The organism is Psychrobacillus sp. FSL K6-4046, from assembly GCF_038624605.1.
Lineage (GTDB): Bacteria > Bacillota > Bacilli > Bacillales_A > Planococcaceae > Psychrobacillus.
Genome location: NZ_CP152020.1, coordinates 3,804,832 through 3,885,841, shown reverse-complemented (window position 1 = coordinate 3,885,841; position 81,010 = coordinate 3,804,832). Strand labels below are relative to the sequence as shown.

Genomic DNA, 81,010 nt, shown 5'->3' with positions numbered 1-81,010 from the left:
TAACATAATCTCCTTTTCTATAAGATTGATAGGAAATCCGTTTCTCCTACCTTTTAGTAATAAGACTGTTTTACAAAAAGAGAATAATCATTCTGCTTTATATTTTATATGTATAAATTATAGTTATATACACAAATCCACGTCCTGTGGATAAACTTTATAAACGTATGGGGAAAATATTATCCACAGATTACTAACAACTGTGGATAATAAAAAATAACATATTTCGTTTGAAAAAGTAAAACACAGATATCGTATCAAAAAAACGTTGCAATTACAAGATACTTTAAGGTTATCCACAATATTAAATTAATTAACAGTTAAGGTTGTCCACAGCAAAGGGATATGTTAAAAACATGTTCATAAGCTATGTGGATATTTTTTTGTCGAAAATTGTTATTCACAGGTAAGTGGGAAAAGATATCTTAGTATGTGGATAAGAGTGGGCAAGAAGAAAACAGAAGCAGCAAGAAATGGACTTAAATAAAGATTGACAAATACAGTGTAGTTTTTATATAATATCGGAGACTGTCTAAGGAACATTTTAAGATGATCACTCAGGAGGTGTCATATAGATGAAACGTACATTCCAACCAAATAGCCGTAAAAGAGCAAAAAATCACGGTTTCCGCGCACGTATGAGTACAAAAAACGGTCGCCGCGTAATAGCAGCCCGTCGTGCTAAAGGAAGAAAAGTATTATCAGCATAATTATAAGTCCACTGACCAATTCAGTGGTCTTTTTTTTCTTTCAAACCGATTAGTTGGAGCAGGTGACTAGATGAATAAGAAACAACGCATAAAAAAGAATGCTGAATTCCAAAAGATCTTTAAAAAAGGGAAATCATTCGCCAACAGACAGTTTGTAGTTTATACAATGGAGAATGAATACGATTATTTTCGAATAGGATTATCTGTAAGTAAGAAAGTTGGCAATGCAGTGGTTCGTAATCGTATTAAAAGATACATCCGTCAATCCTTTTTAGAGTTGAATGATTCAGTGGCAGGAAACAAAGATTATATTATTATCGCCAGAAATTCGGCGGCCAAGCTTGACTTTCATGAGACAAAAAAGAACTTAGAGCATGTTTTGAAGGTAGCTAAAGTTTTAAAGAAGAAAAGCTAGTGAAGTCTTTTGGATGAGATGTTAAGATAAGGATAGATGAAAGATGAATGTATTTTAATAGGGGGAAGAAGGTTGAAGAGAAAATTACCTTTACTATTATTATTAATAGTAATGACAGCTTTACTAGCTGGATGTACGGAATTTAATGAACCAATTTATAATACTTCCGAAGGTTTTTGGAATGAATACATTGTTTGGCCATTAGTTTCCGCTATTACATTTTTCCAAGAGCTATTAGGGACATATGGTCTCGGGATCATTGCAGTAACGATTATAATTCGTTTAGTAATTTTACCGTTAATGATTAAACAAACTAAAAACTCTAAGGCAATGCAAGAAGTACAACCAGAGATGTTAAAGCTAAAAGAAAAATATAGCTCCAAGGATGCTGTAACACAGCAAAAATTCCAACAAGAAATGATGGCTTTATATAAAGATAGAAATATTAATCCAGCAGCTGGATGTCTTCCTATTTTTATTCAGATGCCAATACTAATCGGTTTCTATCATGCAATTAGTCGTATGAATAATACACCAGAGATCAATCTAGGCGATTTCTTAGGTTTTGCATTGGCAGAGCCAAGTATTATCCTAGCTGTCTTAGCCGGAATCATGCAATTAATCGTATTGAGAACTGGCCCAGCAATGGACAACCCTCAAATGAAAATCATGATGTATATCATGCCATTCATGATCATGGGATTTGGTATTGTATTACCTGCTGCATTAACATTGTATTGGGTAATCGGAAATATTATATCTATCATTCAAAACTTATTCATTTATAAACCTTGGAAAAGAGAAAAACAAGTACCTGTTAAGGCAAAAACGGGAGGGGCCAAAAAATGAAGCAGATTACACAGACTGCACCTACAAAAGAGGAAGCTATAAACGTTGCACTTAAAAAACTTGAAGTATCGAGAGAAGATGTGTCAATTACCGTAGTGGAAGAAGGGAAAAAAGGCTTTTTTGGATTTTTATCTAAGCCTGCAGTTGTTGAAGTAACTGTTTTAAAAAAGGAAAACCCAGTCGATCAGGTCTTGGAAGAAAAAATAGTAGAGGAAGTAATCGAACAGCCGGTTTTAGATAATACCTCTACATTAGAAGAAGTAAAAGAAACTATAGAAGTCACTGAAGCACCAAATAATGATCAAGCGATAGCTGAAACAAAACAGTATCTTGAAACAATCGCTAAGGAATTGGAGATTGACGATTTAGTAATTGATGAAACAAGAGAGGGTAAGTACATTTATCTTCATTTAAACAGTGAAAAGGCTGCCTTATTAATAGGAAAAAGAGGCCAAACATTAAATGCACTGGAAAACCTATCTCAATTAGTTGCAAACAAATTCTCAAATTCCTTTATCCTTATTAGGTTGGACGTTGGTAACTACCGTGAAAGAAGACAAGAAGCATTAGAACAGTTAGCAGAACGAATGGCTGACAAAGCAGTGCGTACTGGTCAACCTATAGAATTAGAACCGATGTCTTCTTCTGAGAGAAAGATTATTCATAATGCTTTATCCCTAAGAGTAGACATTGAAACTTATTCAGTCGGTAATGAACCAAATAGATATTTAGTGATTGAATCAATAAAATAAGTAAAACGGATTTTAGCTTGAAAATAAGCTGGAATCCGTTTTCTTCTGTTATTAATCCGCTTAAGAAGATTTCCGAAGATGAGCGCTAAGCCATCAGTAGGATTCTTTTTTTGTTCACATAATAAAAAGTATCTATACTTCTGATTTAGGACAAAATATGTTATTGTTATATGTTAGATAGTCATGTTCTTTTTAGTTATTCACATGTGGATAACTGAAGGTGCAAGGAGGTGTACACTTTTGGAATTTGATACAATAGCTGCAATTTCCACTCCATTAGGAGAAGGAGCCATTGCCATTGTAAGACTTAGTGGAGCAGAGGCAATTTCAATTGCCAATAAAGTTTTTCAGTCTCCAAATGGAAAGAATCTTAGTGAACAATCTTCTCATACTATTCATTATGGACATCTCGTGGATCCAAAGACGAATGATGTAGTAGAGGAAGTTATGTTATCTCTTATGAAGGGTCCAAAAACTTTTACGAGAGAAGACGTAGTAGAGATAAATTGTCATGGAGGACTAGTCACAGTAAATAGAGTTCTTCAGTTAATACTTATAAATGGTGCACGGCTTGCAGAACCTGGTGAGTTTACAAAACGTGCTTTTTTAAATGGAAGAATAGACTTGTCGCAGGCTGAAGCGGTAATGGATTTAATAAGAGCCAAAACGGATAAAGCAATGAATGTAGCTTTAGGTCAAATGGATGGACGTTTATCACGTCTCATCAAAACCTTAAGGCAAGCACTCCTTGAAACTTTAGCTCAGGTAGAGGTAAATATTGATTATCCAGAGTATGATGACGTTGAAGAGATGACGTTACCTATGATGATTGAAAAAGGGACTTGGGTAAAAGAAGAAATTGAAAAGCTTTTAATTACTTCATCTCAAGGTAAAATTCTTCGCGAAGGGCTCTCGACAGCAATTGTCGGAAGACCAAATGTAGGGAAATCATCACTTTTAAATAGCTTAATTCAAGAAAACAAAGCAATTGTTACGGAGATAGCAGGAACTACGAGGGATATTATAGAAGAATATGTAAATGTACGTGGTGTCCCTTTAAAATTAGTAGACACTGCTGGAATCCGTGAAACTGAAGATATAGTCGAACGCATTGGAGTAGAGAAATCACGCCAAGTTCTAAAAGAGGCAGATTTAATTTTACTTGTGTTGAATAATTCAGAAGAGCTAGCTGAAGAAGATAGAAGGTTATTCGAGACTATTAAAGGAATGGATTATATCGTTATCGTTAACAAAACGGACCTTCCAACCAAGTTAGATTACGATGAGGTACAACGTCTTGCTACTGATAAGCGAATTGTTTCTACTTCCTTATTAAAAGAAGAGGGAATTGACGAGCTAGAAGACTCTATAGCGTCCTTGTTCTTTGAAGGAAACATTGAAGTGTCAGACATTACCTATGTTTCTAATGCCCGTCATATCGCTTTATTAAATCTTGCTAAATCTACAATTACTGATGCCATTGAAGCAGCACATAATCACGTGCCAGTCGATATGATTCAAATAGATGTTACTAGAACGTGGGAAATATTAGGAGAAATAATTGGCGATACAGTCGAAGAAAGCCTGATTGACCAGTTATTTGCTCAATTCTGTTTAGGAAAATAAAAAACGAGAGGAAGTTACGAACATGCCAAACTTTGAAGCAGGCAAGTTCGATGTGATTGTTGTAGGAGCAGGGCATGCGGGTGTTGAAGCCGCATTAGCCTCTGCTAAAATGGGTGCTAAAACGCTTGTTTTAACAATCAATCTAGATATGATTGCATTTATGCCATGTAATCCGTCCATCGGAGGCCCTGCAAAAGGAATCGTAGTGCGTGAAATTGACGCCTTAGGTGGAGCCATGGGTAAAGTTATAGATAAAACTCACATTCAAATGAGAATGTTGAATACAGGAAAAGGACCAGCAGTACGTGCACTTCGAGCACAAGCGGACAAGGTTCTATACCAAAATGAAATGAAACGTCTTATAGAGGAACAAGCAAACCTTACAGTTCATCAAGCAGTAGTAGAAGAACTATTAGTTGAAGATGATAAAATTGTTGGCTTAGTAACCCAAGTAGGGGCAGTTTATCGAGCAGAAACAGTAGTTATTACTACAGGTACATTTTTACGTGGTGAGATTATTATAGGAGACCTTAAATATTCTAGTGGTCCCAATAACCAACAACCATCCATTAAGCTAGCTGATAGTATCCGTAATTTAGGATTCGACCTAGTTAGATTTAAGACAGGTACTCCACCTCGTGTAAACAGTAAAACGGTAGACTATAGTAAAACAGAAATTCAGCCAGGCGACGATGTTCCTCGAGCATTTAGTTTCGAAACAACAGAATTTATTATGGATCAATTACCTTGCTGGTTAACATATACAAGTTCTGAAACACACCAAATTATCAATGATAATTTACATTTATCGCCAATGTATTCTGGTATGATAAAAGGAACGGGTCCAAGATACTGTCCGTCTATTGAAGATAAAATTGTTAGATTTAATGATAAGCCACGTCATCAAATCTTCTTAGAGCCAGAGGGTCGTAACACAAGAGAAGTTTATGTACAGGGGTTATCAACTAGTCTTCCAGAGCACGTACAACGTAAACTGTTAGCTTCTATCCCAGGATTAGAAAATGCTGAAATGATGCGAGCAGGCTATGCGATTGAATATGATGCAATGGTTCCAACACAGCTATGGCCTACGCTAGAAACAAAAAAAGTTAAAAACTTATATACAGCTGGACAAATTAATGGAACTTCTGGTTATGAAGAAGCTGCAGCTCAAGGGCTAATGGCAGGAATTAACGCAGCTCTTAGAGTATTAAATAAAGAAGAAAAAGTGTTGAGCCGATCAGATGCGTATATTGGTGTCTTAATTGATGATTTAGTTACAAAAGGAACTAACGAGCCATATCGTTTGCTTACTTCCAGAGCTGAATATCGTTTACTGCTTCGTCATGATAATGCTGATTTAAGATTGTTAGAAATTGGATATAATATTGGCTTAGTGCCAGAAGAACGGTATAATAAGTTTTTAGAGAAAAAGAAAAGAATAGAAGACGAGCTTCGTCGCTTACGCTCCATTATTATCAAACCGAATGAGGAAACTCAAGAGGTTGTTCGTAATGCAGGCGGTAGCGAGTTAAAAGATGGAATTCGTGCTTCAGATCTTCTTAAAAGAACAGAAATGAACTACGACTTAGTAGCCCAACTAGTTCCAGGAGAAGTTCAGTTAAGTGAAGAAGAAAAAGAACAAATTGAGATTCAAGTTAAGTATGAAGGCTATATAGATAAATCTCTACAACAAGTTGATAAGTTGAAAAAAATGGAAAACAAAAAGATCCCTGATCAAATTGATTACAATGCAATCTCCGGACTTGCAACAGAAGCAAAACAAAAACTAATGCAAGTAAGACCATTATCTATTGCACAAGCATCTCGTATTTCAGGAGTAAACCCAGCAGATATTTCTATCCTTCTAATATATATTGAACAAGGTAAGATAGCTAAAATCACTGGTTAGTCTAAGACAATGAGGAGAACAAAATGAACGAAGAACAATTTAAAAATGCCCTCTATGAAAAAGGAATTGAACTAACAGATTTCCAATTAGAGCAATTCAGAAAATATTATGAGTTACTTGTGGAATGGAACGAGAAAATGAATTTAACAGCCATTACAGATGAACCATCTGTTTACTTAAAACATTTCTTAGATTCTATCAGTGCTTCTTTCTATGAGGATTTTAATGGTTCCCTCTCTGTTTGTGATGTAGGAGCAGGGGCAGGGTTTCCAAGTATTCCATTAAAAATTTGTTTTCCAAACCTTAATGTAACAATCGTTGATTCTTTAAATAAAAGAATTCAATTTTTGACTCATTTAAGCAAGGAGCTAAATTTAAAAAATGTTAATTTTGTTCATGCGCGTGCTGAGGAATTTGGACAAAATAAAGAATATAGAGAACAGTTTGATCTTGTTACTGCACGAGCAGTAGCAAGACTCTCTGTACTGTCAGAGCTATGTATTCCACTTGTGAAAGTCGGTGGGAAGTTTATAGCTATGAAAGCAGCAAGTGCACTAGATGAATTAAAAGATGCACAAAAAGCTATTGAGGTATTAGGCTCTGAAAAAAGTGCGGAGTATTCTTTTCTATTACCGATAGAAAATAGTGAGAGAACGTTATATGTCTTTTCTAAAATTAAAAGCACACCGAAAAGATACCCTCGAAAGCCAGGTATACCAAACAAAACACCTATTATTTAATGAGGAACGTTCCACGTGAAACATTATTATATTATTTTCTGTGTCGTGAACATAAGTAAAGAGTATCTAAAAGGTGGTGCTAGTTAGATGAAAAGTCCTTTCTCACGATTTTTCGGAGGTTCTGATAAGCAAGGACAAGATCCAGTCGTTGAGGCTACTCAGACTAATAATGAAGAAGTAGTACAGGTAGCCATAGAAAAAATAGTTCCTAATAGGTACCAGCCTAGGACCGTTTTTGATGATGCAAAAATAGAAGAACTTGCTAGAACTATTCATACACACGGTGTAATTCAACCTATCGTCATTCGTAAAATGGATGACGATAAGTATGAAATAATAGCGGGGGAACGTCGCTTCAGGGCGATGACAAAGCTTAAGTGGAAAGAAGTACCTGCTATAGTTCGTAATTTAAGTGATAAGGAAACAGCATCGATTGCATTGATAGAAAATCTTCAACGAGAAGAGCTGACTGCCATTGAAGAGGCAGTAGCATATCAAAAATTACTTAAGCTGCATGAGCTAACTCAGGAAGCGCTCGCTCAAAGATTAGGTAAGGGCCAATCGACTGTAGCTAATAAGTTACGTTTGCTGAAACTACCAGAAGAAATTCAACAAGCAATTATGGATAAGAGATTGTCGGAACGTCATGCAAGATCTCTTATGCAAATAAAGGATGAAGATATACAAATCAAGCTTATGGTTGAATCCATTGATAATCATTGGAATGTAAAGCAGCTCGAAGAAAAAGTTAATGATATAGTAAATCCTCCTGTTAAAGAGGAAAAAGCTCCAAAGCCTAAAAGAAAAGCGATTAGTAAAGATGTACGAATTGCTTTAAATACGATCAAGCAATCTCTTAGTATGGTTACTAAAAGCGGAATTAATTTAAAAACCGAAGAAGAAGACACCGAAGATTTTTATCAAATTACAGTAAGAATACCTAAAAAGAAATCATAAATAGATATTATAATATATAAAATATATGAAACTCTCACTATTTTGTGAGAGTTTTTCTTTTGTAACAATAATAACATTCATTTTTCTGTAAAATTTGATAGAATGGAAGAGAGTGGTTTTTTATTTTGATGAAAGTAGGTGCAAGAGTGGGAAGAATTATTGCAATAGCCAACCAAAAAGGTGGTGTAGGTAAAACTACTACATCCGTTAACTTAAGTGCCTGTCTTGCATACTTAGGAAAGAAGGTTTTACTGGTAGATATTGATCCCCAGGGAAATGCTTCTAGTGGCGTTGGTGTCAACAAAGGCGATGTGAATCAATGTATTTATGATGTGTTAATAGATGATGTTAGTGTAAAAGAGACAATTTTAGAAACGAAAGTGGAAAATTTACATATAGTTCCTGCAACCATTTCTTTAGCAGGTGCAGAAATTGAACTAGTATCTACCATTTCAAGAGAGGTACGACTTAAAAAAGCTTTGCAGGAAGTGCAAGCTGATTATGAGTATATTATTATAGATTGTCCTCCTTCACTTGGTCTCTTAACCATCAATTCTCTTACTGCTGCTGATGCTATTATAATCCCAGTTCAATGTGAATTTTATGCTTTGGAAGGGTTAAGCCAGTTACTGAGTACGATTCGATTGGTGCAAAAACATTTAAACAAAACGTTAGCAATTGACGGCGTGTTATTAACAATGTTTGATGCCAGAACAAATCTTGGCATTCAGGTAATTGAAGAAGTTAAAAAATATTTCCAAGACAAAGTATATAAATCTATTATTCCAAGGAATGTTCGTTTAAGTGAAGCACCTAGTCACGGAGAGCCTATAATTATTTATGATCCAAAATCTCGAGGAGCGGAAGTATATTTAGAACTTGCGAAGGAAGTGATTCGTCATGGCTAAAGGACTTGGAAAGGGGATTAATGCTCTTTTTCCTGGAGAAGATACAATGCCAGAAGAAAAAGTAGAACAGATTAGTATTGTTGATATTAAGCCTAATCCTTATCAACCAAGGAAAATATTTGACGATGAGGCATTACAAGAGTTATCGGAATCTATAAAAGAGCACGGAGTACTACAACCTATCATCGTTCGAAAAAAAGGTTCTAAGTTTGAAATTGTTGTAGGAGAGCGTAGATTTAGAGCTTCTAAAAAGGCTCATTTAGATGCAATTCCTGCTGTAGTACGCGAGTTAAATGATCAACAAATGATGGAACTTGCTATCTTAGAAAATCTACAACGAGAAGATTTAACACCCATTGAAGAAGCAGAGGCTTACCAAAATCTGATGGAGACTCTTGGCCTTACCCAAGAACAATTAGCGTTCAGACTGGGGAAAAGTAGACCTCATATAGCAAACCATCTTCGCTTACTTACACTCCCTGATGTTGTTAGAAATGCTGTCTCTGAAGGGAAATTATCCATGGGGCATGGGAAGGCATTATTAGGTTTAAAGAAGAAAAAATCTATCCCTCTCATTATGCAAAAAACAATTAAAGAAAATCTAAATGTAAGGCAGTTAGAAGCCTTAGTTCAACGTTTAAATGAAAATGTTCCACGTGAAACAAAAAAAATAGATAAAGATATTTTTACTTTAGAAAAAGAATCGGAATTAAGAGAACTTTTTGGGACAGCTGTAAAAATAACTAAAAACAATGAAAAAGAAAAAGGAAAAATCGAGATAGAGTTTTACTCGAAGGATGACTTGGAAAGAATTTTAAAATTATTAGAGGATTAGACGTGACCTATTTCTAGGACAACCTAGAGATAGGTTATATTTTTAGGAGAAGAGGATAGGATATGGTGTTATTTGGTACATTGGTCAATGCAATACTGATCATAGCAGGGACATTAATCGGACGACTTTTAAAGGACATCCCTGAAAATATGAAACAAACGGTAATGTATGCTATAGGAATAGTAGTAATGGTAATGGGTATACAAATGGGATTAGAAAGTAGTAATTTTGTTATTATCATTATCTGCATCGTGCTTGGTGCGGTAGTAGGTGAGTGGATAGATATAGACAAATGGATTAACAGGTTAGGGCAGTCTATTGAAAAAAAGTTTGGTTCAAAAAAACAAACAGATAGTATTGCCCAAGGTTTTGTTACAAGCACACTGATATTTGTAATAGGCGCAATGGGTATTTTAGGAGCTTTAAATAGCGGTCTTCAAAATGATCATGAATTGTTAATCAGTAAGGGAATCATCGACGGCTTTACTGCTATTATTCTCTCCGCAACATTAGGAATAGGTGTTGTTTTTTCAGCTTTTCCGGTTGCAATTTACCAAGGAACAATAGCATTGCTTGCTACACAAATTACAAGATTGGTACCAGAAGCTGCACTTGATTTGTTTCTTCAGGAAATGACAGCCGCTGGAGGAATTATGATTATTGGTATTGGAATGAATTTAATAGGATTAACTAAAATTAGAGTAGCAAATCTATTACCATCTTTATTATTTGTAGGTATTGTAGTGGCTTTTATTTTTTAAGTTATATCTATGCCATGCAAGAAGTAGAGATCGAGAAATGACCTTTCCCATTTCAAAAGTAAGATTTAATCGAGTACTTTGCAATACATTATATTCCATATAGCCACCGATATTAACAATTGCTTTGATTGAAATTTCACCAATAGGTGGTAAATCTTTTTTAACAGCTTTTCCAGGAAAAAGAGGACCTGGATGAATAATAATTTCTCCAATGTTATTAGCATTCCCTAAGCAGGCATCAATGGCCACAACAAATGGTTTTACAGAAGAACTGTAGAGCGTATTAGTAGTCTCCTCTAAATTCAACGCATGGAGTGGGCTGTCCAATGTTCCAACGATTTCAAAAGGAAAAGAGTTAAGCTGTGTTAAAAATGACCCAGTCATTGGACCTAAGGCATCTCCAGTTGAACGGTCTGTCCCTATGCAACAAAAAACAAGGTTTTGATGATCAAAAGGTATATACTCTAAAAAGTGGTTGCTTAATCGCCAAATAACTCCTGTTTCTTTATAATAGATAGTGGAAGCTTGAGGCGCAGCATTAATTTTATTCATATATAAACTCGCTTTCTTTTTTAAAGTTAGTATATGCATGGTAGAAAATATTTATTCAGTGAGGGTGGGGATGCAATGAATGCAACATATAAAGAGTTGGAAGCATACATATTAAATGAAGTAGATTGGATAGAATTAGGAAAATCGTTTATTGAAATTATCTTTCTTTTTCTTTTGGCAGCTACTGTTATAAAAATAGGTAAGTCAATTATTCGCCGAGTTTTCGCAGTTAGATTAAAGGGCCCGTTGAGATATTCGGAAAGAAGACATAATACGCTCATAAAGCTATTAGAAAATATTTTAACCTATGCAGTTTACTTCACATTGATAGTAGCAGTTTTATCAAAATTCGGATTTGATGTTGGAGGTTTAATCGCTGGTGCTGGAGTTATAGGCTTAGCGATAGGGTTTGGTGCTCAGAGTCTAGTTAAAGATGTTATTACAGGTTTCTTTATCGTATTTGAAGACCAGTTTGCAGTTGGAGATGAGGTCCAAATTGGAACATTTAGAGGAATAGTAGAAGAAATAGGACTGCGTACAACGAAGGTGCGAAGTTATGTAGGGGAAATGTATATTATACCTAACGGGACAATATCTAATGTCGTTAACTATTCTGTGTTCAACACCATTGTTACTATTGATATTAAAGTATCATATGAGTCGGACATAGACGCAGTAGAGAATATGTTAAAGGGATTTTTAGAAAATCTGAATTATAAATATGAAGAGCTTGTAAAAGTACCGGAAATTTTAGGGGTACAAGAGATATCCTCAGATGATTTGGTGCTTAGAATTGGAGTAGAGACGATCCCTATGATGCAGGATGACATTGCTAGAAGAATTAGAAGAGATCTTAAAGAATTTTTAGAGCAATCTGGGGTGGATATTCCGTATCCAATCGTCGTACGTAATGCGAAAACTAATGAGTAGGTGAGAGTAAATGGAAAGAAAAAAATTTCAGCTAAATGATATTGTAGAGATGAAGAAGCAACATCCTTGTGGAACAAATCGTTGGAAAATAATACGCATAGGGGCAGATATACGGATTAAATGTGAAGGTTGTCAGCATAGTGTCATGATTCCACGTATAGAATTCGAGAAGAAAATGAAAAAAGTGCTTGTACAAGCTGAGACAGAGTAAAGATAGACTTTTACTGTCAAAATCAATATAATAGACAGGTTAAAGGGAATACGTTAAGTAAGAAAATTGAAGGGTTGTGACATATATGGCATTAACAGCAGGAATTGTTGGGTTACCAAATGTAGGTAAATCCACATTATTTAATGCAATAACAAAAGCAGGGGCTTTAGCTGCAAACTATCCATTTGCAACAATAGATCCTAACGTAGGGATTGTTGAAGTACCGGATGCTCGTTTAGATAAACTGACAGAATTAGTAGTACCAAAGAAAACAGTGCCAACTGCATTTGAGTTTACTGATATTGCTGGAATAGTAGCAGGAGCAAGTAAAGGCGAAGGCCTAGGCAATAAGTTTCTTGCTCATATTCGTGAGGTAGATGCAATTTGTCAGGTTGTACGATGCTTCCAGGATGACAATATAACGCATGTAGCTGGAAAGGTAGATCCAATTTCTGATATAGAAGTTATTAATTTGGAGTTAATTTTAGCTGATTTAGAAAGCGTAGATAAACGTTTAGCAAGAGTTGCTAAGATGGCTAAACAAAAAGATAAAGAAGCAATGGTAGAAGAGCCTATATTGACTCGTTTAAAAGAAGCATTTGAAGAAGGTAAGTCTGGTCGCTCTGTAGATTTTACAGAAGAAGAGCTTCGTGTTGTTAAAGGCCTTCACTTGTTAACCATCAAGCCAATGCTTTATGTAGCAAATGTATCTGAGGATGACATTATGGAATCAGAAGATAATGAGTACGTTCAAAAAGTGCGTGCATTTGCTGCAGAGGAAGGTGCGCAGGTCATAGTTGTATGTGCCAAAATCGAAGAAGAGATGGCTGCTCTAGAGGACGATGAAAAGCAAATGTTCTTAGAGGAGCTAGGTATTCAAGAATCTGGTTTAGATCAGCTTATTAAAGCATCATATTCCTTACTTGGACTAGCTACTTACTTTACAGCTGGAGTGCAAGAAGTTCGTGCTTGGACATTCCGTAAGGGTATGAAGGCTCCTCAATGTGCGGGTGTCATTCACTCCGACTTTGAAAAAGGATTTATCCGTGCTGAGACAGTTGCTTACGACGATTTAGTTTCAGCAGGTTCAATGTCTGCTGCGAAAGAAGCAGGTAAGGTACGTTTAGAGGGTAAAGAATATATTGTACAAGACGGGGACGTTATGTTGTTCCGTTTCAACGTTTAATATCAAAAGACCGGTTTGCATTATGCAGACCGGTCTTTTTTAATTACATATAATATTGGAAGGGTAGGATCATCTTTTATTAAACTATCGTTAGGAATTTTCCTTAACTCTTTATACATAGCAAAGTCTCCAGCTGCACCAGCAATAAGCCAGGCACCTAGTAAGACTAATATGGGAGATTCGATCATGTAACCTATAATAACAGGTAATATTCCCGTCATCCAAAATGGGAGCAGTAATGCCTTTTTCATCGATCGATTGGAAATGGGAAGGGAGGTAGTTGCATAAGCAACCCCTAATTTAAGATTCACACCATAGTCCATTTTGTTCCACGGGACCTTACCGAACAACCAAAAGCCAAGCAGATGGAATGCTTCATGTAAGACTATTAAAAGTATAAAACCAAGGAATGTTAATAAAAGACCTAAAAGAGTAATGTTTATTTCATATTCTCTATAAATAAAACCATATAAAACTAGACCTAATATAGAAAATAGAATAGTCATCCATAGGCTATGCCAAGCTACCTTCTTTATATCAATTTCGATAGTAGAAAGAATCGACTCGTTTTTTTCCAACCTCATTCCCCCTTTACACGATTATAGACAAATATTTGAAATAAGACAATCAATCCTTGATATAAGTAAAAGTGTATGATACAATAAATCGATGTGAGTAATAGCATTACTTGCTCCTTGTCGGCTGACCACAGTTCGACCAAAGACCATAGGGAGGTGTAAATAGATGAGAAAGTACGAATTAATGTACATTATCCAACCAGCAATCGAAGAAGATGCGAAAAAAGCTCTAGTTGAGCGTTTCAACGAAATCTTAACTTCAAATGGTGCTGAGATCATCGAAGCTAAAGAGTGGGGTAAACGCCGCTTAGCGTACGAAATCAATGACTTACGTGAAGGTTTCTACCAAATCGTTAAAGTAAACGCTGATTCTCAAGCAATCGATGAATACATTCGTTTAGCTAACATCAATGAAGACATTATCCGTCACATTGCTGTTCGTATGGACGATAAATAATAACAATCGACGATGAATGCTGAACGAGGGAGGTTATTAACTGATGATTAACCGTGTCGTATTAGTTGGAAGACTAACAAAAGATCCGGAACTTCGATATACACCGAGTGGAGTAGCAATGGCTAGATTTACACTTGCTGTAAATCGTACATTCTCTAATCAACAAGGTGAAAGAGAAGCTGATTTTATCAACTGTGTCGTTTGGAGAAAACAAGCAGAAAACACAGCCAATTTCTTGAAAAAAGGAAGTTTAGCAGGTGTAGAAGGCAGAATTCAAACGGGTAGTTATGAAGGACAAGATGGTAAGCGTGTATATACGACGGATGTTGTCGCAGACAGCGTTCAGTTCTTAGAACCACGTGGAGGCTCTGGTGAACGTAGCCAAGGTGGACAATCATATGGTGGCGGACAACAGAATTCTAATCCAACATATCAGCAAAACCAACCAATGAATCAGCAAAACTATACGCGTGTAGATGAAGATCCATTTGGAAATAGTAGCGGTCCGATAGAAGTATCGGATGACGACTTACCATTCTAAAATTTTCTCGCACGTTTTACTTTAATCGAAAAGGAGGCAACCTATTATGGCACCACGTCGCGGAGGCAAAAGACGCCGTAAAGTTTGTTACTTCACTGCTAACAACATCACACACATCGATTATAAAGATGTAGATTTGTTGAAAAAATTCGTGTCAGAACGTGGGAAAATTCTTCCACGTCGTGTGACAGGAACTAGCGCGAAGTACCAACGCAAGTTAACACGAGCTATCAAAGTATCTCGTATTATGGCTTTACTACCATTCTCTTCTGAAGAGAGATAAGTATATATGAAAGACCGGGAAACCGGTCTTTTTTTTGTTGTCTTTATTATGTAGAGAACGGTAATAACTTAACTTTTATAGTATGTGTAGCTCATTAGCGGGTCATATTCCTATGGTTCAAATAGGATCAACAGAACTTAGACGTACTACATTCTACCTGAAAGAATCAGCTAGACCATAATAGCTATTACAAGATCTCGTTAGCATAATATTGGTTTTTCGATTAACTCGTTGGAAGTGGACATTAGTGAAAGAAATTTCATTGTATCTGTGCATAGCAAAGCATATCAAAATCTTTATTTTTATTGCTTGGTCGTATACTAAATAAAAAGGAATTATGAGGTTGACTCGAATAATATAAACTATACAAGAATCATTTACTAAAACCTTCCATAGTACATTTCACCTAATCAGTGTGGTAACATGTAATTTTAGTTGTATAGCAAAATCTGTTACAATGGATAGATGATTATAAAAAAGGAAGGTCGATCATGCAAAAGAATCAGTCAAGCTATTTAACGTTTGGATCTTTAATGATTGCACTATTTGCTATTTTGATAGCAATGTCCGTGTATGTTCCAATTCTAACAATTATCACGTCCCTAATAGCGCCTTTACCTTTAGCTTGGTATAGTGCCAAGTTTGAAAGAAAAGAGTCTTTACTTGTTACAGTTGTAGCAGTTATTATTACTTTTATTATTGGAGGTATAGTAGGTGTTACACTTGGTTTAATAGTAGGTCCAGTTGGTTTTCTAATAGGAGATTCTTTACGAAGAAAGCAGACAAAGCTATATATGCTAATGGCCACAGGAATATTTGTACTACTCATGACAGCTGCTCAGTATATAGTTTCTATTTTAGTATTAAATATTAACCTAATAGAGCAATTTTTAGAGGGCATTAAAATATCCTATGAACAAGTCGGTAATTTACTGGAATCAGCTAATCAAAAACCAGAAACCTATGATGAGATGGTTAGGCAGTTTTTAATTGTCCTAGAAGCTTTAACGCCAACTTACTTTATTTTTCTTATGTTTATAACGGCATTTATCTATATTGCTGTGAACTTACCTATTTTAAAGAAATTAAAAGTACCAGTTCCAAAATTTCCTAAATACATGTATTTTAAATTACCTAAAGCGGTGTTGTGGTATTATTTAGTTGTAGCTATTATATCCTTAGTTACAACATTTGAGGTAGGTACCTTTAGCTATATGCTTATCATAAATGCTACATTCATTTTAAGGGCATTATTATTCTTACAAGGTGTATCCCTGATTCAATATTATTTTCATATTCAGGGTTGGCCAAAATGGAGTGCTATTTTAGCTACCTTCTTAGCAATTCCGCTCTATACGTTTACTATTATCCTAGGTGTGTTAGATTTAGGATTTAATTTGCGAGCATATTTAAAAGACAGATACAAGAAATAAGGAGCTGATTCAGTGGCGTCTTTTTTTAGAAAACGACCAATACGATATCCACTAATATTATTTATGTTCTTAGGTGGAGTGGCATCCTATTTGCTTCTATCTGACAACCTGTTAGTTGGATTATTATTTGCGCTATTAGTTATTGGCGTATTCATATATGCATGGATTATCGAGCAACGTGTTTATGAAGAAACAGAAAGGCATATAGAGACGCTTTCCTACAGGATGAAGAAGGTAGGGGAAGAAGCCTTGCTTGAAATGCCTATTGGGATTATTCTCATCAACGATCAGCATGTTGTGGAATGGGCCAATCCGTATATGACACAGCAGCTACCCTTTGACACAATTATAGGGGAAGAGTTGCTTTCCATATCCTCTGATTTTCAGCAGCTACTAAAGCAAGAGGATTCTAAGGAAATGGTGATCTCTTTAGACGATCATAACTATAAGGTGTTTTATAAAGCAGAGGAAAAACTTCTATACTTCTTTGATATTACGGAGCAAATAGAAATGGAATCCCTCTATTATGGCGATCGTACGGTTATCGGTGTATTATTCATCGATAACTATGATGAGATATCACAGGGAATGGATGACCAAACCAGAGGACAGTTAAACAGCCTGGTAACCTCGTGTGTAAATAATTGGGGTGCCAAGTATGGTATATACGTTAAAAGAATATCCTCTGATCGTTTTTTAGCTGTATTTAATGAATCCATATTAATGGAACTAGAGAAAAGTAAGTTCTCCATTTTAGATGATATTAGAGAAACCACCTCTAAATTTGGTTTTTCTTTAACTTTAAGTGTAGGAGTAGGGGCAGGTTCTACTTCTCTAGTAGAATTAGGAGCACTTGCACAATCCAGCTTAGATTTAGTTTTAGGACGTGGTGGAGATCAAGTAGCCATCAAACATCCTAATGGAAAGGTAAAATTCTATGGAGGCAAAACAAATCCCGTAGAAAAGCGGACGCGCGTGAGAGCCAGAGTTATCTCCCATGCATTGAAGGACCTCATACAGGATAGTGACCAAGTAATCGTGATGGGACATAAGTTCCCCGATATGGATGCCATCGGTGCAGCAGTTGGTGTAAGGAAAATGGCAGAAATGAACAAGATAAATGGTTATGTTGTCATTGATTTCAATGAGCTAGACAAGAGTGTCCTTCGCTTAATGGAGGAAATTAAGGAAAAACCAGAGCTATATAATCGATTCATTAGTGCTGAAGAAGCGATCAACAAAATGACAGAGAAAACACTACTAGTAATAGTGGATACACACAAACCAAGTATGGTTATAGATGAAAAGGTATTACAAAAAGCAGAGAAAGTAGTAGTCATTGACCATCATCGTCGCGGAGAAGAGTTTATCACTAATACGATGCTTGTATACATGGAGCCATATGCTTCCTCCACATCAGAATTAGTAACAGAGCTTATAGAGTACCAGCCGAAAAACGAGAAAATTAACATGCTAGAGGCGACTTCCATGCTAGCAGGTATAATAGTCGATACGAAGAGTTTTACGCTCCGTACAGGGGCTAGAACGTTCGAGGCAGCCTCTTATTTAAGAACGCATGGAGCAGACACCATATTAGTACAACGCCTCCTAAAAGAAGACTTAGATACGTATATTGAACGCTCAAAAATTGTGCAAAATGTTCACTTTTTAAAGGATGGGATCGCAATAGCTTACGGTGATGAGAATACGATTTATAGTCAAGTATTACTCGCCCAAACAGCAGATATTTTGCTCGCTATGAATAATGTTTCTGCTTCCTTTGTAGTAGGTAGAAGAAGTGATTCTTCCGTAGCAATAAGCGCTAGGTCGCTAGGAGAAGTAAATGTTCAAGTAATCATGGAAAAATTAGATGGTGGAGGCCATTTAACAAATGCAGCCTCTCAGATAGCAGGTATCACTGTTCCAGAAGCTATCAATCGATTAAATGAAGCTATATTAGAAACAATTGAAGGAGGAAATGAAGAATGAAAGTAGTATTTTTAAAAGATGTTAAAGGTAAAGGCAAAAAAGGTGAAATTAAGAATGTAGCAGATGGTTATGCACATAACTATTTACTTAAAAATAAACTTGCAGTAGAAGCAAATTCTGCTGCTATCAGTGCTCTAGAAGGACAAAAGAAGAAATCAGAAAAAGAAGCTGCTGAAGAACTAGCAGAAGCAAAAAAATTAAAAGAAACTTTAGAGCAACTAACTGTTGAACTAAAAGCAAAATCTGGGAATGATGGTCGACTATTTGGATCAGTGACAACGAAACAAATTGCCGCACAACTAGAGAAAACTAACGGAATTAAAATAGATAAACGTAAAATGGAACTAGATGATGCAATTCGTGCTCTAGGATACACAAATGTACCAGTAAAACTACATCAAGAGGTAGTAGCTACTTTGAAGGTACATGTATCTGAAGAAGCGTAAGGAGAGAATTCTATGAGCGATCCATTATTGGACCGTGTACCGCCGCATAATCAAGAAGCAGAGCAATCTGTTCTTGGAGCCATATTTTTAGAACCACAAGCATTAATAACAGCCGCAGAGATTGTCATGCCAGAGGATTTTTATCGGGTAGCTCATCAAAAAATATTTCAGACCATGCTTCGTCTGAGTGATCAGGGAAAAGCAATTGATGTTGTAACAGTCACAGAAGAACTTTCTTCTAAGAAGGAATTAGAAGATGTCGGCGGTATCTCCTATATTAGTGAAATAGCAAATGCCGTGCCTACCGCAGCTAACATCGGACATTACGCTAAAATAGTAGAGGAAAAATCTATACTCCGTCGTCTTATTCGCGTGGCTACGACAATAGTAGAGGATGGCTTTACTCGCGAAGATGAGGTAGAAGCTCTCCTTTCCGAAGCAGAAAGAAAAATGATGGAAGTTGCCAATCGTAAAAATGCAGGTGACTTCAAACACATTAAAGATGTGTTAGTAGAGACGTATGACAATATTGAGAAGCTACACACAAGAAAAGGTGACGTTACCGGTATTCCTACTGGTTTCCGTGATTTAGATCGTATAACAGCAGGATTTCAGCGTAATGACCTTATTATTGTGGCTGCCCGTCCTTCGGTAGGTAAAACAGCCTTCGCTTTGAACGTAGCACAAAACGTAGCAACTAAAACAGATGAAAACGTCGCTATCTTTAGTCTAGAGATGGGTGCAGAACAGTTGGTTATGCGTATGCTCTGCGCAGAGGGCAATATTGACGCACAAGTGTTAAGAACAGGTGCGCTGACTACAGAAGACTGGCGCAAGCTGACGATGGCTATGGGTAGCTTATCAAATGCAGGAATCTATATAGATGATACACCGGGTATCCGGGTAAATGAAATAAGAGCAAAATGTAGACGATTAAAGCAGGAGTCAGGCTTAGGCATGATTCTAATTGATTACTTACAGTTGATTCAAGGGAGCGGTGGAAGTCAGGCAAACCGTCAACAAGAGGTATCTGAGATTTCTCGTTCATTAAAGGGGCTAGCCCGTGAATTGAAAGTTCCTGTTATTGCTCTATCGCAGCTTTCCCGTGGTGTTGAGCAACGTCAAGATAAGAGACCAATGATGTCTGATTTACGTGAGTCTGGTTCTATTGAGCAAGATGCCGATATTGTTTCCTTCCTGTATCGAGAAGATTACTACGATAAGGAAACAGAAAATCAGAACATGATTGAGATTATTATTGCTAAGCAACGTAACGGCCCGACTGGCACAGTTACTCTAGCATTTGTGAAAGAATTTAATAAATTTGTGAATATTGATTGGAGTCAACATCAAGCTCCTCCAGCATAAAAACACGAACGAATTGATTATTTAAACATCAATTCGTTCGTGTTTTTTACTTAAGTTGGTTGACTATGGTAAAAATGATTGGTACAATTACACTGATTTTTAATCAGGACGAAATGTCTGACGGAGGTGTTGGCAATGCCATCAGTAGTTGTAGTAGGGACCCAATGGGGAGACGAAGGAAAAGGTAAAATTACTGACTTTTTATCAGAACACTCAGAAGTAATTGCACGTTACCAAGGTGGTAATAATGCAGGACATACAATTATTTTCGGAGGAGAGACCTATAAGCTACATCTCATTCCTTCCGGTATTTTCTATAAGGACAAGATTTCAGTTATTGGAAATGGCATGGTGGTTGACCCCAGAGCATTAGTAAAAGAACTTAAAGGGCTGCATGATCGCGGTGTAACGACTGAAAACTTACGTATTTCTAATCGTGCCCACGTCATTCTTCCATATCATATAAAGCAAGATGAAGTAGAAGAAGCTCGCCGAGGAGCAAGAAAAATTGGAACGACAGGTAAAGGAATTGGTCCTGCCTATATGGACAAGGCTGCTCGTGTAGGTATACGTGTTGCAGATCTTTTAGATTATGAAGTGTTTAAAGAAAAATTAGAGCATAACCTAGAAGAAAAAAATCGTATGTTTGAGAAGTTTTATGAAACAGAAGGATTTACAGTAGAAGAAATTTTAGAAGAATTCTACAGTTACGGCCAAGAAATTGAACAGTATGTAACAGACACCTCAAAAGTACTTAATGATGCATTAGATGAGGGCAGACGCGTACTTTTTGAAGGAGCTCAAGGAGTAATGTTGGATATTGACCAAGGAACGTATCCTTTTGTCACTTCTTCTAACCCGGTAGCTGGCGGAGTAACGATTGGAGCAGGAGTAGGTCCAACAAAAATATCGCATGTGGTAGGAGTATGTAAAGCATACACTTCACGTGTAGGAGATGGGCCATTTCCTACTGAACTCTTTGATGAAGTAGGGAATCAAATCAGGGAAGTAGGAAAAGAGTATGGGACTACAACAGGTAGACCACGTCGTATAGGATGGTTTGATACAGTGGTAATTCGCCATGCGCAAAGAGTAAGTGGATTAACGGATTTAACAGTGAATTCAATTGATGTTTTAACTGGATTAAAAACAGTTAAAATTTGTACAGCATACGAATATAAAGGAGAACTTATCACAGAATATCCAGCAAACCTGCGTATGCTTGCCGAATGTAAGCCAGTATATGAGGAGTTACCAGGTTGGAGTGAAGATATCACTCAATGTAAATCTCTCGATGAATTACCAGACACTGCAAGACATTATTTAGAACGCATATCTCAATTAACAGGAGTTCCTATCTCTATTTTCTCTGTAGGACCAGATCGTACACAAACAAACGTTATTTCAAGCGTTTGGAGATAATTATAAGTGAAATGAAAGCCGCCAATGAAAACTTGGCGGCTTTTTATGTGAAATAATTTTAAGAATTTTCACCGACAAACAAAGATTTATCCCAGTGATTTGCCTTCTATTCATCTGAACATAAGACCTATTCTCTCTGTAGGAAACCAGGTCTAAGTAATATATATAAACTGTCTAACAATATAATTGGAAAAGTGGCCAATAGCTAGAAATGGATTTACAAGATATTCATGTCTATCCATTTGATTCTCTTCATATACAAAGCTATAGGTGTCTGAAATTTATCGAATTATTACAAATATAACAGAGGCACCAATAGTAATATGTATAAATAAGAATTTACTGGAGGAAATTCTTAAAAACATAGGATTAAAACCTATAAAAATGATTAAATATAACAACTAAAATGTAAAAATAGAAAATAATGGATTTAAAAATACATTTTCTTTACAAGATAGACTATTCCTACACTTCACTATTTCAAATATGTTAAATTAAGATAGTGTAAAATTTGCACTAGCAACTTAAATAGGTTTGGAAGGAGCTTTATCATGCTTTGGAATAGTAAGAATGAGGAACAAGAGGATCAAAACTTCACTGTTCTTTCAAACAGAAAATCAAATGTAGTGAAAAAAGCTACTATAATGGTATTACTTATGTCATCTCTAACTTTTAATATGGCATTTGCTAATGAAGAGGATAATAAAGCTTTAAAAGAAATTTATCATATATATGCAGAAGGTCAGTATGTTGGGGCTATTTCCGATAAAACGGAAATGGAAAAGCTTTTTGATAAAAAAGTGCAAGAGAGTAGCTCCCAATATGACGGTCTTCAACTACAAGCAGGCAATAACCTAAAGGTTATTACTGAACAAGTTTATACTCCCTCAACAAACGATGAAACAACATTGCAAAAGCTTAACGATTTAATAGAAGTGGAAGCAACCGCGTTTGCCTTATCTGTCAATGACGAGATGGCGGTCTACGTCAAAGACATTGCAACATACCATGAAGTTATAAAAAAATTAAAACTTCAGTTTATCACAGAAGAAGAGCTAGCCACATTGGAAGCTAGAAAAAGTGTTACAGATAGCTTACCCGAATTACAAACTGGCGAAACTAGAATTGTAGATTTAATTTTAAAACAAGAAGTTTCAGGGGTTACGGTAGATGTGACACCCGAAAAGGTTGTATCTGCTGATGAAGCAGTTAAGCTTCTTTTAGAAGGAACTTTAGAGCAAGAAACCTATAAAGTTTCAGCTGGTGACGTACTTGGTAATATTGCAAGTAAATTTAATTTAACCTCAGCGGAATTATTAATGATCAATCCAGGACTTACAGATACAAGTGTCTTACAGATAAATCAAGAGCTTAATGTCACTGTACTTAAACCACTTATAAATATGGAAGTAGTTTATGAGAAAAAGGTAGAGGAAACTGTACCTCATACTAAACAAGTAATAGAAACAGATGAGATGTTCAAAGGTGATACAAAAGTGAAGCAAGAAGGTGCCGATGGAAAACGAGTGGCGACTTATTTGATTCGTCAAGAGAATGGTGTAGAAATTGGCCAATCACTTTCAAATGAAACGATTTTAGAGCAACCTAAGGAACATGTTGTATTAAAGGGAACAAAAGTGATTCCATCTCGTGGTTCTGGAGTGTTTGCATGGCCAGCAGAAGGTGGCTACATTTCTAGTAAAATGGGTTACCGTTGGGGACGTAAGCATGAAGGTATTGATATTGCTCGACCAAGTGGATTTAATATTAAAGCTGCAGATAATGGAGTAGTTGAAGCTGCTGGTTGGGATGGTACATACGGTAACCGTGTAATCGTTAATCATAAAAATGGGTATAAAACGACGTATGCTCATCTCTCCTCAGTTAGTGTAAGTGTGGGAGATGTAGTGCCACAAGGCTCAAAACTAGGCGTTATGGGGAATACAGGACGCTCCACAGGAACTCACTTGCATTTTGAAGTGAAGAAGGACGGAGTTACGATTGACCCCTTATCTGTGTTAAAATAAATATAAGTTAGAGACAGTCGCTAGCCGGCTGTCTTTTTATGTATTGTGAAATATTGAATTAGGAAAGAATTAAATTTCCTGGGAAATATTTCGACAAAGCTCGACCTAAAACTTTCAATTTCTACCCTCATTTTTTCTCACTTCTTTAATGATGCAAGGAGAGTAAAAGAATGATAGAGTAATGATATATTAATTGTTTAAAGTAATGTATTTGATTAAAATATAGCAGAAAAGGGCGAAAGGGGTTTAACAAGTGAGTAAAAAAATACTAGTAGTGGATGATGAAAAGCCGATTGCTGACATACTACAATTTAATTTGAAAAAAGAGGGCTATCAGGTTTTCTGTGCATATGATGGCGACGATGCATTAAAAAAAGTAGACGAGATTCAGCCAGATCTCATGCTGTTAGACATAATGTTACCCAACAGAGATGGAATGGAAGTTTGTAGAGAAATTCGTAAACGCTTTAGCTTTCCTATCATAATGCTAACTGCTAAAGACTCAGAGATAGATAAGGTCTTAGGGTTAGAGCTAGGTGCAGATGATTATGTAACAAAGCCATTTAGTACAAGAGAGTTAATAGCTCGAGTTAAAGCTAACATGAGAAGACACCAAACCATTCAAGAAGATAATGAAGTAGTTACTAATGACATTACTATTGGTCCACTAACTATCCAACCGGATGCTTATTTGGTATTAAAAAGAGATGAAACAATTGAATTGACTCACCGTGAGTTTGAACTCTTACATTATCTTTCTAAACATATTGGACAAGTAATGACAAGGGAACATCTATTACAAACAGTTTGGGGTTATGATTATTTTGGTGATGTCCGTACTGTAGATGTTACAATCAGACGTTTACGTGAGAAAATTGAAGATAATCCTAGTCATCCAAACTGGATTGTAACTAGACGAGGCGTTGGTTACTATTTAAGAAGTCCTGAGCAGGAGTAATTCGATGCATAAGGTTGGTTACTTTAAATCAGTTCATGTAAAGATTGTGTTGATTTATGTTTTACTGATTTTAATAGCTATGCAAATAATTGGTCTATATTTTGTCAAGGGATTGGAGCATACATTAAAAGAAAACTTTCAACAATCTGTTAAGGATCGCGTTGGTGTATTAGAGTTTAGTGCAAGAGAAGAACTTGTTAAAATACGGGTAGAAGAAGACCAAACACTAGAACAAAGCTTACGTTCTATTTTGACTGGTCTTAATTCTGATGATATTAAAGAAGTTCGAGTAATTGATGCGAAATATCAAATACGAGCTACCTCAGATTCGAACAACCAAGCAATCGTTGGACAAAAGTCGTTAGATGAACTAGTCCATAAATCTATCACGGCAGAAGAAGGTTTTGATAGCATCGCCTCTAAATCAGGAGAACGTGTATGGATATTAGTAACACCAATTATTTCACAGGGTGAGGTAATTGGAACTCTCTATATTGAATCGAATATTGAAAATGTATTTGGTCAAATGAACGAAATAAACCAAATCCTCGCAGTGGGTACGGCAGTAGCCCTTGTAATCACAATTGTACTAGGTATTCTTATAGCACAAACGATTACAAGACCTATATCGGAGATGAGGAAACAGGCACAGGCTATGTCTAAGGGCAACTTTTCTCGTAAGGTAAGAGTTTATGGAAATGATGAAATCGGTCAGTTAGCACATGCATTTAATCATCTAACAAATAGGCTGCAAGAATCCCAGTCGACTACAGAAGCTGAGCGTAGGAAACTTGCCTCTGTTTTAACTAATATGACGGATGGAGTAATAGCCACTGATCGAAAGGGTAGAGTTATTTTGATCAATGATCCTGCCCTAAGGCTCTTGCGCATACCAAGAGAAATGGTTCTCAACAGGCCTATTATTTCAGTGCTTGGCATTGATAGCATTCATTCCTTCGAAGATCTTATTCATTCAAAGGAATCCATGAATTTAGATTTCAGTACCCAGGAACGACCATATATACTTCGTGCGAACTTTTCAGTTATCCAAAAAGAAACTGGTTTCGTAAATGGTTTAATCGCTGTTTTACATGACAATACCGAGCAAGAGAAGATTGATATGGAACGTCGAGAGTTTGTAGCTAATGTGTCTCATGAACTTCGAACTCCTTTAACTACTATGAGCAGTTATTTGGAGGCACTAGCGGATGGAGCATGGAAGGATGAAGAGATAGCACCGTCGTTTCTAATGGTTACGCAAACGGAGACCCAACGAATGATTCGATTGGTAAATGACTTACTACAATTGTCTAAGATGGATAGTCGTGACTATGATTTGAATAGAGAAATCGTTAATTTTAATCTATTTTTCAATCGTATTATTGATCGTTTTGAACTGTCTAAATCACAAAATGTTACGTTCCAACGTATGCTTCCAGATACGCCGTACTATGTAGACATTGATACAGATAAGTTAACTCAAGTAATCGATAATATTATATCGAATGCGTTAAAGTATTCCCCAGATGGAGGGAATATTCGATTTGGCATAGCAGTCAAAGATGAGTGGTTACAAGTGATGATATCAGATGATGGTATGGGAATACCTTCTGAAAATGTAAATCGCATTTTCGATCGTTTTTATCGAGTAGACCGGGCTAGAGCCCGTTCAATGGGAGGTACAGGGCTTGGCCTAGCCATTGCCCGGGAAATGATTGAAGCCCATGGAGGTAAGATTTGGGCAGAAAGTGAAGAAGGCCACGGGACTACTATATTCTTTACTTTAGAAATACTGTTGGATGAAGAAGGTGAGTGGGATTGAAGTATATTGAACCAGTAAAATCTATTATTTTATTATTACTAATACTCCTTAGTCTTACACTTACCTTTACGATTTGGACCTATTCACCAAAATATGATACTACTGAACCACCTGTCGTTAATATATCGATTGCAGAGAAGAAGAAGATGGAAGATGTTATAAAACCGTATCGTTTGCTGATTAGTCAACCCGAAAATCTAAGAGGCTCCCATTCGATCGTAGATATCAATAATGTTATAAACCCTATGAAAAATTGGGAGATTGAAACGGTGAAACTGTATAGTAATAATACGAATGCGGGGCAGGTAAATGAATTAATCAACAAGCCATATACGAGTACATTGTTTTTTCAAGCAGATATACCGATAGAATCTTATAGTACGATTTTAAAGTTTTTAGATCCTATCTTTCCTAACTCTTCTTTTAATCGTCTAGTTATAGATTGGTCCACGAAAAGTGTGGACCAAAGAGTAGGGGAAAAGGAATCTGATCAAGGGGCTACTTTGTATTTCATAAGCACCACCTTGAATAAAATCTATACGGCAAATGTGACGAAGGAAGATATCTTTGGTTTCTCTGAGCGTATGGTCAAGACTTCCAATGCTATGCTGGAATATAAGGAAATCGTAAGAGAAGGCAAAGTATCCTTATATACTACAAGTAACCCTGAAAAGGTTGTTCAATATACTTATTTAGTGGAAGAGATTGATACGAATAGGTTCAAAGATGCCCTTTTTAATATACCAAGTTTAGTTGTTCGGCGAAGTAACCCAGTAGGATCAGGAGAACAATATACGGATGATAACGCATTAATGACTGTAGACCCTATTTCTAAAAGGTTAAGCTACGTTCATCCAGCATCAGAAGGTGAATTTCTTGGTAAATCATCGGAACTTTTATATAATAGCTTAAGCTTTGTAAATGAGCATGACGGTTGGACTGATGATTATCGATTTAGTAGAATGAATAAGAATGCGAGTCAAGTAAATTATCAACTGTATTTTGATGGGTTGCCTGTATTCAGTAAGGATATGTTGACTACAGAAATAGTTCAAGTTTGGGGAAGTAATAGAGTTTATCGTTACAATAGACCGTATTACACGTTAAATGCTCTACCGATAACTTCCACTGATTTAGAGTTACCTTCCGGTCAAAATGCATATGAATTACTTAGCTTAGCCCCAAATTCACAAGTCTCTTTAATAGAGGATTTAGTACAAGGCTATTATATATCCAAAGACGAAGACCAACCTTTATTTACTTTGGTGCCCTCTTGGTATTATCAAGTTAATGGATCATGGTTAAGACTATCTCCAGAAACTATAGGAGGTGGCACCTATGGATTGGAATAAAACGAAGACTATTTTTATCATTGTTTTTTCTATCTTGAATGTCTTTTTGTTTTCCTTATATTTGAATAGATATACAGCAGGTCAAAATATAGAAGTTTTAAGCTCTACCACGACAGAGGAACGTCTAAAAGTAGAGAACATTAATGTGTCAAAAGCTTCTAGTGTTACTGTGGAAGAAGCCTATTATGTTTCTGGTAGTGTTCATAACTTTAAGCCAGAAGAAATAGAAGAATTAGAAAATCAAACAGTTGAATTTAAGCCTGATGCACAAATAGTCGGCACATTTATAAAACCTATACCAATAACCGAAGAGAATTCCATCGAAACTCTCATCAGTGATAATATATTTAAAGGTTCTTCATATGGATTGTGGAAAATAGACGAGGAAGCTCGTATGGCAATTTTTTTTCAAAAAGTAAATGATCGTCTTGTCTATTACAATCAAAAAGCTAAATTAGTAGTCTATTGGAATGAGAATAATGAACTCATAAGCTATGAGCAAACCATCCTAGATAACTTAGAGGATTATAGTGAGTCTAAAAATCTATTGCCTACTATTCAAGCAGTTTCAAATCTATATTCCAAGGGTTTGCTAGTTGCCAATTCAACCGTCACAGATATTAGTCTGGGCTATTTTACATTAGTCCAACAAGCCGAGACGCAGGTATTTGCACCAACTTGGCGAATACTTGTGGAACGTGAGGACGGAACTATAGATGAACACTTTGTAAATGCGGTAGAAGGAAGAATTATTGAAATACCAACAGAAGTAGATTCATCAGCAGTAGAATAAGGAGTTTTGATGATGAAGTTTAGTGTATTAGCTAGCGGGAGCAGCGGAAACGCCATCTACGTAGAAAACGAGAAGCATTCCTTTTTAGTTGACGTAGGCCTAAGCGGCAAAAAAATGGACGAGCTCTTTCAAGGAATTGGAAGAGAAATAAAAAATCTTTCTGGTATTTTCATTACACACGAGCATAGTGATCATATAAAGGGGCTCGGTGTATTAGCTAGAAAATATGGTGTACCAATATACGCCAATGAAAAAACATGGGGAGCAATGGATTCACTTGTTGGAAAGGTGCCCTTAGATCAACGTTTCACTTTTGATATGGAATCGGTGAAAACGTTTGGCTCTATGGATATCCAATCCTTTGGAGTCTCCCATGATGCTGCAGATCCAATGTTTTATATCTTTCATGAAAATGGGCGCAAGCTTGTTTTAATTACAGATACGGGATATGTAAGTGATCGCATGAAGGGACATATTAAGGGAGCAGATGCCTTTGTCTTTGAAAGCAATCATGATGTCAGTATGCTACAAATGGGACGCTATCCTTGGTCGGTCAAACGCCGAATACTAAGTGACGTAGGACATGTCTCTAACGAGGATGCTGCGGTAGCTATGAGTGAGGTAATTGATTTAAAATCAACTAATGTGTACCTCTCACATCTTAGCAAGGATAATAACATGAAGGACCTAGCAAGAATGAGCGTTACTCAAACCTTACAATCGTGTGGTATCATCGCAGGTGAATATGTTCACTTACACGACACGGATGCAAATCAGCCAACTGAATTAGTACTAGTATAATTATAAAGTTCCAGGAGCCTAAAAGCTTTTGGAGCTTTTTTAATTTAATTTTAGATTATTTTAATTTAATTTTAATGTTTAGTGGGTAAAGTAAGCATACGAACATATTGTTTAATGAAAGGGAGAGTGCAATGGGTTACTATAATTCATATGGTCCTGAACAAGAACCACCAAAAGTAAGAAATAAGGATAAGAAAAGAGGAGTAATAGGTTATTTCTTCAGTGGATTAGCAGGAGTCCTAGTAGGAGCTCTTCTAGTTTGGTTTTTAACTCCTTCTGTTGTAAATAATTTACCTTCCCAAACAGAAGGTGAAGCAACGACAAGTAAAGCAACTAAAACAGAGCAAGTAAGCGTCGATATTACTACGGATGTAACCGGAGCAGTAGAAAAAGCCTCGGCGGGAGTAGTCGGTATTACTAATATTCAATCCGTAAGAAATTTCTGGAGCCAAAGTTCCACGGAGCAGGAGGCTGGCACTGGATCAGGAGTAATCTATAAAAAAGAAGGCGGAAAAGCATATATCATTACGAACCATCATGTAATTGCAGGTGCAGAAGCATTAGAAGTGACATTAAAGGATGGAGTAAAAGCAGACGCAAAATTAGTCGGAAGTGACATGTGGACAGATCTAGCCGTGTTAGAAATAGACGATAAAGGAATTGAAACAGTTTTAGAGATCGGAAACTCAGATACATTAAAGCAGGGAGAAACAGTTATTGCTATTGGTAATCCTCTCGGCTTAGACTTTTATGGTTCAGTTACAACTGGTGTAGTTTCTGGTACGGACCGTGCTATTCCAGTGGATATCAATGAAGATGGGACTGTGGATTGGCAAGCAGAAGTTTTACAAACGGATGCGGCCATTAACCCGGGTAATAGTGGTGGAGCATTGATTAATTTAGCCGGTCAGCTTATAGGCATCAATTCGATGAAAATCTCTGAGTCAACAATAGAAGGAATAGGCTTGGCGATTCCAGTAAACTCCGCAATGCCTATAATTGAAGACTTAGAAGTCAATGGTAAAGTAATTCGACCTTCTATGGGTGTTACACTTATCGATTTAACAAATGTTCCAGCATTTCATCAACGAGATACTTTAAAACTACCTGCAGAAGTTACTACTGGGGTTGTTGTAGATGAAGTATATGAAGGAACACCTGCAGCAATTGCTGGTATAAAAACCTATGATGTCATTGTAGAAATGGATGGAGAAAAAGTGGAGAATTCCATCGATCTTAGAAAGCATCTATATAATGAAAAAGATATTGGTGATAGCTTGGACGTCAAGGTGTACCGTCAAGGAGAAATAGTCGAATTAACTTTAACATTAAAGGACTCCACTCAGTTATAGACATGTGGATAACTAAAAAGTAGCAACAAAAGTTTTACACAACGAGTATGGAAAGAAAAGCTTGTCTTTCCTACTCGTTTTTTCTTTGTTAAAATAGACTGTGGATAACAATAGAAAAAATGTGTATAACTATGTTAAGTAATTTTAAAGAGAAAGGGAGTTAAATAGTGAGAATATTCAGTTGCGAAACCCATATAAATCACGCTTTAGATATCTTTGTAGCAGAGGAAAAAACATTCCCAGTGATGGAGAAAATAAATGAGGAAAAACAGTTATCCACAAGTTGTACCTATTGTAACAATTCTGCAATATATCTTGTGGCTCATGAAAATGACGACACAACATGTAGATAAGTGTTGTGGATATGTGGATAAGTGTTGTTAATAACTTGTTTGTAAATTAAATGTAAAGGTGGATAACCTGTGAATATACAAATTATATCAGTAGGTAAGCTGAAGGAAAAATACTTGAAAATGGGGATTGAAGAATATACAAAGAGACTGGGAAGCTATGCAAAAATAGATCTTGTCGAAGTAGCAGATGAAAAAGCTCCTGAGAATCTGAGCGAGGCAGACATGGAAATCGTAAAGAAGAAGGAAGGAGACCGTATCCTAGCAAAAATCGGTGCAGACACATATGTCATCGCTTTAGCTATCGAAGGAAAGATGAAAACCTCTGAACAGCTTGCTGCAGATATCGAGTCGTTAATGACTTATGGAAGAAGCAAAATAGCTTTTGTAATAGGTGGTTCTCTAGGATTGCATGAAGAAGTTATGAAGCGAAGCGACGAAAAGTTATCCTTTTCCAAAATGACTCTACCACACCAGCTTATGAAGCTCGTTTTAGTGGAGCAGATTTACCGAGCATTTCGAATTATGAAGGGCGAACCGTATCATAAATAGATGAGGTTTTTAAAATAACCACCTAGAACGTTAATTTATCAGCGTTTTAGGTGGTTATTTTAATTAAGGATTTGTTGAATTTCCATCTTAACGCTACGTGTTATAAAATTTATTCAGTTAAGGCCTCATTACTTGTCGGTTTAATTATATTTTTTTGTTGATTTTCTCTCGGTACATCTCCCTCTGCTCTCCAAACCGTACCCCTGCGTTCATACTCTAACAGTTGCTCCACTGCGTGTGCTATACGGGGACCTAATTCTCGCTCAACTAGGTAAAGGGCAACATCGAGTCCCGAAGTAACGCCACCGCCAGTAACAATATTACCATCATCTACAATTCTAGCATTAACCGGAATCGCATTTGTAGCACTTAAAAGCCCCATCCCCATGTGGTGGGTAACAGCATGCCGGTCTTCTAACAATCCACCCATTGCTAAAATGAGAGAACCACCGCAAACTGCTGAAAGCAATAGATCTGGTTTCTTAATAGCTTCAATGAGTAAATTACTTAACTCTGTTTCCGTTGCTTGTTGTAATTTAGCTGGGCTCGAATCTGGTCCATCCTCGTGAACCGAACCAAATGCTCCTGGAATAAGAATAATTCCTTTACTGTTTATATCAAGTTTACCGCTAGCTTGAATAGGTAAGTGATTTACCCCGCTTGGTACCATTCGTTCCCCTTCAGGAGAAACGAGTTGAACGGTGATGTCTTCATTTGCGTACATCGCTGCAGCAGTAAACACTTCATAAGGTGCAATAACGTCTAATAAATCAAATCCATCAAACAATACAATTTGGATATACAGAATATTACCTCCATTTAAAATGATTTTTAATCGATAATGTCTTTACTTTGTAAGTAAATTTTTCAGTCGTTGATATTCCGACTCAGTTAGGTCCCCCTCAATTACAAGGTCTTTAAGACGGTCAATTTGCTTGGAATGCATATAACGACAGCGTATTGCGTATATGCGAACCGCTACAATACAGAATAGTGTAAGGCAAAACAAAGCACCGAATGGAAAGAATGAGAAAGTTTGATCTTCAATACCCATTTGTAAATCCTCCCTTAATATAGTTAAAGTGTGGAGTAAAATATTTCAAATAGATGATGATAGCTCCACAATGAAAGAATAACCTTTGAATGTCACAAAAGAGGGTATGAAACAATCACAAAATCATCACAATCCATCGGAAAACTTATTCTTTAATGTAAAAGTGATAAACTAAAACTATATTTTAATTTTGTTAGTTGGTATCTATGGGAGTCGTCTGAGGAAAGGTGGAATTTTCGTAATGGAAAGATATACGGTTTTAGTCGTTGACGATGACATTAGCATTGTTGAACTATTGAGAGATTTCTTAGAAAATGAAGGCTTTTATGTGAAAACGGCTTATGACACTAATTGGGCACTCGTCGCCCTGAAACAAAGTACAATTGATTGCCTCGTCCTAGATATCATGATGCCGGGTCAAAATGGTTTTGAGTTATGTCGGCAGATCCGTATGGAAAGTAATGTGCCAATTCTATTTTTAAGTGCTCTGAGTGATGACGTAGATAAAATTCGTGGATTAGCACTTGGAGGAGACGATTATATAGTCAAAACTGCTTCGCCGGGAGAGATTGTTGCAAGAGTAAAGGCTGTATTAAGGCGATCCAGTTCTAAGCAAGAATTCAGAAAGGTCTTAGATTATGGACGTCTCTTATTGGATTTGTCCACAAGAGAAGTATTTATAGATGGGCAATCCATATCACTGACTCCGAAAGAGTATGATTTGCTGCAACTGTTCGCGGAACATCCAAAATATGTTTTTTCATATGATCAATTACTCGGAAAATTTTGGGAAGGGATTGGTGATAAACATACTATTCGTGTCCATCTAAGCCGACTTCGGGAGAAAATTGAAGCTGATCCGAATAATCCCCAATTTATAGTTAACGTATGGGGTATAGGTTATCGCTTCAAAGGAGAAAAAAGTGAAAACTATTCGCATTCGTAAATTTACCATTCTTAGTTTATTAATTATACTTATTTTCCCGTGGATATTTTATGTAGGTGGGCATTTTCTTGAAACAAAGTCATTCAATCTTGGAATTCCGACCAAGTCAAAAATTACACAAATAGTTGCGGGAATTACGGGTCTACTATTGGCCTTTTTGATTGTGGCCTATACAATGCGAAGATATATTCTCCTCCCTTTAGAGAAAATGAGCCTCTGTGCTCGCCAAATTGCAGATGGAGATTTGGATATCCAAATCCCTTCTTCAAAGATTTCAGAAATTGCTGAAGTCCATGATGGGTTTAATGTTATGGTCGATAGTTTAAAAAAATCTTTTGATAAACAAGTTGAATTGGAAGATGAACGGAGGTTTGTGATTGCTGCTGTTGCGCATGATTTACGGACACCGTTATTTGCCTTACGGGGTTATTTAGACGGCCTAGAGTAAGGTATTGCTGATTCGCCTGAAAAGAGAGCAAAGTATTTGGCAGTTTGTAAGGAGAAGTCAGCACAGTTGGACCGACTTGTAGAGGAGCTTTTCACGTTTGCGAAGACAGAGTACCAAGAAATGGTACGTGGTGAAAATAGGGTTGATCTGATACTTGTTCTCAAGAAATCGATTGAAAGCTTAAGCCCTCGGGCTGAGCAAAAGGATATCTCTATCATTGTAAATAATTTGACAAGTGATTGTAATATTAAGGGCGATTCACACTTATTAGAGCGAGCATTGAATAACTTAATAGATAATGCGGTCAGACATACACCTAGAAATGGTGAAATTTATATCAATTGCAATAGAAATGAAACCTTTGTGATCTTTACGATACAAGATACAGGGGAGGGGTTCTCTGCAGAGGATCTGCAAAGAGTTTTTGAACCGCTATATCGAGGGGAAGCATCAAGAAATCGCTCAACTGGAGGAGCCGGATTAGGATTAACTATTTCTCAGCGAATTATTAAACAGCATGGCGGGGACCTAGTTGTAGGAAATCACCCAAAAGGTGGAGCATACTTAAAAGGCTGTATACCCTTGGATACTTAATTATCAGTGCTCTTAATGTTTGAAGGATAGACCGTTCACTAAACTTAAGAAATTTTTTCAATATCTAGACTGAATTTGTGATAGGGAGAAGTATATTATTTCTAAAAGAACAAACTAGAACGATATTGTCGCAATATTCTAGCTGGTAACAATTTAACAGTATTAGTATACCAGTCATTAAAGGAATATAAAATTCCTCTTGAAATGGGAAATCCCTATTCAAAATTAAGAAACAAAAAAGCAGCATCTCACAAGGAGATGCTGCGGTAGAATTCTTTGTTCCTGAAGAACTCTAATGGGTTTGGCACCCAATAATGCTAATTTGCCTAATCTAAAGTTACCATTATTCGGTGTCAACGAGAGTTGTTTATTACTTATATAATATAGCATAGCAATCCGTGATATCGTTACTAATTATGTATTCTGTGTATAGAATACATAAAAATGAGGCCACATTCGATTTATACAAATCGCACTTATTTAATAAGATAACCACCAAAAATATTGATCCAACATGTTTTGGTGGTTTAAACGTAAACGAGTTGTATGAAGCTTCCATATTAAGGTCGGTAGGTATTCAAGTTATTTGTTTATAGTGTTATGGAGTAATTGCTAAAGGTACCCCAAACCTCCTGTTTAAATAATGACGGATAAATGGACATAAAGTTAACGATTATTAAGGCATAATCTAAACTTGGGTATAGGTCAAATAAAAACCTATCGCCATATCGAATGGTTGTTAATGCAAGTGGTAATTCGCGCCTAAAAACTTCATTCCGCTTTGTTGCTGCACTTAAGTCGTGATTTTCTTTATCTAGATATAGATATACGTTGTAATTTAAACTATTTCCTTGTGTTTTCCAAACGCCTAGTACTTCGTCTCTCATTTCAGTATTAATTTTATCCCAAGCAAATTGTGTTCCAATTGTTAAGAATAATTCTCCAGTGAAATCAGAGTGAGTCAGTGTGTTACTTCTGGAAATGATGGGTCCTGTAGCTGAAACACCATCTCGATATTCAACAGTGAGTTTATCTGGATTTAACTTACTAATGCCACCAACTCCAATCGTTTTTTTACCAATATGCTATTTTTTAGTTTGAGGTTGGTTAAAAGACACAGGTGTAATGATTTTAATTGGAGGAGCAGAAGTAAAAAGGATAGCGGAGACCAAATAGGTCAAGTTATCCCTTCCAATGTTAATAAATTTTGCAATAAACCTCAAAAGCGTCCTAATTTTGTTAAGCTACTGTTACTTAGTAGTTCTTCATAAAATAATGAGTAAGTTGGTAAATTGGATAGAATAACATAATTCAGGTTTTTTTCACAATACCTAGGGGTGAAAAAATGGCTAGAGTTAAATACCGAGATAAAGACATTGATCTCATCGCAGGGTGAACTGGGAATGAAAATTAAATAAAAAAAAGGTCGATTTTCTACATTAATAGAAAATCGACCTTTTAAAATCTTATTGTGCAGTTAATCCGCCATCGATTACAAATTCTGAACCTGTGGAATAGCTAGACTCGTCCGAAGCTAAGAATAGTACCATATTAGATACTTCTTCTGGCTGTGCAACGCGTTTTAAAGGAATGTGTTTAGCGAATTCTTCAACCGCTGCTTTTGTATCTTCTTGCACAACCATTGGTGTAGCGATTACACCTGGATGTACAGAGTTTACGCGAATGCCCATTGGAGCTAAGTTAATTGCAGCTGCTTTTGTCATACCACGTACGGCAAATTTAGTATCAGTGTAACCAACAGCCCCAGCAACTAAGCCGTTCATAGAAGAAATGTTGACGATGGAACCGCCACCAGCTTTCATCATGGAAGCTGCTACTGTTTTCATCCCTAAGAAAACAGAAACTTGGTTAATATCCACGATACGACGGTATTCTTCTACTGTAATATCAAGCATATTTTTAGCCATTGTAATACCGGCATTGTTTACTAAAATGTTTACTGGACCAAAAGCTTCTTCTGCTTTTGCAATAACGGTAGCCCAATCCTCTTCAGATGTTACGTTTTGTTTTACAAAAAGAGCATTCTCACCTAACTCAGCTGCAAATGCATTTCCTTTTTCCTCATTTAAATCTGTTAAAATGACTTTTGCACCGTGCTCAACGAATAATTTTGCATGTGCTGCACCCATACCTTGCGCAGCTCCTGTAATAATTGCAACTTTACCTGATAAACGACTCATGTAAATGGCCTCCTAAGTTTCATATAAAGTGATAGTTGACTATCACTTTTATACTTACTAGTAAACAACTTAACTGTCAAAATGTCAATTCCTAGGTCCGTTACTTATTATGGTCGGATGTAACGTAAAAAAACATCCTTCATCATAAATAATTGTTTTTCTGCAGTAAGTAACGACGAAAGATAGGCATCATGCTTTGTCAGCCTTGATTTATAAGCGAATATGCTAAAATTTTGAACCATCGTCATCATAAATACTTGCAAATCGGCATCAGATCTTAAACTACCATCTTGCTTGCCCTGATCACCTACTGTTAATAAAATACCTGCCAATTTGCTGCGTGCAGATAAATATTCCGCATATTGATCAGGTGATTCCTCCGCTATTTTTTCATATAAATCAAATGACTCATAAAACTTCGCTAAACGTAGCTGTGGATCCTTCGTTACTTTTATATAATAATCTAAAATCTGCTCTATTTTTTCGTATGCAGTGATTGTTTGCCCTACAATCTCCCCTACATCTGTAGCCATTTTATCCGTAATTGCATTTGTAGCAGCAATCACTAAATACTCTTTTTTAGGGAAATAACGGAATAACGTTGCTATTCCAACACCAGCAGCAGTCGCGATATCTTGCATTTGTATAGTTTGTATACCTTGCTCCAAAAATAAGTCCGTTGCAATCTTGATAATATTTTCACGACGTTGTTGCTTTTGTTGTTCCCGTTTACTCAAATTTAATCACTCCAGCTATTCTTCATACAATGATTGTAACATGCTTTATCGTATCATCTTATTTTCATATCGAAGTTGCTTAATTGAAAGAGGCAACAAGATAAGGTCGTTAAAAAAATTTACGAAGGCGGAACCTATAGTAATACCAATGGTTTAGTTTTTTGTATATTTGGGACATGAGTTTACGATAAAGTTAAAGACCTTCTTTATGGACATTATTAACAGAGTATTGGATAACAACTATTTTCATACCTTAATGGTTGACTGAGAACTAAATGTATAGAATAATAAAACTATACATTAGAATTATTATAAGATAATTTTAATACTTATGAGAAATAATAAATAATACATAGGAGGCTATAAATCATGGCATTAATAGGTAAAGAAATTGCACCATTCACTGCAAAAGCATTTCAACAAGGTGAATTTATCGACGTATCTTCTGAAAACTTCAAAGGTAAATGGTCGGTAGTATGCTTCTATCCTGCAGATTTCACTTTCGTATGTCCTACAGAGCTAGAAGACTTACAAAATGAATATGCAACATTAAAATCTTTAGGAGTTGAAGTTTACTCTGTATCGACAGACACTCACTTCACACATAAAGCTTGGCATGATACTTCCGATACTATCGGCAAGATCGAATACATAATGATTGGTGATCCATCCCACACAATTTCTAAAGCATTCGATGTATTAAATGAAGAAGATGGCTTAGCAGAGCGCGGTACTTTCATCCTTGACCCAGAAGGTATTGTACAAGCTTACGAAATTAACGCTGGTGGTATCGGTCGTGATGCATCTACGTTAGTAAACAAAATAAAAGCAGCTCAATATGTTCGCAATAATCCAGGCGAAGTTTGCCCAGCTAAATGGCAAGAAGGCGGCGAAACTTTAACTCCAAGCTTAGACCTAGTTGGTAAAATCTAAGTTTCTAAGCTATATAAACTAGAGCGAGATTTAAGCGGCAAGTGCCTGTTATGAAATTATTTTCAGACAGCCTTGTCGCTATTTTTTATTAGGATTACAAAGAAAAAAGAAATAAGCGTATTAAAAAATTATGAATAGAGGTGAGGGGCTGCTCGTTGAGGATAACATATAGATTTATTATTTAATGATAGTTATAGAATTTTCTGACTATAATAATTCTACATGTCAGCGACAGCGAAGTTTATGCTATTAGATGCAAACTTGAAAGCTCAGTTACAACAGTATTTAGCATTATTAGAAGGTGAGATAGTTATCAAAGTAAGCGTAAGCGATGATAAGGTATCCAATGATATGCTTGATCTTGTAACGGAGTTAGAAAATATGTCTCCGCTAATTACTGTACAACATGCATTACTAGAGCGTACTCCTAGCTTTAGCATTAATAAGGTGGGGGAGGAGTCAGGTGTAACATTCGCAGGCTTACCACTTGGCCATGAATTTACATCATTAGTACTAGCCTTATTACAGGTTTCTGGTCGTGCTCCAAAGGTAGACGAGTCAGTGATTAAACGCATTCAAGCAATCAAGAAACCTATGAAATTTGAAACGTACGTGAGCCTGACTTGTCACAATTGTCCAGACGTTGTGCAAGCATTGAATATTATGTCTGTGTTAAATCCAAATATCTCTAACACAATGGTAGAGGGTGGCACGTTCCAAGACGAAATTAAAGAACGTGACATTATGGCCGTACCAACAGTTTATATGAACGGTGAGAACTTTGGTGGAGGGCGTATGGAGCTTGAGGATATTTTAAACAAGCTTGGAGAAGCGTCTGACGGCTCTGAATTTGGAGACGTTGAGCCGTTCGATGTATTAGTAGTTGGTGGCGGTCCGGCAGGTGCCTCAGCCGCAATCTATTCTGCTCGTAAAGGTATTCGCACAGGAATTGTAGCGGAGCGCTTTGGTGGCCAAGTAAATGACACATTGGCTATTGAGAACATTATTGGTACCAGAGCTACAGAAGGTCCACAATTTGTTTCAAGCCTAGAGGCACATGTAGCGGATTACAATGTAGATATTATGAAATCCCAACGAGTTACAAGTATTGCTCGTAACGAGATGGTAGAAGTAACTTTAGAAAACGGTGCAGTATTGAAAGGAAAAACAGTTATTCTTTCAACAGGGGCACGCTACCGTCAATTAGGTGTACCGGGCGAGCAAGAATTTAAAAATAAAGGCGTAGCATATTGTCCGCATTGTGATGGTCCTATCTTCAAAGGGAAAGATGTGTCAGTAGTTGGCGGTGGAAACTCAGGAGTAGAAGCTGCGATTGATTTAGCGGGTATTGTGAATCATGTTTACTTATTGCAAAGGAATGCAGAGCTAAAGGCTGATACAGTATTACAAGAGCGTTTACATAGTCTATCTAATGTAACGGTTTTAACAAATGCCTTAACACAAGAAATTACAGGTACAGATAAAGTGAACGGGTTAACTTATTTGGATGTTGTGTCTGGAAAAGAAGAGCATATTGAGCTACAAGGGGTTTTCGTACAAATTGGTCTACTACCGAACACAGAATTTTTAAAAGGTATAATTGATTTAAATCAAAATAATGAAATCATTATTAATAAGCATGGTGCGACAAGCATGCCTGGCGTATTCGCAGCAGGTGACTGTACGGACACAGTATACAAGCAAATCATCATTTCAATGGGTTCAGGGGCAACCGCTGCACTTGGATCATTTGATTATTTGATACGTAACACGACGCCTCAACTAGTTAATGGTTAATATCTTACTAATCTAGTCCTAGTTATAAAGAATACAAAAGCAGTATCAAGATTATTTTAAAAAAAGAAACCAACTTTGTTTTACATGAGTTGGTTTCTTTTTATATATTAATGATTTCATTTCGTTGTTCCTTTAGAGAGCCTTGAGCACTTATCAAGCATCTTAGTCTTCAATATGGAAACTTTGAATCATCTTATTTACTTTTTCACTTAGCCCATTTAACATCTCAGCCGATTCTTGTAGGTTTATAAAAGCCTCGTACTGATGATCAACAGAAGCATTTATTAACTCTGTTTTTAGTGAAACCTCATTAGCAACATCTGATATTTCTGAAATAGCTTTTACAACGTCTTCCTTAATAAGATTGGCATTCAAAATTTCACCATTAATTTCAGTAAGCGAATGCAGAATGTGACTAATGGCGTCATTTAGCGTATTAAATGCTTTACCTGTTTCCCCCATAATAATGCCTTGCTCACTGTTAATATGAGCGGTTTGATTCATTAAATCGAGCGTTTTAACTGTATCGTTCTCAATCGTCATGATCGTGTCTTCGATTTGTTTGGAGGCAGTTGCCGATTGTGCTGCTAATTTTTGTACCTCAGCTGCAACAACAGCAAAACCAACACCGTATTCACCAGCTCTCGCTGCCTCAATACTTGCATTAAGTGCAAGTAAGTTAGTTTGACTAGAAATTTCATTTAATGTTTGAACAATATATCCGATTTTTTTCATATTTTCCGCAAGTACATGTACCACTTTTACAACTTCATCAGTACTGTTTATTGATATTTCCGTTTTTTCTTGTAAGTCTTTGAGCTTTCCTACCCCCTGTTGAAGAACAATCTTAGCATTTGCTGATAGCTCATCCATTTGTATATTTTTTTCATTTAATTTATTTATAACATTTGAAAGTTCCAAGGTTTTTTGATCCGTTGCTTCTGTTAAGACTTTTTGTTTTGTCACTCCCTCAGCAATTTCCACAATTTCTTTGCTTATTTTTTCACCAGTTACACTAGTTTCATCTGAGATTAAACTAAGTTGATGGGAAGAATCACTAAGGTGTTCTACTGTATTTCTGACGGTTGATATTAACTGTTTCGTTTGTTGAGTCATTAAATTAAAATCCTTCGATAATTCCCCTAATTCATCATTTGCAAATGATTTAATATTTACTGTTAAATCGCCTTCAGCTACCTTTTTAACACTATTTCTTAATGTTTGAATCGGACGATTGATAGAACGAATAACTAATAGACCTAGTAACGAACTAACTATTAAACAAAGTAAGATTACAATGCATGTAACTGTAAAGAGAAGAGAATACTTTTCTTTTACTTCTTTTAACATGATTTCGTTATTATCGAAATATAAATCACCAATTACATCTAAGGATTCTTCTGCTGCATCAAATTTTATATATCCTTCATTTTGAGATAACAACATACCTTGTTCACGGTCGGAAGGATTGGAAGAGGATAGTAACTGAACAACTTCATTCGAGATTGTAAAGTATTCTTCTTTCATATCTTCATGCGCTTGCGCTAGTTTTTTTTCGTTTGGTAGATTAATAATATTTGAGTAATACTCTGAAAATCTTTCTTCAATATCTACCTTTTGACCATTATATTCTTCTAATTGATCTTTAAAAGCACTAGTACTTGGTTCATATAAATAGAGATTTTTTTCAGCTATATACATTTGATGAAAGTCGATTCCAACTGTTCGCAATAAATTCAAATTTTTAGACCTACTCTCCAAGCTCTCTTCTAACGAAGATTGGACATTTTGTAGATTAAATAAACCCATTAAACCTAGTAGAATATTGGTTGCAACTACTATAGTAATTATAGTAGAGATTTTGGTTTTAATAGACATTTTAAAACTTCTTATCATAATGAGGAGCCCCTTTTTAATTTTTATCCTTCGGCAAATCGTCGTTATTTAACTTATAGATGACTTTTATCCTTGTTAAAGTCCTATAAAATGGTCATTGCTATAACTTTTGTATTACCTTTCATTCACAAAAAGTAATTCTACCATAATAATTGATTTTAGAAAATAAAAGATTACCAATTTTTTCATTGAAGGGGCTAAACTATTATGAAACCTTCAATAGTAAGGAACAGAGTAATACATTAATAATTCAATTTGACATTTATCACCATGTATTATATTATTTTTTTAGATAAATACCTGAAATTTTTCAGGAGAGGTTCATAGCAGATACCCTCTATAAAAAACTATGGATACATGACGATCACGCCATGTCCATAACTGGACATGGCTTTTTTGTTTTAATCCTGTAAAGTTTTATAGAAAATGTTGCAGCCTCTCCTTGAAAAGATTTGATATTACTTTTCAAGGGGGTTTTTTTATGTCTGGCCGAAAGTCAGCTGAAGGATTAGAAGATTTGACCTTATTAGGAAATCAAAAAGTGCAATATGCATTTAACTATGCGCCTGAAGTATTAGAATCAGTAGACAATCTCCATTCTAATCGAGATTATTTTGTGAAGTTTAATTGTCCAGAGTTTACGAGTCTATGTCCAATAACGCAACAACCTGATTTTGCCACTATGTATATTTCATACATCCCGGATAAAAAAATAGTGGAAAGTAAATCGCTGAAGCTATATTTATTTAGCTTTAGAAACCATGGTGATTTCCACGAGGACTGTGTGAACATTATTATGAATGATTTAATCAAACTGCTAGACCCTAGATATATTGAGGTTTGGGGGAAATTTACACCACGTGGTGGTATCTCTATTGATCCTTGGTGCAACTATGGACGACCAGGGACAAAATATGAGGAAATCGCTAGCTATCGTTTAATGAATCATGATCTTAATCCAGAAAATATTGATAATCGATAAATAGAATTGAATAATAGGAACTAGGAACTTCTTACTCCAAGACGATTACTATAAATGAAAATTAATTAAATAGATCCTTGTTAGCAAGGAAGAGGTTATTAGCGACCCTCTTAAAAAAACTAAGATGAAAACAGCACTTCTCTTAGCGTGCTGTTTTTCGTCGTGAAGGAGATTTACACATGAAACAAGGAAAAGCACTTATTGTATTTAGTGGAGGGCAAGATAGTACGACTTGTTTGTTCTGGGCGATAGAAAATTTTGCAGAGGTGGTGGCCGTGACCTTTGATTACGGTCAAAGGCATCGCCTGGAGATGGACTGTGCAAAAGAAATAGCAAAAGAGCTTGGCATCGAACATCATGTGCTCGATATGTCATTACTAAATCAGCTTGCAGCTAATGCATTGACACGCGAGGAGATCAAAATTGAAGAAGGGGATAAAGGTGAGCTACCTTCAACATTTGTTCCCGGAAGAAATCTGCTTTTTCTTTCATTTGCTGGTGTCTTAGCTAGTCAAGTAGGAGCAAAGCATATCGTGACAGGGGTTTGTGAAACAGACTTTAGTGGGTATCCCGATTGTCGCGACGTTTTTATCAAATCGATGAATGTGACATTAAATTTATCAATGGATAGTTCCTTTGTCATTCATACACCATTAATGTGGATCAACAAGGCACAAACATGGGAGCTAGCAGATTCACTTGGTGTATTTGAGTATGTGAGAGAAAGAACTTTAACCTGTTATAACGGAATCATTGCAGATGGTTGTGGAGAGTGCCCAGCATGTAAATTACGTGAAAATGGGCTTGAGGAGTATTTAAATACGAAGCGAGAACTTGAGAAAAATAATATATAAATGGTACTAACCTTTACAGAGTTAGTGATGTTTAAAGGAGAAGCATAATGAGAATATTATTTTATTTATTATCTATTGTTATTGCAAATGTGGTGACGGCTAGATTTGCACCGTTAGAGTTTGGCATGTTTATCGTTCCTATGGGAACGCTTTTTGTTGGAGCAACCTTCATTTTTCGAGATCTTGTGCAAAATAAATATGGTAGAGCTAAAACATATTTATTTATCTTCTTAGCATTACTCTTATCAGGGACTGCATCATTTGCACTTGGAGATACTTTAATGATTGTGGCAGCATCTGCTTTATCTTTTGTAATCGCCGAGACAGCAGATACAGAAATCTATACACGCTTAAAGTTACCAATGGCGTGGAGAGTTTTTTACAGTGGGATTGTGGGAGGTCTTCTTGATTCTGTTGTTTTCGTAATCGTTGGATTGAGTCCACTTGGAGCAGGATTTATACCGTGGGAAGCTGTACCAGCAGCAATTGTCGGCCAAGTGATTGTGAAGACAGTCATTCAAATGATAGGTGCCTTGATACTGAACCAAGGGCTTGCTCTTAAAGCAAGGCGTCTAAGGGAGGTATAAAGAAAATAGGCTTAGCTACTAGGCTAGGCTGTATTTACGATAAAGAATGCATAAACACGATTTTATATAAAAAAGAGCCGATTTAAGAGATTATCTTAAATCGGTTCTTTTGAGAGAGAAGAAAAGTGAATAGTTTAGTGTTCATGTTTTTCCTCTTCTCTCTCTTTTTTTATTTCTTCTATTTGCTTCATCTGTTCATGATACTCGTTCTCCACATCTGAAGTAGCTGGGAGGAAGGATTCTGCGTTGAAGTCGATTCTCTTTCCGTATCGAATCATTTCATAAATAATCATGCCGTTGTTCGGTTTACCATTAATCGTAATCATAGGTACTATATCAAATAACAAATAATAGAAGGCATAGAAAACAAAGCGATCCCAAAATGTTTTATATTCTGCAGCCCATCCGTTGGCAATTAAGAAGTTAATGAGGAGGGCAATAATCAGGTTAACCAATATTGGTCCAGAATAAATGCTAACATAAGCAAACTTACTTTTACGCTTTAAGTCATCGTAGGAAAACCAGCTATACAAATGATAATACTTACGTATATCAATCATTCCAATTTTAAAGAGCCTGGGTCCAGAACCGATTGTAAGCCGTGGTTTTACTACTCCGAATAACCAGCTAACGATTAAATAACCGGATTCTCGCAGAAATACGACCACAGGCAAGATGATAAATGCAGAAATAATCAGTGACAAGAGGTCAGATAGTCCAAACATAAAAACATCACATCCTAAGCTCAACTCGTAAGTATATTAGATACCCAGAATAAAATATTTAAATCCTCCAAACACTAATTGGGAAATATTACATGATGGTTTTTGACTTGGAAGTCTAGGAGTTTCTTCGAGATAACTATTTTGAATAACCTATTCCAATAAGAAAACGCAAACCTTTGATATTTAAAGGCTTGCGCTTTTATTTTGTCTATTTAAACAAATTAATTGTAGTAATAATAATTGGCATACCGAAAACATCGATCAAAAAAGCACCAACGATTGGTACTACTAAGAACGCCTTACGGGATGGCCCAAATTTTGAAACTACTGCTGACATATTGGCCATGGCGTTAGGTGTTGCTCCAAGTCCATGACCAAGGAAACCTGATACCATAATGGCTGCATCATAATTTTTTCCTAGCAAACGGAAAAGGACGATTACTGCAAATAATACGATGAAGATCACTTGCGCTAATATGATGACAAACAATGGAAGGGCTAAGTCTGCTACTTCCCAGAGCTTGATGCTCATCAGTGCCATAGATAGGAAAATACCAAGAGAGATATCTCCTATTAGGTTAATCTCTTTCATATTGATTAGATTAGGATTAAAGCGATCTAAAATGTTACGAACAATTACAGCTACAAACATCGCCCCTACGTAGCCCGGTAACACAAAACCAGTCATAGTAGAGAACCATTCACCGACATATGTACCAACAGCCATACAGAAGGTAATTAAGAAGACCTGTACCATAAATGATTTCTCGGTAATTTCATGCTGTGCTTTTTCTACATATTCTTCTGTTTCTTCAGAAGATGGCTTTAAGTTGAACTTGCGTATTAAATATTGAACGACTGGACCACCGACAAGGGCACCAGCGAGCTCCAGCCATTACACCGATCAGCGGATGAATATCCATTACCTTTGCCAACGAAACGCCAATTACGTTTTGCATGAAAGCTAGAAATCCACAAGCTAACCAATATATAACGAGTAGTTTTCCTCCTAATTTTACAAGCTTGAAGCTTGCCCCAAGTCCGATGGTTGTAAAAAAGGTAATCATGAAAATGGATTGAAGTGATGTATCTAACGTTATGTCAAGAATATCAAAACTTTTTAATACGGTTGCTAAAATGGCGAAAATTAAGCCTCCAACTACTGGTGCTGGGATGCAAAAGCGGTTCAACCATCCAATTCTTTTAACTAAAAATGTACCGATTAAAAATAATGCCACTGCTAGACTGAGCGTTGTAATTTGATTTAATACCATACGTATCCCCCTTGTTTATTCGAAACTATTCATAATTACTTCATTGATATAGTAAGCTCCCAATTTTGCCGTCCGGTTATCTACATCAAGTAAAGGGTTGACCTCACAAATACTAAAGCTGACTGTTTTTTTATGAGAAGCCATTTGTCGTAGAATGTCTCGGACCTTTACAGCTGATAAGCCAAATGGTGACGGTGCACTGACTCCAGGCGCCTCCGCAGCATTTAAAACATCCATACAAAGTGTAACGAGCAACACATCATGTGTATCCATAAAATTATGTAAGTCTATAGTAAACGAAGGGAAGTCCAACTGTTCATCTGTAAAATAACTCACATTATACTGATCTGCTATATCAAATAAGGCAGTGGTATTGCCATATTGTTGAATACCGCAAACGAAATAATCTGCATTTGGATCCTCATCTAAAATTTGCTTAAACATCGTACCTGAGGAAGGCTGTTTATCGTATGAGCGCATGTCAAAGTGTGCATCTATATTAATTAATCCAATGGAAGCATCTGGACCAAATGCTTTTCGCACACCTAAATACTGTCCGTACAATGTTTCATGCCCACCGCCTAGTACGATCGCCTTTCCATTTGATAAGATGTTGGAAACCTTATCTCCTAGTTCACTTTGAGCTTGCTCTAATTCATTGCCTTCGCAAATGACATCCCCATAATCTATTAAAGCGTTTTCATAATTTGGATGACGCCAAGGTAATGTTGCTAACTGTTTACGTAAAGCGAGAGGTGCATTCTTTGCTCCAATGCGTCCGTTGTTACGTTGTACTCCTTCATCACATGCAAAGCCAATTATTCCAATGTTCCCTTGAGTATCTGTAGATGCCAACTGCACTACTTGATGATAACGGTAGTAAGTGTGGTCTGACTCATGATCCACGCGACCTTGCCATATTTTTAACTCTGTAGGTTTATGCATATTTCCACCCTCATTTATCTAAAAAATCATATTGTTAGTATAATTTTAAACATTTATAATAACCAATATTAATTTTTTATATTATAATAGTTTAAAACTATAAATGGGGGCGAAGAATTGGATTTACGAAAGATGTATTACTTTAATGCCACTGTGAAATATCGCAGCTTTTCCAGGGCAGCTAAAGCCTTGCATATTTCTCAGCCTTCATTAAGTAATGCCATTAAGGCACTTGAGCAAGAAATGGATACTCCGTTAATAGAAAGAACAACAAAGCAGTTTCAATTAACAGAAATGGGTCAGCAGTTTTGGGAACGGTCAAAAGGCTTAGTTGCTCAGTTCGAGGTCATGCAAACAGAGTTAAAGGAGCTGGCAAAAGGAGAACAGTTAGAAATCAGATTAGGAGTAATTGAATCAGCAAATTATTGGTTGTCACAAGTCATTACTGATTATCAAAAGTTATATCCATCCAACCAGCTTACTCTTATTGACACGCTTTATAATCAAACAGTAAGACAAGCATTGCTAGGCTTACATGTACATGGAGTCATTACAAACCAGCACATTGTGGATGAAGAAATACAAAGTGAATTATTGTATAACGAACCCTATGTTGTACTTATAAAAAAAGATCATCCTTTTGCCCAAAAAGAACAACTTACACTGAAGGATTTTACTCAGGAACCACTTATAATAGGGATGCCTGAGTTTGAAACAAGTGCACAAATATTAAAGGCATTTGAACAGGAAAATGTGACACCACATATATCCTATAAAATAGAGAGATTTGAAATGATAAAAGTATTAGTAGAGGAAGGTTTAGGAATTGCGATTCTACCCCAAAATTATGTTACGCAGCATCTATCTGACTCTCTACTAACACGCCCTGTTCATAGTGCATATTTAAATCGGAACGTATATTTAAGTACCATGAGGGGCCGTACATTTTCCAAGAGTATTTTAGTGCTATTCGAACTCATAAAGAAGATGCATTAATTATCTACAATCCTAATGTTTGCTTCTGTTAGACGGATTTAGAATTAAAAATCTCGTTATTTTTGAAGATTTTTTTAGCTCCATTATCTAAATTAATTCACAATTTCTACACACTTTAAAAAAATCATTAATTATATTATAATAGAATAGATATTCTGAACTTATAAACAAATTTAAAGCAATAGTCACGGTTATATAGAGTCAGAAGCAGGTTAACTAACTCTTTGTTTTGGTAGCGTTAACAAGGCTTCTGCAAATATAAAGTATAGGGATGGTAAAAGTGAGCAACACAGAAACTAAAACAGATGTTATCTTAATTGGTGCCGGTATTATGAGCGCGACTTTAGGAACGCTTTTAAAGGAATTAGTACCGGAGTGGGATATAAAAGTATTTGAGAAGCTCGAAAGTGCAGGAGAAGAGAGCTCAAATGAATGGAATAATGCGGGAACAGGACATGCAGCTCTTTGTGAGCTCAACTACACTTCTGTAAGACCAGATGGTTCTATTGATATCACAAAAGCAATCAATGTAAATGAACAGTTTCAGGTTTCTATGCAATTTTGGTCTCATCTCGTAAAAAGTAATTTAATCGAGAATCCTCAGGACTTTATTATGCCTTTACCTCATATGAGTATGGTTCAAGGAACAGAAAACGTGGAGTTCTTGAAGAAGCGCTTTGAAGCGATGACCCAGAATCCATTATTTGAAGGAATGGAATTCTCTGATGATCCAGCCCAGTTAAAAGAATGGATTCCATTAATCATGGAAAACCGTACCGCTAATGAAGCGATCGCTGCAACTAAAATTGACACTGGTACAGATGTTAACTTTGGGGCATTGACTCGTATGTTGTTCGATCACTTAAAGACTAAAAATGTTAAGGTCAATTATAAGTCTAGTGTAGAGAATTTAAACCGTACGCCAGATGGCAAATGGGAAGTAAAAGTGAAGAACCTCGCGGAAGGCAAAATCGAGAACCATACAGCGAAATTCGTCTTTGTTGGTGGTGGAGGCGGAAGTCTACATCTCCTACAAAAATCGGGTATTCCTGAAGGAAAACATATCGGTGGCTTCCCAGTAAGCGGTATATTCATGGTTTGTAATAATCCTGAAATAGTTGCGAAGCATCATGCTAAGGTATATGGTAAAGCTGCTGTTGGAGCTCCACCAATGTCTGTACCTCATTTGGATACTCGCTTTATTGACAATAAAAAATCACTACTATTTGGACCTTTCGCTGGTTTCTCACCGAAGTTCCTAAAAACTGGATCGATGATGGATTTAGTAACTTCTGTTAAGCCACATAATCTCTTTACAATGCTAGCTGCAGGTGCCAAAGAGATGTCTCTAACAAAATATTTGGTCCAACAGGTAATGCTGTCTAAAGAACAACGCTTGGAAGAGCTACGAATCTTTATCCCAGATGCTAAAGCAGAGGATTGGGACTTAGTTGTAGCAGGCCAACGCGTACAAGTGATTAAGGACACAGAAGCTGGAGGAAAAGGAACTCTTCAATTTGGTACAGAAGTTATCACTGCAGAGGACGGTTCCATCGCGGCCTTATTAGGTGCTTCTCCAGGTGCCTCTACTGCAGTACCAGTTATGTTGGACGTTCTTAAACGATGCTTCCCAGATCATATAACGGAGTGGGAGCCAAAGATCAAAGAGATGATTCCATCTTACGGTATGTCTCTTATGAACAACCCAGAGCTACTTAAGGATGTACATGCAGAAACAGCAGAAACACTTCGACTAAAAATAGACCAAAAGGTAGCAGAGAACATGGAACCTTTGGAAGACGTTAGTGAAGTTATAGACGATATTGTATAAGCGATATTTTATAAATCATCAAGAACCTACCATCTTCAATAGATGGTAGGTTTTTTTCTTTATTTATAGTCACTCAACATGTAAATGAGAGATAGGCTTTAATCTTTTATTTTCTTTACTACAAAGTTATCATCTAACAATACCCAGTTTTGAGGGAAGGAATAACCTAACACCCAATAACTAATACCTCGCAAACGATATTGTTTGACTAAATTAAATTTAGCCTGAGCACTTCGAGCATCCTCAAACCAAACCTCATGTTTCTGTCCCTGCTCATCTGTGTAATTAAAAAAAGGTGATTGAGCCACTGTATCAAACTGTATTCTTGCTCCGTATTGGGTAGCCAATGTAATTGCATCCTGCGGGCTAAAGGTCTCTGCAATTTGCCCAGCTTCATGAGGAATTCTCCAGTCTCTTGCATATATTTGAAAGCCTAAAAATAGTTTGTCTGCAGGAATAACAGTTAAAGCATATTCTACTACCTTTTTCATTTGATTGACGGGGGAAATCGCTTGAGGAGATGCACCGCGCCAACCCCATTCATACGTCATTAGGATCACAAAGTCTGCAATTCTTCCATGTGCTTCATAATCATGTGCTTCATATAGCAAGCCGGATTGAGTCTCGCTAACTTTAGGAGCAACTGCAGTAGAAACAAAGTACCCTTTAGGATGAAGTGTATCGGCTGCTAGCTGGAGAAAGGAGGTATAAGCATCTCTGTCTTCTGGTAATACGTTTTCCAGGTCAATATTCAATCCTCTATAACCCTTATCCTCCATAATCTGAAGAACGTTTGTCATCAATTTCTTTAATATATCTGGATTAGAGAAAATGACATGCATGAGATTAGTTCCAGCCTCAGTAGATGAAAAATTGGTGATCACCATCATTGGTACAATATTGTCGGTAACAGCTGCTTCTATTAACAGTTCGTCCTGTAAGGGCTCTAAATCACCACTTTCTGTAAGCTTGTAAGCAAAGGGACTAATATAGGTGAGTAGAGATTGAAGACTGTTTACCGTCTGGACGGCATCCTCTTCTTTCTGATAGGTATAGGCGTTCACTTCGACTAATGGCTTGACTCTAGGAATGATTAGTTGTGTTCCTGGATATAGGAGGCCAGGCGTTTGTATTTTATTTTGATTAATAAGTGCTTGAATAGTTGTTCCATAAAGGCTAGCAATTTGTCGTAGTGTTTCACCAGGTTGCACAACATGAATGATAGGAGGAATAAAAATTCGCTCACCAGGATATAAAAGATTTGGATTTGCTAGTCTGTTAGAAAGAAGAATAGTTTGTTCCGTTATACCATACTGTTGTGCGATTGACCAAAGAGTTTCGCCAGTTTGAACTGTATGATAGACTCCATAAATAGGAATAATAAGCGATTGACCAACCAATAGAGTATTTGGATCAGGTAATTGGTTCGCTTGTAAAATCGCATTTATATCTATGTGGTACCGATTAGCAATTTCCCAAAGCGTATCTCCATTATTAACGACATATATAATCAATGGGCAGCTCCTTTTTTCTTAGGTTTACTAAAGCATATGTTTAGTTAACCGAATATAAATGTAGAACTTATACTTTTTTAAAATTCTCCTATTTATTTTTTCTAAGGGATGGCCTGTCTGAATGAAATAAGGATTAAAATATTTCTTGATTACCGCAATATATGTAGGGAATCACAAATTTCTTTGTACTTAATATGTTATAGGGTCTTTTAAAGAAATTATGATTTTGATTTCAATAACTAAACCATTATTCGATTTAGCGGATATGGTTTTTTCAATTGTATTTATTACATAAATTCTTTTAGGAAAGCCAAGCTAGTGAAAAAGCTAGGAGTGTGAGAGAAGCAAAATGGAAGATTATACAGCAGGAGATATTGTTTATATTTTTTATCGGAACCCCCATATCCAAAGTGTAGCTAACATTCAATCAGCTGCAGTAGTTAATGATCCAGATAACCCGGATGGACTGGCTGTTTTTGTTTATGAAACATATTATCCTTTAACAGCTGATTTGGCTATTTATACAAGTGCTTTTGAAGCAGAGCAAGCGTATCGTCACTATTTTCAATAATGGAGGTTGAACATGAGAAAACCTTTTACACCTCAGCTTGTGTATTTTGAGCCAAAGGCACTTGATTATCCACTAGGTAGAGAACTGAAAGAAAAGTTTGAGAAAATGGGGAAAGAAATTCATTATACGACCTCTCATAACCAAATACGTAACCTTCCTGGAGATAATGACTTTCAAAAATACCGCATAGCTAAGTCTACGCTAGTTGTAGGAATTAGAAAAACCCTGAAATTTGATTCCTCTAAGCCTTCTGCGGAATATGCCATTCCTTTTGCTACTGGTTGCATGGGACATTGCCATTATTGCTATTTACAAACAACCATGGGAACCAAACCTTATATCCGTACATATGTGAATGTAGAGGAAATTCTCGGAGCCGCTGATAAGTATATGGAAGAACGTGCACCGGAGATCACAAGATTCGAAGCATCCTGTACCTCTGACATTGTAGGAATAGACCATTTAACTCATACCTTAAAAAGAGCGATTGAACATTTTGGTAAATCGGAATTCGGTAGACTGCGATTCGTGACGAAATTTCACTTTGTAGATCATTTATTAGATGCGAAGCATAATGGAAAGACCAGATTTCGCTTTAGTGTAAATGCGGATTATGTGATTAAAAATTTTGAGCCTGGTACTTCTCCATTAGACAAGAGGATTGAGGCTGCAGGGAAGGTTGCAAGAGCAGGATATCCACTTGGGTTTATTGTCGCTCCTATATATCTTCATGAAGGCTGGAAAGAAGGGTATTATCATATGTTTGAACGATTAGATGCAGAGCTTCCAAAGGATGCACGAGATGATATTACCTTTGAATTCATCCAGCATCGTTTTACGAAGCCTGCTAAAAAGGTGATCGAAAAAAACTACCCAATGACTAAGCTTGAACTGGACGAAGAATCCCGAAGAATAAAATGGGGGAAGTATGGTATAGGAAAATACATTTATCAAAAAGAAGAAGAGGAAGACATCAAAGAGCATCTATATAGTTATATGGAAAAGTTCTTTCCTAATGCAAAATTTGAATACTTTACTTAAAAAAACAGCCCGGTTCTTCACAGAATCGGGCTGTTTAAATGAAGCTTGAGTAATTGATTAAAGAGATTACAACCTATTTTAGAAAGTTACTTCTTCCTCATTATAAAACTTAAATGTCTCCCAGTATTTCTATCCTCTCGGTAAGAGAAGCCATCTGGACTTAAAAAAGTACATGTGCGATCTATCGAAATCTGTTCAAGCGGTATACCAGCCAGTTCACACTGCTTTTGAACGGTCAATTGGTTATCGATATGATATTTGCCTGTTTCTTCTCTGTAATACATAAAGTCATCTGCATACCCTAGGTTCTTAAATTTTGTGTAGACATCCTCATCCACTTCAAACTTTTCTTGGCTTAGTGCAGTGCCTATTTGTACGTGAAAATCAGCTGGGTTACATTGTTCGTGTGTTTTCAGATGCTCAAATAGCTGACTTGTAATTTCCTTGATGGTTCCTTGCCAACCAGAGTGAATGACTCCAATAAGTCCATTAGTTTCATTATAAAAAATGACTGGTACGCAATCTGCTGTAAAACTGCATAATAATAGGTTTGGTTCAAATGTGTAAAGAGCGTCTGTGTCTTTAATAGCGGTTTCCAAAAGCGTTGCTCCATGCCCTTTATCAATCGCGGTCACTTTATAGAAATTTGCACTATGGGTTTGATTGGCACAAACAAAATCTTCTAAACTGCAATTGAGCTGGTCTGCTAATTTCTTGCGATTTTCTAGTATGTGTAAGGGATTTTCACAGATGTGTAAGGCCATATTGTTCTCTTCCCGGGCAGTAGGGTCTTTCATAGTTGTTCCAGAGAGGAAACGTTCGTTGTTTAAATAATTTTTAATATTCATGTAATCACCTATTTTTAATATATCTTAAACACTCATTGTTGTATAGGACAGTAGACTTAACTCAACCTTTAAAAAAACAGAAAAATTATAAAAAGAATTTGTATTTAGAGGAATTTTCCTCCTTGAATATTTCAAAAGTGTTACCTTTGAACCAGTTATTTTTCCCGTACTATCAAGCTTTCTCTTCTATTTGTTCTCCTTTGTAATCTAACTGTAAAATTACATCCAATTATTAAGGGATGATTTATAGGACTTTTTTATTTTACTATATTAATAGAGTAAAAAAAGAAAGGAAGATTACCTTGTTTAAAACTAAATTAAAAGTTGCTGCAGTAGCAGTCGCAATTTCTTTATTATTACCACTAACTGCATTTGCAGCTAATACCTATACAGTTGTATCAGGAGATTCTCTTTGGAAAATAGCAGTAAAAACACAAACCGGAGTTTCAGAATTAATTGAGAAAAATCCTCAGTTAGAAAATCCAAATCTTATTTATCCAGGACAAAAAATTAATGTTCCGACAAAAGATTCTTATAACATTGAACAAGATGTAATTAAACTTGTAAATGTGGAAAGAGCAAATGCTGGCCTGTCTCCTTTAAGCTATGACTGGGAGCTAGGAAGAGTGGCACAATATAAATCACAAGATATGCACGATCAAAAATATTTTAGCCATACAAGTCCTGTTTATGGAACTCCATTTACAATGATGAAGAATTTTGGAATTAGCTATAAATCAGCAGGAGAAAATATCGCACAAGGTCAAACGACTGCGAAAGCAGTAGTTAACGCTTGGATGAATAGTGAAGGACATAGAGCCAATATCTTAAACAAAAACTATACTCATATTGGGGTAGGTTACGTGAAAGACGGAAACTATTGGACTCAAATGTTTATACAAAAATAATTGATTTAGGGTGGGAATGACGACGTAAGTGTTGTCATTTCCACTCTTTTAGTTTACGGCCTATGTCTGCCCTTCAAAGTGTAGATGTAGGCTATTTTCATTTCTGTTTATGTTCCATGTGAAACTTTTCCTTCGATATCAACAATACAAAAAAGAAATAAATAAAGTCTGCAAAAGGAAACGGTCTACACTCTCGTTTCCTTTTCTTTTTGATATTAAGTGAAACCTTAGTTATCTTTTTCCGTATTAGATGATAAATACTTACAATGTTATAAATTGGAGGTAAACAGATCTATGAATGTAGAGAAATTTATATCGCCCGAAAATTTTGGAGAAGTATTCCTATATGGAAACCATGAAGAAATTTATAACCAATGCGTCAAAGAATTTAAAGAGCTAGTATCACTGGACCAATTTATTGATTTAGCCATTTCCTTTAATCAGGAGGTTGAAAGCTACCAAATGATTAAAAAGACCGAGATTGGTTATTCAACTCAGTATTTATGGTTAGATAACAATAAGGAGAGAATAGTTAGTGTAACCTTTGATACGGCTAACTACATCCAGGGCATAGTATTAAAACCTTATGTAACCTTCCCCAAAAGCGATCAACGTTACACCAAAAATAAATATATGATGCCTATTAAAGAAGAATGGTTTGTTTTCTGGGGTGGGACGAATGAATTTCTTAACTATCATTACGTTTATGAATCTCAGCGCTATGCATATGATTTAGTGAAGATGAAGAATGGTCAGACGTATAAGGGTAATAGATTACTTAATGAAAGTTACTATGCTTTTGATAAAGAGGTAGTTGCGCCAGCAGACGGTAAGGTAGTAAAGGTTATGAATGATATTGTAGATAATATTCCCGGAGAAATGAATGAAAAAGAACCAGCCGGAAACTATGTCATTTTGGAGCATGAAAATAGAGAATATAGCTTGCTTGCGCATTTCAAACAATATTCTATAGTAGTAAAAGAAGGAGACGCGGTGAAGCAGGGACAAACAATTGGCCTTTGTGGAAATTCTGGAAACTCCTCTGAGCCTCATATACATTTTCAGGTGATGGATTCGTCTGATTATGTGAACTGCCACTCTATACGTATAAGCTTCTATGATGGGATTGAGCCAATTCAAGGCGATACAGTAACGACCTACAAACCGAACGAAAAGTCGAAAATGGATGTCTTTGACAAAGTGGAAAATACATTTACTTTAGCAGATTTTTTCTTATTTATTCCCCGTATTATAGGTTCATTTTTTAAATAAGACTGTTCGTTTCTATTTAGAATGATGAAGTTTAAAAAATAGTAATATTTTGATTAATCAATAGAATGTTTGTTGACAGATGAAAATCTCTATTGTAGACTATGAACAACTAATTGAATATAACCTCGCTTTTATAAGTGAGGTAGAGGCGCGATATTTAACAGTCCTTAGAGGAGCTTGAGAAGCTTAGATACTAAGGAGAAGGAAATGTCGCCGAAGCTTGTAATAAACTCATTATTACATGCTGGGTCTGCAGTGAAGAATTGCAGGACTGTCCGTTATAAACGTCCCGGTTTATAATGGTGTGCTATCTCATGGGGAAAAGTAGAGGATTTAGGGCAACCATACATTATGACCTGAGTCTACCTCAAGTCTTTTTTTGTACGGTTGTCCTTTTTGTATGGTTGCATACATATAATAACTTTAAAAAAGGAGATTACTAGAGATGAAAAAGAGACTATTTACATTCACATTTTTACTATCCATTTTTTTATTGCTTGCTGCTTGTGGAACGAAAGAGGAAGGAAGCGTTGGATCAGCATCTGCCCAAGATACATTTACAGTAGGACTAGAGGCAGGATATGCACCCTTTAACTGGACTCAAATGGATGACAAAAACGGTGGAGTGAAATTGGACGGTAACGCAGAGTATGCTGGTGGATACGATGTAGAAATTGCTAAAAAAATTGCAGAAGGCTTAGGTAAAGAACTGGTAATCGTTAAAACCGAATGGGACGGTCTAGTTCCAGCTTTAACTTCGGGTAAGATTGATGCAATTATTGCTGGAATGTCACCAACAGCAGAGCGTAAAAAAACAATCGATTTCTCTGAAAACTATTATACTTCCAACTTTGTTATGGTTGTAAAAAAGGGCGGAAAATTTGAGGATGCCACTTCCATTCAAGACTTTAATGGAGCAAAAGTTACAGGCCAATTAAATACTTCCCACTACGGAGTGATAGACCAAATTAAAGGTGTAAAAAAACAGCCTGCATCAGATAACTTTCCAGCAATGCGTGTAGCACTGGAATCCGGCATGATCGACGGTTATGTATCTGAACGTCCAGAAGGAATTAGTGCTTCCTCTGCAAATGATAACTTCAGCATGGTTGAATTCGAAGAAGGATTTGTTGCAGATGAAGAAGAAACAGCTGTTGCAGTAGGATTGAAAAAAGGTAGCGATTTAACAGATAAAATAAATGAAATATTAGCAGGAATTTCAGAAGAAGAGCGTCAAGAAATTATGGATAATGCTATTTCCAATCAACCAGCTGCAGAATAAGTATACTAACGGCTGCTAATAAAAGCAGCCGTTTCGTTTTTTTAAAGTACTTACTTCATTGGTTAGTGGATGTTCGAGGCAACAGAATGTGTAAGGAGGAAGACAATGAGTTTAGAATGGATTATCTCCATTATTACCAATAACTGGCCAATGTTTTTGCGTGGAGCAGGAGTAACCCTGTTGATTTCTATTATAGGAACTATTGTAGGAGCAATCATTGGATTATTAGCAGGCGTTATTAGGACCATCCCACTACCTGAAAAGAGGGTAAGTAGATATTTTTTAAAGCTGGTTAATCTTATCCTATCCATCTATATAGAATTCTTCCGAGGGACACCAATGATCGTCCAAGCCATGGTCATCTTTTATGGATCATCACTGGCCTTTGGGTTAGATATGGATCGTTTACTAGCAGCAATTTTTATTGTATCTATTAATACGGGAGCATATATGGCTGAAATTGTTCGTGGGGGAGTTATTTCAATTGATAAGGGACAATTTGAGGCATCACAAGCGATAGGGATGAATCACATTCAAACTATGCTATATGTTGTGTTACCCCAGGTTATCCGTAACATACTTCCAGCAACCGGCAACCAATTCATCATTAATATTAAAGATACCTCTGTTTTAAATGTGATAGGGGTAACGGAATTATATTTCCAAACGAAGTCTGTAGCTGGAAACAACTTCAGATATTTTGAGTCATTCTTTGTAGCTTGTATTTTATACTTCATCATGACGTTTGCTGTTACATTAATCTTACGACATTTTGAAAAGAAACTAGATGGACCCGAAAACTACACAGTCATTGGTCAGCCTATGCAAATGGCTGTACTGCCAAAAGGTCCTTATGAAAACAAGTAAACAAAGGAGGAGCAAATATGGAACACGTAATTGATATTCAACATTTAAGTAAATCCTTTGGAGCACATGAAGTTTTAAAAGATATAAATTTCTCTGTAAAAAAAGGCGAGGTTGTATGTATCATAGGCTCTTCAGGATCGGGTAAATCAACACTTCTGCGATGTGTTAATTTATTGGAAAAGCCTAGTGGAGGACAAATTATTTATAAAGGAAATAATATTTTAGACAATAAGCATGATATCAATTCCTATAGGACAAAGCTTGGCATGGTATTTCAGCAGTTTAATTTGTTTAATAATCATAATGTATTAAGCAACTGTTCAGTCGGACAGGTAAAGGTATTAAAGCGTTCAAAGGAAGAAGCCGAAAAAATTGCGACGAGATATTTAAAGGTGGTGGGCATGGATGGCTACGTCAATGCTAAGCCAAAGCAATTATCTGGTGGACAAAAGCAAAGAGTGGCTATCGCACGAGCTTTGTCTATGGAGCCTGATGTAATGTTGTTTGATGAGCCTACATCGGCACTTGATCCAGAAATGGTCGGCGAGGTATTAAAAGTTATGAAGGAGCTTGCGCATACTGGTCTTACTATGTTGATCGTTACGCATGAAATGGAATTTGCCAAGGAAGTCTCTGATCGTATAGTCTTCATGGACAAGGGGGTCATTGCAGAGGAAGGTCCCCCCGATCAAATTTTTAATCATCCTTTACAGGAACGGACGAGAGAATTCCTAAAAAGAACGCGGAAGTAGACTCTAGGATGTTAGTAGCATTTCATCTTTTTATCTAGAATAAAATTCAATAAAATAGTATATTGGTAATATATACATTGGATAAATTATCAAATCTATGTAAGGCTTCCCTTTCAAAAGAAAAGGAAGCCTTTTATATAAGGTACGAAATAAACTAGAGGTGTTCCTATGAGTGAAGTATTAAAACGAAATAATGTAAAAGTAATTGGAAATAAGGAAAAAGTAATCATGTTTGCGCATGGATTTGGATGTGACCAAACGATGTGGAGGCATATTATTCCTTCATTTTTGGATGACTATAAAATTGTATTATTTGATTATGTTGGTTCCGGTGAATCGGATTTAAGTGTTTATAATGCAGAGAAATACGCCTCGCTTAAAGGCTATGTCCGAGACGTCTTAGACATAGTAGAGGCATTGGAATTGAGAGACGTTATATTTGTAGGTCATTCGGTAAGCTCCATGATTGGTATGTTAGCAGCGATTCAAAAGCCGGATGTTTTTCAGAAGTTGGTTATGATTGGACCATCTCCGAGATATCTTAATGATCACGAGTATTACGGTGGATTCGATGAAAGAGATATCCACGAGATGCTAGATATGATGGAGATGAATTTTATAGGGTGGGCAAGCTATATGGCTCCAATAGTGGCTGCCACTGAAAAACACCCCGCGGTAGCAAAGGAAGTAGAAAAAAGTTTTAGTTCAACAAATCCGAAGATAACAAAGCAATTTGCAGAGGTGACCTTCTTTTCTGACCATCGTAAAGATTTAGAGAAATCATCTATTCCGGTGCTAATCATTCAATGCTCAGAAGACAGTATTGTTCCTATTCAGGTGGGAGAATATTTACACCATCATATAGAGAATAGTGAATTTAAGATAATGGATGTAAAGGGGCATTATCCTCACCTAAGTCACCCGTGTGAAACAGCGGAGCTCATTAAAGGGTATCTATACCAGGTGTAGGGAAGGGAATGACATTTTATGGAGGAACGTTTGGATTTGGCACCTTGTGGCTATGTCACTATTAGTCAAGAAGGTATGCTAATTGATATGAATAAAACCTTTCTTCAAATGATAGGGTTTTCCTTTGACGATCTTTCTCAAAAACATATAGAAACAATCATGTCTAAAACGAATCAGTTTATATTCCATACTTATTTTTATCCTTATATACGATTATATGGGCATATGGAAGAGTTATTTCTTAGTCTACAGCATAAGGATGGGCAGAGCATTCCTGTGTTGTTAAACGGGAAAAAAGCTACTCGAGAGGGTGCAGATGTAATTGACTGTGTATTAGTTTCAATGGGAAAAAGAATAGGATATGAACAGGAAATTAGGTTAGCAAAAAAGCAATTAGAGGAAGCATTTCGAGAAAAAGAACTGGCTCTTTCTAAATTAGAAGAGCTTCATGAGGAAATAGAGGAAAAGCAAGAAAAGCTACTTGAACTCAATAGCAAGCTAGAGAAATTAGCTATAACTGATAAATTGACTGGTTTAAAAAACCGTCGTTATTTTCATATCAAGCTAGAAGAGATGATCATTCAATACGAGCAAAAAGGACAGGCTTTTTCCTTATGCTTAATTGATATCGATCATTTTAAGCAAGTGAACGATACTTGGGGTCATACAATGGGAGATCAAGTGCTAGAGCAACTAGCAAAAATAGCAGACTTAACAGTACGTCCAGTGGATACATTACTTAGATACGGAGGAGAGGAGTTTATCGTTCTTCTCCCGTTTACTAATGCACAACAGGCTAAAAACCAGGGAGAACGTTTAAGGCAGGAAATAGAAGCAGCAGATTGGGTTATAGGTGAAGTGACGATAAGTATGGGGATAGCAACATATACATCCGAAGACACGCATGCAAGCGTGGTAGAGAAGGCTGACCAAGCGTTATATTATTCCAAGCGAAATGGTAGAAACAGAATTACGCATATAGACGATTTATAAGGGGGGCGCACAAATGGTTGCTTTTAACGTCATAAAAAAAGACCAGGAATACTGGCTTGCCGATCAAATAAAAATGAATCAATCTAAAGAAGTATATTGGGCAGAACTAAAAACCCTTTTAGCAGCTTGGGAAAGCAATCAGGTAAATTATCTGTCGCTTCTGATGGATGCGGAGTATGAGGAACAATTATTAAATGAAGGTTTTCATAAGGTTTCTTCCGTGGTGGAATATACAAGAACACTAGAGGAACGCTTTATTTTAGATAGCTCTATTTTTGTGCAATCTCTTTCGGATAGCTTAATGACAGATGAGGAATTCGCCAAACTATATGATGAATGTCGAAGCGGATCGGCGAACAAAAATAATTTGTTCTCTATTGATCAAATCATGGAAGCCTTCTTAAATGAGTTAGGTCCTAACTGGCGTAACCATTGTCATATCTTCTATAAAGCAAAAGAACCTTTGGGTATCAGCATTCCTCATATAGAAGACGGAACAACTGAGGAAGGTAGGTTGTTTTACTTTGGAGTAACTCCAGAGCATAGAGGTAAAGGTTTCGGTAAGGTACTTCACTTATATTCATTAGAGCTTTTAAAGAATATGCATGCGACATATTATGTAGGTAGTACAGATGAGAACAATGAATACATGATTCGGATTTTTAAAGCCAATGGATGCTTATTAAGGGATAAAAAAGGAATCTATCGTATCGATAAATAAAAGCAAAGGAGCAAGCGAATTAACATCACTTGCTCCTTTTAATAATTTATTTAGTTGGAAATTGCTCCAACAGTAGAAGCAACTTTAGAAATGATTAACTCACTACCTAATAGTGGAGATTCTTTCGATGCTTCTTCAGAACCTGGTTCTGGTCGTTTATGTGCTGCCTTGAAGAGGTCGCTATTTTTCCATGCTTGGAAACTTTCTTCGTTTTCCCAATACATATTGACATTCATTTCATCATATTCAGTGGTACCCTGTGTAATAGTAACCTCTACTTTTACGAAGCCTTCCATTTCTTGAAGTGGACTTGGTTTTGTAAAGTTTGGAGCCATTCTTTCTGCAAATCCTGGTTTTGTTTTAATACGATTCGTAACGATAATCATTGGCCATTCTCCTCTTTTAACTTATTTGAATCAATGTAAGTATAACATTTCAGCCTCAAATTTAAACGTTTCATGTACTAAGAAGAATCACATAATACAAGGAAAAAAACTAAAAATAAACAGATTAGGTTATGATTATATCTCCTATTTTTTTGTATAAACAAATTGAATTTTATGCCCAAGTACTTCATTATTATATATACAAGTCTTTACATGCTCAGTCGATATGTAAAGAAATACATTTACACGAAGGAAGTAGTTTATGTCGGAAGCAAATATAACTCGTTTAGAGGTCGATGGCAAGGAAATTATTTTGATTGGTACTGCTCACGTTTCAAGGTTAAGTGCTGAGCAGGTAAAAGAAGTGATCGAAAAAGAAAAACCGGATTCCGTGTGTATAGAGTTGGACGAACAGAGATATCAATCTATTACAGATAATAACAAATGGAAAGAGACAGATATTTTTAAAATCATAAAAGAGAAGAAAGCGACATTGCTATTGATGAACTTAGCTATTTCTTCCTTTCAAAACCGTATGGCGAAGCAGTTTGATATTAAACCCGGTCAGGAAATGATACAAGGGATAGAGAGTGCAAAAGAAAATGGGGCAGAACTTGTACTAGCGGATCGTAATATCCAAATAACATTTTCACGTATCTGGCATAATCTTGGTTGGCTTGGTAAGTCTCAGCTCTTAACGTCAGTATTTTATAGCATTTTTAGTAAAGATACCATTTCAGAAGAAGAGCTAGAGAATATGAAGTCACAAGACACTCTAAATGCAGTGCTTGCAGAATTCACAGAGTCATTTCCAAGGTTGAAAACACCATTAATCGATGAAAGAGACCAGTTTTTAGCTCAAAAGATTAAGGAAGCTCCAGGGAAAAAAGTTGTAGCAGTTTTAGGGGCAGCTCATGTTCCAGGGATTACAAAAGAAATCTACAAGCATCAAGATTTAGAAGGACTATCAGCTGTCCCTCCGAAATCTATTTTACCTAAAATCATTGGATGGTCCTTGCCTATCCTTTTAATCGCTTTGGTTGCTTATACTTTTATAGCTAATCCTACGGCAGGATGGGACCAGGCATGGAGCTGGATTATTTGGACGGGATCCATGGCGGCAATAGGAGCAATTGTAGCATTAGGTCATCCTTTAGCTATAGTTACAGCCTTTATCGTGGCACCAATAACCGCATTGCACCCTATATTAGCCTCTGGTTGGTTTTCAGGATTAGTGCAGGCTTATATGAAACGACCAACAATAGGGGATTTTGAAAGGCTGTCAGAAGATGTATTTACGATAAAAGGGTTCTGGAAAAATAAGGTGACCAGAGTCTTGCTAGTTTTAGTGTTAACTAACCTGTTTGGTTCTCTCGGTACAATTATCGGTGGTGCTGATGTCATCAGAGTATTCTTTAAAAACCTGTAAAGGAGGAGCGTGTGATGCGCTTCTCTTTTTTGTTGTTTAGGAAATTATAAAACTCGGAACCTGTGGATAAATTGATGTCTAGCTCCACCGCCTTGCCCCTCGGGGTCAAATGGATAAAAGCTCCGGTGGCTGAGGAACTGCCTCCTCGCTTTTCTCTATTTGCCTGTCGGGGCAGACATAGGCGCTTGCGCTTTTCTTGTGTTTCCTTATCCAACAGCCGTTGAATGTGTTTGTAAATTTTGAAATTACTTCTTGTTGCTACACCTATCCTCCCATGTTTTTTTATTTTCATAAATCAAAGACTTCTGATTATGCATGTAACAAAAGATTTAATATAATCATTATAATAGGAAAAAATACATAATTATGGGTATAGGTAGGAGGGATTATATTGGAATGTAGCGGTTGTGCAGTAAGAGATTTGATAGTTGAGTTCAAAATGGACGGTGACCTGAATAATCAGGTGTTCCCGGATATAATAGAGTTTATTCAAAGTAGGACATTAAAGTTAGAAGAGAATAATCGTTATTTTACTCTTCGCGAGAATGATGCGAAGGACTTTGTTGACTATAGTATAGATCATTTAGATATTACGAAGATGTCCTATAAGATTCCTAATAAGGATTGGCAACCTTTCTATAAGATAGAGGAATTATTTAAGGTAGAGTGGGTGGACAGTGTAATTAGGAACGAACAAGTAATTTGCTATTATCAGCCAATTGTAGATAAAAATAACAAGATATATGCCTATGAAATTCTTTCTAGATTTTTAAATGAGGATGGGGAAATCTTATATCCTGGCCAGGTTTTTAGCGCTGCTAAAGAGAGAGGAAGACTGTATGCGTTAGACCGGATTTGTAGAATGACAGCTGTAAAATATGCTGCAAAGCTAGACAATAAAAAAGCGTTCATAAATTTTATACCGACCTCTATCTATTCGCCTGAGCATTGTCTTAAATCTACCAACGAGGTAGCCGATCGTCTAGGTGTTAATCCTAGAAACTTGGTTTTTGAAGTTGTAGAAACCGAAAAAATAGAAGATGTTAACCACTTAAAAAAGATTCTGGCCTTTTATAAAGCAAGGGGCTACCAATATGCCTTAGACGATGTAGGAGAAGGACATAGCACTCTGCAAATGCTAGAGGATATTAAGCCCCATTATATGAAGCTGGACATGAAATATGTTCAAGGGGTGACCTCTGATAAAGAGAAACAAAGAGTTGCATTGCAATTTTTAGAAAAAGCATTAGAAATCCATTCCATCCCATTAGCAGAGGGGGTAGAGCAAAAAGAGGATTTTGAATGGCTGAAAGACGCAGGCTATCAATTATTTCAAGGATACTACTTTGGAAAACCTCTCCCGCATCCCTTGGAATATAAGTGATCAAGAACAAAAAAACCGAGCAAAATATATGCTCGGTTTTTTTTATTATGCTTTCTTTTTAGCGTTTGTATCATTGTCTTCTAACTTGAATTCTTCAGCTACATCGTCAACGATGTCTTTTGTAGACTTTTTAAATTCTTTTAATGTTTGTCCAACTGCTCTACCTAGTTGAGGTAATTTAGAAGGTCCGAAGACGATTAAAGCAATGATTAGAATAATGATTAAACCTGGTACGCCGATGTTTGGCATGGTGTTTCCTCCTAATGAATATAATTGTCTATCTATTCAAATGGCTTAAGTATTAGTCAAGTGTATCGTTATTATATCATGCTTATTCACTTTGGCTGTCCTCGAGTTCTTTTTCTAAAAGAGCCTCTTTGGCTAACCGACGCTTATAAGACCAAGATGATACTAAAATGCTTATTTCAAATAATAACAATAAAGGTATGATAATGATGAAATCTGAGATAAAGTCTGGAGGTGTAATGGAAACCCCTACAACTACTAATACGAAGTATGAAACTTTTCTCATCTTACGCAGTCGATCTGGCGTGATAATTCCCAGCTTCGTAAGGAATAAAATAATTACAGGCAGTTCAAACACTATTCCAACAGGAATAATTAAATTAAACATAAATGTAAAGTATTGCTGCATTCCATAGGTTTCTGTGGCACCTATAGATTCATTAATATTAGACATGAAATCTAACATCAAAGGAAATAAAATAAAGTAGCTAAAGCTAATACCAGCTAAAAATAAGAAAAAAGAAACTGGTATAAAGTAAATAGTCCCTCTAGCTTCCTTGTCCAATAGCCCAGGTCTTACGAATAACCATAATTGATGCATAGCAATTGGTAAGGTTACAAGAATAGCCAAGACTAAAGCACATTTTACATAGATCAATAAACCATCCGTGTAACCGAATATGTTCCATTCTACATGTGCTGCTGTGGGCTGTTGCTTAAGAAAGTTTAATGTTTTAGGAGCAAACCAAAATCCTGCTGCAAGAGATAGGATAAAGGTAGCTGCTATAATTATTAGGCGTTTTCTAAGCTCAGCTAAATGTTCAACTAGTGTAAGCTCCGGCTCTTGTGTAATTGCCATTTTTGTTCACCCCATCTTCTTTAAAACAAAAGGGAAGCAGTTTATATTAGTGCTAAAGTTAGCATATTGTTACATGAATGTCCTGTACCAACTACCCATTATACTCTTTCCAGTCAATTTGTAAACTAGAAAACTTTATAATTGTCATATCAGGATAAAACTGATAACTCCTTATATTCTAAGGGTTTAACGAATAAAATGAAATATTTAAAGCTACCCTTTTGTGTACTTTCTATGAAGAAATATTGTCTAACACATTGCTTTATTAAAGGTTGGTTTAAATTTGTATATTTTCCGTTAGATTTATAAGGGAAATATTTGTAAATAATACTCTTGTTTTCCTGGAAATGAGGTATATAATTCTATCTATCTCATATGAAATGGACGGAATGAATCTTGAGAACGTATAACGAGAAAGTCAGTATATATCATGGCATGGCTTCTACTATTGCTTTAAATTTTTCTAATAATTTTTTCCCGATCTTTGCGATCACTATATTAGGGGCAACTAACTATCAGGTTGGATTAATCAGTTCACTTCCTCCTCTAATCGCATTGCTAATGACAGTGCCTGCAGCTATCCTTTTGAACAAAGCCTATACTCAAAAGAAGCTAGTCGCAGGGTCAATTTTACTTGCAAGATTATGTTTCTTATTTATTGTATTATTGATTTATTTGCCTTCGCCATCTATGCAGGCCTGGTCTTTTTTAATTATTATTGCCCTTATCAGTGTACCCAATACCGTTGCCAATATAGGTTGGCAAACGTTTATCAGTGGGATGATTGCAGAAGAGCGGAGAGGTCAATTTTTTAGTGATCGAAATCGATTGTTGACTTTAGTTGGTCTTGTAGCCACGTTAATGATCGGTATCGTAATGAGAGAGGCTTCTGCAAGTGTAAGTGCATATCAAATTTTGTTTTTGGTAGCCTTATTATTTGGAATATTAGAAGTGTACTTTGTTATGAAGCATGAAGAAGCACCTGTTCAAATAGATGAAAGCGTTGAAAAAAAGAAATCAATGGATTGGTCTATATTTAAAGATTCCAAATATGTTTCTTTCTTAGCAGCAGCTCTCTTTTTTAACTTTGCATGGCAGATGGCGTGGGGTCTATTCAATATTTATAATGTTAGAATAGCAGGAGCTACGATTTTTTGGATAAGTATGTTCTCGGTGGGCAGTATGCTCATGCAATTTTTTACCTTTCCTTTATGGAGGCGCTGGGCAGAGAAATATAGCAATCTTCGAATGTTCATTTGGGCAGCAGCCGGGATGGCTACCACACCCTTTCTTGTTGTATTATCGACCAATTTATATTACTTAACTATAATTCAAACGACATCGGGCTTCTTTCTTTCTGGTACTGTACTCATTCTGTTTAATTTACTTTTGGAGAAGTCACCTGAACAGTCAAGGACTTATTGTATTACTACTTATAATATATTATTGGCATTAGTCGCGTTTATAGCACCTCAAATGGGTATTGTTTTATTAGAGATGGTTGGTATGGAGTCTGCTATGACTATTAATTCCTGTTTGCGGTTGCTAAGTGCTGGCGGTTTTTTATATGTGTATATTAGACAAAGAAATAGATAAAGATGATAGGAGGAGGTTAACATTTTGAAAATTTTACTCCCTTTTCTATTAGTATTTATCATCGTATTATCTTTTTTTAATGCACAAATCGTTAGTCCTATGAAAGAAAACTTTACAGGTAAACAAGTAACCAATTTTCAACAGATTTATAAAGAAAATCAGATAGAAATAGGGATGGTTGGAGATATATTATTGCATAGCCCTCTCTATAACTATTCTAGCTTTCTCCCATCCTTTGCAAATGTGGAGGAAGAACTTACTAATCTGGACTTTTTGCTTGCAAACCAGGAATCCATACCGGCAGGAACAACATTCGGATTATCTGGATACCCTAACTTTTCTAGTCCATCCCATATTATTCGTGATCTGAAAGCAGTTGGCTTCGATTTAATATCCTTAGCCAACAATCATACGTTGGATAAAAAGGAGGAGGGATTATTAGCTGCTATAGAAACATTGGAGGCAAATGAACTTCCTTATATCGGTGCTCATAAATCACTAGAAGATCAACAAACGGAACGAATAGTTGAAGTGAAGGATATTAAACTAGGATTTTTAAGTTATACTTACGGATTAAATGGACATAGAGTGCCAGAAGGCAAAGAATATTTAGTGAACATAATAAACAATGTGCAGATGGAGCAAGACATCCAATCTTTAAGGAAAAAGGTAGATGTGGTAGTAGTTAGTATCCATTGGGGAGAAGAGTATACACTAGAGCCCAATCAGAACCAAAGAGAGCTTGCCCATTTGTTAGCTAATGCAGGAGCAGATATCATTTTTGGTCATCATCCACATGTCATTCAGCCCTATGAAAAAATTACAACGAGTAAGGGAGAAAGCCATGTATTCTTCTCACTAGGTAACTTTTTTTCTGCTCAGCAATTTGATAGTACAAATATCGGTGGTATAGCCAAGCTACAAATCACGAAAAGAGAAGTACAGGACAAGGTGATGATTCGTATTGAAAACCCTTCTTTTACAGGGACAATTGTATCAAAAGGAAATCCGTATAAAGTATCCTTGCTAGAAGAGGTTAATAGTCAAAAAAATGACTGGGTCCAGCAGCATATTTTGGGCGAATAAAGGAATCAAGGAGGTTGCAATGAACGAATCTGATTATGAACGATTATTAAGAATACAGACAGTTGGAATGAGAGAATGGAAATATCAATCCTCCCATTATAATCGTTACGAGGCAACCCCGTATGATGCATTAAAAGTATTGTTTGAAGCGTATGAATGGCAGAGGGTGAAGGGGATGGTTGATTTCGGTTGTGGTAAGGGAAGAGTTCCTTTTTATGTCCATCATTTCCATCACATTTCTGTAACAGGGATAGAGATGAGTGGGCAGCTTTACCAGCAGTCAATGGAAAACCTCATGAAGTATACGGAAAGAGCAAAGCCAACGCGAGCTTCTATTAGCTTTGAATGTTGTTTAGCAGAGGAGTACAAGATAGGGCCACAGGAAGACTGTTTCTATTTCTTTAATCCTTTCTCCACTCCTATATTTCAAAAGGTAGTTCATAATATTTTAGAGTCGTTGGAAGACCATCCGAGAACAATGGATATTATTCTCTACTATCCAACCTCAGACTATATTGAATTTTTGGAGCGGGAGACTGTTTTCGAGTTATGGAAGGAAATACATATTCCTAAGCATTATGAAGAAAACAGCAATGAGCGTTTGATGATATATCGTTCTGAATTATAAAAGAAGCCTACGGGAAATCAGGCTTCTTTTAGGAAATTGGAGAAGTTATATCGAAATAATTTATGAAAGGACATCTTCTAACGAGATAACGCATCTTTTTATCAATAATTCCCATTAAAGGTGCATGAATTAAATTTCATGCACCCTTTCCTTTTATAAGCAATGCATTGCCTTTTCTGCTTCATCCCAGGGTACCTTATATCCAGTACCCTTGGCACAAAAGATAGAGGTTGAGGTGTATTCCGGATCCGCGTCTTTGTTGTATCCGATTCTTTCAACTATATGTTCTTGGTTATGACAACGGTCATATCCACTAAACAATAGGTTCAACGTTCCTTTCCCGTGAGTATAGGATGCAAAGGTAGTACTATAATTCATAAAAGTAGCAACAGGCACTCTTCCCTTTATGATAACCTTATCGCCAATATTTTCAGGCGACTCAAATGTCCCATGTGCCTGCTGAATATCCGATAAAACTCTTCCGATTAAATCCATCTCCACTTTAATTTTGAAATCATAAAAAGGCTCTAACAGAACATTTTTTGCCTTCTCTAATCCTTGTCGTAATGCTCGGTAAGTAGCTTCTCTAAAGTCACCTCCAGAGGTATGTTCATTATGTCCGCGTCCTGTCAGCAAAGTAATCTTAACGTCTGTCAATGCAGAGCCAGTCAGTAGTCCATGATGATCTTTTTCTAAAAGGTGATGCCTTACTAGGTTTTGGTTACCTATAGACAAATCATTGGCATGACACACATTGTGGAAGGTAACTCCAGAACCCCGCTCTGCAGGTTCGATTAAAAGGTGTACCTCAGCATAATGCTTCAATGGCTCAAAATGACCGTAGCCTTTGACAGACTCCTCAATCGTTTCTTTATATAAAATTTTAGGCTCCCCAAACGTCACATCCATTTGGAAACGCTCTTTAACGATTTGAGCGAGCACCTCGAGCTGAATGACCCCCATAACGTGTACGTGTACCTCTTGAAAATACTCATCCCAAAAAACTTGTAGAGAAGGGTCTTCCGCGTCTAAAAGTCTAAAAGATTTTAGTACTTCTTTAACATGTATAGAAGGATCAAAGACGACCTTTGATTTTAAGGTAGGTATTAAATCGAAATGGGTCTTATGATGAATAGCACCAATTGTATCTCCAATAGAGGCAACTGTTAATCCTGTCACAGCTACTAGTTCACCTGCTTTTACCTCATCTATTGTTTTAAATTTGCTGCCACTATATTGACGTATCTGAGTTATCTTCTCTAATGCGTCTCCGATAGTTACCTCATCTCTTACTTTCAGCTTTCCACTTAACAACTTTAGAAAGGTTACGCGATTTCCACTTTCGTCGTGACGAATCCTGTATACCTGAGCGGTAAAATTTTGGCTGGAGTTATAGTTTGTTTCCGTAAGTTTATCAATAGCTTCCAAAAACTCTGATACTCCAATATCCTTTAAGGCTGATCCGAATGCACAAGGAAATACGGTACATTCCTTAATCATTTGCTTGAACTTTGTTGTCCATAGCTGTTCAGTGAACCTATTATCCATGTAGGCTTCTATAAGAGCCTCATCTCGCTCAGCAATAAATTCAATCAATTCCTCCGTATAGCCAGTAGTTAGGTGGCAAACATCCTTACTTAGACTTGCTTTAATCTCCTGGAGAACTGCAGTAGGATCACTATCTTCGTAATCGATTTTGTTGATAAAAAAGAAGGTAGGTATTTTATGCTTGCGGAGCAGCTGCCAAACTGTCTCAGTATGTCCTTCGACTCCATCTACAGCACTTATTAATACAATGGCATAGTCCATGACCTGAATAGCACGTTCCATTTCCGGAGAAAAATCAACGTGACCAGGAGTATCAATAATATAATAAGTGGAGTTATTATAGGAAAAGACACCCTGGTCAGCAAAGATGGTGATGCCTCTATCTTTCTCTATCGTATGGCTATCAAGGAAGGAGTCTTTATGATCGACCCTACCCCGTTGTCTTATTGAGTTTGTATGAAAGAGCAATTGCTCCGAAAATGTAGTTTTCCCTGCATCAACATGTGCTAAAATTCCAATTGTTTTATGCATATGATCACCTTTTGTTTTGTCCTTCCTTGTATTATAACAAACGAAAGGGGAAACAAAAGGTGAGAGAGTACTATCTAGAAAATGCTTTTAAACCATTTCCTCGGCGTCGCTTAACAGCTTTTGAAACCAAGCCATCATGAGGCTTAAATAAAAACACAAGCATGAAAAGCACACCAATCATCGCTGCCATCATACCAGCGATGGAGGTGTTCCAAAGCTTTGCTAAGTAGTATCCAGTAATAGCTGCAGTGATACCGAATGTCATACTCCAAATAATCATTCCTCTTACACTTTTACTCATTAAATAGGCTGTAGCAGGAGGTCCAATAAGCATAGCAACTACTAGAACTGCACCCACACTATCAAATGCAGCGACAGTAGTAAGGGAGACAAGAGTCATGTAAGAGTAATGCATACCAATAATAGGCACGCCTATTGATAAAGCGAAAACAGGATCAAACGTAGACAATTTAATCTCTTTATAAAATAAAACAAGGAAAGCGATATTAAGTAATAGTACAAACATTAGCATCCAAACTGCTTTAGGCATTTCAATGCCTAAAATACTCCATGTATCCCAAGGGACAAATGCAATTTCTCCCATCAGCACATGTTCCACATCTAAATGTACATTGCCAGCGAATAAGGTGATTAGTAATACGCCTAAGGCAAAAAGAGAAGTGAAAACTACTCCAATAGCGGCATCCTCTTGCAATCCACCTGATTGAAGGAGTTGCACTAGAAAGGTAGTCAGTAAACCAGCAAGGGCAGCCCCAATTAGCATCCAAGCCCCGTTTAAGGATTGGGTAATCATAAAGGCCACTACAATTCCAAATAATACTGTATGACTTATAGCATCAGCTATCATGGCTGTCTTTCTAAGAATAAGGAAAACGCCTGTTAAGCCACACGTTATTCCTACAAGCGATCCGGTTAATAAAACCCAAAACTCATTCATGGGTAGTCACCTCATTTACAATGCGCTGCCTTTTAAACGCACGCTTTTTATGAAGCTTAGAAATAAGCCCTCTATTAGGTGCAAAAAAGTAGGATAGGCTAAACAGAGTAGCTGCTACTAAGACGATAATAGGACCAGTAGACAAACCTATGCGGAGAGAGCTTATCATAGTGCCTAATGCTCCAGAGAGTGCTCCAAAAAAAGCACTAGTAACCAAAATTATACCTAGATGGCTAGACCAAAATCTTGCTGCAGCTGCTGGGATGATTAGCATGGCTGCCATTAAAATAACGCCTACTGCCTGAATACCGGTTACGATTGTCAGAACTGTTAAAGCCGTCAATAGAATGCGCAGCCGCTCCACTGGTAAGCCAATACCCTTTGCGAAAATAGGATCAAAAATCATAAGCTTCCATTCCTTAAAGAAAAGCAAGCACATGAGGATGATTAATATAGCGCTGCTAGACAACCAAATGAGATCACTTTTTGCCATTGTTGCAGCCTTTCCAAAGATAAAATCATTTAACCCACTTTGGTTGCCAGTACCACTCTGATTAACGATTGTTATTAAAACAATACCAATCCCAAAAAATACAGAGAGGATGAGCCCAATTGCAGCATCCGCCTTTAGCTTGGAGTGACTGACAATCCATTGAATCATATAAACAGAAAGGGCAGCTGTAATAGCAGCACCTAACATGAGAATAGGCAAATCTTTTTTTTCAAAAATAAGATAGGCAAGCGCAATGCCAGGGAGTGCTGCATGCGCTGCAGCATCTCCGACCAAGCTTTGCTTTTGGAGAAAGGCAAACGTTCCATTTAAACCTGCTGCTATCCCTAAAAGAATAGCTCCTGCGAGTACCCAAAGAAGGTTACCTGTCAACATTAGTTTTTCACCTCTTCAGCAGTTTTACCCGAGCTTGCTTGGTCCATGAAGAATAATTTACCACCATATGCTTCCTGCAGATTATCTGGTGTAAACGTAAGAACGGTAGGACCTGAGGCTATAATTGTTTGATTTAGTAAAACAATCCAATCAAAATAGTCAGCTGCTGTCTGGAGGTCGTGATGAACTACAAAGACTGATTTTCCTTGAGATTTTAACTTTTTTAAAATGGAAATAATAGTTCGCTCTGTGGCTGCATCTACTCCCACAAATGGTTCATCCATAAAGTAAACCTCTGCTTCTTGTGCGAGAGCCCTAGCGAGGAAGACACGCTGTTGTTGTCCGCCAGATAGTTGACCGATGGAACGATCTGTGAAAGCTTCCATTCCCACATTCTTTAAGCAGCTTAAAGCTATTTCCTTATCCTTAGCAGATGGTCTTTTAATAGATCCAATATGACCGTATCTTCCCATTAAGACAACGTCTAAAGCATTAGTTGGGAAGTCCCAATCTACAGCATTTCTTTGAGGGACATACCCTACAAGGAGATCTTTTGGATTAAGTGGTTGCTCTAATATAGAAACGGTACCTGTTTTATTGGGAAGCTGATTTAACACCGCTTTAATCAGTGTAGATTTACCAGCTCCGTTTGGTCCAACAATCCCAGTAATCTGTCCCTTGGGAATAGTTAGGTTAATTTCGCTTAAAACTATCTTTTCCTCATAAGCTACAGATAAATCCTTTACCTGTAATGCGTTCATTTTGCTACCTCCTATTTAAGTGAATCAACTATTGTGTTGACATTATGCTTATACATTCCTATATAAGTTCCTTCCTCTGTTCCTTCAGCACCCATGGCATCCGAGTAAAGCTCTCCTCCAATTTGTATCGTGTGTCCTTTTTCCTTTGCACCTTCAATGACAGCATTCATGGCTTTATCAGAAACGCTGGATTCAATAAATACTGCTTTAATATTTTGCTCTACTAAGAAGTTTACGACGTTCTGTATATCCTTTAATCCATACTCGGCATCTGTGCTAAGACCTTGTAAACCTCTGACTTCCATTCCATTACTTTCACCAAAGTAGTTAAATGCATCATGGGCAGTAACAAGCACTCGCTGCTCCTTTGGTATTTCAATAATACGTTCTTTCGTCCATTCATTTAGCTCATCTAGTTCTTGAAAAAACTTAATTTCATTTTCCTTAAATTGCTCTTCGTTAGTAGAGAATTCTTTTGTAAGTGTTTTGGTGATTTCCTGAGTTGCAATCTTCCACACATCTATATCAAACCAAATATGGGGATCAAATAGTTCAGGATGAGCTTCGTCATTTAAAATTCTCTCCTTTGGAACTACTTCTCCAATGGCAACTACCGATTTCTCTTTTTTCATCTTCTCAAAAATATCACTCATTTTTCCTTCAAGCTCTAGCCCATTGTAAAAAATGATATCCGCGTCCTCTAATACTTGTAAATCACCTTGAGTGGCCTTGTAAAGATGCGGGTCTACTCCTGGTCCCATCAAGGATTTAACTTCTACCATATCCCCGGCAATCCTCTTTACGGCATCAGCAACTTGACCTGTAGTTGTAACTACTAGTGGCTTATCAACTTCAGCCTTCCCATTGTTTTTGTCATTACATCCAGCCAATAAAACCATAGCAAAAAATAATAAAAATATTTTTTTCATTTACTACACTCCTTTTCCTTTGTTATAAATTATTTCCCGCGGGAAACTTTTAGAATAAAAAAATATAAATTTCATGCGAGATAATTATTTTCCTTAAGGAAACATTTGTTCAATAGGTTAACTCATATTATTTGAATTGTCAAATTAATTTATGCGAAAATGGAAAAAATGTGATTGTCTATTTTAGGAGTTGGAGTGAGCCAATTTTAATTAGCCTAAACTGAAATTTTCGTATGTCTTTAATACAAAGTGCTATACTGTATAAACAATGATAGTGGGGAGGTAATGTAATGCAATATTCAAAATCTAAAATGGAAGAGCTTGTTAAGTTCAGTCCTGATTTAGCTAAAAGATTGAAGGAAGTAATGAAGGAGCATGATTTAGAAAAAAGCTTTGCTCTAAAGGCTTTGTATCATTCAGAGGTTAAAGATGGCGGTAAATATCAAAGGGATTATCAAGATCTATAGTAATTAGCGAACCAAATGACTAACGTCATTGGTTCGCTTTTTTAATTATTTTAAGTGTCAATTTCATAATTCATATTTAAAAAGCAAAACACGAACAAATAGTAGAAAACAATGATTTATATATGCTTTTATATGTGTAGAAGCATAATTGCTTCCGCTCTGACGGATGCTTTCCGCGGGGTGAGCGATAAGCCATCACCCATCGCTTACGCGCGTGGTTGTGATGTCTATCTGTCTCACTTATCCCGTAGGAGTCGCCGTCTGTCGCTACAATCAATACGGATAAAATGTTCGTGTTAATCGGTAAAGCTCTATTTATGAAATTGACTGACATATGTATTTTATTTATTCCTGCTTTATTCCAGCAATCTCTTGTTTAATCTGACGGTGTGCAACATTTAAGTGGTGAAGAAAAAGATTTCTTTCTTCTATACTCCATACTGAGTTAAGCTCAATTTCTTTTTTCATTTCCTCAAAGGTAGACTGTAGAGATATCGAGGTACTTGCAACCTGGTTTGTCATTAATACTTGCTTAAATTGCTCCATAAAAATCTCTTTTCTCATTTCCAAAATCCTTTCGTTTTTAACATAAAAAGCATCCTCTTTTTTATAAAAGAGGATGCTTGGTTAGTATGATTTAATAGTCAGTACGCTAGGAAACAAATAAAAACCACGATTAAATAAGGAGTCTGTTCACTCCAGTGGATTTTAGTATGTCTTTTCGTACGGCAGTATTTTCAAGCTTTGCTTGTCATAGTTGCACTTAGCACCTCCTATCCTCGTAGGGTCGTGGTGTGTACTTGAAATAGGCAGGTCTCCTGGCTCATGGTCATTGCGTTACCTTCCTTCCCGTAGTATCGATACATACAGTGGTTTATAAAGTATTGCTCACATTTACAGTTGCGGGACAGCGTCGGTCTTTCACCGAACTTCCCTTTTAAGTTCTTTTGTAATTAAAAGAACACCTAAATCTACACATTATTTAATTGTTCTTTCACTATAACATAAAAAAAGTTAGTCAATATAGCAAATTTGGATAAGTCGTAGACTGCTTCTCTTTTTATAATCAAGTGGAGAGGTGAGGTAAATGAGTAGTTTAAAGGACCCATATCGGCTGTATATTTATATTTGCTTTCTATCGCAATTATTTTTTACTTTTATATTTACAGTCAGTTTGTTGTATCAAGTAAGCGTTGTTAAGCTGGATCCGTTGCAACTAGTTTTAGTGGGAACTGTGTTGGAGTTAACCGTATTTCTCTTTGAAATTCCAACTGGTATCATGTCTGATTTAAAGAGCCGGAAGCTATCCGTTATCATTGGTTACTTTCTAATAGGAGTTGGTTTTTTATTAGAAGGCTTGTTTCCTTTTTTTATTACGGTTTTATTGGCTCAAGTGGCATGGGGGATAGGGTATACCTTTACTAGCGGGTCATTGCAAGCCTGGATAGCTGATGAAATAGGAGAAGAAAAGGCCTCATCTGCATATATGAGAGGAGCTAAGGCTGGAAACCTAGGCCAATTAGTTGCCATTCCGTTAAGCGTATTAATCGGCTCGTACCTAATCCATCTACCGATTATAGTAGGAGGATTATGTATGATTGGTTTAGCTGTTTTACTAATAATATTTATGAAAGAGGATCATTTTAAACCTTTGAAAAGAAGCGAAAGAATTGGTGCATGGGAGACAATGAAAGAGAACTTGGAGAAAATCATTCTTTTCTCCAGAACTAGCTTTATACTTCGTATGCTATTTCTAATCGCTCTGTTTATAGGTTTTTATAGTGAAGGTTTTGATCGTCTGTGGCTTCCTCATCTATTAGAAATGGCTAAAATAACTACCTTGTCCAATGAACGACTGGTGCTATTAACTGGAGGAATTCAATTAGTTGTCGTGCTGCTGTCATATATGTTGCTTCACTTTTTAAATAAAAGTACGATTTATCAAGAATTGCACCGAATATATATCGCTCTTTTTATTGGTTGCTCCAGTATAGTGGTAGCATTAATAGGCTTTGCATTTTCGAGCTATATTATTGGTTTGTTTATTTGCTATGTAATAATCCAAGTTAGTCGGAAGGTAATGTCCCCATTAGAGGACATTTGGTTAAATAAAATCATACCTGACTCTTCTACTCGGGCAACATTTTTCTCTGTAAAAGGGCAGGTGGATGCAGTTGGGCAAATAAGCGGTGGACCTGTTATTGGGTATATTGCCACAACCCTTACTATTAAGACTGCAATTATAGTAAGTGCGCTTATTTTAAGTCCAGTTCTATTTTTTTACCGTTCTCTTCTAAAGAAGGGGGTGCGGTAATAGTGGTAATTCGAAAAAAGCAGTAGCTTATCTATTAAATTAAAGTTTCTATCATTTTTCTTTAATAGGAAGGTAAATCTCCATATAAACTTTGTCGTACTCCCAATCATGGCAGTGTTCATCATAATATTCAAAGTCATAGCTGTCTTCATCGACTTCATATTGGGAATCAGGTAGCCAGTCTTCTAAAATATATTGCCAAGTACCTTTGATAGAGGAAACAAATTGCTCTACCGGTACAAGAGGTGTTTTGAAAACTGCATAAGTGGTGGCCTTAACGGTAAATTTAAGGATTCCTTCAGGTACTGTTGTGCCCTCGTCAAAATTCACCGCAAATAAATAGGTGAAATGATCTTCTGACTCTGGTGCACTAAGATTAAAACAATATTCTCCGTGCTTTTTAGGTGTTAAGAGGTTATATAGAGTAGTTTCAATGGATTCCTCAGAGAGTATTCGTTGATTCCAAAAGGCGGGGGCATCTCTCGTAAAGGCTATATTTCCCATCCGTGTTTCAAACGTCTTACCTGCTACCCTAAAAGGGGGCTTAGAAATGATTTTAGGCTGAAGAACTACTCCCCCAGTTTTCTTTTGTATAAGGCTCTCTAAACATAGTCTTTGTGGAACCGAAATGGGGCAGTGCATCTTATATAAGCTAGGGGGACTCCCAAAGCAGCGTTTAAATGATTTAGTAAAGCCTGCATGTGTTTCAAACCCATATTCTAATGCTATATCTATAATTCTTTTCTCCTTCAGTAAGTCAACTAAGGCAAATTGTAGCTTCCTTTTTTGCACATAATCCATTGGTGTATAACCAGTAGTCTGATGGAAAATACGAGAAAAATGAAAAGGGGAATAGCTGATAAGCTTTGCAAGGCTTTCGGTATTTATATCATCTTTAATATGTTCGTCTATATAATCAATGACTTTTTGTAATAGAAAAAGTTGTGTCATGCACATGCTCTCCATAAATTCGAATTTTCTAAAAATAAATCTTATAATAGTCTATAATAAAACAAAGAGAATGACTAGAGGAGGATGGATAGTGGAGGAGCTAATAGGTAAAGTTCAAAAGTTGATTAAACCTTCCAAAGGGACATGGGGGATTGTATTAGAGGATTTGAATACGGGAGAGAAGTGGGAACACAATGAGCAAGAGCTGTTTTATGCAGCTAGTGTCATTAAGGTACCAATAATGACAGCAGTTTTTCAGGCAGTAGAACGTCAACAATTGTCCCTGACCGATTTAGTCAGATTGGAAAAAGATGAGTATGTGGGAGGGTCCGGAGTCCTCCAGCATTTAACTCCAGGAACTTCACTACCATTACTAGATATCATGCTTCTGATGATTATTCAAAGTGACAATACAGCTACGAATCTTTTAATAGATTTAGTTGGAGTAGAAAATATTCAACAAACAATGAAGGAAGCCGGTATGGAATACAGTACATTTTATAACAAGCTTATGTTGAGTGAGCCAAATCCACATGGTGCCAATCGTATTGCTGCAAAGGATGTCGGCAACTTACTATCTAAAATGGCTCAGGGACAGCTAGTTAGTGAACAAGCAAGTAAGCAAATGATAGATATGATGAAAAAACAACAGGTCCGTGATTGTTTGCCGGAAAAACTTCCTTCTCCATATTCCAACTTCAATAATGGGATGCCTGCCTGGGAACTGGCAAACAAAACAGGTTGGATACCTGGTACCAGACATGATGTAGGAATATTTTTTGTAGGAAATAGAAAACTAGTTGCAACAGTCCTATCGGAGAAGGAGGATGATGTCCTATCCAAAAGAATACTTTCTCAAATAGGCTATGAAATATATCAATATTTATGTAAGGAAGTATAAAGAGCATATTCCCTTCCAAAAGAAAAACTTTGACAGACGGTAGTCAAAGTTTTTTCTATATTACTTGGATAAGTCCTTGGCCAATGCTCTCCCTGTTTCTCTTCCTGTGAACAGACATCCTCCCAAGAAGGTTCCCTCTAGAGCACGATAGCCATGCATTCCTCCACCACCAAAGCCTGTGACCTCTCCAGCTGCATAAAGACCGGGAACGAGATTACCTTCTGAGTTAAGGACACGACCGCCTAAATCTGTTTGAAGACCCCCTAGTGTTTTGCGAGTCAAGATATTCAAACGAACTGCAATCAGGGGACCATTTTTAACATCTAATATTTTATGAGGGGCAGCTACACGTATAAGCTTATCTCCAATATAATGACGGGCTCCCCTTAAGGCAGTGATTTGAAGATCCTTTGTAAACTTATTATCCATCTCACGATCACGAGCCATAATTTGTTTTTCTAGATGTTCGTAATGTAACAGGCTATTTCCGGTAATTCTATTCATCCCAGCTACTAGTTCTTGTAGAGTTGTGGCGACTACAAAATCTTCACCCTTATCCATGAAAGCCTTAACTGGATCAGTCGGCCCAGGTAAAATACGTTTTAGCACTTGTTTGATGCTTTTTTCAGTAAGATCAGGATTCTGCTCTGAACCAGATAGTGCAAATTCCTTCTCGATAATTTTTTCTGTGAGTATAAACCAGGAATAATCATATCCAGTATCTTGAATGGCTTTTAAGGTACC

80 protein-coding genes, 3 pseudogenes and 3 riboswitches (1 of these 86 cut by a window edge) are annotated in these 81,010 nt (G+C 36.6%); of the genes and pseudogenes, 58 read left to right on the top strand and 25 right to left on the bottom strand.

Features of this window, described 5'->3' with window-relative positions; all coding sequences use genetic code 11:
• The first annotated feature begins 575 nt into the window (after positions 1 to 575).
• The 11 genes from rpmH (at position 576) to MKY09_RS19165 (ending at position 10,465) form a co-directional block, all read left to right on the top strand.
• The gene (rpmH, locus tag MKY09_RS19215) at positions 576 to 710 is read left to right on the top strand and encodes a 50S ribosomal protein L34 (RefSeq protein WP_144540295.1); all 135 of its coding nucleotides are present in this window, start codon (positions 576 to 578) and stop codon (positions 708 to 710) included.
• A 70-nt stretch (positions 711 to 780) separates the two neighbouring features.
• Positions 781 to 1,125 (top strand): ribonuclease P protein component, encoded by a 345-nt coding sequence (rnpA, locus tag MKY09_RS19210; RefSeq protein ID WP_169359829.1) that lies wholly within the window; start codon positions 781 to 783, stop codon positions 1,123 to 1,125.
• Between the two features lie 72 nt (positions 1,126 to 1,197).
• Positions 1,198 to 1,974: a membrane protein insertase YidC gene (yidC, locus tag MKY09_RS19205; RefSeq protein WP_169359828.1), complete on the top strand. Its 777-nt coding sequence runs from the start codon at positions 1,198 to 1,200 to the stop codon at positions 1,972 to 1,974.
• On the top strand, positions 1,971 to 2,726 hold the full coding sequence (gene jag / locus MKY09_RS19200) for an RNA-binding cell elongation regulator Jag/EloR (protein ID WP_342567331.1): 756 nt from the start codon (positions 1,971 to 1,973) through the stop codon (positions 2,724 to 2,726). Before yidC ends, jag begins: the two co-directional genes overlap by 4 nt.
• Before the next feature lie 240 nt (positions 2,727 to 2,966).
• Positions 2,967 to 4,352: a tRNA uridine-5-carboxymethylaminomethyl(34) synthesis GTPase MnmE gene (mnmE, locus tag MKY09_RS19195; RefSeq protein ID WP_342567330.1), complete on the top strand. Its 1,386-nt coding sequence runs from the start codon at positions 2,967 to 2,969 to the stop codon at positions 4,350 to 4,352.
• 22 nt (positions 4,353 to 4,374) lie between these two features.
• The gene (gene mnmG, locus MKY09_RS19190) at positions 4,375 to 6,264 is read left to right on the top strand and encodes a tRNA uridine-5-carboxymethylaminomethyl(34) synthesis enzyme MnmG (RefSeq protein WP_169359825.1); all 1,890 of its coding nucleotides are present in this window, start codon (positions 4,375 to 4,377) and stop codon (positions 6,262 to 6,264) included.
• Positions 6,265 to 6,287: 23 nt separating this feature from the next.
• A complete protein-coding gene (gene rsmG, locus MKY09_RS19185) occupies positions 6,288 to 7,004 on the top strand; it encodes a 16S rRNA (guanine(527)-N(7))-methyltransferase RsmG (RefSeq protein WP_169359824.1) in 717 nt (238 codons plus the stop codon).
• Between the two features lie 87 nt (positions 7,005 to 7,091).
• On the top strand, positions 7,092 to 7,961 hold the full coding sequence (noc, locus tag MKY09_RS19180) for a nucleoid occlusion protein (protein WP_169359823.1): 870 nt from the start codon (positions 7,092 to 7,094) through the stop codon (positions 7,959 to 7,961).
• A gap of 146 nt (positions 7,962 to 8,107) precedes the next feature.
• Positions 8,108 to 8,869: an AAA family ATPase gene (locus tag MKY09_RS19175; protein WP_169359841.1), complete on the top strand. Its 762-nt coding sequence runs from the start codon at positions 8,108 to 8,110 to the stop codon at positions 8,867 to 8,869.
• A complete protein-coding gene (locus MKY09_RS19170; RefSeq protein ID WP_169359822.1) occupies positions 8,862 to 9,704 on the top strand; it encodes a ParB/RepB/Spo0J family partition protein in 843 nt (280 codons plus the stop codon). Before MKY09_RS19175 ends, MKY09_RS19170 begins: the two co-directional genes overlap by 8 nt.
• A 62-nt stretch (positions 9,705 to 9,766) precedes the next feature.
• The gene (locus tag MKY09_RS19165) at positions 9,767 to 10,465 is read left to right on the top strand and encodes a DUF554 domain-containing protein (RefSeq protein WP_169359821.1); all 699 of its coding nucleotides are present in this window, start codon (positions 9,767 to 9,769) and stop codon (positions 10,463 to 10,465) included.
• On the opposite strand, the gene yyaC is transcribed toward MKY09_RS19165, so the two are convergent.
• Positions 10,430 to 11,017, bottom strand: a complete 588-nt coding sequence (gene yyaC, locus MKY09_RS19160) for a spore protease YyaC (protein ID WP_342567329.1) — start codon at positions 11,015 to 11,017, stop codon at positions 10,430 to 10,432. The two genes, MKY09_RS19165 and yyaC, sit on opposite strands and share 36 nt — an antisense overlap.
• 75 nt (positions 11,018 to 11,092) lie before the next feature.
• On the opposite strand from yyaC, the gene MKY09_RS19155 reads away from it, so the two are divergent.
• From MKY09_RS19155 to ychF, 3 genes are all read left to right on the top strand, one after another.
• Complete coding sequence (locus MKY09_RS19155) at positions 11,093 to 11,947, top strand: mechanosensitive ion channel family protein (RefSeq protein ID WP_251556723.1); 855 nt, start codon at positions 11,093 to 11,095, stop codon at positions 11,945 to 11,947.
• Between the two features lie 10 nt (positions 11,948 to 11,957).
• Positions 11,958 to 12,158, top strand: a complete 201-nt coding sequence (locus tag MKY09_RS19150) for a DUF951 domain-containing protein (protein ID WP_169359818.1) — start codon at positions 11,958 to 11,960, stop codon at positions 12,156 to 12,158.
• Between the two features lie 85 nt (positions 12,159 to 12,243).
• Positions 12,244 to 13,344 (top strand): redox-regulated ATPase YchF, encoded by a 1,101-nt coding sequence (gene ychF / locus MKY09_RS19145; RefSeq protein WP_169359817.1) that lies wholly within the window; start codon positions 12,244 to 12,246, stop codon positions 13,342 to 13,344.
• 20 nt (positions 13,345 to 13,364) lie between these two features.
• On the opposite strand, the gene MKY09_RS19140 is transcribed toward ychF, so the two are convergent.
• On the bottom strand, positions 13,365 to 13,922 hold the full coding sequence (locus tag MKY09_RS19140) for a DUF3267 domain-containing protein (protein WP_240949719.1): 558 nt from the start codon (positions 13,920 to 13,922) through the stop codon (positions 13,365 to 13,367).
• Between the two features lie 166 nt (positions 13,923 to 14,088).
• Here MKY09_RS19140 and rpsF point away from each other — a divergent pair, with 166 nt between their 5' ends.
• The 17 genes from rpsF (at position 14,089) to rlmH (ending at position 31,868) form a co-directional block, all read left to right on the top strand.
• A complete protein-coding gene (rpsF, locus tag MKY09_RS19135) occupies positions 14,089 to 14,379 on the top strand; it encodes a 30S ribosomal protein S6 (protein WP_169359815.1) in 291 nt (96 codons plus the stop codon).
• A gap of 43 nt (positions 14,380 to 14,422) precedes the next feature.
• Positions 14,423 to 14,920 carry a single-stranded DNA-binding protein gene (gene ssb, locus MKY09_RS19130; RefSeq protein ID WP_169359814.1) on the top strand — a complete coding sequence of 166 codons (498 nt, stop codon included), beginning with the start codon at positions 14,423 to 14,425 and terminating at the stop codon, positions 14,918 to 14,920.
• 46 nt (positions 14,921 to 14,966) lie between these two features.
• Positions 14,967 to 15,203, top strand: a complete 237-nt coding sequence (gene rpsR, locus MKY09_RS19125; RefSeq protein ID WP_142540806.1) for a 30S ribosomal protein S18 — start codon at positions 14,967 to 14,969, stop codon at positions 15,201 to 15,203.
• Between the two features lie 491 nt (positions 15,204 to 15,694).
• Positions 15,695 to 16,636: a YybS family protein gene (locus MKY09_RS19120; RefSeq protein WP_169359813.1), complete on the top strand. Its 942-nt coding sequence runs from the start codon at positions 15,695 to 15,697 to the stop codon at positions 16,634 to 16,636.
• Between the two features lie 12 nt (positions 16,637 to 16,648).
• Entirely contained in the window at positions 16,649 to 18,625 is a 1,977-nt protein-coding gene (locus MKY09_RS19115) for a DHH family phosphoesterase (RefSeq protein WP_169359812.1), read from the top strand.
• Positions 18,622 to 19,071, top strand: coding sequence for a 50S ribosomal protein L9 (gene rplI, locus MKY09_RS19110; protein WP_169359811.1), 450 nt, complete (start codon positions 18,622 to 18,624; stop codon positions 19,069 to 19,071). Before MKY09_RS19115 ends, rplI begins: the two co-directional genes overlap by 4 nt.
• Positions 19,072 to 19,083: 12 nt before the next feature.
• On the top strand, positions 19,084 to 20,439 hold the full coding sequence (gene dnaB, locus MKY09_RS19105; protein ID WP_144540259.1) for a replicative DNA helicase: 1,356 nt from the start codon (positions 19,084 to 19,086) through the stop codon (positions 20,437 to 20,439).
• Positions 20,440 to 20,574: 135 nt separating this feature from the next.
• Entirely contained in the window at positions 20,575 to 21,861 is a 1,287-nt protein-coding gene (locus MKY09_RS19100; protein ID WP_169359810.1) for an adenylosuccinate synthase, read from the top strand.
• Between the two features lie 551 nt (positions 21,862 to 22,412).
• Positions 22,413 to 23,888, top strand: a complete 1,476-nt coding sequence (locus MKY09_RS19095; protein ID WP_342567328.1) for a M23 family metallopeptidase — start codon at positions 22,413 to 22,415, stop codon at positions 23,886 to 23,888.
• A gap of 253 nt (positions 23,889 to 24,141) precedes the next feature.
• The gene (yycF, locus tag MKY09_RS19090; protein ID WP_169359808.1) at positions 24,142 to 24,846 is read left to right on the top strand and encodes a response regulator YycF; all 705 of its coding nucleotides are present in this window, start codon (positions 24,142 to 24,144) and stop codon (positions 24,844 to 24,846) included.
• Between the two features lie 4 nt (positions 24,847 to 24,850).
• On the top strand, positions 24,851 to 26,668 hold the full coding sequence (gene walK, locus MKY09_RS19085) for a cell wall metabolism sensor histidine kinase WalK (protein WP_342567327.1): 1,818 nt from the start codon (positions 24,851 to 24,853) through the stop codon (positions 26,666 to 26,668).
• Complete coding sequence (gene yycH, locus MKY09_RS19080; protein WP_342567326.1) at positions 26,665 to 28,020, top strand: two-component system activity regulator YycH; 1,356 nt, start codon at positions 26,665 to 26,667, stop codon at positions 28,018 to 28,020. Before walK ends, yycH begins: the two co-directional genes overlap by 4 nt.
• Positions 28,007 to 28,813 carry a two-component system regulatory protein YycI gene (yycI, locus tag MKY09_RS19075; protein ID WP_169359805.1) on the top strand — a complete coding sequence of 269 codons (807 nt, stop codon included), beginning with the start codon at positions 28,007 to 28,009 and terminating at the stop codon, positions 28,811 to 28,813. Before yycH ends, yycI begins: the two co-directional genes overlap by 14 nt.
• A 12-nt stretch (positions 28,814 to 28,825) precedes the next feature.
• On the top strand, positions 28,826 to 29,614 hold the full coding sequence (locus tag MKY09_RS19070) for an MBL fold metallo-hydrolase (protein WP_169359840.1): 789 nt from the start codon (positions 28,826 to 28,828) through the stop codon (positions 29,612 to 29,614).
• A 131-nt stretch (positions 29,615 to 29,745) separates the two neighbouring features.
• Positions 29,746 to 30,966, top strand: a complete 1,221-nt coding sequence (locus tag MKY09_RS19065) for a trypsin-like peptidase domain-containing protein (RefSeq protein WP_342567325.1) — start codon at positions 29,746 to 29,748, stop codon at positions 30,964 to 30,966.
• A gap of 167 nt (positions 30,967 to 31,133) precedes the next feature.
• A complete protein-coding gene (locus MKY09_RS19060) occupies positions 31,134 to 31,319 on the top strand; it encodes a CxxH/CxxC protein (RefSeq protein ID WP_169359803.1) in 186 nt (61 codons plus the stop codon).
• A gap of 69 nt (positions 31,320 to 31,388) precedes the next feature.
• A complete protein-coding gene (gene rlmH, locus MKY09_RS19055; protein WP_169359802.1) occupies positions 31,389 to 31,868 on the top strand; it encodes a 23S rRNA (pseudouridine(1915)-N(3))-methyltransferase RlmH in 480 nt (159 codons plus the stop codon).
• Positions 31,869 to 32,055: 187 nt separating this feature from the next.
• On the opposite strand, the pseudogene MKY09_RS19050 reads toward rlmH, so the two are convergent.
• Together MKY09_RS19050 and MKY09_RS19045 are read right to left on the bottom strand one after the other, a co-directional pair.
• Positions 32,056 to 32,676 (bottom strand): annotated as a pseudogene (locus MKY09_RS19050) (DJ-1/PfpI family protein); the annotation flags it as partial.
• Positions 32,677 to 32,715: 39 nt separating this feature from the next.
• A complete protein-coding gene (locus MKY09_RS19045) occupies positions 32,716 to 32,922 on the bottom strand; it encodes a hypothetical protein (RefSeq protein ID WP_169359801.1) in 207 nt (68 codons plus the stop codon).
• A gap of 241 nt (positions 32,923 to 33,163) precedes the next feature.
• Between MKY09_RS19045 and MKY09_RS19040 the strand changes: the two genes are divergently transcribed.
• Both MKY09_RS19040 and MKY09_RS19035 read left to right on the top strand, forming a co-directional pair.
• The gene (locus MKY09_RS19040; protein WP_169359800.1) at positions 33,164 to 33,868 is read left to right on the top strand and encodes a response regulator transcription factor; all 705 of its coding nucleotides are present in this window, start codon (positions 33,164 to 33,166) and stop codon (positions 33,866 to 33,868) included.
• Positions 33,846 to 34,910, top strand: a pseudogene (locus MKY09_RS19035) (HAMP domain-containing sensor histidine kinase). Before MKY09_RS19040 ends, MKY09_RS19035 begins: the two are co-directional and overlap by 23 nt.
• A 590-nt stretch (positions 34,911 to 35,500) precedes the next feature.
• On the opposite strand, the gene MKY09_RS19030 reads toward MKY09_RS19035, so the two are convergent.
• From MKY09_RS19030 to MKY09_RS19020, 3 genes are all read right to left on the bottom strand, one after another.
• On the bottom strand, positions 35,501 to 35,962 hold the full coding sequence (locus MKY09_RS19030; protein WP_342568271.1) for a staygreen family protein: 462 nt from the start codon (positions 35,960 to 35,962) through the stop codon (positions 35,501 to 35,503).
• 414 nt (positions 35,963 to 36,376) lie between these two features.
• Positions 36,377 to 37,111, bottom strand: coding sequence for a glucose 1-dehydrogenase (locus MKY09_RS19025; protein WP_169359798.1), 735 nt, complete (start codon positions 37,109 to 37,111; stop codon positions 36,377 to 36,379).
• A gap of 107 nt (positions 37,112 to 37,218) precedes the next feature.
• Complete coding sequence (locus MKY09_RS19020; protein ID WP_342567324.1) at positions 37,219 to 37,848, bottom strand: TetR/AcrR family transcriptional regulator; 630 nt, start codon at positions 37,846 to 37,848, stop codon at positions 37,219 to 37,221.
• A 369-nt stretch (positions 37,849 to 38,217) separates the two neighbouring features.
• Here MKY09_RS19020 and ahpC point away from each other — a divergent pair, with 369 nt between their 5' ends.
• Both ahpC and ahpF read left to right on the top strand, forming a co-directional pair.
• On the top strand, positions 38,218 to 38,781 hold the full coding sequence (ahpC, locus tag MKY09_RS19015; protein ID WP_169359796.1) for an alkyl hydroperoxide reductase subunit C: 564 nt from the start codon (positions 38,218 to 38,220) through the stop codon (positions 38,779 to 38,781).
• Positions 38,782 to 39,024: 243 nt separating this feature from the next.
• Positions 39,025 to 40,578, top strand: a complete 1,554-nt coding sequence (gene ahpF / locus MKY09_RS19010; protein ID WP_342568270.1) for an alkyl hydroperoxide reductase subunit F — start codon at positions 39,025 to 39,027, stop codon at positions 40,576 to 40,578.
• 162 nt (positions 40,579 to 40,740) lie between these two features.
• Here the strand turns inward: ahpF and MKY09_RS19005 are convergent, their stop codons facing one another.
• Positions 40,741 to 42,474, bottom strand: a complete 1,734-nt coding sequence (locus MKY09_RS19005; RefSeq protein ID WP_342567323.1) for a methyl-accepting chemotaxis protein — start codon at positions 42,472 to 42,474, stop codon at positions 40,741 to 40,743.
• 310 nt (positions 42,475 to 42,784) lie between these two features.
• Positions 42,785 to 42,831: riboswitch (PreQ1 riboswitch) on the top strand.
• A 124-nt stretch (positions 42,832 to 42,955) separates the two neighbouring features.
• Between MKY09_RS19005 and queF the strand changes: the two genes are divergently transcribed.
• From queF to MKY09_RS18990, 3 genes are all read left to right on the top strand, one after another.
• Entirely contained in the window at positions 42,956 to 43,456 is a 501-nt protein-coding gene (gene queF, locus MKY09_RS19000; protein ID WP_298468713.1) for a preQ(1) synthase, read from the top strand.
• Positions 43,457 to 43,635: 179 nt separating this feature from the next.
• The gene (gene queC / locus MKY09_RS18995) at positions 43,636 to 44,310 is read left to right on the top strand and encodes a 7-cyano-7-deazaguanine synthase QueC (protein ID WP_342567322.1); all 675 of its coding nucleotides are present in this window, start codon (positions 43,636 to 43,638) and stop codon (positions 44,308 to 44,310) included.
• 47 nt (positions 44,311 to 44,357) lie between these two features.
• Positions 44,358 to 44,897, top strand: coding sequence for a VUT family protein (locus MKY09_RS18990; RefSeq protein ID WP_298468716.1), 540 nt, complete (start codon positions 44,358 to 44,360; stop codon positions 44,895 to 44,897).
• Positions 44,898 to 45,031: 134 nt separating this feature from the next.
• Here the strand turns inward: MKY09_RS18990 and MKY09_RS18985 are convergent, their stop codons facing one another.
• The 3 genes and pseudogenes from MKY09_RS18985 to hutG all read right to left on the bottom strand — a co-directional run bounded on the left by MKY09_RS18985 (position 45,032) and on the right by hutG (position 47,841).
• Positions 45,032 to 45,622: a hypothetical protein gene (locus MKY09_RS18985; protein WP_169359791.1), complete on the bottom strand. Its 591-nt coding sequence runs from the start codon at positions 45,620 to 45,622 to the stop codon at positions 45,032 to 45,034.
• A gap of 208 nt (positions 45,623 to 45,830) precedes the next feature.
• Positions 45,831 to 46,902: pseudogene (locus tag MKY09_RS18980) on the bottom strand (sodium/glutamate symporter).
• 9 nt (positions 46,903 to 46,911) lie between these two features.
• Positions 46,912 to 47,841: a formimidoylglutamase gene (hutG, locus tag MKY09_RS18975; RefSeq protein ID WP_169359790.1), complete on the bottom strand. Its 930-nt coding sequence runs from the start codon at positions 47,839 to 47,841 to the stop codon at positions 46,912 to 46,914.
• A 117-nt stretch (positions 47,842 to 47,958) separates the two neighbouring features.
• On the opposite strand from hutG, the gene MKY09_RS18970 reads away from it, so the two are divergent.
• Together MKY09_RS18970 and MKY09_RS18965 are read left to right on the top strand one after the other, a co-directional pair.
• Complete coding sequence (locus MKY09_RS18970) at positions 47,959 to 48,837, top strand: LysR family transcriptional regulator (protein ID WP_342567321.1); 879 nt, start codon at positions 47,959 to 47,961, stop codon at positions 48,835 to 48,837.
• 271 nt (positions 48,838 to 49,108) lie between these two features.
• A complete protein-coding gene (locus MKY09_RS18965) occupies positions 49,109 to 50,668 on the top strand; it encodes a malate:quinone oxidoreductase (protein ID WP_298468723.1) in 1,560 nt (519 codons plus the stop codon).
• Positions 50,669 to 50,766: 98 nt separating this feature from the next.
• Here the strand turns inward: MKY09_RS18965 and MKY09_RS18960 are convergent, their stop codons facing one another.
• Complete coding sequence (locus MKY09_RS18960) at positions 50,767 to 52,182, bottom strand: LysM peptidoglycan-binding domain-containing protein (RefSeq protein WP_342567320.1); 1,416 nt, start codon at positions 52,180 to 52,182, stop codon at positions 50,767 to 50,769.
• A 349-nt stretch (positions 52,183 to 52,531) separates the two neighbouring features.
• On the opposite strand from MKY09_RS18960, the gene MKY09_RS18955 reads away from it, so the two are divergent.
• Both MKY09_RS18955 and splB read left to right on the top strand, forming a co-directional pair.
• The gene (locus MKY09_RS18955) at positions 52,532 to 52,753 is read left to right on the top strand and encodes a transcriptional regulator SplA domain-containing protein (protein WP_342567319.1); all 222 of its coding nucleotides are present in this window, start codon (positions 52,532 to 52,534) and stop codon (positions 52,751 to 52,753) included.
• A gap of 12 nt (positions 52,754 to 52,765) precedes the next feature.
• Positions 52,766 to 53,794 carry a spore photoproduct lyase gene (gene splB / locus MKY09_RS18950; protein WP_251555649.1) on the top strand — a complete coding sequence of 343 codons (1,029 nt, stop codon included), beginning with the start codon at positions 52,766 to 52,768 and terminating at the stop codon, positions 53,792 to 53,794.
• Between the two features lie 86 nt (positions 53,795 to 53,880).
• On the opposite strand, the gene pgeF is transcribed toward splB, so the two are convergent.
• The gene (gene pgeF / locus MKY09_RS18945) at positions 53,881 to 54,642 is read right to left on the bottom strand and encodes a peptidoglycan editing factor PgeF (RefSeq protein WP_298468729.1); all 762 of its coding nucleotides are present in this window, start codon (positions 54,640 to 54,642) and stop codon (positions 53,881 to 53,883) included.
• 302 nt (positions 54,643 to 54,944) lie between these two features.
• On the opposite strand from pgeF, the gene safA reads away from it, so the two are divergent.
• The 8 genes from safA (at position 54,945) to MKY09_RS18905 (ending at position 62,406) form a co-directional block, all read left to right on the top strand.
• The gene (safA, locus tag MKY09_RS18940; RefSeq protein ID WP_240949718.1) at positions 54,945 to 55,550 is read left to right on the top strand and encodes a SafA/ExsA family spore coat assembly protein; all 606 of its coding nucleotides are present in this window, start codon (positions 54,945 to 54,947) and stop codon (positions 55,548 to 55,550) included.
• A 294-nt stretch (positions 55,551 to 55,844) separates the two neighbouring features.
• Positions 55,845 to 56,822 carry a M23 family metallopeptidase gene (locus MKY09_RS18935; RefSeq protein ID WP_298468734.1) on the top strand — a complete coding sequence of 326 codons (978 nt, stop codon included), beginning with the start codon at positions 55,845 to 55,847 and terminating at the stop codon, positions 56,820 to 56,822.
• A gap of 135 nt (positions 56,823 to 56,957) precedes the next feature.
• Positions 56,958 to 57,140, top strand: a riboswitch (Lysine riboswitch).
• 127 nt (positions 57,141 to 57,267) lie between these two features.
• Entirely contained in the window at positions 57,268 to 58,104 is an 837-nt protein-coding gene (locus MKY09_RS18930) for a transporter substrate-binding domain-containing protein (RefSeq protein ID WP_298468736.1), read from the top strand.
• A gap of 105 nt (positions 58,105 to 58,209) precedes the next feature.
• Entirely contained in the window at positions 58,210 to 58,971 is a 762-nt protein-coding gene (locus tag MKY09_RS18925) for an amino acid ABC transporter permease (protein ID WP_169359780.1), read from the top strand.
• A 17-nt stretch (positions 58,972 to 58,988) separates the two neighbouring features.
• Positions 58,989 to 59,723: an amino acid ABC transporter ATP-binding protein gene (locus MKY09_RS18920; protein WP_298468742.1), complete on the top strand. Its 735-nt coding sequence runs from the start codon at positions 58,989 to 58,991 to the stop codon at positions 59,721 to 59,723.
• 168 nt (positions 59,724 to 59,891) lie between these two features.
• Positions 59,892 to 60,692 carry an alpha/beta hydrolase gene (locus tag MKY09_RS18915; protein WP_298468745.1) on the top strand — a complete coding sequence of 267 codons (801 nt, stop codon included), beginning with the start codon at positions 59,892 to 59,894 and terminating at the stop codon, positions 60,690 to 60,692.
• 18 nt (positions 60,693 to 60,710) lie between these two features.
• Positions 60,711 to 61,685, top strand: a complete 975-nt coding sequence (locus MKY09_RS18910; protein ID WP_298468748.1) for a sensor domain-containing diguanylate cyclase — start codon at positions 60,711 to 60,713, stop codon at positions 61,683 to 61,685.
• Between the two features lie 13 nt (positions 61,686 to 61,698).
• Positions 61,699 to 62,406 carry a GNAT family N-acetyltransferase gene (locus tag MKY09_RS18905; protein ID WP_169359776.1) on the top strand — a complete coding sequence of 236 codons (708 nt, stop codon included), beginning with the start codon at positions 61,699 to 61,701 and terminating at the stop codon, positions 62,404 to 62,406.
• Between the two features lie 50 nt (positions 62,407 to 62,456).
• Here MKY09_RS18905 and MKY09_RS18900 read toward each other — a convergent pair whose 3' ends face one another.
• Complete coding sequence (locus MKY09_RS18900; protein WP_342567318.1) at positions 62,457 to 62,792, bottom strand: heme oxygenase; 336 nt, start codon at positions 62,790 to 62,792, stop codon at positions 62,457 to 62,459.
• Positions 62,793 to 63,054: 262 nt separating this feature from the next.
• On the opposite strand from MKY09_RS18900, the gene MKY09_RS18895 reads away from it, so the two are divergent.
• Positions 63,055 to 64,221: a TraB/GumN family protein gene (locus tag MKY09_RS18895; RefSeq protein ID WP_342567317.1), complete on the top strand. Its 1,167-nt coding sequence runs from the start codon at positions 63,055 to 63,057 to the stop codon at positions 64,219 to 64,221.
• On the opposite strand, the gene MKY09_RS18890 is transcribed toward MKY09_RS18895, so the two are convergent.
• Positions 64,208 to 64,513 (bottom strand): hypothetical protein, encoded by a 306-nt coding sequence (locus tag MKY09_RS18890; protein ID WP_342567316.1) that lies wholly within the window; start codon positions 64,511 to 64,513, stop codon positions 64,208 to 64,210. The two genes, MKY09_RS18895 and MKY09_RS18890, sit on opposite strands and share 14 nt — an antisense overlap.
• A 99-nt stretch (positions 64,514 to 64,612) precedes the next feature.
• On the opposite strand from MKY09_RS18890, the gene MKY09_RS18885 reads away from it, so the two are divergent.
• On the top strand, positions 64,613 to 65,605 hold the full coding sequence (locus tag MKY09_RS18885) for an EAL domain-containing protein (RefSeq protein WP_298466758.1): 993 nt from the start codon (positions 64,613 to 64,615) through the stop codon (positions 65,603 to 65,605).
• A 45-nt stretch (positions 65,606 to 65,650) separates the two neighbouring features.
• Here MKY09_RS18885 and tatA read toward each other — a convergent pair whose 3' ends face one another.
• Both tatA and tatC read right to left on the bottom strand, forming a co-directional pair.
• A complete protein-coding gene (tatA, locus tag MKY09_RS18880; RefSeq protein ID WP_251555642.1) occupies positions 65,651 to 65,854 on the bottom strand; it encodes a twin-arginine translocase TatA/TatE family subunit in 204 nt (67 codons plus the stop codon).
• An 82-nt stretch (positions 65,855 to 65,936) separates the two neighbouring features.
• Positions 65,937 to 66,710 carry a twin-arginine translocase subunit TatC gene (gene tatC / locus MKY09_RS18875; protein WP_169361282.1) on the bottom strand — a complete coding sequence of 258 codons (774 nt, stop codon included), beginning with the start codon at positions 66,708 to 66,710 and terminating at the stop codon, positions 65,937 to 65,939.
• Positions 66,711 to 67,106: 396 nt separating this feature from the next.
• On the opposite strand from tatC, the gene MKY09_RS18870 reads away from it, so the two are divergent.
• Genes MKY09_RS18870 through MKY09_RS18860 form a run of 3 tightly spaced genes read left to right on the top strand, consistent with a single transcriptional unit; the run spans position 67,107 to position 70,020 of the window.
• Complete coding sequence (locus tag MKY09_RS18870) at positions 67,107 to 68,306, top strand: MFS transporter (protein ID WP_298466767.1); 1,200 nt, start codon at positions 67,107 to 67,109, stop codon at positions 68,304 to 68,306.
• Positions 68,307 to 68,330: 24 nt separating this feature from the next.
• Positions 68,331 to 69,392, top strand: a complete 1,062-nt coding sequence (locus tag MKY09_RS18865) for a CapA family protein (protein WP_342567315.1) — start codon at positions 68,331 to 68,333, stop codon at positions 69,390 to 69,392.
• 19 nt (positions 69,393 to 69,411) lie between these two features.
• Entirely contained in the window at positions 69,412 to 70,020 is a 609-nt protein-coding gene (locus MKY09_RS18860; RefSeq protein WP_251555639.1) for an SAM-dependent methyltransferase, read from the top strand.
• A 153-nt stretch (positions 70,021 to 70,173) separates the two neighbouring features.
• On the opposite strand, the gene MKY09_RS18855 is transcribed toward MKY09_RS18860, so the two are convergent.
• The 5 genes from MKY09_RS18855 to MKY09_RS18835 all read right to left on the bottom strand — a co-directional run bounded on the left by MKY09_RS18855 (position 70,174) and on the right by MKY09_RS18835 (position 75,633).
• Entirely contained in the window at positions 70,174 to 72,099 is a 1,926-nt protein-coding gene (locus MKY09_RS18855; protein ID WP_169361278.1) for a TetM/TetW/TetO/TetS family tetracycline resistance ribosomal protection protein, read from the bottom strand.
• Positions 72,100 to 72,169: 70 nt separating this feature from the next.
• The gene (locus MKY09_RS18850) at positions 72,170 to 73,057 is read right to left on the bottom strand and encodes a metal ABC transporter permease (RefSeq protein WP_169361277.1); all 888 of its coding nucleotides are present in this window, start codon (positions 73,055 to 73,057) and stop codon (positions 72,170 to 72,172) included.
• A complete protein-coding gene (locus MKY09_RS18845; protein ID WP_342567314.1) occupies positions 73,050 to 73,943 on the bottom strand; it encodes a metal ABC transporter permease in 894 nt (297 codons plus the stop codon). The genes MKY09_RS18850 and MKY09_RS18845 overlap by 8 nt, the downstream gene beginning before the upstream one ends.
• A complete protein-coding gene (locus MKY09_RS18840; RefSeq protein ID WP_342567313.1) occupies positions 73,943 to 74,704 on the bottom strand; it encodes a metal ABC transporter ATP-binding protein in 762 nt (253 codons plus the stop codon). The genes MKY09_RS18845 and MKY09_RS18840 overlap by 1 nt, the downstream gene beginning before the upstream one ends.
• A gap of 11 nt (positions 74,705 to 74,715) precedes the next feature.
• Positions 74,716 to 75,633, bottom strand: coding sequence for a zinc ABC transporter substrate-binding protein (locus tag MKY09_RS18835; protein WP_342567312.1), 918 nt, complete (start codon positions 75,631 to 75,633; stop codon positions 74,716 to 74,718).
• Between the two features lie 290 nt (positions 75,634 to 75,923).
• On the opposite strand from MKY09_RS18835, the gene MKY09_RS18830 reads away from it, so the two are divergent.
• On the top strand, positions 75,924 to 76,100 hold the full coding sequence (locus MKY09_RS18830) for a hypothetical protein (protein ID WP_169361273.1): 177 nt from the start codon (positions 75,924 to 75,926) through the stop codon (positions 76,098 to 76,100).
• Between the two features lie 345 nt (positions 76,101 to 76,445).
• Here MKY09_RS18830 and MKY09_RS18825 read toward each other — a convergent pair whose 3' ends face one another.
• Complete coding sequence (locus MKY09_RS18825) at positions 76,446 to 76,664, bottom strand: hypothetical protein (RefSeq protein ID WP_298466791.1); 219 nt, start codon at positions 76,662 to 76,664, stop codon at positions 76,446 to 76,448.
• 226 nt (positions 76,665 to 76,890) lie between these two features.
• Positions 76,891 to 77,084: riboswitch (cobalamin riboswitch) on the bottom strand.
• A gap of 103 nt (positions 77,085 to 77,187) precedes the next feature.
• Here MKY09_RS18825 and MKY09_RS18820 point away from each other — a divergent pair.
• A complete protein-coding gene (locus MKY09_RS18820; protein WP_342567311.1) occupies positions 77,188 to 78,414 on the top strand; it encodes an MFS transporter in 1,227 nt (408 codons plus the stop codon).
• Between the two features lie 51 nt (positions 78,415 to 78,465).
• On the opposite strand, the gene MKY09_RS18815 is transcribed toward MKY09_RS18820, so the two are convergent.
• Positions 78,466 to 79,365 carry an AraC family transcriptional regulator gene (locus tag MKY09_RS18815; protein ID WP_342567310.1) on the bottom strand — a complete coding sequence of 300 codons (900 nt, stop codon included), beginning with the start codon at positions 79,363 to 79,365 and terminating at the stop codon, positions 78,466 to 78,468.
• Between the two features lie 91 nt (positions 79,366 to 79,456).
• On the opposite strand from MKY09_RS18815, the gene MKY09_RS18810 reads away from it, so the two are divergent.
• The gene (locus MKY09_RS18810) at positions 79,457 to 80,266 is read left to right on the top strand and encodes a serine hydrolase (RefSeq protein ID WP_342567309.1); all 810 of its coding nucleotides are present in this window, start codon (positions 79,457 to 79,459) and stop codon (positions 80,264 to 80,266) included.
• A gap of 60 nt (positions 80,267 to 80,326) precedes the next feature.
• Here MKY09_RS18810 and MKY09_RS18805 read toward each other — a convergent pair whose 3' ends face one another.
• Positions 80,327 to 81,010, bottom strand: the 3' end of a protein-coding gene (locus MKY09_RS18805; protein ID WP_342567308.1) for an FAD-binding dehydrogenase. 975 nt of this gene lie beyond the right edge of the window; only the last 684 of its 1,659 coding nucleotides appear in the window; the start codon falls outside the window, past its right edge; it ends in the stop codon at positions 80,327 to 80,329.

What these genes read in the sequence shown, in the direction of transcription:
- rpmH (WP_144540295.1), top strand. Translation starts at nt 576, where the DNA reads ATGAAACGTACATTCCAACCAAATAGCCGTAAAAGAGCAAAAAATCAC.
- rnpA (WP_169359829.1), top strand. Translation starts at nt 781, where the DNA reads ATGAATAAGAAACAACGCATAAAAAAGAATGCTGAATTCCAAAAGATC.
- jag (WP_342567331.1), top strand. Translation starts at nt 1,971, where the DNA reads ATGAAGCAGATTACACAGACTGCACCTACAAAAGAGGAAGCTATAAAC.
- mnmG (WP_169359825.1), top strand. Translation starts at nt 4,375, where the DNA reads ATGCCAAACTTTGAAGCAGGCAAGTTCGATGTGATTGTTGTAGGAGCA.
- rsmG (WP_169359824.1), top strand. Translation starts at nt 6,288, where the DNA reads ATGAACGAAGAACAATTTAAAAATGCCCTCTATGAAAAAGGAATTGAA.
- noc (WP_169359823.1), top strand. Translation starts at nt 7,092, where the DNA reads ATGAAAAGTCCTTTCTCACGATTTTTCGGAGGTTCTGATAAGCAAGGA.
- MKY09_RS19170 (WP_169359822.1), top strand. Translation starts at nt 8,862, where the DNA reads ATGGCTAAAGGACTTGGAAAGGGGATTAATGCTCTTTTTCCTGGAGAA.
- MKY09_RS19165 (WP_169359821.1), top strand. Translation starts at nt 9,767, where the DNA reads ATGGTGTTATTTGGTACATTGGTCAATGCAATACTGATCATAGCAGGG.
- yyaC (WP_342567329.1), bottom strand. Translation starts at nt 11,017, where the DNA reads ATGAATAAAATTAATGCTGCGCCTCAAGCTTCCACTATCTATTATAAA.
- MKY09_RS19155 (WP_251556723.1), top strand. Translation starts at nt 11,093, where the DNA reads ATGAATGCAACATATAAAGAGTTGGAAGCATACATATTAAATGAAGTA.
- MKY09_RS19150 (WP_169359818.1), top strand. Translation starts at nt 11,958, where the DNA reads ATGGAAAGAAAAAAATTTCAGCTAAATGATATTGTAGAGATGAAGAAG.
- ychF (WP_169359817.1), top strand. Translation starts at nt 12,244, where the DNA reads ATGGCATTAACAGCAGGAATTGTTGGGTTACCAAATGTAGGTAAATCC.
- rpsF (WP_169359815.1), top strand. Translation starts at nt 14,089, where the DNA reads ATGAGAAAGTACGAATTAATGTACATTATCCAACCAGCAATCGAAGAA.
- ssb (WP_169359814.1), top strand. Translation starts at nt 14,423, where the DNA reads ATGATTAACCGTGTCGTATTAGTTGGAAGACTAACAAAAGATCCGGAA.
- rpsR (WP_142540806.1), top strand. Translation starts at nt 14,967, where the DNA reads ATGGCACCACGTCGCGGAGGCAAAAGACGCCGTAAAGTTTGTTACTTC.
- MKY09_RS19120 (WP_169359813.1), top strand. Translation starts at nt 15,695, where the DNA reads ATGCAAAAGAATCAGTCAAGCTATTTAACGTTTGGATCTTTAATGATT.
- rplI (WP_169359811.1), top strand. Translation starts at nt 18,622, where the DNA reads ATGAAAGTAGTATTTTTAAAAGATGTTAAAGGTAAAGGCAAAAAAGGT.
- dnaB (WP_144540259.1), top strand. Translation starts at nt 19,084, where the DNA reads ATGAGCGATCCATTATTGGACCGTGTACCGCCGCATAATCAAGAAGCA.
- MKY09_RS19100 (WP_169359810.1), top strand. Translation starts at nt 20,575, where the DNA reads ATGCCATCAGTAGTTGTAGTAGGGACCCAATGGGGAGACGAAGGAAAA.
- MKY09_RS19095 (WP_342567328.1), top strand. Translation starts at nt 22,413, where the DNA reads ATGCTTTGGAATAGTAAGAATGAGGAACAAGAGGATCAAAACTTCACT.
- walK (WP_342567327.1), top strand. Translation starts at nt 24,851, where the DNA reads ATGCATAAGGTTGGTTACTTTAAATCAGTTCATGTAAAGATTGTGTTG.
- yycI (WP_169359805.1), top strand. Translation starts at nt 28,007, where the DNA reads ATGGATTGGAATAAAACGAAGACTATTTTTATCATTGTTTTTTCTATC.
- MKY09_RS19070 (WP_169359840.1), top strand. Translation starts at nt 28,826, where the DNA reads ATGAAGTTTAGTGTATTAGCTAGCGGGAGCAGCGGAAACGCCATCTAC.
- MKY09_RS19065 (WP_342567325.1), top strand. Translation starts at nt 29,746, where the DNA reads ATGGGTTACTATAATTCATATGGTCCTGAACAAGAACCACCAAAAGTA.
- MKY09_RS19045 (WP_169359801.1), bottom strand. Translation starts at nt 32,922, where the DNA reads ATGGGTATTGAAGATCAAACTTTCTCATTCTTTCCATTCGGTGCTTTG.
- MKY09_RS19040 (WP_169359800.1), top strand. Translation starts at nt 33,164, where the DNA reads ATGGAAAGATATACGGTTTTAGTCGTTGACGATGACATTAGCATTGTT.
- MKY09_RS19025 (WP_169359798.1), bottom strand. Translation starts at nt 37,111, where the DNA reads ATGAGTCGTTTATCAGGTAAAGTTGCAATTATTACAGGAGCTGCGCAA.
- ahpC (WP_169359796.1), top strand. Translation starts at nt 38,218, where the DNA reads ATGGCATTAATAGGTAAAGAAATTGCACCATTCACTGCAAAAGCATTT.
- ahpF (WP_342568270.1), top strand. Translation starts at nt 39,025, where the DNA reads ATGCTATTAGATGCAAACTTGAAAGCTCAGTTACAACAGTATTTAGCA.
- MKY09_RS19005 (WP_342567323.1), bottom strand. Translation starts at nt 42,474, where the DNA reads ATGATAAGAAGTTTTAAAATGTCTATTAAAACCAAAATCTCTACTATA.
- queF (WP_298468713.1), top strand. Translation starts at nt 42,956, where the DNA reads ATGTCTGGCCGAAAGTCAGCTGAAGGATTAGAAGATTTGACCTTATTA.
- queC (WP_342567322.1), top strand. Translation starts at nt 43,636, where the DNA reads ATGAAACAAGGAAAAGCACTTATTGTATTTAGTGGAGGGCAAGATAGT.
- MKY09_RS18990 (WP_298468716.1), top strand. Translation starts at nt 44,358, where the DNA reads ATGAGAATATTATTTTATTTATTATCTATTGTTATTGCAAATGTGGTG.
- MKY09_RS18985 (WP_169359791.1), bottom strand. Translation starts at nt 45,622, where the DNA reads ATGTTTGGACTATCTGACCTCTTGTCACTGATTATTTCTGCATTTATC.
- hutG (WP_169359790.1), bottom strand. Translation starts at nt 47,841, where the DNA reads ATGCATAAACCTACAGAGTTAAAAATATGGCAAGGTCGCGTGGATCAT.
- MKY09_RS18965 (WP_298468723.1), top strand. Translation starts at nt 49,109, where the DNA reads ATGGTAAAAGTGAGCAACACAGAAACTAAAACAGATGTTATCTTAATT.
- MKY09_RS18955 (WP_342567319.1), top strand. Translation starts at nt 52,532, where the DNA reads ATGGAAGATTATACAGCAGGAGATATTGTTTATATTTTTTATCGGAAC.
- splB (WP_251555649.1), top strand. Translation starts at nt 52,766, where the DNA reads ATGAGAAAACCTTTTACACCTCAGCTTGTGTATTTTGAGCCAAAGGCA.
- pgeF (WP_298468729.1), bottom strand. Translation starts at nt 54,642, where the DNA reads ATGAATATTAAAAATTATTTAAACAACGAACGTTTCCTCTCTGGAACA.
- MKY09_RS18935 (WP_298468734.1), top strand. Translation starts at nt 55,845, where the DNA reads ATGAATGTAGAGAAATTTATATCGCCCGAAAATTTTGGAGAAGTATTC.
- MKY09_RS18930 (WP_298468736.1), top strand. Translation starts at nt 57,268, where the DNA reads ATGAAAAAGAGACTATTTACATTCACATTTTTACTATCCATTTTTTTA.
- MKY09_RS18925 (WP_169359780.1), top strand. Translation starts at nt 58,210, where the DNA reads ATGAGTTTAGAATGGATTATCTCCATTATTACCAATAACTGGCCAATG.
- MKY09_RS18920 (WP_298468742.1), top strand. Translation starts at nt 58,989, where the DNA reads ATGGAACACGTAATTGATATTCAACATTTAAGTAAATCCTTTGGAGCA.
- MKY09_RS18915 (WP_298468745.1), top strand. Translation starts at nt 59,892, where the DNA reads ATGAGTGAAGTATTAAAACGAAATAATGTAAAAGTAATTGGAAATAAG.
- MKY09_RS18910 (WP_298468748.1), top strand. Translation starts at nt 60,711, where the DNA reads ATGGAGGAACGTTTGGATTTGGCACCTTGTGGCTATGTCACTATTAGT.
- MKY09_RS18905 (WP_169359776.1), top strand. Translation starts at nt 61,699, where the DNA reads ATGGTTGCTTTTAACGTCATAAAAAAAGACCAGGAATACTGGCTTGCC.
- MKY09_RS18900 (WP_342567318.1), bottom strand. Translation starts at nt 62,792, where the DNA reads ATGATTATCGTTACGAATCGTATTAAAACAAAACCAGGATTTGCAGAA.
- MKY09_RS18895 (WP_342567317.1), top strand. Translation starts at nt 63,055, where the DNA reads ATGTCGGAAGCAAATATAACTCGTTTAGAGGTCGATGGCAAGGAAATT.
- MKY09_RS18890 (WP_342567316.1), bottom strand. Translation starts at nt 64,513, where the DNA reads ATGAAAATAAAAAAACATGGGAGGATAGGTGTAGCAACAAGAAGTAAT.
- tatA (WP_251555642.1), bottom strand. Translation starts at nt 65,854, where the DNA reads ATGCCAAACATCGGCGTACCAGGTTTAATCATTATTCTAATCATTGCT.
- tatC (WP_169361282.1), bottom strand. Translation starts at nt 66,710, where the DNA reads ATGGCAATTACACAAGAGCCGGAGCTTACACTAGTTGAACATTTAGCT.
- MKY09_RS18860 (WP_251555639.1), top strand. Translation starts at nt 69,412, where the DNA reads ATGAACGAATCTGATTATGAACGATTATTAAGAATACAGACAGTTGGA.
- MKY09_RS18855 (WP_169361278.1), bottom strand. Translation starts at nt 72,099, where the DNA reads ATGCATAAAACAATTGGAATTTTAGCACATGTTGATGCAGGGAAAACT.
- MKY09_RS18850 (WP_169361277.1), bottom strand. Translation starts at nt 73,057, where the DNA reads ATGAATGAGTTTTGGGTTTTATTAACCGGATCGCTTGTAGGAATAACG.
- MKY09_RS18845 (WP_342567314.1), bottom strand. Translation starts at nt 73,943, where the DNA reads ATGTTGACAGGTAACCTTCTTTGGGTACTCGCAGGAGCTATTCTTTTA.
- MKY09_RS18840 (WP_342567313.1), bottom strand. Translation starts at nt 74,704, where the DNA reads ATGAACGCATTACAGGTAAAGGATTTATCTGTAGCTTATGAGGAAAAG.
- MKY09_RS18835 (WP_342567312.1), bottom strand. Translation starts at nt 75,633, where the DNA reads ATGAAAAAAATATTTTTATTATTTTTTGCTATGGTTTTATTGGCTGGA.
- MKY09_RS18830 (WP_169361273.1), top strand. Translation starts at nt 75,924, where the DNA reads ATGCAATATTCAAAATCTAAAATGGAAGAGCTTGTTAAGTTCAGTCCT.
- MKY09_RS18825 (WP_298466791.1), bottom strand. Translation starts at nt 76,664, where the DNA reads ATGAGAAAAGAGATTTTTATGGAGCAATTTAAGCAAGTATTAATGACA.
- MKY09_RS18820 (WP_342567311.1), top strand. Translation starts at nt 77,188, where the DNA reads ATGAGTAGTTTAAAGGACCCATATCGGCTGTATATTTATATTTGCTTT.
- MKY09_RS18815 (WP_342567310.1), bottom strand. Translation starts at nt 79,365, where the DNA reads ATGACACAACTTTTTCTATTACAAAAAGTCATTGATTATATAGACGAA.